Origin of the sequence: Streptomyces sp. cf386, from assembly GCF_900103585.1 — a bacterium.
Classification (GTDB): Bacteria; Actinomycetota; Actinomycetes; order Streptomycetales; family Streptomycetaceae; genus Streptomyces.
Genome location: NZ_FNHV01000010.1, coordinates 80607 through 195577 on the forward strand (window position 1 = coordinate 80607; position 114971 = coordinate 195577).

General features: G+C 70.3%; 98 protein-coding genes and 4 tRNA genes (1 of these 102 only partly in view). 46 read left to right on the forward strand and 56 right to left on the reverse strand.

Annotated features, from left to right (window positions below):
• Positions 1-59 precede the first annotated feature (59 nt).
• A tRNA-Lys gene (locus BLU79_RS25455) sits at positions 60-133 on the reverse strand.
• A gap of 184 nt (positions 134-317) precedes the next feature.
• Here BLU79_RS25455 and BLU79_RS25460 point away from each other — a divergent pair.
• From BLU79_RS25460 to BLU79_RS25480, 5 genes are all read left to right on the forward strand, one after another.
• A complete protein-coding gene (locus BLU79_RS25460) occupies positions 318-1757 on the forward strand; it encodes a peptidoglycan-binding protein (protein ID WP_093908217.1) in 1440 nt (479 codons plus the stop codon).
• Between the two features lie 59 nt (positions 1758-1816).
• Positions 1817-2944, forward strand: coding sequence for an SPFH domain-containing protein (locus tag BLU79_RS25465; protein ID WP_093908218.1), 1128 nt, complete (start codon positions 1817-1819; stop codon positions 2942-2944).
• A 131-nt stretch (positions 2945-3075) separates the two neighbouring features.
• Positions 3076-3681, forward strand: a complete 606-nt coding sequence (locus tag BLU79_RS25470) for a lytic polysaccharide monooxygenase auxiliary activity family 9 protein (protein ID WP_093908219.1) — start codon at positions 3076-3078, stop codon at positions 3679-3681.
• Positions 3682-3770: 89 nt separating this feature from the next.
• Positions 3771-4235, forward strand: a complete 465-nt coding sequence (locus BLU79_RS25475; RefSeq protein ID WP_093908220.1) for a DUF3592 domain-containing protein — start codon at positions 3771-3773, stop codon at positions 4233-4235.
• 39 nt (positions 4236-4274) lie between these two features.
• Complete coding sequence (locus BLU79_RS25480; protein WP_093908221.1) at positions 4275-5939, forward strand: AMP-binding protein; 1665 nt, start codon at positions 4275-4277, stop codon at positions 5937-5939.
• On the opposite strand, the gene BLU79_RS25485 is transcribed toward BLU79_RS25480, so the two are convergent.
• The 6 genes from BLU79_RS25485 to ehuB form a co-directional block, all read right to left on the reverse strand.
• A tRNA-Lys gene (locus tag BLU79_RS25485) sits at positions 5905-5978 on the reverse strand. The two genes, BLU79_RS25480 and BLU79_RS25485, sit on opposite strands and share 35 nt — an antisense overlap.
• A gap of 100 nt (positions 5979-6078) precedes the next feature.
• Complete coding sequence (locus BLU79_RS25490) at positions 6079-6843, reverse strand: IclR family transcriptional regulator (RefSeq protein WP_093908222.1); 765 nt, start codon at positions 6841-6843, stop codon at positions 6079-6081.
• 216 nt (positions 6844-7059) lie between these two features.
• Entirely contained in the window at positions 7060-7836 is a 777-nt protein-coding gene (gene ehuA / locus BLU79_RS25495) for an ectoine/hydroxyectoine ABC transporter ATP-binding protein EhuA (protein ID WP_093908223.1), read from the reverse strand.
• A 10-nt stretch (positions 7837-7846) separates the two neighbouring features.
• Positions 7847-8497 carry an ectoine/hydroxyectoine ABC transporter permease subunit EhuD gene (gene ehuD / locus BLU79_RS25500; protein WP_093908224.1) on the reverse strand — a complete coding sequence of 217 codons (651 nt, stop codon included), beginning with the start codon at positions 8495-8497 and terminating at the stop codon, positions 7847-7849.
• Positions 8497-9243, reverse strand: coding sequence for an ectoine/hydroxyectoine ABC transporter permease subunit EhuC (gene ehuC / locus BLU79_RS25505; RefSeq protein ID WP_093908225.1), 747 nt, complete (start codon positions 9241-9243; stop codon positions 8497-8499). The genes ehuD and ehuC overlap by 1 nt, the downstream gene beginning before the upstream one ends.
• Complete coding sequence (gene ehuB / locus BLU79_RS25510; RefSeq protein ID WP_371131938.1) at positions 9240-10181, reverse strand: ectoine/hydroxyectoine ABC transporter substrate-binding protein EhuB; 942 nt, start codon at positions 10179-10181, stop codon at positions 9240-9242. The genes ehuC and ehuB overlap by 4 nt, the downstream gene beginning before the upstream one ends.
• Before the next feature lie 23 nt (positions 10182-10204).
• Here ehuB and BLU79_RS25515 point away from each other — a divergent pair, with 23 nt between their 5' ends.
• Complete coding sequence (locus tag BLU79_RS25515; RefSeq protein ID WP_177001173.1) at positions 10205-10705, forward strand: DUF3830 family protein; 501 nt, start codon at positions 10205-10207, stop codon at positions 10703-10705.
• A 30-nt stretch (positions 10706-10735) separates the two neighbouring features.
• A complete protein-coding gene (locus BLU79_RS25520; protein WP_093908228.1) occupies positions 10736-11323 on the forward strand; it encodes a hypothetical protein in 588 nt (195 codons plus the stop codon).
• Here BLU79_RS25520 and BLU79_RS25525 read toward each other — a convergent pair.
• Together BLU79_RS25525 and BLU79_RS25530 are read right to left on the reverse strand one after the other, a co-directional pair.
• The gene (locus BLU79_RS25525) at positions 11304-12716 is read right to left on the reverse strand and encodes an amidase (protein WP_093908229.1); all 1413 of its coding nucleotides are present in this window, start codon (positions 12714-12716) and stop codon (positions 11304-11306) included. The genes BLU79_RS25520 and BLU79_RS25525 overlap by 20 nt on opposite strands.
• Positions 12717-12739: 23 nt before the next feature.
• Positions 12740-13735 carry a D-2-hydroxyacid dehydrogenase gene (locus BLU79_RS25530; RefSeq protein ID WP_093908230.1) on the reverse strand — a complete coding sequence of 332 codons (996 nt, stop codon included), beginning with the start codon at positions 13733-13735 and terminating at the stop codon, positions 12740-12742.
• 194 nt (positions 13736-13929) lie between these two features.
• Here BLU79_RS25530 and BLU79_RS25535 point away from each other — a divergent pair, with 194 nt between their 5' ends.
• The 3 genes from BLU79_RS25535 to BLU79_RS25545 all read left to right on the forward strand — a co-directional run bounded on the left by BLU79_RS25535 (position 13930) and on the right by BLU79_RS25545 (position 17223).
• Positions 13930-14739, forward strand: coding sequence for a maleate cis-trans isomerase family protein (locus tag BLU79_RS25535; RefSeq protein ID WP_093908470.1), 810 nt, complete (start codon positions 13930-13932; stop codon positions 14737-14739).
• 16 nt (positions 14740-14755) lie between these two features.
• Positions 14756-15487, forward strand: a complete 732-nt coding sequence (locus BLU79_RS25540) for a maleate cis-trans isomerase family protein (RefSeq protein WP_093908231.1) — start codon at positions 14756-14758, stop codon at positions 15485-15487.
• A gap of 632 nt (positions 15488-16119) precedes the next feature.
• Positions 16120-17223 carry an LLM class flavin-dependent oxidoreductase gene (locus BLU79_RS25545; RefSeq protein WP_093908232.1) on the forward strand — a complete coding sequence of 368 codons (1104 nt, stop codon included), beginning with the start codon at positions 16120-16122 and terminating at the stop codon, positions 17221-17223.
• A 57-nt stretch (positions 17224-17280) separates the two neighbouring features.
• Here BLU79_RS25545 and BLU79_RS25550 read toward each other — a convergent pair whose 3' ends face one another.
• Entirely contained in the window at positions 17281-19101 is a 1821-nt protein-coding gene (locus BLU79_RS25550) for a putative bifunctional diguanylate cyclase/phosphodiesterase (protein WP_093908233.1), read from the reverse strand.
• Positions 19102-19448: 347 nt separating this feature from the next.
• On the opposite strand from BLU79_RS25550, the gene BLU79_RS25555 reads away from it, so the two are divergent.
• A complete protein-coding gene (locus tag BLU79_RS25555) occupies positions 19449-20846 on the forward strand; it encodes a M6 family metalloprotease domain-containing protein (protein WP_093908234.1) in 1398 nt (465 codons plus the stop codon).
• A gap of 122 nt (positions 20847-20968) precedes the next feature.
• Here the strand turns inward: BLU79_RS25555 and BLU79_RS25560 are convergent.
• From BLU79_RS25560 to BLU79_RS25590, 7 genes are all read right to left on the reverse strand, one after another.
• A tRNA-Lys gene (locus BLU79_RS25560) sits at positions 20969-21042 on the reverse strand.
• Positions 21033-21692, reverse strand: coding sequence for a bifunctional DNA primase/polymerase (locus BLU79_RS25565; protein WP_093908235.1), 660 nt, complete (start codon positions 21690-21692; stop codon positions 21033-21035). Before BLU79_RS25565 ends, BLU79_RS25560 begins: the two co-directional genes overlap by 10 nt.
• A gap of 136 nt (positions 21693-21828) precedes the next feature.
• Positions 21829-22194: a hypothetical protein gene (locus tag BLU79_RS25570; protein WP_093908236.1), complete on the reverse strand. Its 366-nt coding sequence runs from the start codon at positions 22192-22194 to the stop codon at positions 21829-21831.
• A gap of 88 nt (positions 22195-22282) precedes the next feature.
• Positions 22283-23620, reverse strand: coding sequence for an AAA domain-containing protein (locus BLU79_RS25575; protein ID WP_093908237.1), 1338 nt, complete (start codon positions 23618-23620; stop codon positions 22283-22285).
• Entirely contained in the window at positions 23617-25257 is a 1641-nt protein-coding gene (locus BLU79_RS25580; RefSeq protein WP_093908238.1) for a hypothetical protein, read from the reverse strand. Before BLU79_RS25580 ends, BLU79_RS25575 begins: the two co-directional genes overlap by 4 nt.
• Positions 25248-26423, reverse strand: a complete 1176-nt coding sequence (locus tag BLU79_RS25585; RefSeq protein WP_093908239.1) for a hypothetical protein — start codon at positions 26421-26423, stop codon at positions 25248-25250. Before BLU79_RS25585 ends, BLU79_RS25580 begins: the two co-directional genes overlap by 10 nt.
• Positions 26374-27411: a phosphatase PAP2 family protein gene (locus BLU79_RS25590; RefSeq protein WP_093908240.1), complete on the reverse strand. Its 1038-nt coding sequence runs from the start codon at positions 27409-27411 to the stop codon at positions 26374-26376. The genes BLU79_RS25585 and BLU79_RS25590 overlap by 50 nt, the downstream gene beginning before the upstream one ends.
• 187 nt (positions 27412-27598) lie before the next feature.
• Between BLU79_RS25590 and BLU79_RS25595 the strand changes: the two genes are divergently transcribed.
• Complete coding sequence (locus tag BLU79_RS25595; protein ID WP_093908241.1) at positions 27599-28195, forward strand: histidine phosphatase family protein; 597 nt, start codon at positions 27599-27601, stop codon at positions 28193-28195.
• A 21-nt stretch (positions 28196-28216) separates the two neighbouring features.
• On the opposite strand, the gene BLU79_RS25600 is transcribed toward BLU79_RS25595, so the two are convergent.
• Positions 28217-29704: an NsdA family TPR-like regulatory protein gene (locus tag BLU79_RS25600; protein WP_093908242.1), complete on the reverse strand. Its 1488-nt coding sequence runs from the start codon at positions 29702-29704 to the stop codon at positions 28217-28219.
• 266 nt (positions 29705-29970) lie between these two features.
• Between BLU79_RS25600 and BLU79_RS25605 the strand changes: the two genes are divergently transcribed.
• Together BLU79_RS25605 and BLU79_RS25610 are read left to right on the forward strand one after the other, a co-directional pair.
• The gene (locus BLU79_RS25605) at positions 29971-30414 is read left to right on the forward strand and encodes a hypothetical protein (protein ID WP_177001174.1); all 444 of its coding nucleotides are present in this window, start codon (positions 29971-29973) and stop codon (positions 30412-30414) included.
• Between the two features lie 56 nt (positions 30415-30470).
• Entirely contained in the window at positions 30471-31340 is an 870-nt protein-coding gene (locus BLU79_RS25610; RefSeq protein ID WP_093908244.1) for a spermidine synthase, read from the forward strand.
• A gap of 20 nt (positions 31341-31360) precedes the next feature.
• Here BLU79_RS25610 and BLU79_RS25615 read toward each other — a convergent pair whose 3' ends face one another.
• Positions 31361-31891, reverse strand: coding sequence for a hypothetical protein (locus BLU79_RS25615; RefSeq protein WP_093908245.1), 531 nt, complete (start codon positions 31889-31891; stop codon positions 31361-31363).
• Positions 31892-32018: 127 nt separating this feature from the next.
• On the opposite strand from BLU79_RS25615, the gene BLU79_RS25620 reads away from it, so the two are divergent.
• The 3 genes from BLU79_RS25620 to BLU79_RS25630 all read left to right on the forward strand — a co-directional run bounded on the left by BLU79_RS25620 (position 32019) and on the right by BLU79_RS25630 (position 35702).
• Positions 32019-32708, forward strand: a complete 690-nt coding sequence (locus BLU79_RS25620) for a response regulator transcription factor (RefSeq protein WP_177001175.1) — start codon at positions 32019-32021, stop codon at positions 32706-32708.
• The gene (locus tag BLU79_RS25625) at positions 32705-34108 is read left to right on the forward strand and encodes a HAMP domain-containing sensor histidine kinase (RefSeq protein ID WP_093908247.1); all 1404 of its coding nucleotides are present in this window, start codon (positions 32705-32707) and stop codon (positions 34106-34108) included. The genes BLU79_RS25620 and BLU79_RS25625 overlap by 4 nt, the downstream gene beginning before the upstream one ends.
• Before the next feature lie 124 nt (positions 34109-34232).
• The gene (locus BLU79_RS25630; RefSeq protein WP_093908248.1) at positions 34233-35702 is read left to right on the forward strand and encodes a glycoside hydrolase family 18 protein; all 1470 of its coding nucleotides are present in this window, start codon (positions 34233-34235) and stop codon (positions 35700-35702) included.
• A gap of 124 nt (positions 35703-35826) precedes the next feature.
• On the opposite strand, the gene BLU79_RS25635 is transcribed toward BLU79_RS25630, so the two are convergent.
• A complete protein-coding gene (locus BLU79_RS25635; protein WP_093908249.1) occupies positions 35827-37392 on the reverse strand; it encodes an oxidoreductase in 1566 nt (521 codons plus the stop codon).
• 78 nt (positions 37393-37470) lie between these two features.
• On the opposite strand from BLU79_RS25635, the gene BLU79_RS25640 reads away from it, so the two are divergent.
• A complete protein-coding gene (locus BLU79_RS25640) occupies positions 37471-42723 on the forward strand; it encodes a caspase family protein (RefSeq protein WP_256333461.1) in 5253 nt (1750 codons plus the stop codon).
• Complete coding sequence (locus tag BLU79_RS25645; RefSeq protein WP_093908250.1) at positions 42720-43574, forward strand: alpha/beta hydrolase family protein; 855 nt, start codon at positions 42720-42722, stop codon at positions 43572-43574. The genes BLU79_RS25640 and BLU79_RS25645 overlap by 4 nt, the downstream gene beginning before the upstream one ends.
• 61 nt (positions 43575-43635) lie before the next feature.
• Here BLU79_RS25645 and BLU79_RS25650 read toward each other — a convergent pair whose 3' ends face one another.
• The 4 genes from BLU79_RS25650 to BLU79_RS25665 form a co-directional block, all read right to left on the reverse strand.
• Positions 43636-45054, reverse strand: coding sequence for a GH1 family beta-glucosidase (locus tag BLU79_RS25650; protein WP_093908251.1), 1419 nt, complete (start codon positions 45052-45054; stop codon positions 43636-43638).
• A gap of 177 nt (positions 45055-45231) precedes the next feature.
• Entirely contained in the window at positions 45232-46137 is a 906-nt protein-coding gene (locus BLU79_RS25655) for a carbohydrate ABC transporter permease (protein WP_177001176.1), read from the reverse strand.
• Entirely contained in the window at positions 46134-47162 is a 1029-nt protein-coding gene (locus BLU79_RS25660; protein WP_093908252.1) for a carbohydrate ABC transporter permease, read from the reverse strand. Before BLU79_RS25660 ends, BLU79_RS25655 begins: the two co-directional genes overlap by 4 nt.
• Positions 47159-48484, reverse strand: a complete 1326-nt coding sequence (locus tag BLU79_RS25665; RefSeq protein WP_093908253.1) for an ABC transporter substrate-binding protein — start codon at positions 48482-48484, stop codon at positions 47159-47161. Before BLU79_RS25665 ends, BLU79_RS25660 begins: the two co-directional genes overlap by 4 nt.
• Positions 48485-48900: 416 nt before the next feature.
• On the opposite strand from BLU79_RS25665, the gene BLU79_RS25670 reads away from it, so the two are divergent.
• Together BLU79_RS25670 and BLU79_RS25675 are read left to right on the forward strand one after the other, a co-directional pair.
• On the forward strand, positions 48901-49956 hold the full coding sequence (locus BLU79_RS25670; protein WP_093908254.1) for a LacI family DNA-binding transcriptional regulator: 1056 nt from the start codon (positions 48901-48903) through the stop codon (positions 49954-49956).
• An 80-nt stretch (positions 49957-50036) separates the two neighbouring features.
• Entirely contained in the window at positions 50037-50264 is a 228-nt protein-coding gene (locus BLU79_RS25675; RefSeq protein ID WP_093908473.1) for a type II toxin-antitoxin system VapB family antitoxin, read from the forward strand.
• On the opposite strand, the gene BLU79_RS50070 is transcribed toward BLU79_RS25675, so the two are convergent.
• Together BLU79_RS50070 and BLU79_RS50075 are read right to left on the reverse strand one after the other, a co-directional pair.
• A complete protein-coding gene (locus tag BLU79_RS50070) occupies positions 50222-50521 on the reverse strand; it encodes an alpha/beta fold hydrolase (protein ID WP_371131939.1) in 300 nt (99 codons plus the stop codon). The two genes, BLU79_RS25675 and BLU79_RS50070, sit on opposite strands and share 43 nt — an antisense overlap.
• Positions 50521-51141 carry an alpha/beta fold hydrolase gene (locus BLU79_RS50075; RefSeq protein WP_371131940.1) on the reverse strand — a complete coding sequence of 207 codons (621 nt, stop codon included), beginning with the start codon at positions 51139-51141 and terminating at the stop codon, positions 50521-50523. Before BLU79_RS50075 ends, BLU79_RS50070 begins: the two co-directional genes overlap by 1 nt.
• A 50-nt stretch (positions 51142-51191) precedes the next feature.
• On the opposite strand from BLU79_RS50075, the gene BLU79_RS25685 reads away from it, so the two are divergent.
• Positions 51192-52226, forward strand: coding sequence for a sulfotransferase family protein (locus tag BLU79_RS25685; RefSeq protein WP_093908255.1), 1035 nt, complete (start codon positions 51192-51194; stop codon positions 52224-52226).
• A gap of 190 nt (positions 52227-52416) precedes the next feature.
• Here BLU79_RS25685 and BLU79_RS25690 read toward each other — a convergent pair whose 3' ends face one another.
• Entirely contained in the window at positions 52417-52983 is a 567-nt protein-coding gene (locus BLU79_RS25690; RefSeq protein WP_093908256.1) for a GPR1/FUN34/YaaH family transporter, read from the reverse strand.
• 150 nt (positions 52984-53133) lie between these two features.
• Complete coding sequence (locus BLU79_RS25695) at positions 53134-53661, reverse strand: universal stress protein (protein WP_093908257.1); 528 nt, start codon at positions 53659-53661, stop codon at positions 53134-53136.
• Between the two features lie 339 nt (positions 53662-54000).
• On the opposite strand from BLU79_RS25695, the gene BLU79_RS25700 reads away from it, so the two are divergent.
• The 4 genes from BLU79_RS25700 to BLU79_RS25715 all read left to right on the forward strand — a co-directional run bounded on the left by BLU79_RS25700 (position 54001) and on the right by BLU79_RS25715 (position 56840).
• Complete coding sequence (locus BLU79_RS25700) at positions 54001-54336, forward strand: hypothetical protein (protein ID WP_093908258.1); 336 nt, start codon at positions 54001-54003, stop codon at positions 54334-54336.
• Between the two features lie 377 nt (positions 54337-54713).
• A complete protein-coding gene (locus tag BLU79_RS25705; protein ID WP_093908259.1) occupies positions 54714-55958 on the forward strand; it encodes a helix-turn-helix domain-containing protein in 1245 nt (414 codons plus the stop codon).
• A gap of 99 nt (positions 55959-56057) precedes the next feature.
• Positions 56058-56660 carry an oligoribonuclease gene (orn, locus tag BLU79_RS25710; RefSeq protein ID WP_093908260.1) on the forward strand — a complete coding sequence of 201 codons (603 nt, stop codon included), beginning with the start codon at positions 56058-56060 and terminating at the stop codon, positions 56658-56660.
• Positions 56661-56767: 107 nt separating this feature from the next.
• Positions 56768-56840, forward strand: a tRNA-His gene (locus BLU79_RS25715).
• A gap of 120 nt (positions 56841-56960) precedes the next feature.
• On the opposite strand, the gene glmS is transcribed toward BLU79_RS25715, so the two are convergent.
• Together glmS and BLU79_RS25725 are read right to left on the reverse strand one after the other, a co-directional pair.
• On the reverse strand, positions 56961-58778 hold the full coding sequence (gene glmS, locus BLU79_RS25720) for a glutamine--fructose-6-phosphate transaminase (isomerizing) (protein ID WP_093908261.1): 1818 nt from the start codon (positions 58776-58778) through the stop codon (positions 56961-56963).
• Between the two features lie 14 nt (positions 58779-58792).
• On the reverse strand, positions 58793-59050 hold the full coding sequence (locus BLU79_RS25725) for a hypothetical protein (RefSeq protein ID WP_093908262.1): 258 nt from the start codon (positions 59048-59050) through the stop codon (positions 58793-58795).
• 175 nt (positions 59051-59225) lie between these two features.
• Here BLU79_RS25725 and BLU79_RS25730 point away from each other — a divergent pair, with 175 nt between their 5' ends.
• On the forward strand, positions 59226-60788 hold the full coding sequence (locus BLU79_RS25730; RefSeq protein ID WP_093908263.1) for a purple acid phosphatase family protein: 1563 nt from the start codon (positions 59226-59228) through the stop codon (positions 60786-60788).
• 24 nt (positions 60789-60812) lie between these two features.
• Here the strand turns inward: BLU79_RS25730 and BLU79_RS25735 are convergent, their stop codons facing one another.
• Entirely contained in the window at positions 60813-61697 is an 885-nt protein-coding gene (locus BLU79_RS25735; protein WP_093908264.1) for a DUF4429 domain-containing protein, read from the reverse strand.
• A gap of 149 nt (positions 61698-61846) precedes the next feature.
• On the opposite strand from BLU79_RS25735, the gene BLU79_RS25740 reads away from it, so the two are divergent.
• Positions 61847-63376, forward strand: coding sequence for a beta-N-acetylhexosaminidase (locus tag BLU79_RS25740; RefSeq protein ID WP_093908474.1), 1530 nt, complete (start codon positions 61847-61849; stop codon positions 63374-63376).
• A gap of 170 nt (positions 63377-63546) precedes the next feature.
• Here the strand turns inward: BLU79_RS25740 and BLU79_RS25745 are convergent, their stop codons facing one another.
• From BLU79_RS25745 to BLU79_RS25770, 6 genes are all read right to left on the reverse strand, one after another.
• Positions 63547-65319: an IucA/IucC family protein gene (locus BLU79_RS25745; protein ID WP_093908265.1), complete on the reverse strand. Its 1773-nt coding sequence runs from the start codon at positions 65317-65319 to the stop codon at positions 63547-63549.
• On the reverse strand, positions 65316-65846 hold the full coding sequence (locus BLU79_RS25750) for a GNAT family N-acetyltransferase (protein ID WP_093908266.1): 531 nt from the start codon (positions 65844-65846) through the stop codon (positions 65316-65318). Before BLU79_RS25750 ends, BLU79_RS25745 begins: the two co-directional genes overlap by 4 nt.
• On the reverse strand, positions 65843-67126 hold the full coding sequence (locus BLU79_RS25755; protein ID WP_093908267.1) for a lysine N(6)-hydroxylase/L-ornithine N(5)-oxygenase family protein: 1284 nt from the start codon (positions 67124-67126) through the stop codon (positions 65843-65845). Before BLU79_RS25755 ends, BLU79_RS25750 begins: the two co-directional genes overlap by 4 nt.
• Positions 67110-68552: a lysine decarboxylase DesA gene (desA, locus tag BLU79_RS25760; RefSeq protein ID WP_093908268.1), complete on the reverse strand. Its 1443-nt coding sequence runs from the start codon at positions 68550-68552 to the stop codon at positions 67110-67112. The genes BLU79_RS25755 and desA overlap by 17 nt, the downstream gene beginning before the upstream one ends.
• Positions 68553-68754: 202 nt before the next feature.
• Positions 68755-69621 (reverse strand): siderophore-interacting protein, encoded by an 867-nt coding sequence (locus BLU79_RS25765; RefSeq protein ID WP_093908269.1) that lies wholly within the window; start codon positions 69619-69621, stop codon positions 68755-68757.
• 28 nt (positions 69622-69649) lie between these two features.
• A complete protein-coding gene (locus tag BLU79_RS25770) occupies positions 69650-70696 on the reverse strand; it encodes an ABC transporter substrate-binding protein (protein ID WP_093908270.1) in 1047 nt (348 codons plus the stop codon).
• Positions 70697-70893: 197 nt separating this feature from the next.
• On the opposite strand from BLU79_RS25770, the gene BLU79_RS25775 reads away from it, so the two are divergent.
• The gene (locus BLU79_RS25775; RefSeq protein WP_093908271.1) at positions 70894-71379 is read left to right on the forward strand and encodes a hypothetical protein; all 486 of its coding nucleotides are present in this window, start codon (positions 70894-70896) and stop codon (positions 71377-71379) included.
• A gap of 109 nt (positions 71380-71488) precedes the next feature.
• Here the strand turns inward: BLU79_RS25775 and BLU79_RS25780 are convergent, their stop codons facing one another.
• From BLU79_RS25780 to BLU79_RS25795, 4 genes are read right to left on the reverse strand one after another with little or no spacing between them, the layout of a single operon-like run.
• Positions 71489-72649, reverse strand: a complete 1161-nt coding sequence (locus BLU79_RS25780) for an acyl-CoA dehydrogenase family protein (RefSeq protein ID WP_093908272.1) — start codon at positions 72647-72649, stop codon at positions 71489-71491.
• Between the two features lie 6 nt (positions 72650-72655).
• Positions 72656-73591, reverse strand: a complete 936-nt coding sequence (locus tag BLU79_RS25785; protein ID WP_093908273.1) for a hydroxymethylglutaryl-CoA lyase — start codon at positions 73589-73591, stop codon at positions 72656-72658.
• Complete coding sequence (locus tag BLU79_RS25790; RefSeq protein WP_093908274.1) at positions 73591-75534, reverse strand: acetyl/propionyl/methylcrotonyl-CoA carboxylase subunit alpha; 1944 nt, start codon at positions 75532-75534, stop codon at positions 73591-73593. The genes BLU79_RS25785 and BLU79_RS25790 overlap by 1 nt, the downstream gene beginning before the upstream one ends.
• A 14-nt stretch (positions 75535-75548) precedes the next feature.
• The gene (locus tag BLU79_RS25795; RefSeq protein WP_093908275.1) at positions 75549-77165 is read right to left on the reverse strand and encodes a carboxyl transferase domain-containing protein; all 1617 of its coding nucleotides are present in this window, start codon (positions 77163-77165) and stop codon (positions 75549-75551) included.
• 96 nt (positions 77166-77261) lie between these two features.
• Here BLU79_RS25795 and BLU79_RS25800 point away from each other — a divergent pair, with 96 nt between their 5' ends.
• The 3 genes from BLU79_RS25800 to tesB all read left to right on the forward strand — a co-directional run bounded on the left by BLU79_RS25800 (position 77262) and on the right by tesB (position 80313).
• Positions 77262-77867, forward strand: a complete 606-nt coding sequence (locus BLU79_RS25800; protein ID WP_093908276.1) for an SACE_7040 family transcriptional regulator — start codon at positions 77262-77264, stop codon at positions 77865-77867.
• Positions 77868-78238: 371 nt separating this feature from the next.
• Complete coding sequence (locus BLU79_RS25805; protein ID WP_093908475.1) at positions 78239-79396, forward strand: acyl-CoA dehydrogenase family protein; 1158 nt, start codon at positions 78239-78241, stop codon at positions 79394-79396.
• 50 nt (positions 79397-79446) lie between these two features.
• Positions 79447-80313, forward strand: a complete 867-nt coding sequence (tesB, locus tag BLU79_RS25810; protein WP_093908277.1) for an acyl-CoA thioesterase II — start codon at positions 79447-79449, stop codon at positions 80311-80313.
• Positions 80314-80406: 93 nt separating this feature from the next.
• Here tesB and BLU79_RS25815 read toward each other — a convergent pair whose 3' ends face one another.
• The 3 genes from BLU79_RS25815 to BLU79_RS25825 form a co-directional block, all read right to left on the reverse strand.
• A complete protein-coding gene (locus BLU79_RS25815) occupies positions 80407-81009 on the reverse strand; it encodes a DedA family protein (protein ID WP_371131945.1) in 603 nt (200 codons plus the stop codon).
• 187 nt (positions 81010-81196) lie between these two features.
• Positions 81197-81988, reverse strand: a complete 792-nt coding sequence (locus tag BLU79_RS25820; protein WP_093908476.1) for a phosphatase — start codon at positions 81986-81988, stop codon at positions 81197-81199.
• A 154-nt stretch (positions 81989-82142) separates the two neighbouring features.
• Complete coding sequence (locus BLU79_RS25825) at positions 82143-84122, reverse strand: PucR family transcriptional regulator ligand-binding domain-containing protein (RefSeq protein ID WP_093908279.1); 1980 nt, start codon at positions 84120-84122, stop codon at positions 82143-82145.
• Positions 84123-84320: 198 nt separating this feature from the next.
• On the opposite strand from BLU79_RS25825, the gene BLU79_RS25830 reads away from it, so the two are divergent.
• The 3 genes from BLU79_RS25830 (at position 84321) to BLU79_RS25840 (ending at position 88580) form a co-directional block, all read left to right on the forward strand.
• Positions 84321-85850, forward strand: a complete 1530-nt coding sequence (locus BLU79_RS25830; RefSeq protein ID WP_093908280.1) for a sodium:solute symporter family protein — start codon at positions 84321-84323, stop codon at positions 85848-85850.
• Positions 85851-85914: 64 nt separating this feature from the next.
• Positions 85915-86895 (forward strand): agmatinase, encoded by a 981-nt coding sequence (gene speB, locus BLU79_RS25835; protein WP_093908281.1) that lies wholly within the window; start codon positions 85915-85917, stop codon positions 86893-86895.
• Complete coding sequence (locus BLU79_RS25840) at positions 86892-88580, forward strand: thiamine pyrophosphate-binding protein (RefSeq protein WP_093908282.1); 1689 nt, start codon at positions 86892-86894, stop codon at positions 88578-88580. The genes speB and BLU79_RS25840 overlap by 4 nt, the downstream gene beginning before the upstream one ends.
• 4 nt (positions 88581-88584) lie before the next feature.
• Here the strand turns inward: BLU79_RS25840 and BLU79_RS25845 are convergent, their stop codons facing one another.
• The 3 genes from BLU79_RS25845 to BLU79_RS25855 form a co-directional block, all read right to left on the reverse strand.
• Positions 88585-88818, reverse strand: a complete 234-nt coding sequence (locus BLU79_RS25845) for a hypothetical protein (protein ID WP_093908283.1) — start codon at positions 88816-88818, stop codon at positions 88585-88587.
• A 134-nt stretch (positions 88819-88952) separates the two neighbouring features.
• On the reverse strand, positions 88953-89762 hold the full coding sequence (locus tag BLU79_RS25850; RefSeq protein WP_093908284.1) for an endonuclease I family protein: 810 nt from the start codon (positions 89760-89762) through the stop codon (positions 88953-88955).
• A gap of 219 nt (positions 89763-89981) precedes the next feature.
• Positions 89982-92333 carry an ArnT family glycosyltransferase gene (locus BLU79_RS25855; protein ID WP_093908285.1) on the reverse strand — a complete coding sequence of 784 codons (2352 nt, stop codon included), beginning with the start codon at positions 92331-92333 and terminating at the stop codon, positions 89982-89984.
• A gap of 291 nt (positions 92334-92624) precedes the next feature.
• Here BLU79_RS25855 and BLU79_RS25860 point away from each other — a divergent pair, with 291 nt between their 5' ends.
• The 5 genes from BLU79_RS25860 to BLU79_RS25880 all read left to right on the forward strand — a co-directional run bounded on the left by BLU79_RS25860 (position 92625) and on the right by BLU79_RS25880 (position 98978).
• Positions 92625-93377 (forward strand): WXG100-like domain-containing protein, encoded by a 753-nt coding sequence (locus BLU79_RS25860; protein WP_093908286.1) that lies wholly within the window; start codon positions 92625-92627, stop codon positions 93375-93377.
• A gap of 86 nt (positions 93378-93463) precedes the next feature.
• Positions 93464-97291: a DUF6531 domain-containing protein gene (locus BLU79_RS25865; RefSeq protein WP_093908287.1), complete on the forward strand. Its 3828-nt coding sequence runs from the start codon at positions 93464-93466 to the stop codon at positions 97289-97291.
• Between the two features lie 97 nt (positions 97292-97388).
• The gene (locus BLU79_RS25870) at positions 97389-98123 is read left to right on the forward strand and encodes a hypothetical protein (RefSeq protein ID WP_143052525.1); all 735 of its coding nucleotides are present in this window, start codon (positions 97389-97391) and stop codon (positions 98121-98123) included.
• A gap of 82 nt (positions 98124-98205) precedes the next feature.
• Positions 98206-98478: a hypothetical protein gene (locus BLU79_RS25875; protein WP_093908289.1), complete on the forward strand. Its 273-nt coding sequence runs from the start codon at positions 98206-98208 to the stop codon at positions 98476-98478.
• Positions 98479-98582: 104 nt separating this feature from the next.
• The gene (locus BLU79_RS25880; RefSeq protein ID WP_093908477.1) at positions 98583-98978 is read left to right on the forward strand and encodes a GNAT family N-acetyltransferase; all 396 of its coding nucleotides are present in this window, start codon (positions 98583-98585) and stop codon (positions 98976-98978) included.
• Positions 98979-99044: 66 nt separating this feature from the next.
• Here the strand turns inward: BLU79_RS25880 and BLU79_RS25885 are convergent, their stop codons facing one another.
• Both BLU79_RS25885 and BLU79_RS25890 read right to left on the reverse strand, forming a co-directional pair.
• Positions 99045-99260 (reverse strand): DUF397 domain-containing protein, encoded by a 216-nt coding sequence (locus BLU79_RS25885; protein WP_093908290.1) that lies wholly within the window; start codon positions 99258-99260, stop codon positions 99045-99047.
• The gene (locus tag BLU79_RS25890; RefSeq protein WP_093908291.1) at positions 99253-100047 is read right to left on the reverse strand and encodes a helix-turn-helix domain-containing protein; all 795 of its coding nucleotides are present in this window, start codon (positions 100045-100047) and stop codon (positions 99253-99255) included. The genes BLU79_RS25885 and BLU79_RS25890 overlap by 8 nt, the downstream gene beginning before the upstream one ends.
• Before the next feature lie 345 nt (positions 100048-100392).
• Here BLU79_RS25890 and BLU79_RS25895 point away from each other — a divergent pair, with 345 nt between their 5' ends.
• A complete protein-coding gene (locus tag BLU79_RS25895; protein ID WP_093908292.1) occupies positions 100393-100698 on the forward strand; it encodes a hypothetical protein in 306 nt (101 codons plus the stop codon).
• Between the two features lie 43 nt (positions 100699-100741).
• On the opposite strand, the gene BLU79_RS25900 is transcribed toward BLU79_RS25895, so the two are convergent.
• The 5 genes from BLU79_RS25900 to BLU79_RS25920 all read right to left on the reverse strand — a co-directional run bounded on the left by BLU79_RS25900 (position 100742) and on the right by BLU79_RS25920 (position 104488).
• A complete protein-coding gene (locus BLU79_RS25900; RefSeq protein ID WP_143052526.1) occupies positions 100742-101341 on the reverse strand; it encodes a hypothetical protein in 600 nt (199 codons plus the stop codon).
• A complete protein-coding gene (locus BLU79_RS25905) occupies positions 101338-102654 on the reverse strand; it encodes a DUF7224 domain-containing protein (RefSeq protein ID WP_093908294.1) in 1317 nt (438 codons plus the stop codon). The genes BLU79_RS25900 and BLU79_RS25905 overlap by 4 nt, the downstream gene beginning before the upstream one ends.
• Positions 102648-103397 carry an ATP-binding cassette domain-containing protein gene (locus BLU79_RS25910; RefSeq protein WP_093908295.1) on the reverse strand — a complete coding sequence of 250 codons (750 nt, stop codon included), beginning with the start codon at positions 103395-103397 and terminating at the stop codon, positions 102648-102650. The genes BLU79_RS25905 and BLU79_RS25910 overlap by 7 nt, the downstream gene beginning before the upstream one ends.
• A gap of 46 nt (positions 103398-103443) precedes the next feature.
• Positions 103444-103869, reverse strand: a complete 426-nt coding sequence (locus BLU79_RS25915) for a hypothetical protein (RefSeq protein ID WP_143052527.1) — start codon at positions 103867-103869, stop codon at positions 103444-103446.
• A 127-nt stretch (positions 103870-103996) separates the two neighbouring features.
• Positions 103997-104488: a nucleotidyltransferase domain-containing protein gene (locus BLU79_RS25920; protein WP_093908297.1), complete on the reverse strand. Its 492-nt coding sequence runs from the start codon at positions 104486-104488 to the stop codon at positions 103997-103999.
• Between the two features lie 60 nt (positions 104489-104548).
• Between BLU79_RS25920 and BLU79_RS25925 the strand changes: the two genes are divergently transcribed.
• The 5 genes from BLU79_RS25925 (at position 104549) to BLU79_RS25945 (ending at position 112427) form a co-directional block, all read left to right on the forward strand.
• On the forward strand, positions 104549-105445 hold the full coding sequence (locus BLU79_RS25925; RefSeq protein ID WP_093908298.1) for a serine hydrolase: 897 nt from the start codon (positions 104549-104551) through the stop codon (positions 105443-105445).
• A 65-nt stretch (positions 105446-105510) separates the two neighbouring features.
• A complete protein-coding gene (locus BLU79_RS25930; RefSeq protein ID WP_093908299.1) occupies positions 105511-106554 on the forward strand; it encodes an esterase-like activity of phytase family protein in 1044 nt (347 codons plus the stop codon).
• Between the two features lie 116 nt (positions 106555-106670).
• Positions 106671-110414 carry an ABC transporter ATP-binding protein gene (locus BLU79_RS25935; protein WP_093908300.1) on the forward strand — a complete coding sequence of 1248 codons (3744 nt, stop codon included), beginning with the start codon at positions 106671-106673 and terminating at the stop codon, positions 110412-110414.
• 102 nt (positions 110415-110516) lie between these two features.
• Positions 110517-110906, forward strand: a complete 390-nt coding sequence (locus tag BLU79_RS25940) for a hypothetical protein (protein ID WP_093908301.1) — start codon at positions 110517-110519, stop codon at positions 110904-110906.
• 108 nt (positions 110907-111014) lie between these two features.
• On the forward strand, positions 111015-112427 hold the full coding sequence (locus tag BLU79_RS25945; protein WP_093908302.1) for a S28 family serine protease: 1413 nt from the start codon (positions 111015-111017) through the stop codon (positions 112425-112427).
• A gap of 11 nt (positions 112428-112438) precedes the next feature.
• Here BLU79_RS25945 and BLU79_RS25950 read toward each other — a convergent pair whose 3' ends face one another.
• A complete protein-coding gene (locus tag BLU79_RS25950; RefSeq protein ID WP_093908303.1) occupies positions 112439-113113 on the reverse strand; it encodes a hypothetical protein in 675 nt (224 codons plus the stop codon).
• A gap of 141 nt (positions 113114-113254) precedes the next feature.
• Positions 113255-114971, reverse strand: the 3' portion of a protein-coding gene (locus BLU79_RS25955) for a glycoside hydrolase family 3 protein (protein ID WP_093908304.1). It continues 161 nt past the right edge of the window; only the last 1717 of its 1878 coding nucleotides appear in the window; its start codon lies off the right edge, out of view — the gene reads right to left on this strand; it ends in the stop codon at positions 113255-113257.

Here is a 114971-nt window from a genome sequence, read left to right on the forward strand (position 1 = left end):
TGGAGAGTTCGTCTCAAAGGCGAAGGCCCCCCGCGCTGGCGAGAGGCCTTCACTGTCTGTGCGCCGCCAGGGACTCGAACCCCGGACCCGCTGATTAAGAGTCAGCTGCTCTAACCAACTGAGCTAGCGGCGCCTACTGACCTCGTGAACTCTACATGACCTCCGGGGGTGCTCTTGACCACCGATCGGGAGCGGGTGGGGGCGGCCGGGTCGCCGTAAACCATTCGGACCGTCAACATGCGAGTCCGGAAGACAGTTGTGAAACTGACGGTGTGTACAGCTGTGGAAATTTCCGACTGGAGTGTGAGGGGAATCGCATGGAGACTCGGACTCCGGTATTCGAGGAATTCGATCCGGAGAGTGACTGCGACTGCCCCGGGTGCGTTCACTGGCGGCGCGTCCTACCGCATTCCACGACCGCTCGCCACCCGGCGGCCGGCCGGGCGCTGATCGTCGCCGCAGCCGCCTCCACCACCCTCGCCGTCGGCCACACGGCCCCGGCCCTGGCCGCCCCCCACGTCTCCGATCGCCCCGGCGTTCCCACAGGTGGCGAGCCTGATTCCCCCCAGGGCGGCAAGGCGCCGCTGCACGGCCCGGGCGGGCAGCCGGCCAAGCCGGGCCCGGTGAAGACGCCCGAGGCCACCCGCGCGGAGATCATCAAACGGGCCAAGAAATGGGTCGCAGCGAAGGTGCCGTACAGCATGTCCCGGTACTGGTCCGATGGATACCGGCAGGACTGCTCGGGCTTTGTCTCGATGGCCTGGAAGCTGCCCGGAAACGAATGGACGGGCAGCCTCGGCCAGTACGGCGTACGCATCGCGAGGGCAGATCTGCAGCCCGGCGACATTCTGCTGTTCCACAATCCGGATGACCCCCAGCGGGGCTCGCACGTCGTCATTTTCGGCGGCTGGACGGACTACCGGCACACCCACTACGTCGCCTACGAGTCGACCCGCCCCCACGCCCGTCGGCTGATCACCCCGTACGCCTACTGGAGCCACTCCGACCGCTATGTCGCCTACCGCTACAAGGGGCTGGTGAGCACCGCGACGGGTACGAAACCGGACACCGCCGAGCCGGATCCCGCTAAGCCGGACACCACCAAGCCGGACCCCGTCAAACCGGAGGACGCCAAGCTGGACACCACCAAGCCGGACCCCGCCAAACCGCAGGGCGCCAAGCCGGAGGACGCCAAGCGCGCGGTGCCCTTCCCCGGGCGGGCGTATTTCGGCCCCGGGGCCAACAACAAGCACGTCACCCAGTTGGGCCGCATGCTCGCCGAGCGCGGCGCCGGCCGGTACTTCCCCGCCGGCCCCGGCCCGCGCTGGACCGACGCGGACCGCAAGGCCACCCGGGCCTTCCAGCTGGCGCAGGGCTGGCGGGGCCGGGACGCGGACGGGCTGCCGGGGCCGCGGACGTGGGTGCTGCTGGTGACGGGCAAGGGCAAGGACGTCCAGGCGGAGGGGACGGTCGGGCCGGACGGCCAGGCGGTGCCGGCGGCGCCCGCGTCGCACGGGGTGGCGGGGTATCCGGGGCGGGCGATGTTCCGGCCGGGCGCCAACAACAAGTACGTCACCCAGCTCGGAAAGCAACTGGTGAAGAAGGGATTCGGCAAGCATTTCAAGACCGGCCCGGGATCGCGCTGGGGCGAGACGGACCGGCGAGCCGTCGAGGCATTCCAGCGCGCCCAGGGCTGGCGGGGCGGCGCGGCGGACGGCTATCCGGGGCCGGAGACCTGGCGGCGGCTGTTCTCGTAGGCGGCGACCGTTCTCACCACCCACTTGTGACGCATCTGGCGCGGAGGCTGGAGGCACGCATGACCACGACCACTTCTCACACACCCGACTCGGAGGGCGGCCCGGACGGAGGGACGGCGCCTCGCCCCGGGCGGCTGATCCAGAACGAGGTGACCACCGAGATCCCGGTCCATCTGCTGTTCCGCGACGGCCCCGACCCGGTGTCCGTGCCGCTCAGCCCGACGGTCGTGGCGCGTCGGCAGGGCACGGGGGAGCAGCCGCGGGTGCGCCGTCCGACGCAGCCGAAGCCGCGTCCCGAGCCGCAGGTCGACCCCGAACTGGTGGAGCGGCCCGCGCGGGTGCTGCCCGGGGCGGCGGGGGTGCTCGCCGGGGCCTGCGGGGCGGCCGGGTGTCTGGCCACCTCATGGTGGGCCGGGGTGCTGCCGCCGCTCGTGGTGGACGCGCTGCGCCTGCCGGTGTCCGCGGGGGCGGGGCTGGGGCCGGCGCAGTGGGCGGCGTACACGGGGGCCGGGGCGCTGGGGCTCTTCGGGCTCGGCGGGCTGGCGCGCGGGCAGACCGGGCGGGCCTGGGTGCTCGGGCTGTTCGGCCGCTACCGGGGAACGGTCCGGCGCACCGGCCTGCTGTGGGTCAACCCGTTGCTGCTGCGCCGCCGCGTCGACGTACGGCTGCGGCACTGGCGCAGCGAGCAGCTGCCGGCGGCGGACGGCAACGGGGTCGCGCTGTGCACCGTCGTCCTGGTGGTGTGGCGGGTGAAGGACACGGCGCGGGCGACGCTCGGGGTGGAGGACCACGAGACGTATCTGCGCGAGTGCGTCGAGGCGGCGCTGGCCCGGGTGCCGGTGGAGATGCCGGGTGCGACGCGGGGGTCCGTCGAGACGACCGCGGACACCTTGACCCGGTTGGTGGTACGGGACGCGGGCGCGGTCGGCCTGGAGGTGTTCTCGGTGCGGCCGGTGCGGGTGGAGTACGCGCCCGAGGTCGCCGCCGCCATGCACCGCCGTCGTATCGCCGCGCTGGACGCGCAGCACCGGGCGACCATGCTCACCTCGGTCGTCGACTCGGTGGAGGACACGGTGACGCGGCTGACCGTGCGGGGTCTGGTCGAGCTGGACGACTACGAACGCAAGGCGCTGGTCAAGGACTTGACGGTGGCGTTCTGCGTGGGGCGGGGCGAGACGGGCGCCTAACGGCTCGGCGGACGGCCCGCCGAACATGTCCCTCGATTGGTATGGACATGTTCAACAGTCAGCAATAATCTGGGACTTGGTCTAGACCTGCAAGCTCGCCGAACTTCCCCCACGTTCCCAGGAGCAGCAGCATGCGCAGAAAGACCAAGTTGTACGCCGCCGCGCTCGGACTCACCACGGCCGGGGCCCTCGTGCTCTCCGCCGGAGGCGCGAGCAGCCACGGCTACACCGACCTCCCCATCAGCAGGCAGAAGCTCTGCCAGAACGGCACCGTGACCAACTGCGGCTCCATCCAGTGGGAGCCGCAGAGCGTCGAGGGCCCGAAGGGCTTCCCCGGCTCCGGACCGGCCGACGGACAGATATGCAACGCCGGCCTCGGTCAGTTCAGCCAGCTCAGCGCCCCGACGACACCGTCCGGCGCCGCGTGGCCCACCACCCGGGTGTCGGGCGGTCAGAGCTACACGTTCCGCTGGCAGTTCACCGCCATGCACGCCACGACCGACTTCAAGTACTACGTCACCAAGCCGGGCTGGAACCAGAACCACAACCTGGCCCGCTCCGACCTCAACCTCACCCCGTTCCTGACGGTCCCGTACAACGGGCAGCGGCCACCGGCCACGCTCTCCCACAGCGGCACCCTGCCGTCCGGGCTGAGCGGTCATCACGTCATCCTCGCGGTGTGGACGGTCCACGACACGAGCAACGCGTTCTACGCCTGCTCGGACGTCACGTTCTGAGGTTCTCTTGAGTCAGCGCCCGGGCCGGCGTGGGTACGTTCCTCCCACGCCGGCCGAACGAGGGCCGCGCACGGCCTTCGGGGGAGCTCATGGAAGTCTTCTTCTACATCGTGCCCACGCTCATGATCGCGGTGGCCTCCTTCGCCGCGATCGTGGTGATCCGCCGCTCTCTGCGGGTCAGTCGCGCCTGGAGCAGCGGCCTGACCGCCGAGGCGCGCTGTCTGCGGACGTACACCACGACGAGCGGCGGAGGCGACACGGCGGTGCGTACGACCCTGCACCACGTCTACGAGTTCGTCACGCGCGACGGTCGCCCGGTCCGGTTCGACGAGGGGGGTGGCCCGGGAACGGTTCTCGAGGGCGACATCGTCACCGTGCACTATGTGGCGGAGCGCCCGGAGCACGCGACGGCCAAGCCCCCGGCGCCCGGGAGGCTCGCGGCGGGCACGGGATGCCTGCTGGCCTTCCTCGGGGTGTTCATCCTGTTCGCCTTCGGCTTCATGGCGGTGGCGTACGCGATGTTCTCGACCGCGGGGGACGTCATGCAGCCCTAGGCTCCACATCTGACGGTCCATCAACTACCGTGCGCGTCCATGGAGTCCACTACAGGTCGGACGGTCGCGGAACTCGTGGCGGCGCGGTGGGGAGACCACCGGCCCGGGCTGTGGTGCGAAGGGCAGGCGCTCACCCATCACCAGGTGGCGACGGGTGCCGCCGCCCGGGCGGCCCTGCTGGCCGACCTCGTGCCGCCCCGTTCGCACATCGGCGTTCTGCTCGACAACACCCCTGAATACCCACTGTGGTTGAGCGCGGCGGCGCTCGCGGGAGCCGCCGTCGCCGGGATCAACCCCACCCGTCGGGGCCCCGAACTCGCCCGCGACATCCTGCACACCGAGTGCCGGATCCTGATCACCGAGCGGGGTCGTCTGCCGCTGCTCGACGGCCTCGAACTACCCGGCGTACGTCTGCTGTCGACCGACTCGGCGGAGTACGACGCCCTGCTCGCGCCCTACGTCGACGCCCGCCCCGACCCCTCCCGCGCCACCCCGCACGACCGCCTCCTGCTCTACTTCACCTCCGGCTCGACCGGTGCCCCCAAGGCCGCGATCTGCACCCAGGGCCGACTGGCGGCAGCCGGGCGCTCCCTGGCCGACCAGTTCGGTGTCCACCCCGACGACGTGCACTACATCTGCATGCCGATGTTCCACGGCAACGCGGTCATCGCCGACTGGGCACCCGCCCTCGCGGCCGGCGCGGGAGTGGCGCTGCGGCGACGGTTCTCGGCGTCGGGGTTCCTGGCGGACGTACGGCGGTATCGGGCCACGTACTTCACCTACGTCGGCCGAGCGATCCAGTACCTCCTCGCCACCGAGCCCGGCCCCGACGACCGGGACCACGCGCTACGGCTCGGCTTCGGCACCGAGGCGGGCGCCGTGGACGCGGCGGCGTTCGAGCGGCGGTTCGGGGTGCGGCTGGTGGAGGGGTACGGGTCGTCCGAGGGCGGGGCCGCCGTGCAGTGGTCGCCGGGGACGCCGGCGGGGGCCGTGGGGCGGGCGGCGCCCGGGCTCGTCGTACTCGATCCGCAGACCTGCGCGGAGTGTCCGCCGGCCGTCTTCGACGCGGGAGGGCGGCTGGTCAACGGCGACGAGGCCATCGGGGAGCTGGTCAACCGGGGGCCGAACCCCTTCGAGGGGTACTGGCGCAACCCCGAGGCGGAGGCGGAGCGGCGGCGGGCGGGCTGGTACTGGACGGGGGACCTGTTCTGCCGGGACGCGGAGGGCTATCTGTACTTCGCGGGGCGCGGTGACGACCGGCTCAGGGTGGACGGCGAGAACCTGTCCGCCGCGATGATCGAGAACATCCTCGCCCGGTACGAGGGCGCGGACGCCGTCGCCGTGTACGCGGTGCCGGATCCGGTGACCGGGGACCAGGTCATGGCGACGATCGCGGGGGAGTTCGACGCGGCGGGATTCGCCGGGTTCCTGGCCGCCCAGCCGGATCTGGGGACGAAGATGGCGCCCCGGTTCGTGCGGGTGGCGGAGCGGATGCCGGTGACCGCCACGAACAAGATCCATCGGGCGGGGCTGAGGAAGGAGGGTCTGCGGTGCGCCGACCCGGTGTGGTGGCGGCCGGCCGGGGAGCGGGCGTACCGGAGGCTGACCGAGGCGGATGTCCTGGCGTACGTCGAAGGGCCTCTCGCTCCCACGAGAGGCCCTTCGTCTGTGCGCCGCCAGGGACTCGAACCCCGGACCCGCTGATTAAGAGTCAGCTGCTCTAACCAACTGAGCTAGCGGCGCATGACTCCCGCCGACCGCGATTTTGTGTGCCTCGCGGCGGCGACGAAGAAAATACTACCTGGTGCGCAGGGGTGCTTCAGACCACCGTCGCGCGCGGCGCTCAGGACTGGATCGCGAGCGACAGCAGCACCGGCGTCGCGCTCCGGTTCAGTGTGTCCGCCGCCTGCTTCAGCCGGTGGGCGTGCTCGATCGGGAGGGACAGGGCCAGGCAGCCCACCGACGATCCGGCCGTGATCGGGACCGCCGCGCACACCGTGCCCACCGCGTACTCCTGGAGGTCGAGGTGGGGGACCGTCGGCGGCTGGGACTCCAGGCGGGAGAGCAGCACCCTGTCGCTGGTGATCGTGCGTGAGGTGAGGCGGGCCATCTTGTGGCGGGAGAGGTGGTCGCGCCGCCCGTTGTGGTCGAGCTGGCCGAGCAGGCTCTTGCCGATCGCGGTGGCGTGGGCGGAGGAGCGGAAGTCGACCCACTCGTTGACCACGGGCGTGGCCGGGCCGGCGGCGTACTGGTCGATCTTGACCTCGCCGTCGATGTACCGGCTGACGTAGACGGCGGCGCCGACCGAGTCGCGCAGCCGGTCCAGGGTGCGCTGGAGGTTCTCGCGCAGGGCCTGCTCGCGGCCCTGCGCGGAACCGAGTCGGGCGAGCGCGTCGCCCGTGACATACGCGCCGTCGGCGACCTGCTCGACGTAGCCCTCGCGGCGCAGCATTCGCAGCAGGCCGGTCAGGCGCTCCGGGCCTATGCCCGTCTGCCGGGCGAGCTCGGCGTCGGTGACTCCGGTGCTGTGCCGCGCCACGGTCTCCAGGACGCGCAGGGCGTCCTGGGCCGAGTGGTACGGGGCGGTCGGCTCGTGCGTCAGCGCCACGGTTCCCCCTGCGGTCGCACATCGCTTGTCGAATGGGCCGGGTTGCAGTCAGCCAATCCCCACCACGATAACCGGCAAGAGGCTTGTAGTGAGCGGTTGTTGACGAGATTGCGATGCCCTCAACTGCGGTCTAGCACTCTGGCATATGACAAAGGCATGCACCGCCGCGCAGCGTCGACAGCGGTCACCGTCGACAGCAGTCACCGCCGACCGAGGTCACAGCACCGCGCTGAGGAACTCCCGGGTCCTGTCGTTCTCGGGGTCGTTGAAGATCTTCTCCGGCGGGCCGGACTCGATGACCCGGCCGGAGTCGAACATCAGGACCTGGTCCGAGATGTCCCGGGCGAAGTTCATCTCGTGGGTCACACAGAGCATGGTGATGTCGGTGGTGCGGGCGATGTCACGGAGGACGTCGAGCACGCCCGCGACCAGCTCCGGGTCCAGCGCCGAGGTCACCTCGTCCAGCAGCAGCACCTGCGGCCGCATCGCCAGCGCCCGCGCGATCGCCACCCGCTGCTGCTGGCCGCCGGACAGCTGGGTCGGGCGGGCGTCGCACTTGTCGGCGAGACCCACCATCTCCAGCAGCTCGCGGGCGCGCGCCTCAGCCTCGTCCTTGGACAGGCCGAGGACGGTGACCGGGGCCTCGGTGATGTTGCGCAGCACGGTCATGTTCGGGAACAGGTTGAACTGCTGGAACACCATCCCGATCTTCTTGCGGACCTCGCGGACCTGCTTCTCCGGGGCCGGGAAGAGCTGGTCCCCGGCGACCCTGATCGTGCCCTCGTCCGGCTTGATCAGCGTCATCAGCATCCGCAGGATCGTCGTCTTGCCCGAGCCGGACGGGCCGATCAGGGTGACGTGCTTGCCGGACGCGACGGAGAAGTCGAGCCCGTCGAGCACCGTGTTGGACCCGAAGCGCTTGGTGACGTGGTCGAAGCGGATCAGCTCGCCGCCGTCCACCGGCGGATTGGCGCTCGCGTCGGGATCTTTCATCAGAGGGGTGTCAGCGGACAAGGCGTCGCTCCAGGGCTCGTACGAGAAGGGAGGCCGGATAGGCGATGAGGATGAAGGCCACTCCGATGACCGTCAGGGGCTCGGTGAACTGGAAGTTCTCCTGCGCGAACAGCCGCGCCGAGCCGAGCATCTCCATGACCGTGATCGTCATCAGGATCGGCGTGTCCTTGAGCATCGCGATGACGTAGTTGCCGAGGGCCGGCACGACCCGGCGGATCGCCTGCGGCAGGATCACCACCTGCCACGTCCTGGTCGTCGGCAGGTTCAGTGCCGTCGCGGCCTCCCACTGGCCGACGGGCACCGCCTCGATGCCGGCGCGGTAGACCTGCATCGTGTACGTCGAGTAGTGCAGCCCGATCGCGAAGACGCCGGTGGCCAGCGCCGAGAAGGTGATGCCCCACTCGGGCAGCACGTAGAAGAGGAAGAACAGCTGCACCAGCAGCGGGGTGTTGCGGATGAACTCCGTGACCGCCCCGACCGGCCAGCGCACCCAGCGGCTCGGCGTGCGCATCAGCAGCGCCCACACCAGGCCGAGCGCGAACGAGATCAGCGAGCCGATGGCCAGGATCTGCAGGGTGAGCAGCAGCCCGTCCCAGAATCGCGGCATGAAGTCGGCGACAGCGCCCCAGTCCCAGGTCATCAGGAAGCACCTCCCGCGCCCACGCCGCCGAGCGAACCTGCGGCGCCCACGCCGGTCGTCTCAGGACGGCGCAGCTCCTGGTCGGGTGTGCGCCCGACCGGCTTGCCCAGCCCTGCCTTGAGTTTGCGTTCCAGTCCGCGCATGCCCCGGGTGAGCAGGAAGGCGATGACGAAGTAGATCAGCAGGATGTAGGTGTAGATCTCGGCGCTCTCCTGCAGCGCGAGCCGCACCAGGTTGGCGCTGAAGGCCAGGTCGCCCATGCCCATCACGGACACCAGCGCGGTGCCCTTCAGCAGCTCCACCAGCAGGTTGGTGAAGGACGGGATCATCTCCGGCACCGCCTGCGGCAGCAGGATCAGCCGCATGCGCTGCCACGGCGTGAAGCTGAGCGCGATTCCGCCCTCGCGCTGCGCCGGGTCGACGGAGTTCAGCGCGCCGCGCACGATCTCGGCGCCGTACGCGCCGTACGTCAGCCCCAGTGCGAGCGTGCCGGCCCACAGGGGCACCAGCTGCCAGCCGAAGGCCACCGGCAGGACGAAGAACACCCAGAAGATCATGATCAGGGCGGAGGTCCCGCGGAACACCTCCGTGTAGAAGCCCGCGAGGAAGCGGACGATCCACAGCCGGTGGGTGCGGGCCATGCCGACCACGAAGGCGACCGCCACGGCCAGCAGCCCGCTCAGGACGAGCAGCTGGACGGTGGTCCAGATCCCTTTGAGTACGAGTTCCCAGAGTCCCGAGGTCATCCGCCCGTCCCCCCTCCGCACAGCTCCTTCGCGGTGAGGTCGGTCATCTCGGCCTCGGTGAAGCCGAAGGGCTTGAGGATGCGGAACAACTCCCCGCTCTTCTTGAGCCCCCGCAGCTCCGCATTGAAGGCGTCCCGCAGCTTCGTCTCGGTCGGCCGGAAGGCGAACGCGCCGCCGTCGACGTGCGGTTTGCCGCCGACGAGGGGCGTGAAGGCCTTGGTGGCCTCCGCCTTTCCGGACTTCTTGACGACCTCCCGGGTGGTGAGCGCCGTACCGGCGAAGACGTCGACACGCCCCGCCTCGACGGCGTTCAGCCCGGCTACCTGGTCCGGCACGATGAGGATGTCGCTCTCCTTGTATCCCGCCTCGACGGCGTACTGGATCTCGGCGTAGCCGGTCCCGGTGGCGAACCTGGCCTTCTTCTCGACGACGTCCTTGTAGTCGTGCAGCCCCTTCGGGTTGCCCTTGCGGACGATGAAGGAGTCGAGCATCTGGTAGTCGGGGTCGGAGAAGATGACCTGCTCACAGCGCTCGGGATTGACGTACATCCCGGCGGCGACGACGTCGAACTGCTGCGAGTTGAGCCCGGGAATCAGCGACCCGAACTCGGTCGGCACCGGCTGTACCCGGTCGACGCCCAGCCGTTTGAAGATGACCTTGGCCAACTCCGGCGCCTCGCCGGTCAGATCGCCGTTCTTGTCGATGTAGCCGAAGGGGATCTCCCCTGCGATACCGAGCCGTACGACGCCCGCCGCCCTCAGCCGGTCGAGCAGGTCACCGCCGTCCTCGGTCGATGCGGTGGCCACACGTGTGCAGCCGGCCGCCCCCAGCGCGCCGAGCGCCGCCACCCCCGCGAGCAGCGTTCGGCGCGTGGTCCCAGGTGTGTCTCTGTCGTTCCCATTAGGTGGAGCCATGGCGGCGCGGCTACCCGAGACCATGCGATGTATGCACTATGGAGTGCATGGCTGACCGCTACCTCGAAGTCTCGCTGGTCAAGCGTGGAATCACCTGCACGGCAAAACTGCTGGACGATCGCGCCCCCGTCACCTGCGCGGCCGTGTGGGACGCCCTTCCGCTGAGCAGCGAGGTCTATCACGCGAAATACGCCCGCAACGAGATCTACGCCCTGTTCCCACCGTTCGCGACATCGGAACCACCCCTGGAAAACCCGACCATCACCCCCATTCCAGGAGATCTCTGCTATTTCTCCTTCGCCGGCACCGAACTGAGCACCAAGTCCTACGGCTACGACCGTGAGGTCCGCCCCGGCACGACCCTCGTCGACCTGGCCCTGTTCTACGAGCGCAACAACCTGCTCCTCAACGGCGACGTGGGCTGGGTGCCCGGCATCGTCTGGGGCCAGGTCGTGGAGGGGCTGGAGGAGATGGCCCAGGGCTGCAACGACCTGTGGCGGTCGGGGGCGCTGGGGGAGTCGCTGAGGTTCCGGCGGCTGGAGGGGTAGAACTCGGCCTTCCTCGGCCAGACTTGTGCCATGTCGAACACGATCGCCGGGCTGCTCGGTGGTGTCATCGGGGCGTTGATCTCGGCTCTCGCCATGTTCCTCGGCCCGCTGGCACACCAGCGGCAGATCGCCCGGCAGGAGCGGGCGCGGGCCGACCGTGAAGCGACCCAGGTCCAGTTGCAGCGGGTGGCCCGGGCCCGTACGGCGATCCGGGCGTGGTACGGCTTCCTGAGTCGCGCCCTCAGCGACCTGGAAGCCGGCCGCGCCCTGGACGCGGAGCGGTTCCTCGCACAGTCCGACGCCATGAAGAACGAGGCGAGGGCAGCCTCCGACGAGCTGCTGGGCGGTGGACTGTGGATCGGATCGAACCAGTTCGGTGCCTTCGAGCAGGTGACGGAGCTGCTGCGCGCTCATCACACCGGGAACGTCGGCGCCGACGGCCGGGCGCTGCTCGTCGAGGAGGATCTGGGCGGTGGTGTGGCGCGGCGTTGGCAGCGCGAACTCCACGGCTCCAGAGCGAGTCTGAACGAGAGTCTCCTGTCCTACGTCGAACGGCTGCAGGACAGGCCCGTCGAAGTGATCGGCACCGGCGCGACGGTCAGGTCCCGGAGGGCCTGAGTCCGGCGATCCCGGCCTCGTACAGCGCATGCGCCGCCCGCAGCACCAGATCGTCCCGGTGCCGGGCGGCCACCAACTGCAGGCCGATCGGCAGACCGTCCCCGTCCCGGCCGACGGGGACGGTGGCCGCCGGCTGCTGGGTGAGGTTGAAGGGGTACGTGAACGGGGTCCAGCCCGTCCACCTGCGATGCCCCGATCCCTTGGGGACCTCCGTGCCCGCCTCGAAGGCGGTGATCGGGAGGGTCGGGGTGACGAGGAGGTCGTAGGTGTCGTGGAAGCGGCCCATGCGCCGGCCGAGTTCCATACGGACGTCGACCGCGGCCAGGTAGTCGAGCGCGGTCAGGCGGGCGCCGACGCCGCAGATCTCCCGTAGGCCCGGGTCGAGCAACTCCCGCTGGTGCGGGCCGAGATGCTGGGTCACCCGGGCCGCCCCGGTGAACCACAGGGTGTGGAAGGCGTCCACCGGGTCGGTGAAGTCGGGGTCGGTCTCCTCGACGTACGCCCCCAGCCCCGCCAGCCGCTCCACGGCCCGCCGTACGGCCGCCGCGACCGCCGGGCGCACCGCCACCTGCCCGCCGAGGGAGGGCGAGTAGGCGACGCGCAGCCCGTGCACGCCGCCGGTCAATCCCGCCACGAAGGAACCCGGCGCCGGCGGGAGCGCCGACCAGTCGCGGGAGTCGGGCGTGCCGATGACATCGAGAAGCAGCGCCGCGTCGGCCGCGTCGCGGGTCATCGGGCCGACGTGGGCCAGGGTGCCGAAGGCGCTCGCGGGGTAGAGCGGGACGCGGCCGTACGTCGGTTTCAGGGCGAAGATGCCGCAGAACGCCGCCGGGATACGGACACTGCCGCCGCCGTCGGTGCCGAGCGCGAGCGGCCCCGCGCCGAGGGCCACGGCAGCCGCCGCGCCGCCGCTGGAGCCGCCGGCGGTGCGGGTCGGGTCGTACGGATTGCGGGTGACGCCGGACAGGGGCGAGTCGGTGACGCCCTTCCAGCCGAACTCGGGGGTCGTGGTCTTGCCGAGGAAGACGGCGCCGTGCGCGCGCAGCCGGGCCACGGAGGGGGCGTCCTCGTCCCAACGGCCCTTCTCGGAGAGGGTCTCCGAGATGGTCTTCGAGCCCTTCAGCGTCGGTCCGCCGCGCATCAGCAGGATGTCCTTCACGGTGACCGGGACACCGTCGAGCAGCCCGGCCGGTTCACCGCGCCGCCAGCGTTCGGCCGACTCGGCGGCTCGGGCGAGGGCCTCGTCGGCGGTGAGGCGTACGAAGGCGTTGACCTCCGGCTGGATCCGCTCGGCCCGCTCCAGGGCGGCACGGGTGGCGTCGACGGGGCTGAACCGCCCTTCTCGGTAGCCGTCGAGGAGTTGTACGGCGGTCAGTTCGGTGAGATCCGTCATGCGTCGCCCTCCAGCCGTAGACGTCAGCGTCCGGGTACGTACCCACGCTGCTTGTCGACCACGTTCAGCAGCGGCCTGCCCGCCTCCCACCTCTCGTACAACTCCACGAACTGCGTACCGAGTTCATCCCGCCAGCCGATCGTGTCCCCGCTCATGTGCGGCGAGACGATCAGCCCCGGCAGCCCCCACAACGGGCTGTCGGGACCGAGGGGCTCGTGCTCGAAGACGTCGAGCGCGGCCCCCGCGATCCAGCGCCTGGTGAGGGCCTCGGCCAGGGCGTCCTCCACGACAAGCTGCCCGCGCCCGACGTTGATGAACCGGGCGGAGGGCTGCATGACGCCGAAGCGGCGGGTGTCGAACATGCCGTGCGTCTGCTCGGTGAGCGGGGCGGCGGCGATCACCCAGTCGGCGCGGGCGATCAGCCGGTCGAGGTCGTCCGGGCCGTGGATACCGGTGCGCGGGACCCGGCCGACCAGCGCGGTGGTGACGTCGAGGGCCTTGAGCGTGCGGGCGATCGTACGACCGATGGGACCGGATCCGACGATGCACGCGCGCGTGCCCGCGACCCGCTGCCCCTCGCGGTGCCGCCACTCCCGGCCGCGCTGGAACTCCAGGGTCCGCGGCAGGTCCTTCGCCATCGCCAGCACCAGCGCGGCGACGTACTCGCCGATCGGCTGGTCGAAGATCCCGCGAGCGTTGGTGACCACGGTGTCGGACGCGGTCAGCTCCGGGCACATCAGATGGTCCACACCCGCACTCGCCGTGTGCACCCAGCGCGGTCTCGGGCCCTCGCCGGGCCAGGCGTCGCGTACGGCGTACGAGGTGAAGTCCCAGACCAGCAGGACGTCGGCGTGGGGCAGCCGCGCGGCGAGGGTCGACTCGTCCGCGTGCTCGACACGGGCGCGGCCGGTGAGGCGGCCGAGGCGGGGGAGGGGATCGGCGTCGAGGACGAGGAGGGTGGGCGGGGAGGCGGGGCCGGGGCGGGAGGCGGGGGTCGGACCGGGGGTGGATGCGGTCATTCGGGGTCGCTTCTCCAGGGGTGTGCGGGGGGTGTGCGGGCGCCCTTTCTCGGAGTTTTACTGGAAGTGCCAGCCGTCTGACATGCGAGGTTTGACCACGCTCGCACCCGAACCTACCTTCGTCAACACGGGCGTACCTACGGTCCGTTGCTCACCTGTTTCTCGTAGTGAGGACGGTGCCTGCCATGAGCTCCATGGACATCTCCTTCCTCGGCGGACCCTGCCCCCAGCGCGGTGTAGGAGTCGTCGCTCCCTTCGACTTCGCGCTGGACCGGGAACTGTGGCGCTGGGTGCCGGACGAGGTCTCCCTGCATCTGACCCGAACACCGTTCGTCCCGGTCGAGGTCAGCCTGGATCTGGCCCGTCTGGTCAGCGAACACGAGACGCTCGGCGACGGCGTCCGCACCCTGACAGCGATCGCACCCGAGGTGGTCGCCTACGCCTGCACCTCCGGCAGTTTCGTCGGCGGTATCGCGGGCGAGCGGGCCATGTGCGAGGCGATGACACAGGCGGGCGCGGTGCCCGCGGTCACCACCTCCGGGGCGCTGCTGGAGGCCCTGACCGAGCTGAACGTACGGCGGGTGGCGCTGGTGACGCCGTACACCGTGTCGGTGACGCGCGCACTGGAGGAGTACGTGGCCGAGGCGGGGGTCTCGGTCACCGGGTGCGAGTTCATGGGGCTGACCCGGCACATCTGGAAGGTGCCGTACCGCGATGTGGCGGACATGGCGCACCGGGCGGTGCGCGGGCCCACGGACGCGCTGTTCATCAGCTGCACCAACCTGCCCACCTACGACGTGATCCCCCAGCTGGAGGCGGAACTGCGCATCCCGGTTCTCTCGGCCAACCAGGTCACGATGTGGGCGGCGCTGCGTCGGCTGGGTACCCGAGCGGTGGGGCCGTACCAGGCGCTGATCGATCCGGCGGCGCGTGGCGGTTCCGTACTCCCCGAAGCACTGCCGAACGTGCCGGGCGAAGAACAGCAGCAGGAAGGGCCGACATGACCGCAGGAAGGCTGACATGACCGCACTCGGATTCCTCTACCCGGGCCACTCCGCCGAGGACGACTACCCACGCATCGAGCAGCTGCTCGCCAGCGACATCCGGGTCGACCTGGTGCACACCGACATCGGCGAGGACGCGCACCGGGTGGACGCACTGCGCCGGATGGGCTCGGCCGAGCGGCTCGCGGCGGGCGTGGAGGCGCTGCGGCTGACGGGCGCCGAGGCGGTGGTGTGGGCGTGCACGTCCGGCAGCTTCGTGTACGGCTGGGAGGGCGCCCATGAGCAGGTGCGCACCCTCGCCGTCGCGGCGGGCATGCCGGCGTCGTCGACGTCCTTCGCCTTCGTGCACGCGGTACGGGAGCTAGGGGTGCGGCGGGTGGCGATCGGTGCGACGTACCCCGACGACGTGGCGCAACTCTTCGCGGACTTCCTGCGCGCAGCGGGCGTGGAGGTCGTGTCGGTCCGAGGCTCCGGAATCATCACGGCGGCGGAAGTCGGAACCTGGAGCGACAAGGAGCTGTTCGCCCTGGCCAAGGAGGCGGACCACCCCGACGCCGAGGCGATCCTCCTCCCCGACACGGCCCTGCACACCGCATCCCACCTCCCCGCCCTGGAACACCACCTGGCCAAGCCGGTCCTCACCGCCAACCAGGTCACGGTCTGGGAGGCCCTGAGGCTGACGGCCCGCAGGGTAAACGCACCGGAACTGGGGGCACTGTTCACGAAGGAGCCGATCGTGCAGGTGTAGGAGCGCGCAGGGCTCCACCTCTCCGCCCGGCCAAGGGTTCCGCCCCTTCACCCCGGCCATGGGCTCCGCCCCTTCGCCCCCCCGCCAGGGGGCTCCGCCCCCTGGACCCCCGGGCCTTTGCCCACCCACCACCCGACTCGGTGGGTCAGGAAGCTGGACTCGAAAGGCCTTCGGGCGCCGCTTCTCGACGCCGGCCCGCGGATTTCAGCCCGACCGGCGTCCGAGGCCGAGGTCCCACCGTCCCTGGCCCCCACCCGTCCGGAGGGGGCGTGTTCGTGGAGTGAGGGAGCTCTTTCGGCGCCGGTCTGGGCATTTCGGCCCGTCCGGCGTTTGAGGACGAGTCCGCACCATCCCGAACCCCCACCCGCCCGGAGGGGGCGTGCTCGTGGAATGAGGGCACCCTTTCGGCACTGGCCCAGGCAATGTCAGCCCGTCCGGCGTTTGAGGACAAGGCCCCTTCAGGGCCGAAACGGGGGTCTGGGGGCGGAGCCCCCAGGAAGGCGCCCGGGGTCGAAGGGGCAGAGCCCCTGGAGGATGGGACGGGTAGGGGCGGCGGGGGCGAGGGAATAAAGCGGAGCCCCCCTCCTGTTAACGCGGAACGCACACCGCACGGCAAACCGCAGGAGGCACACGTGGCGGCAGAAACCCCCCACCCCGACGAGATCCGAGGCACGGCACAGGGCACCGCCCCCGTCCCCCTCTCCGTCCTGGACCTCGTCACGGTCAGCGCAGGCCGCACCGCCACCGACGCCCTCCGCACCAGCGTCGAACTCTCCCGCCGAGCCGAAGCCCGCGGCTTCCACCGCTACTGGGTCGCCGAGCACCACTCCATGCCCGGCGTCGCCTCGTCGTCCCCCGCCGTGATCCTCGCCCACCTCGCCGCCCACACCACCCGCATCCGCCTAGGCTCCGGCGGCGTCATGCTCCCCAACCACGCCCCACTGGTCATCGCGGAACAGTTCGGCACCCTGGAGGCCATGGCCCCCGGCCGCATCGACCTCGGCCTCGGCCGCGCCCCCGGCACGGACGGCGCCACAGCAGCGGCCCTCCGCCGCACCGACCACCTCAACGAGGGCGCCGACGACTTCCCCGAGCAACTCGCGGAGCTCACCCGCTTCCTCGACGACGACTTCCCGGACGGCCACCCCTACCGCCGTATCCACGCCATCCCCGGCCCCGTCCAGGCGACGTCACCCGGCGGCGTCCAGTCCCCGCACCGCCCCCCGATCTGGCTGCTCGGCTCCTCCGGCTTCAGCGCCCGCCTCGCCGCGGTCCTCGGCCTGCCCTTCGCCTTCGCGCACCACTTCTCGGCGCGCAACACCGTCCCGGCCCTGGACCTGTACCGCGAGTCCTTCCGGCCCTCCGCCGTCCTCGCCGAGCCGTACGCCCTCATCGGCGTCTCCGCCCTCGCCACCGACGACGAGAAGGAGGCCCGCCGCCAGGTCAGGGCCGCAGCCCTCAGCATGATCCGCCTGCGCACCGGCCGCCCCGGCCTCATCCCCACCCCGGAGGAGGCCGAGGCCTACGAATTCACGCCGATGGAGCGCGAGTTCGCCGACTCCTGGAACGCGGACGTCGTCCACGGCACCCCGGACGAGGTCCGCGCCGGCCTGGACGACCTCCAGAAGCGCACCGGCGCCGACGAGTTGATGATCACGAGCAACGCACCCGGCATGGACGTACGCCTGCGTTCGTACGAACTCATCGCGGACGCCTACGGGTTGCCGACGGGATGATCTCGCCCTGATCTCGTCCTGATCACCCCCTGATCGCGCCCCCTCGTCCCGCCCTCTTCACACCCGCACGCCCAGCAACTCGGAGATACGATCCGGCGGCACCGGCCGCGAGTACAGCCACCCCTGCCCGGTGTCGCAGCCGATCCGGCGCAGCCGCGAGGCCTGCGCCAGCGTCTCCACGCACTCCGCGGTGACCGTCAGCCCCAGCCGGTGGGCCAGCTGGATCATCGCCTCGACGACGACCTCGTCGGCCGGGTTCGGCGGCACGGCCGCGCTGTTGTCGCTCTCGTACTGGAAGCCTCGTACGAAGGAACCGTCCAGCTTCAGGACCGAGACCGGCAGCCGGCTGAGGTACGCCAGGTTCGAGTAGCCGGTGCCGAAGTCGTCGATCGCGATGCGTACGCCCATGTCGCTGAGCGCCTGGAGGTCCTGGAGCGGCCGACCCGCCGAGCCCATCACGGCCGACTCGGTCAGCTCCAACTGGAGCAGATGCGGGGCGAGTTCCGTCTCGTCGAGGATGCGGGCCACGTCCGCCACCAGGTCCGAGTCCCAGACCTGCCGTACCGCCACGTTCACGCTCACGAAGATCGGCGGCTCGTCGGGATGCGCCACCTGCCAGGCGCGCGCCTGACGGCAGGCGGTCGCCAGGATCCAGCGGCCGAGCGGCACGATGGAGCCGTCCTCCTCCGCCAGTCCGATGAACCGATTCGGCGCCAGTACGCCGAACTGAGGATGTTTCCAACGGACAAGCGCCTCGACACCGCGCAGCCGGCCGTCCTCCATGCTCACCAACGGCTGGTATTCCAGGGCGAATTCACCCCGCTCGATGGCCGGCCGGAGGGTGGAGGAGAGGGCCTGGCGGGTCATGAGGTGGGCGTTGCGCTCGGGGTCGAAGAGCGTCCAGCGGTCCTTGCCGTCGGCCTTCGCCCAGTGCAGCGTCGTGTCGGCGGCCTGCATCAGCGCGGTGGGGGTGGTGCCGGTCGCCTGGCGTTCCACGACGCCGATCGACGCCGACACCGACAGCCGCCGGCCGGAGAGGTCGAAGGGTGCTCGTAGGGCTTCGAGCACCGACTCGGCGAGGTCGGCCAGTTGCTCGGTGCCCGTGGAGTCCTCCACGAGCAGGGCGAACTCGTCACCGCCGAGCCGGGCCACCAGCAGGGGGCTCGATCGGGCGTACCCCGCCTCCTCGGCGCAGCGCGTGAGCCGTTCGGCCACGCCGGCCAGCAGGCTGTCGCCGACGCGGTGGCCGAGGGTGTCGTTGATCGCCTTGAAGCCGTCAAGGTCCAGGTAGCACAGGCCGATTCGGCCGGTGGTGCCGCTCTCCTCGTACGACTCCGCCTCCAGCGCCGTCGTCAGACGCTCGAAGAACAGGGTGCGGTTGGGCAGCCGGGTCACCGGATCGTGCATCTGCAAGTGCCGCAGCCGGGCCTGGAGTTCGCGGTGGCCGCTGATGTCGGCGACGGAGAGCAGGACGCCGCCGTGCTCCGCACCGGGCAGCGGCGCGACCGTGACCTGGGCCCAAAGGGAGTGCCCGTCCGGGTGCTTGAGACGGCGTGTGCAGCGCAGTCTGGCCTGACGGCCGCGCAGCACCTCCAGGTACGCGTGCCAGGTGCGGGCGTCGGAGGCGAGGTCCACCAGGTCGGCGGCGACGGAACCGGCCAGTTCCCGGGGTGCCGTGCCGAGCAGGTCGGCGAGGGCGGGGTTGGCGCCGGTGACCAGGCCCTCGCGGTCGACCACGGCCATCGCCAGGGGCGCGGCGGCGAAGGCGGCGGAGTAGGGCGGGGCCCCGGTACCGGGTGATGGTTGCGCGTGACTCTCTGTGACGGCCGACTCGATGAGGTCTGCCGCGGGTGTCGGCCCTTCGGACGTTCCGCTCACCGCTCGCTCCCGCAGTGCACTCGATCTTCGGATGGGTCTCATCGGAATGGTCGGCCGGGAGGCGGTGGTCCGCCGGGCCTTGTCCGTGCAGGGAAAGTGTCAGGAAAGTGTGCCGATCATAGAGGCTGGTCCCCGGCCCTTCCACCCACTGTTCAGTGTTCCCCCGTGAGCCGACCTTCCGACAGATCGTTTCTGCTCGCACCTGGACGGCTTCTTCGGCCCCTCGACCGATTGTGACGTTCCGTGAGCGATTCCGGGGTGTCGGTGGGGGTGGTCTCTCGGGCCTCTCACCCGACCGGCGCAGGCAAACAGGACGTAGTACGACAATCTGACCGAGGCTGGGTGCGGTGTCCCGCGAACCGCTCCCGGAGGTCCACGTGCCGCGTCAGTTCCCCCTGCTCCCCGGCAAGGGTCGGCTGCGGGAGTGGCCTCGACTGCGCGGTGTCGCCGCTGTGTTCACCACGATGTCCGCGCTCGCCGCGACCTCCCTGATCGCGGACCCCTCGGTCGCCGAACCGTTCGACACGTCGGCCTGCGCCCTCGAACGCACCGGGGCGCACCACTCCGAAGGCCTGAACACCTGGAACGCCGCCTATCCGCGCCCGACCCGCGAGCTCGACGCCGTCATGATCTTCCTGTCCTTCCCGGACGCGGTCCCCCGCACGACACCCGCCGAACTGACGGCCGACCACTTCCCGGCCACCACCCACTTCTTCGAACGCGCCTCCTACGGCAGATTCACCCTGCGCCCGCATCCGCTCCGGCACTGGCTCCGGATGCCGCGGCCGTCGACCGCGTACGCCATACAGCGTGACTGGAGCGTGGACGACCGGGCCGCCTATCTGCGCGACGCGCTCGCCGCGGCGGACCGGGAGGTGGACTTCTCCCGCTACGACGTCGTCTACTTCGTCGCCGATCCCGACGCGCCCGGCGTCGACTCGGACGCCACGAAGGTCGTCAACCTGGACACCCCGTTGCACGCCGACGGCGCCGACATCCGGCGAGTCGTCACGGTGTTCGAGAACCATCCGCCGGACCGCCTGGTCCTCGCACACGAGACCGGCCACGTCTTCGACCTGCCCGACCTCTACCACCGCCCGGTGGACGGCAAGGGCGACTGGGACACCTACGTCGGCGACTGGGACCTGATGGGCAGCCAGTTCGGGATGGCTCCGGACCTGTTCGGCTGGCACAAGTGGAAGCTGGGGTGGCTGGAGCCGCGCCAGGTGATGTGCGTGCAGGCGGCGAGGGCCTCGGGCGCGCGGCTGACGCTGGAGCCGCTGGCCGTGGGGCGCGGCGTTCCGGTGCAGCCGGGAGCGGCCGGGGCGCCCGGCGCCGTCGGCTCGTTCGGGGCGCCCGGCACGGCCGGCGCCGTACCGGGCTTCGGGCTGGGCAACGGCATCAAGCTCGCCGTCGTCCGCACCGGCCCCGAGAGCGCCCTCGCCTTCGAGGTGCGCGGCCCGGCGGGCAACGACACGCAGGCCTGCCGACAGGGCGTGCTGGTGTACCGGGTGCGCAGCCAGACCGAGTCCGGCGGCGGTCCGGTCGAGGTGATCGACGCCCACCCGCGCACCGAGGCCTGCTGGGAGCAGTCGGTGTATCCGCCACTCGCGGACGCGCCGGTCGGGGTGGGCGAGAGCTTCACGGTGCCGGGGGAGGGCGTGCGGGTGGAGGTGGAGGGGCGTACGGCTTCGGGGGCGTGGACGGTGAAGATCGCACCGGCGCGCGGCGCTCGCGGCGGGTAGGGGGCGTGCGGGTGGCGGGGCGCCGGGGCGGGCGGGCGTACGCCGCTCGCGGCCGGTGGTGGTGGGCGTGCACCGGGCGCATGCGAAAAGCCCCTCGCTTCCGCGAGGGGCTTTCACTGTCGTGCGCCGCCAGGGACTCGAACCCCGGACCCGCTGATTAAGAGTCAGCTGCTCTAACCAACTGAGCTAGCGGCGCCTGCTGACGTCGTAGACCTTAGCATCCTGGTCGGCGTGGGGAAAAATCGAAATCCGCACGGCCGCGCGGGCCGCCCGTACGGCCGCCCAGAGCAGTACCTCCGGACCCGGTAACCAGGGATTACGGGTGTCCGGGGCGACCAGCCAGCGGGTCCCGGAGGGGGCCGGGGATGCCGCATAGGTGTCCGCCGGCGCCGGGACCGTCACCGCGTCGCCGGTGCCGTGGCAGAGCAGCGGCGGAATGCCGTCCGTGCGGCTGAACTCCTCCCAGCGCAGCAGCGAGGGCAGCCGCTGGGCGGTGCCCGGAGCGGCGAACATCAGGATCCGCCCCCGGAAGGCGGCCACAGGGCCCGTCCCCGGGCCCTCGTCCCACAGCCGGTCGAGCATGCGGCGCCCGAAGATCGCGGGGGTGTTGACGACGTCGAAGGCCGAGCCGCAGGGCAGCACCACCGGCGCGTGCGGACGTTCCGCCCAGAGGGCGAGCATGCTGCGCGGATACGATCCTGCGGACGCGAGCCAGGCGGCTCCGTCGGGGGTGACTCCGGTGACTCCGGTAACCCCGGTGGTTTCGGTGACTCCGGAGGCGTCGACGCAGGCGTCGGATCGGTTGGCGAAGAGTTCGGTGAAGAGGTCGTCCCGTGTGCGGCTCATGACGGATACATCTACCGACGGTGAGGGTCTGGTTTCCGAGGGTTGCCGAAAAGTCGGACAGGGGGCGTGAGGAGCGGGTATCTTGCCCGCCTGGCATATGCCGTGGGGGTGATCACAGGGATGGTCACAGGGTTGGTCACACAGGGTCGACGTGCCCTGGCCCCTCGACCCCGCGCATCAGATCCCGGCCGAACTCCACCATCTTCTTCGCGTAGTCCTCGGTCCACTCGGCCTGTGCCGCGATGTCGGCGGGCGTCAGCCGGTCGAACCGCCGGGGGTCCGCCAGCTGGGCCGCCGCGATGGCCTGGAACTCAACCGCGCGATCCGTGGCCGCCCGGAAGGCCTGCGTCAGCTCGGTCGCCCGCGCCAGCAGCGCGCGGGGGTCGTCGATCGACTCCAGATCGAAGAAGTGCTCCGGGTCGGAGGCCACCTCCGCGGGCTCGAAGAGCAGGGGCGCGGGGCGTAGCCGCGATTCGTTCCGACGCGGCGTGGGCTCCGCCATGCTGTCTCCTCCTCGTACGTAACCGGTCCACCGTCCATTGTCCCGCGCCCGCGCAAGTAGGCGTGTGACGCAGGTCAATGGGGCTCTCTCAACGGGGCCGCCACCCCACCCGATGCTCGGCGAGCCGCGCCAGCACCGCGTGATTCGCCTCCCACCCGTCAGGAAACTTCACCACCGTCCCCAGCTGCACCGGCTCCGTCGACGGATAGTCGTCCAGCAACTCGCTCACCCCGGCCCGGCACACCACGATGCAGGCGTGGCGGTGGCGGGAGGCGAGGACGCACAGGCGGCCCGTCTCCAGGTGGAAGGCGGTGGCGTCGGGGCGGCCGGAGAGGGGGTGCAGGACCACGGTCACGTCGTACTCGCGGCCCTGGAGGCGGTTCGCGGTGTCCACGGTGACGTCCGTCACGCCCAGCTCGGCCAGTGCCGCCCGGACCGCCGCCGCCTGGTCCCGGTGCGCCGTGCCGACCGCGATCCGGTCGGCGGTCAGGGGCGCGGGATCCGGTGAGCGCTCCGACGTCGCCGCGCCGCCCCGGTCCAGGAGGCGCCGTACGACCGCCGCGACCGCCCGTACCGCCTCGGGGTCCGTGCGCGGGGTGTGCCGGGCGGGCAGCTCCAGCAAACCCCAGCCCGACTCCGCCGCCTCGTCGATCACCCGGTCGGGGCCCGAGCCGTCCGACGGGACCGCGAAGGACAGGTGACGGTCGCCGTGGTCCGTGCCGCTGCGGAACGGCGTGTACGGGTAGAAGGCGTCGGAGACGAGGGGCGCAGCGGACGCGGGCAGGCGCCAGGAGACCGGCAGGCGGTGCTGCGGGAGGGTCGGATTGTGGGCCAGAAGGGTGGTGACGGCGGACGCCGACGGGTCGTACGACAGGCCCGCCCACTGCTCGCTGCCGACGATCGCGAAGGGGTCCAGCTGGCCCGGGTCGCCGACGAACAGCGCCCGTTCGAAGAGGCCGGCCACCGCGAGCAGGGAGTCCGAGCGCATCTGGTACGCCTCGTCGACGATCGCGTGCCGCCAGGGCTCGTCGACCTTGACGTGCCCCCACTTGGCCGCCGTGGAGATGACGACCGCGAGCCCGCCCAGCTCAGCCGCCTTCGCCGACTTGCGTACGTTCGGCAGGTCGTCCAGCGCCTTGTCGTACGGGTCGGCGTCGCTGCTGTGCAGACGGCCCACCGGCAGCTCGGGGTTCCTCTCGGCGAGCCTCAGCACCAGGTCGTCGACCTGGGCGTTGGTCTGCGCGACGACCATCAGCGGGCGCCCGGCATCGGCGAGTTCCAGGGCCGCGCGGACGACGAGCGTGGACTTGCCGGCGCCGGGCGGGGAGTCGACGACGACACCGCGCGCGGTGCCGTGCAGGGTGTCGTGCAGGATCGCGTCGGTGGCCTCGGTCGCCGCGGTACCGGGGTCGAACACGGCGGTCACAGCACATCCTCCTCGGTCAGAGCGTCGGCGGCCTCGGACACCTGCTCGCCGGGCGGCCCGCCGTGCGTCCACGGCGTCTCCTCCGGGTCGGGCAGCTTGGCGCCGCCCCGCTGCTCGTGCTCGAACAGCGTGAAACAGACCAGGTCGCCCTTCTCCGGCACGGATCCTTCCTCCGGCTCCTTGCCGCGGCCCATCTTGTCCAGAACCCGCAGCACCAGCAGCGCTCCGCCGTCCTCACCGCCACCGCCACCGTCACCGGCACCGTCTTCGTCGGGGGACTCCTCGTACCCGACGAACTCCGCCGACTGCGGCTTCCCGCCCAGCGACCGGAACACCTTGGCCCGCTCGCCCAGATGTGGCCGGTCGTCGGTGCGGACGGTGACCAGCGGGCGCGGGCTCGGCCGCTTGCCCTCGCTGTACGCCATCACCACCTCGGTGACCTCGCCCGCGAAGGCCTCCCCGGCCAGCCGCCGCCCCGCCATCACCAGCGGATCGTCGAGTGCTTCCTGCGCCTCCAGCCGCGCCTGTTCCCGCTCGCGCGCGGCGAGCTTGTTGGCGGCGGTGACCGCGTCGTCGCGGCGCGGCTGCGGGGGTTCACCGGCGAGGACGCGGTCGCGGTGGGCGGTGAACGACCAGCGGTCCCGGGTCCACCGCTCCTCGACCCGGCCGGCCTCGGGCAGCTCCCGCAGCAGGTCGAGGCCCCGCCATACCGCGTCCCAGGTGGGCCGGGTCCGGCTCTCGACGAGGGCACGGATCTCCCGCTCGGCGGCGGTGAGGCCACCGAGCCGGTCGTCGGCCTCCAGCCCGTCCTCGGCGGCAGCGAGGGCGGTACGCGCGCGGTCGTAGCGCTCGATGGCGGGGGCGAGCAGCTTGTTGTCGAACGCCGGGTCGGTGGCGGGACCGGCGGGCGGACACAGCAACTGGCCCTTACCGTCCCGCGCGAGCTCCGCCCGTAGCGCCGCCTCGGCACCCGTCTCGCCCTCCGGCGGGGCGATCCAGGACAGCAGCGCGCCCAGGTGCTGGTCCTCCAGAGTGGACTGGCCGGTCGTCCAGTGCCGGGCCAATACGTCCGTCATGGCCGGCAGCAGCGAGGAGCCGGGCACCCGGGCCCGCTCACCGAAATGGGTCAGCCAGCGGCCGAGCAACGGCACGCGCGGGGGTGCGGGGTAGGGGGTCTCCGGGTCCTGCTCCGCCGTGCGCCTGAAGCGCATGGAGCGGCCGAGAAGCCGTACGAAATCGATGCCCGCGCGGCTCGGCACGATCAACTGCGGCGCGTCCGCGCACAGTTCGACCTCGACCTTGACCCGCTTGCCGGTCTCGGGGTCGGTCTCGTTGCGCTCGGCGGCCTCCACCTTCTCGGCGTATGTGTCGATGTACGGCAGCACGATGTCCGCCAGCTCGGACAGGAACGCGAACCTGAGGTCCCGGTCGCGCGGCTGCGGTACGACCAGCAGGTGCGGGGCATCCCGGTCGGTGCCGATCAGCGCGCCGAGCGGGGCGCCGGCCTCGCCGGCGGTGGTGAGGGGCACGAAGACCAGGGGGCGGTCGGACAGTCGTCGGTGGCGGACGGTGGCGGCGGGCTGGGCGCGGCCGGTGCTGACGGCTTCGAGGCGGGCGAGGGTGGCGATCAGTGACACGCGGCCACCGCCTCCTGGCAGAGGGGCAGGGTGTCCCGACCGGGATCCCGGGTTCCCCGGCCGAGGGCCTCGGCGCGCAGCCGCGCCGCCCTGCGCAGGGCGGCCACCGCCGGATCGTCCGGGTCGCCGGTCTCGCCGCGGGCCGCCGACAGCACGTCCTCGACGGTCGTCAGACCGCCCAGCTCGGCCCGTACCGAACGGCCCAGCGACGTCACCGCGCCGGACGCGCGCGAGCTGGCCCGGCAGTGGAAGGCCAGCTCGCAGGCGGACAGGCACTCGGGCGCGTACGTCGCCGGGACCGACTCGACGGCGGCCGTGAGGTCGGCCGCGGGCAGCTCTGGGGAGAAGCAGGTCCCGGTGGGGAGCGTGTCGGCGATGTCCTCGATGCGGGTGAGGCGGGCCAGCTGGCGGGCGGTCACCGCGCGCTGCTTGCGGACGTCGACGGCCGAGGCGGTGGGGAGGTTGGAGAAGTCCTTGGGGCAGACGAGGAGGACGCGGTGGCGCACGCGCGGGGCGGGGTCGAGCCGGGCGGCGATCTGCTCCAGCGCCAGCACGTACACCGCCGCCTGCCTGGCGGCCGCGCCCACCTTCGCCGGGTCCGCCGAGCCGTCCAGCATCGGGAAGGACTTGATCTCGACGACCGTCCAGCTGCCGTCCGGGTGCACGACGACCGCGTCCGGCTCCAGGAAGGCGGGCGAGCCGGCCACGTCCAGCGCGAGCATCGGATGGTCGAGCAGGGTCCACTCGCCGCTCGCCTCGGCGGCCTCGCGCAGCGCCAGTGCCGTACGGGCCGTCCGCCCCTCGGGGCCGGTCGCCGCCAGCTCGGGCACGCGCGCGTGGGCGGGCGGTTCGGCGCTGCGGTCCAGCCTCTCGTGCACCAGGCGCAGCAGCTCCGCGCCGCCGTCCGCCTTGACCTTGGCCTCGAAGGCGTTCCCGCGTGTGAGGGCGAACTGCGACTGCCCGAACGCCGACGGCGAGCCCAGCGCGCTCGCCAGCGCCGCCTTGTTCACCCCGGCGCCGTCCAGGATCGCGCGCCGCTTGCAGCCGGGGTTGGCGGCGAGGGCGGCCAGGGCGCGCGCGTCCAGTGCCTTGGCCGGTACGTCGGGGCCGCGCAGCTCAGCGAGCCGGTGCCGGAGCGCCGTCCCCCGCGTCCTGGGGAGAGGCACTCGGCTCGGCTCCGGATCCGAACCGGGACTCGCGCTGCCGTGGAATTCGCTCACCCGCGGAAGTCTGGCATCCGCCACTGACATTTGAGGAAGACGTGGTGCCGGAGCCCACCGGGACGGGGTCGCCGGAGCCGACCGTGACCGTGTCACGCGGGCCCTGCGCGACGCTGGTGACCGTCGCGGCCGTCGTGACGGTCGCGGCGCTCGCGACCCGCGCTCCGAACCGCGCCCGCGCCTGGTCCATGGTCCGCGTGACATACGGCGCCAGCAGCAGCCCGACGCCCATCACGGCCGCGCCCGCGAGTGCGTCGAGGAAGTAGTGGTTGGCGGTGCCCATCACCACGATCGTGGTGATCAGCGGGTAGGCGACCGCGGCCACCTTCGTGAGGCGCGTCCCGCCGAACCGCCACAGGATCACGCCGCACCACAGTGCCCAGCCGACGTGCAGGCTCGGCATGGCCGCGTACTGGTTCGTCATGCCGCCGAGGCCCTTGGGCGCGCTCGCCGCGCCGCCCCACCAGCCGTAGGAGCTGTACTGGGCCATCGTGTCCACGAAGCCGTGGCTCGCGTCGAGCAGCCGGGGCGGGCAGGTGGGCAGCAGGGTGAAGCCGATCAGGCCTATGAAGGTCGACGTCATCAGCCAGGTGCGGGCCGCGCGGTAGTGCACGGTGCGCGATCTGAAGAGCCAGACCAGGAGCACGGGCGTGATGAGGTAGTGCAGCGACGCGTACCAGAAGTCGGCCGGGACGCCGAGCCAGGGCTCGCGGGTGAAGAGGCGGTTGAGAGGGTGCTCCGCGTTGAGGTAGAGGGCCTTCTCGATGTCCAGGATCGCCAGCCCGTGGTCCACGGCGTGGCTGACGTCGCCGCGAGCGAGAAGCCGCCCCGCCGAATAGCAGGCGTAGACCAGCAATATCAGCGGCAGCTCGGTCCACCAGCGCAGGCGGGTCCGCGGCGTCGCCTCCACGCCAGCTGTCTCGGCGTGTGGCATCCGATCGCCTCCCCCATCTCTTCGCGGCGCCCGGTCGACCGGTCGTACCACTTTACGGTGTATGCGCGCGCCCCCTTCGGGCGGCCCTGGCCCTCAAGACGCGTAGATCGCCCGCTGGGTTGCCCCCGGACAGCGTGCGCGATGATGGAGGGGTTCCGCCTCTCATTTCTCCCGGAAGGCCCCTTCCATGGCACCGCGCATCCTGCTGGCCCGGCACGGACAGACCGCATGGTCGCTGTCCGGCAAGCACACGGGCAGGACGGATGTGCCGCTCCTGGAGGAGGGCCGCAGGGGCGCGAAGCTCCTCGGCGAACGGCTGCACAGGGCGCCGTACGACGGGCTGGCGGGGGTCGAGGTGCGCACCAGCCCTCTCTCCCGCGCGCGTGAGACGTGCGAACTCGCCGGTTTCGGCGAACGCGCGCGTGCCTGGGACACGCTCATGGAATGGGACTACGGCGCCTACGAGGGCATGACCCCGGCGGACATCCAGGCCGTCCGGCCCGGCTGGCTCATCTGGCGTGACGGCGTGCCCGAGGGCGAGACCCTGTCCGAGATGACGGCGCGGGCCGACGAGGTGGTGGCGTGGGCGCGCGAGACGGACCGGGATGTGCTGGTCTTCGCGCACGGGCACATACTGCGGTCCATAGGCGCGCGCTGGCTGGGCCTCCCACTCGACTTCGCGGCCCGCATCCGCCTGAACCCGACGTCACTGTCGGTGCTGGGGTGGGCGTACGGGGAACCGGCGATCGAGAGCTGGAACGACCTGGGGCACCTGGCGGCCTAGCTGTCGGCCGGGCCGTACCGGTCACGCCATTCGCGGCGCCGCGGCATGCCGCTCCAAGAACGCCGACACCCCGCTCGCCCGCCGGTGCGGCAACAGCACCCGCGCCGTCCCCGCCAGCATCGTCTGCACCCGCGAGGACTGCACCTGGTCCAGCAGATCGAGCACCCGCATCCCGGCCGCCGCCGCCTCGTCAGGGCGTCCGCCGCGCGCCAGGTCGTCCGCCAGTTCCGCCGTGTACAGCGCGATGTTGCGGGTGAAGTGCGGATCCTGCAGCTGTGCCGCCCGCTCGGCGTGCCGTGCCGCCCGCCGCCAGTTGCCCAGCGTCGACCAGCACTGCGCTTCCAGGACCTCCAGCTCGGCCTCGCCGTAGAAGGTCATCCACTCGGGGTCGGAGTCCGAGCGGCCCCGCGCGAAGAGGGCATGCGCGCGGGCGAGGGCCTGTGCGCAGCCGGTGGGGTCGGCGAGCCCCGCCCAGCCGCCCGCCTCGCGCAGGGCGAGCAGGGACATCAGGCGGGAGGAGCCCAGGGGCCGCGCGACGCGTTGCGCGGCCTGCGCCGCCCGCACGGCCTCACGGGGCCGGCCCGCGTCCCGCGCGAGGAAGGACGTATTGCAGAAGGCGTGCGCCTCCAGGGCCGGGTCCCCGGCCATCCGGGCCGTCGCCAGCGCCTCCGCGTAGTGCGAGCGTGCGTCGTCGAACCGTCCCGAGTCGTGCGCCAGCCATCCCACCGAGATGGCCAGTTCACCCGCGCCCGAGTGGAGCCGGTCGCCGGTCGCCTGCCGGGTCGTACCGGCGTCGAGCAGGGCGTAGGCGGCGCGCAGCGGGGTGGCCGCCCGCCGGTAGAGGCCGTCGGCGCCGTGCCGGTCGTCGAGCAGCCGGATACGGCGTACGGCTTCCTCGAGCGCGTCCGCCTCGCGTCCCCCGACACGTCGGACGGGACGCTCCTCGGCCGCGGCGTCGAAGGCGAGCCCCAGGGGGCTCAGCGAGGCGGCGGCCACTGTGGCGCCCCCGCAGTTCATGAATGCGCGACGCAGCACGTCGCTCTCCTCGTGGATCTCGTGGTTCTGGTGGTTCTGCTGTGCGCCGTACGGGTCGTGGGGGTCGTACGGGTCCTGAGGGTTCAGCGGGTCATACGGCTCGTGGCCCCCGCACGTCTCACTCAAGGCGCGCGCCGGGATCGTGGTGTGAGGGAGGAGCGCGTCCTCGTCGGTGTGCGCCCGGCGTCCGCGTACGAACGAGCGGGGCGCGAAGCCGAGGTCGGTGAGCGTGCGGCCGGGGAACATGTGCAGGAACACCCGTTCGTACGCGTAGTTGGGGCAGCGGATCTCGCCGGCCTCGACCCGCCCGACATACCGCGCGTCACAGCTGACCCGCTCGCCGATCTCGCGGGCGGCCCGTCGCACCGCGGCGGCGAACTCGGCCGGCGAGCGCTGTCCGCGCAACTGCCGGAACGCGAGATTCGGCCGCGGTGGCATGGGGTGCTGGGACGAAGTCAGCTCTGACGACGCCATGGCCGGGTCCTCTCGTGCGAACCGTCGAACCATGCCGGAGCGAGGACGAGTTGACCGAAAAATCCGTCTGGTGCCCTTGTCTCCGGCGGGCAAGAACGTACCTGCTGTATCGGACCCGCCACGCAGGGTTTGGCTACAAACCGGATATCTCATACGTGATCTGCCATGAACTGCCATCCTTTGCGGCGGACTTCCGCCGTAGCCGTTGACGCCGCCCCGCGTTGAACTCTTCGAACTGCAAAAGGGGTTCCGTGGTGGAGGTCGGGATGGAGACCAGCCAGAGCATCGTTCCTTGTACGCCGATGACCACGGCGGGGCATGCGCCGACCGCGGAGTGCAGCGAGCCGCCGGGCGCGGGCTGCGACGTGGTCACCGTTCCGGCGCGACAGGGGCTGGAGGCGGTCGACATCCTGCGCCGCGGGGCCGGGGAGGGCGACGGGGTGGGTCCCGTCCTGCACGACGACGGTGGCGACACACTCGGCTTCGTGGTCCCGCCGGGCACGGCTGCCGCCTGGGACATGCCGGGCAGCACCTGCACGGAGACCGAGGGTCGGGGGCTGCGTCTCAACCTGGACCCCGAGCCGCCGGTCGAGGGCTCGGACTGGCTGCTGCCGCCCGGCGAGGCGGACCTGGCGACGGATCCCGCCGCGCTGCGGGCGGCGCTGGGGGAAGCGGCGCGGTTGATCGAGGCGGCGGACAACTGTCGGTGACCCGTGGTCGCCGATGCGGACGGGTGGGAGTGCCCGTATCCCCTGATAATGGCCTCGTGGGAAAGTCCAGGAACCCCCGGCGCTCCGGCGCGGATCTCGCCTCCGTCGTCGAGACTGTCGACGGCGGGCTCGCCGAACTCATACCCGACCGGGACCGTGCGCGGGCCTGGACGCTGCTCATCGACGGGGCGCCGCAGTCGCACGTCGACCTGGACGACCCGTCCTATCTGTCCTTCGAGTACCAGCGCCGTATCGGTCACGTCATCGACCTCGTGGCCTCGCCCGGCAAACCCGTACAGGCCGTGCATCTCGGCGGTGGCGCCCTCACCCTCGCACGCTACGTCGCCGCCAGCCGTCCCCGCTCCACCCAGCAGGTCGTCGAGCGCGACGCTGCTCTCGTCCAACTGGTCCGCCGTGAGTTGCCGTTGGACCGGAACGCTCGCGTCCGGGTGCGGTCCCTCGACGCGCGTGAAGGGCTGGCCAAGGTGCCCGACGGCTGGGCCGACCTCGTCATCGCCGACGTCTTCAGCGGAGCCCGCACCCCGGCCCACCTCACCTCGACCGAGTTCCTCGACGAAGTCCGCCGGGCGCTGAGACCCGGTGGCTGGTACGCCGCCAATCTCGCCGACGGGCCGCCGCTCGCGCATCTACGCGGCCAGATCGCCACCGCCGCCGCCCGGTTCGCTGAGCTGGCCCTGGTCGCCGACCCGACCGTGCTGCGCGGCAAGCGCTTCGGCAACGCCGTCCTCGTCGCCGCCGACCACGCGCTCCCGGTCGCCGAGCTGACTCGCCGCGCCGCCTCGGATCCACACCCGGGCCGGGTCGAACACGGCCGGTCCCTCACCGACTTCACCGGCGGTGTCGTACCGGTCACGGACGCTGCGGCGGTCGCCTCACCCGCACCGCCGCCTTCGGTCTTCCGGTAGTTCGGCGTCCGTCGAGTGCGTCAGTAGTTCCCGATCTCCACCCGCGGCGGCCCGTCGTGCCAGGTGCAGAACACCGACACCCGGTCCGCGCCCGCGCTGAACTCCACCCGGATCCATGTCTCGGTCTTCCACACCTGCATCGACCAGCCCGAGCCCGGGGTGGCCGAGACGAGGGTCGCGGAGGTCTCGCCGATGTCGAAGACCGCCCGGCCGCCGTCGGTGTCGTAGCTCTTGACCTGGCCGGAGGTGGTGGACGTGGGGCCGGGGCTCTGTGCCGGCGGCTTCGAGGGGGTGGGCGTGCGGGGTGTCCCGGTCGGCTTCGGAGTGGGGTCCGAGGAGTTCGAGGGGCTCTTCGACGGCGTCGGCCGGTTCGTCGACGACGCCAGCGGCTTCGATTCCTGGGTGGTCGCGTCGGCCGCCGTGATGGGCAGGGCGCGCGGGCGGTCGTACACCGTGCCCGCCATCACCGTGTGGACACCCCACCACGACAGCGTGACCGCCGCGCCCGTGGCGAGCGACCAAGCCAGTACGTGTACGAGTCCTCTGCGCATCGCGGGCCATACTGCCTCACGCGTCGCAGCGGTGTCGCGCCGTTGCCCACAGGCCCTAGTTGTCCACAGGCGCGGAGTTGTCCACAGGCCCGGACCGGGCTCGCTCGCATGGCGTACGGTGCGGCGCATGGCAAGTGTGCTCGTGGTCGAGGACGACCAGTTCGTACGCTCGGCGCTGATCCGGCACCTGACCGACGCCACCCACACGGTGCGCAGCGTCGGGACGGCGCTGGAGGCGCTGCGCGAGGTCGCCCATTTCCGTTTCGACGTGGTGATCCTGGACCTCGGTCTGCCCGACCTGGACGGCTCCGAGGCCCTGAAGATGCTGCGCGGCATCACCGACGTGCCGGTGATCATCGCCACCGCGCGGGACGACGAGACGGAGATCGTCCGGCTGCTGAACGCCGGGGCGGACGACTACCTGACCAAGCCGTTTTCGGTCGAGCACCTGTCGGCCCGGATGGCCGCCGTCCTGCGCCGCGCCCGGTCGGGCAGTGCGGAGGCCGCCCCGTCGAGCGTGCTGAGCGTCGGCGGCCTGACCGTCGACCCGCTGCGCCGCCAGGCCGAGCTGGACGGGGTACCTCTGGACCTCACCCGCCGCGAGTTCGACCTGCTCGCCTTCCTGGCCGGGCGGCCCGGGGTCGTCGTTCCGCGCAAAGAACTGCTCGCCGAGGTGTGGCAGCAGTCGTACGGCGATGACCAGACCATCGACGTCCATCTGTCCTGGCTGCGCCGGAAACTGGGCGAAACGGCCGCCAACCCCCGCTATCTGCACACCCTGCGGGGCGTCGGCGTGAAGCTGGAGCCGCCGCGATGAGGTGGGCACTGGTCAAGGTCTGTCTCGCGGTCACCGCCATGGTCGTGGTCGCCTTCGCCGTTCCGCTCGGGCTCGTCATCAGGGAGATGGCCCGCGACCGCGCCTTCTCCAACGCCGAGCGGGAGGCCGCGGCCGTCGCCCCCGCGCTGTCCATCACCACCGACCGGGACCAGCTGGAGCGGGTCGTCGCCTCGGCCGGGTCGGACGCGGGCATGGCCGTGCACATACCGGCGTCCGGTGACACGGCCGCCGTCGACCTCGGCCGGCAGCGCGCCGCCGCCGCGGACATCGCGACCGTACGGCGGCTGGGCCGCGCCTCGACCACCGAGGTGCCCGGCGGGTCCACGCTGCTCCAGCCGGTCGCGCTGAGCTCGGGTGAGATCGCCGTCGTCGAGGTGTACGTCCCCGAGGCGGAGGTCACCAACGGCCTCACCACCGCCTGGGCGGTGCTCGCCGGGGTCGGCCTCGCGCTGATCGTCGGGTCGGTGGCGGTCGCCGACCGGCTGGGCGTGCGGATGGTGCGGCCCGCGCAGCGCCTCGTGGAGGGCGCGCACGAGCTGGGCGAGGGCAAGCTGGGCGCCCGGGTGCCCGAGGAGGGGCCGACCGAACTGCGGCTGGCGGCGGTCGCGTTCAACTCGATGGCCGACCAGGTCGTCCAACTCCTCGCGAACGAACGCGAGTTGGCGGCCGACCTGTCCCATCGCCTGCGTACCCCGCTGACCGTGCTGCGGCTCAACGCGGCCTCGCTCGGGGACGGTCCGGCCGCCGAGCAGACCAGGGCAGCCGTGGCCCAGCTGGAGCGCGAGGTCGACACGATCATACGTACGGCCCGGGACGCCAAGCCGCAGACGGTGGCGGCGGGGCCGGGCGCCGGGTGCGACGCGGCCGAGGTGGTCCGCGAGCGCATGGCGTTCTGGTCGGCGCTGGCGGAGGACGAGGGCCGCAAGGTGCGGGTGGCCGGCGTGGAGCGCCCGGTGCGGATACCCGTGGCCCGGGCGGATCTGGCGGCCGCGCTGGACGCCCTGCTCGGCAATGTCTTCCGGCACACGCCCGAGCGCACGGCGTTCGCGGTCGACGTGCACAACGGCGAGGACGCGGTGATCGTGCTCGTCTCGGACGCGGGGCCCGGCATATCCGACCCCGAGGCGGCGATGGCGCGCGGGCGCGGTTCGGGCAGCGCCGGGTCGACCGGGCTCGGGCTGGACATCGTGCGGCGCCTCGCCGAGTCGACCGGCGGTGACGTGCGGATCGGGTCGTCGGTGCTGGGCGGAACCGAGGTGCGGATCTGGATCCAGCTGGACGGGAGAGAGCCGGTGCGCCGGGGGCATCGGGGGGCGGTGCGACGCCGACGGCCCGGCAAATTGGTCTCGACCTTTAACCGGCCCCGATCCCTTCCTTAAGAGCGCCCTAAGGTCCTCAACCCCCGTCCGGATCAGGAATTTTGCCCGTTTCTGAATCGCTAGCGTGCTGCCGCACCCACCCCCGCGAACCCCGCGAACCCGTGAACAGTGAGGCAGGCACGTGATGAGTACCCACCGGCGCAAGGTCAGTGGCAGGAACAAGGCGATAGGCGGCGTGGTCGCCGCGGCCGTGGTCGGCGGCGGCGCGATCCTGTTCACCGGCACTGCCCAGGCTGCCGGAGTCGGGGCGGCGTACACGAAGACCAGTGACTGGTCGACGGGGTACACCGCGCAGTACGTCGTCACGAACACCAGCGGTCAGACGGACCAGGACTGGACGCTGGAGTTCGACCTGCCGTCGGGCACGAAGCTCAGCTCGCTGTGGAACGCCGAGTCGAGCGTGCGCGGGCAGCACGTCACCGTGACGCCGCCGAAGTGGGACACAGACGGACTGGCGGCCGGCGAGTCGGTGACGGTCGGCTTCGTGGCCAACGGCACGGGCGCGCCCACGGGTTGCCTCATCGACGACGCGAAGTGCTCCACGGACGACAGCGCGACGCCGGAGCCGAGCGGTCGCCCGACGCAGTCACCGACGCCTACGGCGACTCCCACGGCTGCTCCGAAACCGTCCTCCACCCCGACCCAGAGCCCGACCCCCACCGCCAAGCCCTCGGAGACCCCCGGCACCGGAACGGGTGCCACCGCCGGCTTCGCCCCGTACATCGACACGTCCCTCTACCCGGCCTTCGACCTGCTGGCGAGCGCGCAGGCGACGGGCGTCAAGGACTACAACCTCGCCTTCGTCACCGACGGCGGGGGCTGCACCCCGAAGTGGGGCGGCGTCACGGACCTCGGCAGCGACGCGGTGGCCGCGCAGATCGGTGACCTGCGGGCGAAGGGCGGCGACGTCCGCGTCTCCTTCGGCGGCGCGGCCGGCAGCGAGCTGGCGACGACCTGCTCCTCGGCGGACGCGCTGGCGGCGGCGTACACCAAGGTCGTGGACGCGTACAAGCTGACCAAGGTCGACTTCGACGTCGAGGGCGGCGCACTGCCGGACAAGGCGGCCAACACCCGCCGCGCCCAGGCGATCGCCAAGCTCCAGAAGGCCCACCCCGACCTGGACGTCTCCTTCACCCTCCCCGTCATGCCGGAAGGCCTGACCCAGCCGGGCGTCGACCTCCTCGCCGACGCCAAGCAGAACGGCGTGAAGATCGACACCGTCAACATCATGGCGATGGACTACGGCCCCGCGTACAGCGGCGACATGGGCACCTATGCCGAACAGGCGGCCACCGCCACCCAGGCCCAGGTCAAGAGCGTGCTCGGCCTCTCCGACAGCGCCGCCTGGAAGACGGTCGCCGTCACCCCGATGATCGGCGTCAACGACGTCACCACCGAGATCTTCAAGGTCGACGACGCCACCCAGCTGGTGAACTTCGCCAAGTCCAAGGGCCTCGGCTGGCTGTCGATGTGGTCGGCGACCCGCGACAAGCAGTGCCCCGGAGGCGAGAAGCCGGCCGCGGACGCGACGTGCAGCTCGATCCTCCAGGAGAAGTTCGCGTTCTCGAAGGCGTTCGCGGCCTACGGCAAGTAAGGCCGAACCGCCAAGAGGCAACCAGGACACGGGGGTTGTGCGCCCCGGCCGGTCTTCCCCCATCCGGCCGGGGCGCGCAAGGCCGTCGCCCCTGGGCCAGTTCTTCTGGGTCAGTTCTTCCGGGTCAGTTCTTCTGCAAGGTCCGCGTCAGACCCGCGATAACGGCCGTGGTCAGTACCCAGCCGAAGCCGACCAGGGCATAGGCGAGCCCCTGCACGCCGCCGTCCGTCCAGTACCAGGCCGTGCGCTGACCCAGGCCTCCGATGGGGATCAGCAGATCGAGTGTGTAGACGAGCGGAGCGAACGGCGCACCCTCGCCCGGCTTCACCGCGGTCGGGGTGTGGGCGTCGAAGACCAGGGCGCCCAGCAGGGTCAGCGTCAGCAGCCAGACACCGGCCAGCCAGGGGCGGTAGCCGTAGCCGACGGTCGCGTCGAGCAGATGGCCCCAGGCCCGCGCGGCCGGATGCAGAGTGCTGCGGCGGTGGCGCTGCTTGGCGAGGAGGACCCGGCGGGCGTCGTCGTCGTGGCCGACCGTGCGGTACCAGGTCGCCAACTGCTCGTACGGCTGCGGACTGTAGCCAGGGCCGCGCCGTATCCACGCGATGCGGCGGGCGACGGAACCCCGCGGTCCCACCGCCTCCCTGCGCTCGCCGGCCGCGTCCGCGTCGGCCACCTTGATGCTGCCGTAGACGAAGCCGTCCAGCTCCACCACGTCCGGCCAGCTGTGCTCGCCCTCGTGGAGGTACGACACCTGCGCGCCCCGCAGATCCACGGTGCCGGACGGCGGTCGGGCGAGGGTGAAGTCGAAGTCGACAGCCTGCATCAGCATCCCGACCAGGGCGGGGCCGTCGCCCTCGGGCGGCCCGTTCAGCACGGCGCCCTCGAAGGTCAGGTTGTCCGCGACCCGGGCGCCGCGCAGCCGTACGGTTCCGTTCGCGGTGAACCCCCGGGAGAAGTCGAGCGTCGACGCCACCGCGTTGTCCATCGCCAACGCCACCCCGCGCGGCCCGGGGCTCTCCAGGCGCGCGCCCTTCATGAACAGCCCACCCGGCAACTGCGCCCCTAGAAAGCGCACTTCACCTCGCACGACCAGGCCGCCCCGGCAGAAGAACCCCCCCTCCATGACTAGCCCACCGGCCCCCACGGCCCAGCCATCGGGCGCGTCGATCCGGGCCCCGTTGAGGAGCACGGCGCCGGTCACCCGGGCGTTGATGAGTGACAGGGCGATGACGTTGCCGTAGTAGGGCGAGACCGTGGTGCCCTCCACGAGCGACCTCCGCAGGTCGAGGGTCCCCTCGATACGGCTCGAACCGGTTTCGAGGCCGGGCACGCGGCTGCCCACTATCGAGATGGACTGCGTCGACGCCCCGAAGAGGTCGATCCGTTCGTCGAACCAGCAGAGCTCAAGCCAGAGCGCGTGACCGATCTGTGCTCCGGCGAGATCGAGATGCCCGGTGATGCGCGCGCCGACCAGCTTCAGACAGGCGACGGCCCCCGGTTCCCCGGTGTTCGCGCCCAGCAGCAGCGCCGCGATCACGGCTGCTCGCACGGTGCGTTCGGGCCCCCACTGCCCGGGGTCGACAGGACGGGCGTCCAGGGGCTCGTCCGGGCGCAGGTCCACCCGGCGTCCCTCGGGAAACGCATCCCACAACTCCCGCTCGGGCGGCGTCAATTCGGCGTATGAGAGCACCCGTGCAGGGTAGACATCTGTCCCGCGCGCAGCGACCACAGGCGCGTACGGTCATCCGTAAGCCGATGGGGCAGGGCGGTGGGGCTGCGAGTGGAGCGGCGATACTTCATAGCGTTGGGCAGCGGCCGGTACCGCCACCTGCCGGACGAGGAACAACTCGGCCACGTCCCCGCGGACGTCTCCCTGACGACCGAACTCTTCGAAGGCTTCGGGTACCAGGCGGTGCTGCCGGGACTCGGGGAGTACGACGGGGCCGACCAGATACGCCAGAAGCTGCGGCACTGGTCGGCCGACACGTCGCTGACCCACGACGACGTGGTGGTCGTGTACTTCGCGGGACACGGACTCGTGCAGGAGCGCGACCGGCACTACCTCCTGTGCTGGGACTCCCAGGAGGACGACCCGGCCACCACGGCCCTCGCCACCGAGGACCTGGTGCGGATCCTGTGCCGGGGAGACCTCCGGCACCTGCTTCTCATCCTCGACACCTGCGCGGCCGGTGCGGGAAGCGCCGAGGCGGCCGGGGTCGCCCTGCAGTCGATCGCCTACCGGTACGGGGGTGCGGGAACGGCCAGCGGACTGTGGTTCCTGGCATCCGCCCGCCGCAAGGACATCGCCGAGGACGGCGCCTTCGCGACCGCCCTGCGCACCTCCGTGGAGATCATGACGGGCCGTACGGGGCAGCGGCAGCAGTACGTGGACCTCACGGAACTCGTCAAGGTGGTCAACGAGTGCTTCGACGGCGAAGGGCGGGGCCAACGCGCCGAACTCGCCAGCGGTCTGGTGACCGGCCTGGCGCCCTTCCTGCCCAACCCCGGCTTCCGCGAGGAACTGCCGCCCGTCGGCACCGACCTCGAAGTGCAGCGCCGGGTGGCCGCCCGGGATCTGATCGAGCACTTCGGCCCCCGTTCCCGAGGCGTGGAGTTCGAGTCCGAGCAAGGGCTCTACTTCAGCGGGCGGGTGCGGGTACTGACCGAACTCGTGCAGTGGCTCACCGCCGCGGACGGCGACAGCAGGGGACGGGTCGTCACCGGAAGCCCCGGGTGCGGCAAGTCGGCGGTGCTGGGCCGGATCGTCGCCCTGTCGGACGCCCAGTACCGTGCGCGGTTCGAGCTGACGGACGTCGATCCCGCCACCGTCATCCCCGAAGACTGCGTCACGGCCGCCGTGCACGCACGTCACAAGCGGCTGGAGGAGGTCGTCGAACGGATCGCGGCCTTCCTCGACGTAGAAGTGGACGGCACGGCGGCGCTGCTCCAGGAACTGACACGCCGGGGCCGCCAGGGAGCACCGATCGTCATCGTCGTCGACGCCGTCGACGAGGCGGGATCGGACACCGCCGCCGACGCCGGCGGGCACGGGGAGCCGCGCCGCATCACCCGCGAACTGCTGCGCCCGATGTCGGAGATCCATGGGGTACGCCTGCTGGTCGGCACCCGACGCGAACTGGTGACACCCCTCGGCCCCACGTTCACCTGCCTCGATCTCGACCTCCCCGCCTACTGCGCCGACGAGGCGGACGTCACCGGATACGTCACCAAAGTGCTGCTGGCGTCCGAGGAGCCGGAGGTCCGCACCCCGTACCGGGGCTTCCCGCACCTTGCCGAAACCGTGGCCAGGGGCGTGGCCGCGCGAGCCGACGGTGTCTACCTCTACGCCAGGACGACGGCCCGCACCCTGAGATCCGACTGCTCCGTCGTGGACGTCTCCCGCGCCGGGTGGGAGAGGGCGCTGCCCAGCGAGGTGGGCGAGGCGTTCGACGACTACCTGGCCAGGTTCGGTCCGGACGAGCCACGGGTGCGCCGCATGCTGCTCCCGCTCGCCTTCTCCGAGGGCAAGGGGCTGCCCCGGGGGCATGTGTGGACCACGCTGAGTTCCGTGTTCTCCGGCACACAGTGCACGGAGCAGGACGTCTCCTGGCTGCTGGATGTCGCCGGGGCCTATGTCGCCGAGGTCATCGATGACGATCGGCGGTCGGTGTACCGGCTGTATCACAAGGCGTTGGCGGAGCATCTGCGGGCGACCTTCGGCCGGGCGGCCGCAGAGATCCAAAGAGCCGTCGTCGATGCCCTGGTGAGCATCGTGCCCCGGGTACCCGGCGGCGACCGGCCCGACTGGTTCGCGGCGCCACCGTATGTCCGTCGGCACCTGGCAACGCACGCCGACGCGGCGGGCACTCTCGTCGATCTCGTCGATGACCCGGGGTTCCTGCTGGCCAGCGAACCGCTCAGCCTGTTGCGGGCGCTCGCCTCCATCGAGGGCGAACGCGCCAGGCGGGTGCGGACCGCGTACGAGCAGGTGGCACATCGGTTGACGGCCGACCGTTCACTCGGCGGCCGAGCGGCCGATCTGCAGCTTTCGGCACGGCGCTGCGAGGCCGACGAACTCGCGGACCGCATCGGCCGACTCGGCGTGGAACTGCCCTGGACCGCACGCTGGGCCTGGTGGTCGGCGAGCGGCGCGCACCGACTGCTGAGCGGGCACACGAAGGGCGTCACCTGCGTGGCCGTCGGCGATCTCGACGGGCGACCCATCGCGGTGACGGGCGGTCTCGACAAAACGGCGCGGATCTGGGACCTCACCACGCAACGGCAGATCGGCGATCCGCTGCCGGTCGGCATAGCCGTGAGTGCGATCGCCATCGGGGACATGGAGGACTACACGGTCGCGCTCACCGGCGGCGTCGACGGCACGGTGCGGGTCTGGGACCTCTCGGCCGGTCAGGAGTACGGGCAGCCGCTGCGCGGGCACACCAACCGCATCGAAGCCATGCGGATCGGTGCCCTGGACGGCCGCCCGGTCGTCCTGACGGCCAGCCAGGACGGCACCGCGCGCATCTGGGACCTGGTCGAGCGGAGGCAACTCGGCTGCGACCTGGCCGTGCACAAGCGCACTGTTCTCGACGCCGCTCTGGGCGAGCTCGACGGGCGTCCGATCGCGGTCACCGGCGGCGAGGACAAGGCGGTCTATGTCTGGGATCTGAGCGACGTGTCGACTGGGGGCGACCCGCGTATCGACGGCAGCCCGCTGCTCGGCCCGGCCGAGGCGGTCACTGCCGTTTGTCTGGGCCGGTTGGACGACCGAACGGTCGCGCTGGTCGGTGACAAGGCCGGCATGCTCAGTCTCTGGAACGTGGCCGAACGTCGCCAGATCGGCGAACAGGTGACAGCCCATCGCTACCTGATGCGCAGTGGAGTCGCCTCCGCCGTGATCGGTGATTTCCACGGCCGACCGGTGGCCCTGACCGCCGGGGCCCACGACGCCCGGCTGTGGGACTTACGAACGCTTCGTCAACTCGGCCCTCCGTTGCGGGGGCACGTCCACGACATCACCGCGGCCGCGCTCACCGACCGGGAGGACGCCTCGCTGGCGGTCACGGTCGGCGACGACCGCACCGCGCGCATCTGGGACCTGTCGAGCGACCAGCCGGTGGACGGTCACACGGGCCAGGTGCTCTCGGTGGCCTTCAGTGACGTACGGGGACGTCCCCTGGCGGTCACCGGCGGGAACGACGGGTCTGCCCGGCTGTGGGACCTGCGCACCCGTCAGCAGGCCGGCCCGCCCATGGAAGGCCATCGCGGCCAGGTGCGTGCCGTGGCCATGGGCGACGTCGGTGGGCGTCTGCTTGCCGTCACCGGGGGCGCGGACAGTACCGTACGGCTCTGGGATCCGCTGCGGGGCGAGGCCCTGGGCCCGCCGCTGAGGGGGCATACCAACGTCGTCCGGTGCGTGGCGATCGGCACGCTGGCGGACGAGCCGGCCGTGGTCAGCGGGGGAGAGGATGGCACGGTCCGGATCTGGTCCGCCCGTGGCGGCGCCGCGATAACGCAACCGCTCGCGGGCCACATCGGCGCCGTACGCCACTTGGCGATCCGCTCCACCCCCCAGCACCTGGAGATCGCCATCGCCACCTCGCTCGATCACGCCTATGTGTGGCGGGTGAACGGCAGAGAGACGGGTCGGCCGAGCGGACCGTCCGCGCATTTCGACATCGAGGACCTGTCACCCACCGCAATGGCCGTGGGGGTGGCCTTTCACGACGGCCGTCCGGTCGTCCTCTCCACCCGTGAGGGCAATGGCCTGTACGTCCACGACATCGCAACGCGAGCCGCCGTCAGCGACCCTCTCACCGGCCACACGAACTACATCAGGACGGGGACACTGGCGCGGGTCGGCACGACCACCCTGGTGGCATCCGCCGCCCTCGACAACACGGTGCGTGTCTGGGATCTGGATACCGGTACCACTCTGGGGCCACCCCTGGACGGCATGGTCCGGCTGGGCGGCACGGAGGACCCCCCGGCTCCGGCGCTGGGGCGGGTGGACGGCATTCCCACGGCCATCACCGCCTCCTCGCGCGAGGTGCGGGTCTGGGACCTGACCGACATGCAGCCTGTCGGGGAGGCGCTGTGCGGTACGGGGCACACCTTGGTCTCAGTGGAGGTCGTCCCTGCTGCCGACGGTGGCCAGACCGTTGTCACAGCAGGCAACGACGGGACGGTACGGTTCCACGGACTCGGCGACGGGCTCCAGACAGCCGCCCACATCGCGTCCGACGTCGGCACGATGTATGACGCGGCCAGTGGCCACGTGGACGGCGAGACGGTCGTCGTTCGCAGCGGCTGGATGCAGGCAGAGGCGTGGGCTGTGGAGCCTCGCCGACGGCTGGGCCGACGGTCCGGCTCAACTGTGCGAGTGTGCGTGTACGCCCTGGATGGCAGGCCCATCGTGGTGACCTCCGATGCCGACCACGTGCTGCACGCTTGGGATCTGCACAGCCAGTCGCCCATATGTCCACCGATGACCGGTCACACGGCCCAGGTATGGGGCTTACGAGCAGGCAGGGTCGGAGATGCCGATCTCATTGCCAGTGCTTCGGGTGACGGAACCGTCCGGCTGTGGAACCTGCGCACGGGCGAGCAGCTCTCGGATCCACTCGGTGGCCACGGCACGGGCGCCTACAGCGTCGACTTCGCCCACCTCGACCGCGACATCATCGTCTCCGGCGCCGGCGACGGCCGACTCCACTTCTGGGACCCGTCCAACGGAACCGACATCGGCGTCGACCTGGAGCCGTTCCCCTCAGCCGTCCGTGCCCTCCGAGTCGCGGAAATCCACGGAACGCAGGCCCTGATCGCCGCCGACGGCTACGGCGTTGTGCGGGTGTGGGACATGGAGTCCCCCACCTGGTCGGCGGAGCTCGACATCGGCAGCAGCGTCGCGGATGTGGCCGTGGGCGGGGACCGGGTCTGCGTGGCGACGTACATGGGCGCAGTCGTGCTCGGCATCCACCTGACCAAGTCCGGCAGAGAGCGGGGGAATACGTCGTGACCCGTGTCGTCCTCGTCCACGGCATCGCCCAGCAGTTCAGAGGCGGCCAGACGTTGCTCGCCGACTGGTACCCCGCCCTGTGTGACGGCGTGGCCCTGGCCGACGGGCCCCGCCTCGCCCCCGACGACGTGGCCATGGCGTTCTACGGAGACTTGTTCCGCCCGCCCGGCCACCGCGGACTCGGCATTCCCGAACTCGACGCCGGTGACGTCGAGGAGGGCCTGGAACGCGACCTGATCCTCCAGTGGTGGGAGACGGCGGCTCGCGCGGAGAGCCGGGTCCCGGGACCGGAGGCAGCCGCGCGCATGCGCACCCCGGACGTCGTGCAGCGGGCACTCAACGCGCTGAGCCACTCCGCCTTCTTCGCCGGAGTGAGCGAACGGCTGATGATCCACAGTGTGCGACAGGTCCGCCGCTACTTCACCGAGCCGGAGCTGCGCGCACGGATCCAGGACCGCTTCGCCTCCGCGGTGACCGCGAGCACGGAGGTGATCGTGGCCCACTCGCTCGGCACGGTGGTGGCCTACGAGGCCCTGTGCGCCCGCCCGGACTGGCCCGACCTCACCCTCGTCACCCTCGGCTCCCCGCTCGCGGTACCGCGCCTCGTCTTCGACCGCCTGCTGCCGAAGCCCATGCAGGGACGTGCGCGGTGGCCCGCCCCGGTGAGCCGTTGGAGCAACATCGCGGACCGGGGCGATGTCGTGGCGCTCGCCAAGGAACTGGCTCCGCACTTCGGTGCCCGGGTGACCGACACCCTGGTGCACAACGGCGCCAAGGCACACGACGTCCGGCCGTACCTCACCGCCGCGGCGACGGGGAGGGCGATCACGGACGGGCTGCGAGGCACGTAACGGCTCGGCCGCCGGGGCGTGGCACATCCCCTCCACATGCCACGCCCCCGTCGCCCGGCCCCTAGATCTCCTCCTCCACCCCCGGCAACGCCCCTGTCCGAGCCGCCTTCCCGTACCAGTACGCACTCGACTTCGGCGTCCGTACGAGCGTCGAGTAGTCGACGTACACCGCCCCGAACCGCTTCTCGTAGCCGTACGCCCACTCGAAGTTGTCCATCAGGGACCACAGGTAGTAGCCCCGGACATCGGCGCCGTCGGCGATCGCGCGGCGGACCGCCGTGAGGTGGCCGTGCAGGTAGGCGATGCGCTCCGGGTCGTGGACGCGGCCGTCGGGGTCCGGCTTGTCGTCGTACGCCGCGCCGTTCTCGGTGATGTAGAGGGGGAGACCCGGTGCCTCCCGGGAGTAGCGCATGATCAGGTCGTGCAGGCCCGTCGGGTCGATCGTCCAGCCCATCTCGGTTCGTTCGCCGGGCGTCTGGTGGAAGGCGACGTCGTCCGCACCCGGCCAGGGGGTGTGCTCGCTCGCCCCGTGGCCGTCGGCGCGCGGGCCGGTCAGCTCGGTCTCCGCGGCCGAGACCAGTGCCGGGGTGTAGTAGTTCAGGCCCAGCGCGTCCAACGGCTGGTTGATCGCGGTCAGGTCGCCGTCCTGGACGTACGACCAGTCAGTCACCAGCTCCGTCGCCGCGAACAGCGACTCCGGGTACGCCCCGTGCAGGATCGGCCCGTGGAAGACGCCGTTGGCCAGGTCGTCGATCTTCCGGGCCGCCGCCAGGTCCGCGGGGTCCTGCGACACCGGCCGTACCGTCGCGGAGTTGAGGCTGAGCGCCACCGAGTTGCGGGCCGGCATCACCGAGCGCAGGGCCGAAGTGCCCAGCCCGTGCGCCAGGTTGAGATGGTGTGCCGCCCGCAGCGAGGCCGCCGGCTCGGTGCGGCCCGGTGCGTGCACGCCCGAGCCGTAGCCGAGGAACGCGCTGCACCACGGCTCGTTGAGCGTGATCCACTGCTCCACGCGGTCGCCGAGCGCCTCGCCGACGATCTGCGCGTACTCGGCGAACCGGTACGCAGTGTCGCGCTCCGGCCAGCCGCCCGCGTCCTCCAGCTCCTGCGGCAGGTCCCAGTGGTAGAGGGTGACGGCGGGCTTGATCCCCGCGGCGAGCAGCTCGTCGACCAGGCGGCGGTAGAAGTCCAGCCCCACCTGCACCGCCGGACCCCGGCCCGTGGGCTGGACGCGCGACCAGGAGATCGAGAAGCGGTACGCGCCCAGACCGAGGTCGGCCATCAGCGCCACGTCGTCCCGGTAGCGGTGGTAGTGGTCGACAGCGATGTCACCGTGCTCGCCGCCGGCCGTCCGGCCCGGCGTATGGCTGAAGGTGTCCCAGATGGACGGCGTACGGCCGCCCTCCCGCACCGCTCCCTCGATCTGGTACGCGGACGTCGCGGCACCCCAGAGGAAGGCGGGGGGAAAGGACACGGAGGACATGGGCTCAGGCATGGAAGCGCTCCCATTGGAGGTCGTGGAGACCGACGGGTACGGGGGGTAGGAGGGGAGAGGGGGGAGGGCCTCCAGGGGCCGAGGCGGCGGTGGCGCGGCCCCTGGAGGTCAAACGGAGGAGTCAAACGGAGGACTCGAAAACGGAGGAGAGGAAGGCCAGTTGCGTCAGCCCTTGATCGCGCCCTGCATGATGCCGCCCACGATCTGCTTCCCGAACAGCAGAAACGCGATCAGCAGCGGCAACGTGCCGAGCAGGGCGCCCGCCATGATCACCGCTTGGTCGGGGACGTAACCGGTGCCCAGCGAGTTCAGGGCGACCTGCACGGTCGGGTTCTCCTGGTTCAGGGCGATGATCGGCCACAGGAAGTCGTTCCAGGCGAACACGAAGGTCAGCAGGCCGAGTACGGCCATCGCGGGCCGGGCGGCCGGGAAGACCACGTGCCACACCACCCGCAGACTGCTCGCGCCGTCCACCCGCGCCGCCTCTATGAGCTCGCTCGGCAGCGCCTGCACCAGGTACTGCCGCATGAAGAACGTACCGAAGGCCGTGCACAGCGTCGGCAGGATGACCGTCTGGAGCTGGTTCGACCAGCCGAGGTCCGCCATCCACAGATACAGCGGTACGACCGCCAGCTGCGGCGGGATCATCATCGTGCCGATCGTCAGCAGCAGCAGGACGCCGGAGAACCGGAAGCGGAGCTTGGCGAAGGCGAAACCGGCCAGCGTGGCGAACAGCACCGTGCTGACGGTGATCGTGCCCGCGACGAACATGGTGTTGAACATCGCCTTTCCGAGCCCGGCCTCCTCCCACGCCCGGTCCATGTTCTTGAACAGGTTCCCGCCGAACCACAGCGGCGGCGGCGTCTCCGCCAGCCGCCGGTCCGTGCGCGAGGCGGCGATCGCCGTCCACACCAGCGGGGCCAGCGAGACCAGCGCGAAGACGGACAGCACGACATAGGTGAGCGGGCCGGCGTGCAGCTGCTTGCCCGCGCCCATCACCCGGGGGCGCTCGCGCTTGGGCTTCCCGGGTTCGGTCTTCGCCTGAGGAGCCGTCAGTTCACTTGTGCTCATTGGGACTTCCTCAGCCGTCGGGACACCAGCAGTTGGATCACGGCGACGATCAGCAGGATCAGGAACATCGACCAGGCGATCGCGGACGCCTTGCCGAGGTTGCCGATGATCCAGCCCTGGTCGTACATGTACAGACCGAGCGTCTGGTACTGGTGCTCGGAACCGCCCTTCGAACCGCTCACCCCGCCGAACAGCAGGGGCTCACCGAAGAGCTGCGTCGCGCCGATCGTCGAGACGACGACCGTGAACAGGATCGTCGGCCGCAGCTGCGGGATCGTCACATGGAGGAACTGCTGCCAGCGGTTGGCGCCGTCGATGGCCGCCGACTCGTACAGGTCGGTGGGGATGGCCTGCATGGCGGCGAGGTAGATCAGCGCGTTGTAGCCGGTCCACCGCCAGATCACGATCGACGAGACCGCGAACTGCGAACCCCAGTCGGACTCACGCCAGTTGACCGGGTCGATACCGACGAACTCCAGCAGCCAGTTGATCATGCCGCCGTCCCAGGAGTACAGCAGCACGAACACCAGCGTCGCCGCCGCCACCGAGGTGGCGTACGGGGTGAGCATCACGACCCGCCACACGGTCGAGCCGCGCAGCTTGTAGTTGAGCAGATGCGCCAGGCCGATCGCCATCACCAGCTGCGGGACCGTGGAGATCACGCCGATGGTGAAGGTGTTCCACAGCGCGTTCCAGAAGAAGTCCGAGGACAGCAGGTTCTGGTAGTTGTCCAGGCCGGTCCAGGTCTGGCCGTCCAGGTTGGCCAGCTGCACGTTGTGCAGCGAGTACCAGGCCGTATAGAGCAGCGGGACGAGCGAGAACGCCCCGAACACGATGAAGAAGGGGGCGATGAACGCGTACGGCGACGCCTTCATGTCCCAGCGGTACAGCCGGCTGCGCCAGGAGCTGTTCCCCGGCGGCGGCGTACCGCGACCGTGCGCGCGGCCGGCCGCGCCCGGCTGGTCACCGGGCGCGGCGTCGGCGCTCGACGCGGGGTGCGCGAGGGCCTCTTTGGAGCTGCTCACTGGCCGAGCACGTCCTTGATCTCCTCGGACGCGGCGTCCCAGCCCTCTTCAGGGGACTTGCCCTTCTGCTCGACCTGGAGGATGCCGACGTCGGTCAGCGCGGTGTTGATCGCCTGGTCCTTGATGCCGAAGTACTGGGACGGGATGGTCTCGGCGGAGGCCGAGAAGATCTCCGTGATCGGTGCGTTGGAGAAGTACTCCGTGGTGGCGGCCGCCGGCTTCAGCGTCGAGTACGCCGACGGGGTCGAGGGGAAGCTGGCCTGCTTGGCGAAGACCTTCGCCTGCTGCTCGGGCGCGGTCAGCCACTTCGCCAGCTTGATGGCCTCCTTCTGGTTCTTGCCCGCCGTCGGCACGCCGATGAACGAACCGCCCCAGTTGGCCGCGGTCGGCGCCGCCGCCACGTCCCACTTGCCCTTGCCCGAGTCACCGGACTTCTCCAGGATGTAGCCGATCATCCAGGCCGGGCAGGCCACCGTGGCGAAGGTGCCGTTGGCGTAGCCCTGGTCCCACGGCTTGTCGAACTGCTTCAGCTTCGCCGACATGTCGCTGGTCGCCACGTCCATGGCGACGTCCCAGGCGTTCTTCACGCCCTCCGACTTGTCCCAGTCGACGGTGCCGTCGTCCTTGTAGTAGCGCTCGGTCCCGCCGCCGAGGGCCGCGTTGTAGACCGAGGAGGCCGAGTCCACGAACTTGGTGCCGTCGGGCGCCTTCTCCATGTACTGCTTGCCGAGGTCGACGTACTTGCCCCAGTCGCCCTTCCACTGCGCGGCGAGCTTGGTGCGGTCGGTCTCCAGGCCGGCCTTCTCGAACAGGTCCTTGCGGTAGCAGATCGCCATCGGGCCGACATCGGTGCCGAGGCCGATCAGCTTGCCGTCCTTGGTGGTGGCCTGGGCGTTCTTCCAGTCCAGCCACTGGGACTTGTCGACCTCCTTGCCGAGGTCGACGAACTTGTCGGCCTGCGTCTGGACGGCCTCGGTGATGTTCATGACCTCGATCGCCTGGATGTCGTCGGCACCGGAGCCGGCCTGGAGGCGGGTGAGGACCTTGGGCCAGTAGACGTCGGTCCGGGTGGTGACGTTCTCCTTGATGGTGATGTCGGGGTTGAGCTTCATGTACTCGTCGTAGAGGCCGGCCTGCTTGTAGCCGAAAGTGCCGAAGGTGCCGACGGTGAGCGTGGTCTTGCCACCCCCGCCGTTGCCGCCGCCCTCGTTCCCGGAGCCGTCGTCCGAGTCCTCGGCGCAGCCGGCGAGCAGCCCTGTCGTCAGCGCGGCCGCAGCCGCGAGGGCCATCAGCCTGCGGAACCCGCGGGTACTCGTGCGCATTGCGTCCTCCTGTTGCCTGACGTGCCGACCCCCCGGCCAACGGCATTGTTGGGCCCGTTGAAACGTCATCTTGCATCGCTGCGGCTCGGGCGGGGAACGTGCGGGATGTGTATGTGTCAGGTACTGTGGGAGCGCTCCCACAGGTGATGTGTTGAAGGTTCGTCGGTCCGAGCGGGGGTGTCAAGGGAGTCGACGCGGAGTTCTGCGTTCAGTTATCGGGCCGTTAACTGGACCCACTCAGCCCGTGTGGGGGTCCCCCCGCTCGAGCGAAGTCGAGAGTGGGGGAGTTTGAGGAAGGGCCCTTTCGGGGCCGAAGCGGGGGCCTGGGGGCGGCAGTCCCCAGCGACGGTCACTCTCCCTGGCGGGACTGTTAAATTCCAGGCCAGCACAGAGACAACGGCGGGAAGGCGGAGCCCATGGCAACCCACGGAGCGCGGGGCCGGAGCGGCGGCCGACCCACCCTCGAAGAGGTGGCGGCACGCGCGGGCGTCGGCCGCGGCACCGTCTCCCGGGTGATCAACGGTTCGCCCCGGGTCAGCGACGCGACCCGCGCGGCGGTGGAAGCGGCGGTGGCGGAGCTCGGCTACGTCCCCAACACGGCCGCCCGGGCCCTGGCGGCGAACCGCACGGACGCGATCGCGCTGGTCGTCCCGGAGCCGGAGACGCGTTTCTTCGCGGAGCCGTATTTCTCGGACATGCTCAAGGGCGTGGGCGCCGAGCTCGCCGAAACCGAGATGCAGCTGCTGCTGATCTTCGCGGGCAGCGACCGGGAGCGGCGCAGGCTCGCCCAGTACCTGGCGGCGCACCGCGTGGACGGCGTGCTCCTGGTCTCGGTCCACGCCGACGACCCCCTGCCGGACCTGCTGGCCCAGCTGGAGATCCCGGCGGTGATCAGCGGCCCCCGCTCGGCGGCGGAGACCCTCACCTCCGTCGACTCGGACAACTACGGCGGCGGCCGCTCGGCCACCGAGCACCTGCTGGCCCGCGGCCGCACCCGGATCGCCCACATCACCGGCCGCCTCGACGTCTACGGCGCCCAACGCCGCGTCGACGGCTACCGCGACGCCCTGCGCGACGCGGGGCACGAGGCGGACGAGCGGCTGATCGAGCCCGGCGACTTCACGGAGGAGGGCGGCGCCGCGGCCATGAAGGCCCTTCTCTCACGCTGCCCCGACCTGGACGCGGTCTTCGCGGCATCGGACGTGACGGCGGCGGGCGCCCGCCAGGTGCTGCGCGAGGCGGGCCGCCGTATCCCCGACGACGTGGCCCTCGTCGGGTACGACGACTCGGCCATCGCCCGCCACATGGAACCGCCCCTCACCAGCGTCCGCCAGCCCATCGAGGAGATGGGCCGCCGGATGCTGGACCTCCTCCTCACCGAGATCGCGGACCGCAGGCCGGCGGTGTCGCGGGGGCTGGAGAGGCCGCAGATGGTGCTGCCGACGGAGTTGGTGATCAGGACTTCGTCCTGAGGGCAGGGCTGGTTGTTGGCGATGGATGCCCTTCATCAACGTCACCGACATGGAGGGTCACCGACGTGGAGGTGGGCGGCATGACTGTCACCAAGATCGATCTGGATGACGAGGCGCTCGCCGAGGCGATGCGTCTCAAGGGATCTACCGCGAAGAAGGAAGCGGTGAACGCGGCCCTGAGGGACTACGTCGCGTGCATCAAGCGACCAGCCGAGGACCTGGCTGCGCGTGGCGCGCTTGGGGAGTTCGACGCGGCTGCGGTGGCTCATGAAGCAGCCAGGCGTGCGCGCCGGGCGGCTTTCGAGTGATCACGTTCCTCCTCAGGCGAGTTCTGCAGGAACTCCGCGAGCGCGGCGTGCAGGATTCCAGGCTGCTCCAGGTGCAGGTCGTGCCCGGTGCCGGGGATGCTCAGGGCCAGGGTGTCGGGTCGCTGCCGGAGCATCTCGTCGGCTTCCCGCGCGGGAATGAAGCTGGACTGTGCCGGCACGACCAGGGTGGGGCACACGACCTGCCCCCACTCATCGCGGAACGAACGCCGGGCGTTCTCCGCCAGCGAGCGGACCATCACGTCCCGGTCGAAGCGCGGCCACCATCCGTCCGCGCGTTCCTCCAGCCCGGCCGCCCAGCCCGCGCCGACCGGCCCGCCGCCGAGGAACGCGGCTGCCGCCTCGCGTGAGGGGAACGGCACCGGCCACGAGTCGAGCCATGCGCCGATGTCCGCGGGGACGTCGGGGTTCGGGCCGCCCGGTCCGGCCTCGACGAGCACGAGGGCGCGGACGAGGTCGGGATGTGCGGCGCGGTGAGCATGGCCGTGTGCCCGCCCAGCGACTGGCCGACGAGGACCGGGCGCCGAAGCCCCAGCCGTTCGACGACGGCGACGACATCGGCGACGTAGGCGGCGCGCGAGACGTCCCGCGGGTGGCGCTCACTGGCGCCGTGCCCGCGCTGGTCGACCGCGACGACCCGGTACCGGGGGCTCAAGTGCCGTGCCGCCGCGTCCCATTCACCCGCGTGACCGGCCAGGCCGTGCAGCAGCACGACGGGCTGCCCCGGCCCGCCCCAGTCCCGGCAGACGAGCCGGACACCGTCTCGCACGACCTCGTGCTCGGACCACCCTTCGCTCGCTTGCCCGCACGGGCGCGACGGTACGCGGCCCACGGGGCGGGGCAGGGTAAGACAGCACACGGGGCGAATGGCCCCACAGACGCGACCGGCGCGGACTGCGGAGGGTGACCATGCGTTCCTTGACCTTCGTCATCGGTACGGGACGTAGCGGCTCGACCGCGCTGTCCCGCATCCTCAACGCCCACCCGGACGTACTGAGCCTCAACGAGTTCATGGCCTCCGTGGGCGACGCCGCCTTCCCCGAAGGGACGCTGACCGGCGAGGAGTTCTGGCAGCTGCTCCACCGGCCCGCCCCGCACTTCGAGCGGATGATCCGCAGCGATCTGCCGCTCCCGGAATTCCTGTACACACGCCGCCCCGGCAGGTACGCGACGGAGACCACCGGAATCCCCGCGCTCTCCCTGATGGTGCTGCCCCACCTCACCGACGACCCGGACGGGCTTCTCGACGAGCTCGGCGCGGCAGTGGTCCGGTGGCCCGAGCGCACCGCCGCCGAGCACCACCGAGCGCTGTTCGGCCTGCTCTGTACGCGGTTCGCACGGACCGCCGTCGTGGAGCGGTCCGGCTACTCGACCGGCTGGGCACCAGGGCTACGGGACACCTTCCCGGACGCGAGGTTCGTGCACATGTTCAGGGACGGACCGGACTGTGCCCTGTCCATGAGCCGTCATCCCGGATACCGCACGATCCTGCTGCTGCGCGAGATCAAGGAACGAGCCGGCATCGACAGCTTCGCCGACCTGACCCCCGAGCACGTGCGCGCGCTCCCCGCCGATCTCTCCCCGCTGCTCGACGACCGCTTCGACCCGGCCCTCGTCCGCGACCGGGACATCCCGCTGCGCCGCTTCGGCGCCCTGTGGTCCGAACTCGTCACCGATGGCGCGGAGTTCCTCACCCGGCTGCCCGCCGACCGGCGCACCACACTCTCCTACGAGGACCTCCTCGACAAGCCGACCGACGAACTCACCCGCTTGGCCGAGTACATCGGCGTCGCTCCCCGGCCCGATTGGCTGCGCACCGCCTCCGCCCTGCTCGACCACAGCCGACGCGGCTCCGCCCGGCGGCTGCCGGCGGCCGAACTCACGGAACTGACGGAGAGCTGCGCCCCGGGCACCCGCGCTCTGCTCGCCTCGCAAAGTCACTGACGGTGGAGCAGGAATCCCCCCCGACCGCCGAAGCGACAATTGAGCAACCCCCACGGCGAGCAACCACATCCGCGAGAGCGGCGCCGGTTTAGGCGCAATAAACAGAGCCGGACCCCCACGTGATGCCACCGGTCACGGGGGGTCCGTTCTGATCGCCGGGGTCGCCCAATACCCCGGCGTCGGCTGCCAGTTAGCCGGTGGCCGTCACCCCCCGGCCGGCAGCGCGTCGCGGAAGGGCGGTCGGCCAGTGGGCCAGCGCCGCGGTCGCGGCGTACCAGGCGACCGCACCCGCGGCAACGGCGAACCAGCCGCCCACCTTGGTGAGCCCGTCGTTGTCGGCGAAGGAGGCGATCGCCATGAGGAGCAGGGACACGAAGAACAGCCCGTACGCGCCCTGGCCGAGCTGGTCGCCACCGGCGAGGGTGAGGGACAGCGCCACCAGGGCGAACAGCAGCAGGAACAACCCGGCCGCATTGGCGGAGACGGCCGCGTCGGCCGAAACGGCCCACGTGAACCAGAGTGCACCGAGCACCACGAACGCGGTTCCGTTCGCGCTGTCACGGTCTCGCAGGGCCATCAGGCCGGCGACGAAGAGGGCTATGCCGCCCACATACTGGGCGACTGATACGGCGTCAGCAGCCGACACGCCGTTGATCACATCGGTGTACCCCAGCCCGAAGGCCAACAGGGTGATGCCCAGGGCGAGTCGGCCGACCACGGTAGTAGTTCCGCTTCCCGCAGAGACGTCGTTGTCCACGGCGGGCTCCCTTCATGCATGTGCAGTTGTGCGGTGACCGGTATATGCCCTTCACAAAGGCACAAACACCTCTACGCGCGAGTAAATTCACACATCGCAAAAAGGAGGCCGACGTCTCGAACGGCTCATCTCACCTGGGACAACGGTGAGTTACGGAATGACAACGACGGGGCGCTTCGCGCGCTTGGCGAGCCGCCCGGCGACGGAGCCGAAGATCCGGCCGACGATGCCGTGCGTGGAGCCGACGACGATCGCGTCCGCCTCGTACTCCCGCCCGACCTCTTCGAGTTCGTGGCAGATGTCGCCGCCGCGCTCGACGAGGATCCAGGGCACCTCGGCGAGATAGTCGGCGCAGGCGAGTTCGAGGCCGAGCACCTCGGTGCGGTGGTCCGGCACGTCGACGAAGACCGGTGGCTCGCAGCCGGCCCACACCGTCGTGGGCAGCCGGTTGGCGACGTGGACGATGATCAGGCCCGACCCGGAGCGATGGGCCATGCCGATGGAGTACGCGAGGGCGCGCTCGCTGGAGGTGGAGCCGTCGAAGCCGACTACGACGCCGTGCTTGAAGGCGGGGTCGCAGGAGTGGCGTGGCTCTTCCGCCGCCAGGGGCTCGGCCGCCGTGGGGTCGGCGACGGGCCGCTTGCGGTCCGCTGGTTCGAAGAATTCGTGACCGGCCATGGCTGTCTCGGCGAAGTGATCCTTTTATGGGTGGGCCCGCGAGCGGAGCTCGTTGACGGATGCAGCAGTGTGCGGCGGAGCTGTGTCCGGGAATGGTCTTCCCAACCCCATACCCCAAGGGTACGGCGGCACGCCTCCTTAGCCCAGATCCCCGCTCACGGTCGGTGCGGGTTCCAGGGAGCATGCACGAGGGGACGCCCGTAACGCAATGGTTGCTGCGGTGTACAGGCGGTTTGCACAGGATTCACTTGCCCGGCATGGCCCGGACCAGTGACCGACGGCTCGAACAGGCGTTGATCACCGTGATCCACCCCCAGGGAGCCCAGGGAGCACACGCGCATGACCGGACCCCGCACCACCTTCGAGGACAGCGCCACCGTGGTCCGGTGGGCGGTCTTCTGCTGTGTCCTGGTCCCCGTGGTCCTCCTCTGGTACGGCACCTCCCTGGCCGGCGCCACCGGCACGGCCCTCGGTCTCGCGGCCGTGACGGCGGTCTGCCGCGTGCTGCTGCGCGAATCGGAACGCGGCGCGGCACGCATGAGGGACGATGCGGCGCGTATGAAGGACGAGGAACGCGCCGGCCCGGTGCCCTCGCGTCGCGGACGCCACCACAGGACCGGAACCGGGGCCCATAGAGGCGGACGTCACAGTGGGGGAAATACACCGGTCGGTTGACCGGTTTCCGCGCTAGCGGACGTTGCTTTTCAGCCAACTTCTGGCGTGCATGCATCCCCTGCCCAGAACACCCCCCAACCCCCGTTCCACCTGCACGGAAAGGGCCTCAGGGGGTCTGCGCACCCTACGTGGATTGGCCACTGCGACAAGGCGCACTTCCCTGCACGGCCCGTGAGTGCAACGCTTCGTGATCGAATGCTTCACGCCAAGTTGCCAAGTCGACAATGTGCCGAGTGCCGAACCGGCCACTGAGGCGCGACGCGACACAGTAGATTCGATCTTGACTGTCTACGGCGGGGGACTCGTGCAGGACCGAGGGGAAACGTGCAGGAGCGACACAACCGAGGAGCCGCGACCACCGAGGGGGGCTTAGCAGTATGAGCCACGACTCCACTGCCGCGCCGGAAGCTGCGGCCCGGAAACTGTCCGGGCGACGCCGCAAGGAGATCGTCGCGGTGCTGCTGTTCAGCGGCGGCCCCATCTTCGAGAGTTCCATACCGCTGTCGGTGTTCGGGATCGACCGCCAGGACGCCGGCGTGCCGCGCTACCGCCTTCTGGTGTGCGGCGGCGAGGAAGGCCCGCTGCGGACCACAGGGGGCCTGGAACTCTCCGCGCCACATGGCCTGGAGGCGATCTCGCGGGCGGGCACGGTCGTCGTGCCGGCCTGGCGCTCGATCACCTCGCCGCCACCCGAGGACGCGCTCGACGCACTGCGCCGGGCGCATGAGGAAGGTGCCCGCATAGTCGGGCTGTGCACCGGCGCCTTCGTCCTCGCTGCGGCGGGCCTATTGGACGGCCGCCCCGCGACGACGCACTGGATGTACGCACCGACGCTGGCCAAGCGCTATCCGTCGGTGCACGTGGATCCGCGAGAACTCTTCGTGGACGACGGTGACGTCCTGACGTCGGCGGGCACAGCGGCCGGAATCGATCTCTGTCTCCACATCGTGCGGACGGACCACGGCAACGAGGCGGCCGGAGCTCTGGCCCGCCGCCTGGTGGTCCCCCCGCGCCGAGCCGGCGGTCAGGAGCGCTACCTCGATCGATCTTTACCGGAGGAGATCGGCGCCGACCCGCTGGCCGAGGTCGTCGCCTGGGCGCTGGAGCACCTCCACGAGGCGTTCGACGTCGAGACGCTGGCGGCACGCGCGTACATGAGCCGTCGCACCTTCGACCGCCGATTCCGCTCGCTGACCGGCAGCGCACCGCTGCAGTGGCTGATCACCCAGCGGGTGCTCCAGGCTCAGCGCCTGCTGGAGACGTCGGACTACTCGGTGGACGAGGTCGCGAGCCGCTGCGGCTTCCGCTCGCCGGTGGCACTGCGCGGGCACTTCCGGCGCCAGCTCGGCTCGTCGCCGGCCGCGTACCGGGCGGCGTACCGCGCGCGGCGTCCGCAGGCCGAGAGGTCGACGGACCCGGAGCCCGCCGTCGGCCCACCCACGCCGCCGGGCCCACCGCCGTCGCCCTACCCGGAGGGCGGCCCGGTCCCGCTCCAGGCCCGCCGCACACCGGCGCCGAGCGCCCTCGGCGCGGCCGCGTCGCTGTCGGTGTCGTCGGAGAACGGCCGCGAGGCCTACGCGACGAGCCGGGCGAGTCTGCCGGGGCAGCGCAGCGGCTCGTGACGTGACCTTGTGACGCCGGACGGGCATCCCAGCCCGTCCGGCGTTGTGAGAACGAGGTCCGGGCATCCCAAATGGCGACGCCAGCTTTAGGGTGGTCGCATGAACGATCGCATGGTGTGGATCGACTGCGAGATGACCGGCCTCTCGCTGTCCGACGACGCGCTCATCGAGGTTGCCGCCCTCGTCACCGACTCCGAGCTGAACGTCCTCGGCGAGGGCGTGGACATCGTCGTCCGCCCGCCGGACTCGGCGCTGGAGACGATGCCGGAGGTGGTGCGTCAGATGCACACCGCATCCGGCCTGCTCGACGAACTCGCCGGTGGCACGACGCTGGCGGACGCCGAGGAACAGGTCCTGGCGTACGTACGCGAACATGTCAAGGAACCCGGCAAGGCCCCGCTGTGCGGCAACTCCGTCGGCACCGACCGCGGCTTCCTGCTGCGCGACATGCCGACGCTGGAGGACTACCTCCACTACCGCATCGTCGACGTCTCCTCGATCAAGGAGCTGGCCCGCCGCTGGTACCCGCGCGCGTATTTCAACAGCCCCGAGAAGAACGGCAACCACCGGGCCCTCGCCGACATCCGCGAGTCCATCGCCGAACTCCGTTACTACCGCGAGGCCGTCTTCGTGCCCCAGCCCGGCCCGGACTCGGACACCGCGAAGTCGATCGCGGCGAAGCACGTTCTGCCTGCTCAGTAGGGGTGTGAGGAGGGTGCCAGGGGGCGCCGCGGAATCTGTGCGCGAGCACCCCTTCGGACCCTGTACACTTTTTCTCGGCCGGTCGGGGAAACCCAGAGCCGGTCATGGTGGGTGTAGCTCAGCTGGTAGAGCACCTGGTTGTGGTCCAGGATGCCGCGGGTTCGAGTCCCGTCACTCACCCTCACCCTTCAGCCGGTGACTTCATCGAAGTCACCGGCTGAGGTGTTTTCCGGAGAACAGAGCGGACCCCCACGTGATCAGGGGCATCACGTGGGGGTCCGCTCATTCCGTTCGCCCGGACTACTCCACCGTCACCGACTTCGCCAGGTTGCGCGGCTTGTCGATGTCCCGGCCGAGCGCCAGCGCCGTGTGGTAGGCGAGGAGTTGCAGCGGGATGCCCATCAGGATCGGGTCCAGCTCGTCCTCGTTCTTCGGGACCACGATCGTCTGGTCGGCCTTCTCCTGGGGCTGGTGGGCCACCGCGAGGATCTTGCCGCTGCGGGCCTTGATCTCCTCCATGGCGGCGCGGTTCTTCTCCAGGAGGTCGTCGTCGGGGACGATCGCGACCGTGGGGAGGGCCGGCTCGATGAGGGCCAGCGGGCCGTGCTTGAGCTCGGAGGCGGGGTAGGCCTCGGCGTGGATGTAGGAGACCTCCTTGAGCTTGAGGGAGGCCTCGCGGGCGACCGGGTAGCCCCGGACGCGGCCGATGAAGAGCATCGAGCGGGCCTCGGCGTACTGCTGGGCCAGCTTCTCGATCTCCGCCTCCTGCTCCATGATCTCGGCGATCTGGGCGGGCAGCTTGCGCAGGCCCTCGATGATCCGCTTGCCGTCGCGGACCGAGAGGTCGCGGGTGCGGCCCAGGTGGAGGGCCAGGAGGGCGAAGGCGACCGTCGTGTTCGTGAAGCACTTCGTGGAGACCACGCAGACCTCGGGGCCGGCGTGGACGTAGACGCCGCCGTCCGCCTCGCGGGCGATCGCCGAGCCGACGACGTTCACCACGCCCAGCACCCGCGCGCCCTTGCGCTTCAGCTCCTGGACGGCCGCGAGGACGTCGTACGTCTCGCCCGACTGGGAGACCGCGATGTACAGGGTGTCGGGGTCCACCACCGCGTTGCGGTAGCGGAACTCCGAGGCGGGCTCGGCGTCCGCGGGGATGCGGGCCAGCTCCTCGATCATCTGGGCGCCGATCATGCCCGCGTGGTACGAGGTGCCGCAGCCGAGGATCTTCACCCGGCGGATCTGGCGGGCCTCGCGGGCGTCCAGGTTGAGGCCGCCGAGGTGCACGGTGGAGAAGCGGTCGTCGATGCGGCCGCGCAGGACGCGGTCCACGGCGTCGGCCTGCTCGTGGATCTCCTTGTGCATGTAGGTGTCGTGGCCGCCCATGTCGTACGACGCGGCCTCCCACTCCACGGTGGTCGGCTCGGCGGTCGTACGGGTGCCTTCCGTCGTGTACGTGCGGAAGTCGTCGGCCTTCAGGGTGGCCATCTCGCCGTCGTCCAGCGTCACTATCTGCCGGGTGTGGGCGACCAGGGCCGCGATGTCCGAGGCGACGAACATCTCCTTCTCGCCGATGCCGAGGACGACCGGGGAGCCGTTGCGGGCGACGACGATGCGGTCCGGGTAGTCGGCGTGCAGTACGGCGATGCCGTACGTGCCCTCGATGAGGCGCAGGGTCTCGCGGACCTTGTCCTCCAGCTTCTCCGCCTGCGAGCGGGCGATGAGGTGGACGAGGACCTCGGTGTCGGTCTCGGAGAGGAACTCGACGCCGTCCGCCTCCAGCTTGCGGCGCAGGTCGGAGGCGTTGTCGATGATGCCGTTGTGGACGACGGCGACCTTGCCCTCGGCGTCCAGGTGCGGGTGGGCGTTCAGGTCGGAGGGGGCGCCGTGGGTGGCCCAGCGGGTGTGGGCGATGCCGATGGTGCCCTTGAAGCGCGCCGGGACCTTGGCCTCCAGGTCACGGACCCGGCCCTTGGCCTTGACCGTCTTCAGGCCCGCCGCCTTCGGGGAGGTGACGGCGATGCCCGCCGAGTCGTAGCCGCGGTACTCCAGGCGCTGGAGGCCCTCCAGCAGCAGGGGTGCTACGTCACGCTTCCCGATGTATCCGACGATTCCGCACATATATATAGGTATCCCTAGCCGTAGACGATCCGGCGCAGCTGGCGGAGCGTGAGCTCCGGTGGGGCCACTGCCCGGTATTTCAGGTCCGCCTCGATCCGTTCGAAGATCGTCGCGTTCACCAGGCCCTGGGCCTGGAGCTCGCGGTGGCGGCGACGGACGAACTCCTCGGTCGTCTCGTCGAAGTAGGCGAGCACGTCCTGGATCACCCGCAGCGCCTCGCCCCGCTGGAGGGGCGTGCTGCGGGTCAGGTGATCAACAAGGTCGTCGTGCACTCGGTAGATCCTGGGGTATGGGGGACCGGTTCGCAAGAATCCTGCCCGATTTCGGGCAAGAGGGTGTCAGAGGCCTTTGGGACAGTTATGGAACAGCCATGGGTGTTCGTTGGGCGGTTGTTCCGCGGGGGGATGTCTGCGGCGACCAACTTGTGGCGCCATGGACATTCCTCGTATGGGAGTACCCGAGCAGCTCGCCGAGCGCATGAGCATGGCCGAGCAGCACGAGTACCTGCGCGCCAAGTTCTCCCGGCGCAACATGATCAGAGGCGGCGCCGTCACGCTCGGCGCCGTCACGGGTGGCGCCTTCGTGCCGGGCGCCACCGCACAGGCCGCCGTACCCACACAGACGGCGCCGCGTACCGAGACCGTCGACGGCGCCCTCGTCGCCCCCTTCGGCCGCCACCTCGCCTACGGCAACGACGCGCGCACCGAGATGACCGTCTCGTGGCAGGTCCCCGTCGCCGTGAAGAAGCCGTTCATCCGGATCGGCGCCCACCCCTGGGACCTCTCCCGCAAGATCGAGGCCGAGGTCCGCACCCTCTACACGCCGGCCGGCGTCGGGGCGAGTGCCGACCACACGCAGTACTACGTCCATGCCAAGCTGGCCCACCTCAAGCCCGGCCGGACGTACTACTACGGCGTCGGCCACCAGGGCTTCGACCCCGCCGAGCCGCACCTCCTGGGCACCCTCGGCACCTTCACCACCGCCCCCGCGCACAAGGCGCCGTTCACCTTCACGGCCTTCGGCGACCAGGGCGTCAGCTACCACGGCCTGGCCAACGACAGCCTGATCCTGGGCCAGAACCCGGCCTTCCACCTGCACGCGGGCGACATCGCCTACGCGGACCCGTCCGGCGCGGGCAAGACCGCCGACACCGGCTTCGACTCGCGCACCTGGGACCAGTTCCTGGCCCAGACCGAGTCGGTCGCCAAGTCCGTGCCGTGGATGGTGTCGTACGGCAACCACGACATGGAGGCCTGGTACTCGCCGGGCGGCTACGGCGGCGAGGAGGCCCGCTTCACGCTCCCCGACAACGGGCCGGACCGGAAGAACCTGCCGGGCGTGTACTCCTTCGTCCACGGCAACACCGCGATCATCTCGCTCGACCCGAACGACGTGTCGTACGAGATCCCCGCCAACCTCGGCATCTCCGGCGGCACGCAGACCAAGTGGTTCGAGGCGCAGCTGAAGAAGTTCCGGGCCGCCCGCGACATCGACTTCGTCGTCGTGTTCTTCCACCACTGCGCGTACTGCACCTCCACCGCGCACGCCTCGGAGGGGGGTGTGCGCCAGGAGTGGGTGCCGCTGTTCGAGAAGTACCAGGTGGACCTCGTCATCAACGGCCACAACCACCAGTACGAGCGCACGGACGTGATCAAGGGCAACGAGGTCACCAAGAAGCTGCCGATCGGCGGCACGGCCTACCCCGAGACCGAGGGGGTCGTCTACGTCACCGCGGGCGCGGCCGGCCGTAGCCTCTACGCGTTCACCGCACCGGACTCCTACGAGGGGCACGAGAACGAGCAGGACTCCGTGGCCTCCTTCGTCAACCTCAAGGACGGCAAGCAGAACGAGACAGTCACCTGGTCGCGCGTGCGCTACCTGAACTACTCGTTCCTGCGGGTGGACGTCGAGCCCGCGGCGCGCGGGCGCTACGCCAAGCTGGTCGTGTCGGGCATCGCCGAGACCGGTGACCGTATCGACCACTTCAGGGTGGCGCGCCGGGCGAAGTAGGGGTGAGCGGGCCTTTCATCGGCGCTACATCCGTTTGAGAACCGCCTGCTTGGCCAGCGTGAACTCCTCGTCCGTCAGCACGCCCGTGCGACGGAGTTCGCCGAGTTCGCGCAGGCGGCGCAGGAGGGCGTCGTGGTCGTCCTCGGCGGACGCGACCGGAGGGGAAGGCAGCTCCGGTCGCGCGTCCGGTACGTCCGCGGCGCCCGGCCCGGCCGGGTGCGGCAGGCGGGCCTGGACCGCCGCCGCGACCAGGGCCATCAGGGGGTCCTTCTTGAAGCCCCACAGCTCGACCGAGTTCGGGTCGTACTTGGGCGGGGCCTTGGTGGGCGCGTTCCTGACGGTGAAGCGGAGGTGGCCGTTCTCCAGGCCCGCCGCCGGATGCCACTCCACCGCCACGATGTCGGTGAGCGGGAGGGAGCGGCTGCCGGCGGCTGCCTTGGCGTCCTCCGTCTTCCAGTTCCACTCCAGGCGGATGTGCTCGCCGTCGAAGCTCGCGGTGCCGTCCCCGGCGGAGACCGACAGGGGGACGGAGGGGCCCGGCACCAGGTACGCGTCGACCGGGTCGCCCGGTACCTGGTCCAGCAGCAGTGCGCCTCGCACCTCGTCCACGAAGTACGCGGCGACGCCGTAGCGGTCGGACTCGACGATCAGCTGGTACGGGTCGTTGGGCTCGGTGAGCCGGCCGCCCGTGGCGTGCAGCAGCGGGTCGGCGCCGTCGCGCAGGCGCAGCCGCAGCCGCCCGGCCTTCCTGCCCTGCTCGAAGGAGACCCCCGCCAACGCCTCCAGGGGGACGACCAGTTCACCCAGCGTCTTGCGGAACAGGCTGACGTTCTTGTCGCGCCCGGGAGTCAGCCGCAGGGCGTCGCCGTCGAAGACCCACGTGCCGTCCTTCTGGAGGATTTCCGCCATGGGGTGGATTGTTCCACCAGTCTCACGAGAGAGTGGTCCAGACCTCTTGGGGCTCAACGGCTCATGGAAGGGACACGCTTGTGAGAGATGGCCGTGTCAGACCGCACCACAGAACGCTTCGCCTGCTCGGTTCCCTGCTGCTGGTCGCGATGGGCGTCTCCGTGACCGGGGCCGCTCCCGCCCAGGCGGCATCGCCCACCCCGCTCGACCGCGTGGTCCCCGCGCCCGCGTCGGTCGCCCCGAGCGGATCCCCCTACCGGATCACCCGCGACACCCGCATCCGCGTCGACGACTCCCGTGAGACCCGCCGCGTCGGCGAGTACCTCGCGACCGTCCTGCGCCCCTCCACCGGCTACCGCCTCCCCGTCACCGCCCACGGCGCCGGCGGCATCCAACTGCGCCTGGCCAAGGGCCCGTACGGCGTCGAGGGCTACCGCCTCGACAGCGGCCGCAAGGGCGTCACCATCACCGCGGCCAAGCCCGCCGGCCTCTTCCACGGCGTCCAGACCCTGCGCCAGCTGCTCCCGGCGGCCGTCGAGAAGGACTCCGTCCAGCCCGGCCCCTGGCTGGTCGCGGGCGGCACCGTCAAGGACACCCCGCGCTACGGCTGGCGCGGCGCGATGCTCGACGTGTCCCGGCACTTCTTCACCGTCGACCAGGTCAAGCGCTATATCGACCAGCTCGCCCTGTACAAGATCAACAAGCTGCATCTGCACCTCAGCGACGACCAGGGCTGGCGCATCGCCATCGACTCCTGGCCGCGCCTCGCGACCTACGGCGGCTCGACCCAGGTCGGCGGCGGCCCCGGCGGCTACTACACCAAGGCCGACTATAAGGAGATCGTCCGGTACGCGTCCTCCCGCTACCTGGAGGTCGTCCCCGAGATCGACATGCCCGGCCACACCAACGCCGCCCTCGCCTCGTACGCCGAGCTGAACTGCGACGGCGTCGCGCCCCCGCTCTACACCGGCACCGAGGTCGGCTTCAGCTCGCTGTGCGTCGGCAAGGACATCACGTACGACTTCGTGGACGACGTGATCCGGGAGCTGGCCGCGCTGACGCCGGGCAAGTACCTGCACATCGGCGGCGACGAGGCGCACTCCACCAGCCACGAGGACTACGTCACGTTCATGGACCGGGTGCAGCCCCTCGTCGCCAAGTACGGCAAGACGGTGGTCGGTTGGCATCAGCTGACCGGGGCGACCCCCTCGCGGGGGGCGTTGGCGCAGTACTGGGGACTGGACGACACGAGTGCCGAGGAGAAGGCGCAGGTCGCCAAGGCCGCGCAGAACGGGACGGGGATCGTGCTGTCTCCGGCCGACCGGATCTACCTCGACATGAAGTACACGGCGGACACTCCGCTGGGGCTGGACTGGGCCGGTCTGGTGGAGGTGAAGCGGTCGTACGACTGGGATCCCGGTAACTACCTTCCGGGAGTGCCTTCTTCGGCGGTCCGGGGTGTCGAGGCGCCGCTGTGGTCCGAGACGATCACCAAGTCCGCCGACATCGAGTACATGGCGTTCCCGAGGCTGGCGGGCGTGGCCGAGCTGGGGTGGTCGCCGGCGTCCACGCATGACTGGGAGGGCTACAAGGTGCGGCTTGCTGCGCAGGCTGAGCGGTGGGAGGCGTTGGGGATCAGCTTCTACCGGTCGCCTCAGGTGCCATGGCCTACGGCGTGAGCGCGGTGATTTGTCTGCGGGACGGTGGGGGCTGGTCGCGCCCCGCGGCGGAGCCGCAAATTGACACAGCCCCGCGCCCCTAAACAGGGCGCGCACGCCTCGGACGTATAGACGTGCACCCCCGGGGGACCGTACCCCGGGGGTGCGCGCCGGTCTCATGGGGCCGTGGACTACAGCCCCGCGATGGGGTTCCTCAGGTTGCCGACGATCTGCAGTGCGCCCGCCGGGTCCGCGAGGTCCACCATCTGCTTGTTGTTGCGCAGCTGGAGGCGGTTGAGGCAGGACAGGGCGAACTCGGGGGCGAACATGTCGTACTGCTTGAACTTGTCGGCGAGTTCGGGCACCGAGTGCTGGTAGTCCCGGGTGACCTCGGCGACCGTGCGCCAGAAGTCGTCCTCCTCCAGGATTCCCTCGGCCGCGAGGTTCGCGGCGAGGAAGCGGAAGAAGCAGTCGAAGACGTCCGTGAAGATGGACAGGAGCTTCTTCTCCTCCGGCACGTCCACACGCAGCCGCTCGACCGTGGGCGGCAGCACCGCGTCCACGTCCATGACGGCGATCTCCTCGGCGATGTCCTTGTAGATCGCGCGCTGGACCACGCCGTCCTTCAGGGCCAGGATCACGTTCTCGCCGTGCGGCATGTACACCAGGTCGTAGGCGTAGAAGCTGTGCAGCAGCGGGGTGAAGTACGCCTTCAGGTAGCGGCGCAGCCACTGCGTCGGCGCCAGGCCCGACTGGGCGATCAGCGCGCCCGCGAAGGAGGCGCCCTCGTGGTCGACGTGGACCAGGGAGGCCATCGTGGCCAGCGACTCGCCCTCCTGGAGGGAGGCGACCGGGCTCTCGCGCCACAGCGCGGCCAGCATCTTGCGGTACGGCGAGTAGCGGTCGGTCGCCTTCTCGTACTCCAGGTGCCGGTAGCCGACGGCGGCGCGCTCGCGGATGATCGACAGGCCGGTCGACCTCAGCACCGGGTCGTTGTCGATGAGCTGGGCCAGCCAGTCGTTGATCGCCGGGGTCGCCTCCATGTACGCCGCCGAAAGGCCGCGCATGAAGCCCATGTTGAGGACGGACAGGGCCGTCTTCACGTAGTGCTTCTCGGGGCTGGACCGGTTGAAGAAGGTCCGGATGGACTGCTGGGCCAGGTACTCGTCGTCGCCCTCGCCGAGGCACACCAGGTGCTTCTGGGCGACCTCGGCGGCGAAGGTGATGGTGAGCTTGTTCCACCACTGCCAGGGGTGGACGGGGATGAAGAGGTAGTCGGCGGGGTCCAGGTCCTGCTCGCGCAGGACGCCGTGGAACCGCTCGACGGTCTCCTCGCCCAGCTCGTCCCGTACGAAGGCCTCGTACTCGATGCCGACGCCGGCCGTGAACGCGGCGCGCGAGCGGTGGGCCGCGAGCCAGACGAGCCGGACCGGGCTCCCGGTCTCGGGGGCGTACGACAGGTACTCGTGGATGCCGAAGCCGAGCCGCCCGTTGTTCGCGACGAAGCAGGGGTGGCCCTCGGTCATGCCGGTCTCGATGGCCTGGAAACCGGCCTGCGCCAGCTCGGCGACCGGGACCTGCGGCTTGGTGAGCTTGTAACAGGTGCCGGAGAGGGTGGAGGAGATCTCCTCCAGGTAGACCGGCAGGACCTCGTCGCTCAGGCCCAGGGACTTCTGCAGCTCGATGAAGAAGTCCAGGGCGGCGAGCGGGAGTTCGGCGCCGTCCCGGTGGCGGGTGATCGAGTCGGCGTCGACCTGCCAGTGGTCGAGGGCGCGGAGCACGGCCGTGAAGGTGTACCGGGTCAGGCCGTCGTCGCTGCGGACGACGTACGCGCCGGCGCCGGTGGCCTCCGGCGTGATGAGGCGCTCGTGCGCGAACTCGGCGAGTGCCTTGCGGATCAGGAGGCGGTTGGCCCGCGCCCAGCGGTGGGGGGACAGATGCGCTACGGCGTCGGACAGGGTCATACGGCTACTCCTCGGGCGGACAAGAACTGATCGCGCGTGCAGAAGCTGAGCAGCGCCTTTTTCTCCGGCTTCTGGATCTCACGCTCGGGCACGAAGCCGACGGCCTCGTTCAGCGCATGGACGGCCGTGTTGGAGACGTCCGGCTCCACCACGACGCGCTGCACCGTCGGGTCCTCGAAGAGGTACGCCATGACGGCGGTGATGACCGCCCTCGTGAACCCGCGCACGGGCGTGTCGGTCGCCGGGGTGAGGAAGTGCATACCGACGTCACCGGGCTGTGGCTCGTACAGGCCGACCAGTTCCCGGTGAGCGGGGTCGTACTTCTCCATCAGAAAGGCGGGGACGCCGTCCTGGAGGCCGAGCAGGGCGTGGTGGTGGTCGTCGGCCGCGATCTCCATGTAGGCGCGCTCGACGTCCTCCAGTCGCGCGTCCTGCATCATCCAGAAGGCGGCCTTGGGGTGGGTGACCCAGGCGTGCAGGAGCTCGGCGTCCTTCAGAGGATCGAGGGGACGGAACGTGAACGTCATACGGCGAACTCCTGGAACGCGATCGTCTTCTCGACCGGGTAGTACTCGGTGCCGAGCAGCTCGCGGATGATGTACGCGTTCCGGTACGGGCCCATCCCCAGGTCGGGGCTGGTGATGCTGTGCGTGTGGACGCCGGCGTTCTGCAGGAAGACACCGCGGCCGGTGACGTCGACGGCGTAGTTGCGGGCGACGTCGAAGTTGCCCTGGGAGTCGTAGACCAGGCGGTCCTTGACGGGCGCGAGGAACTCCGGCTCGGCGTACTTGTAGCCGGTGGCCAGGACCAGGCCCTGGGAGTCGAGCTCGTAGTCCTTCTGCTGCTCCTCCTGGCGCAGGGACAGGGTGTACGTGCCGTTCTCGTACCGCGCGCCGTTCAGCGAGGAGTTGGTGAGCAGTCGGGTGGGGACCGGGCCGCCGAGGTTCTTCTGGTAGAGCAGGTCGAAGATCTCGTTGATCAGGTCGCCGTCGATGCCCTTGAACAGGCCCTTCTGCTCGGCGGTGAGGCGGTAGCGGGTCGCCTCCGGCAGCTCGCGGAAGTAGTCGATGTACTCCGGCGACGTCATCTCCAGCGTGAGCTTGGTGTACTCCAGCGGGAAGAAGCGCGGGGAGCGGGTGACCCAGTTCAGCCGGTAGCCGTGGACGTCGATCTCGCTGAGCAGGTCGTAGTAGATCTCGGCCGCGGACTGTCCGGAGCCGACCAGGGTGATCGACTCCTTCTTCTGGAGCTCTGCCTTGTGCTGCAGATAGCGGGAGTTGTGCAGGAAGTCGCCGCCCAGGCCCTGGCAGGCCTCGGGTATGTAGGGCGGGGTGCCGGTGCCGAGGACGAGGTGGCGGGCGCGGTAGGTGTCACCGGCGGCCGTCCGCACGACGTACAGCTCGGCGCCTTCGTCGTACGTCACCTCCGTCACGGTGGTGCTGAAGCGGACGCTGCTCAGCCGGTTCGCGGCCCAGCGGCAGTAGTCGTCGTACTCGACCCGCAGCGGGTAGAAGTTCTCGCGGATGTAGAACGAGTACAGCCGGCCCTTCTCCTTCAGGTAGTTCAGGAAGGAGTACGGCGAGGTCGGGTCGGCCAGGGTGACCAGGTCCGACATGAACGGGGTCTGGAGGTGGGCGCCGTCCAGGAACATGCCCGCGTGCCACTCGAAGTCCGGCTTGGACTCCAGGAAGACACCGTCGAGTTCGGCGATCGGCTCGGTCAGGCAGGCGAGGCCGAGGTTGAACGGGCCGAGCCCGATCCCCACGAAGTCATGGGTTTTGGTCGGGTTTTCAGGACGCGCGGTCAAGGGACTCTCCCAGGTACTGCTCGGCGTGGCCGGCGATCAGGTCGAGGACGGCGGCGATGTCTTCGGTCGTCGTCTCGGGGTTGAGCAGGGTGAACTTCAGGTAGTGGCGGGCGCCCACCTTGGTGCCCGCGACCACCGCGTCGCCGGAGGCGAACAGGGCCTTGCGGGCGTACAGGTTGGCGCGGTCGATCTCGGCGGGGTCCGTGACGGCCGCCGGGATGTAGCGGAAGACCAGGGTGGAGAGCGAGGGCTCCACGACCACGTCGAAGCGCGGGTCGGCGGCCAGCAGCTTCCAGCCCTCCACCGCCAGGTCGCAGACCTCGTCGAAGAGCTGCCCGATGCCGTCGGCGCCCATCACGCGCAGGGTCACCCACAGCTTGAGGGCGTCGAAGCGGCGGGTGGTCTGGAGGGACTTGTCGACCTGGTTCGGGATGCGCTCGGTGACCATACGGCGCGGGTTGAGGTACTCCGCGTGGTAGGTGGCGTGGCGCAGCGTCGAGGCGTCGCGGACCAGTACGGCGGACGAACTCACGGGCTGGAAGAAGGACTTGTGGTAGTCGACGGTGACCGAGTCGGCGCGCTCGATGCCGTCGATGCGGTCGCGGTACTTCACGGAGGCGAGCAGGCCGCAGCCGTAGGCGGCGTCGACGTGCATCCAGGTGTCGAACTGCTCGCACAGCTCGGCGATCTCGGGCAGCGGGTCGATGGAGCCGAAGTCGGTGGTGCCGCCGGTGGCGACGACGGCCATCGGGACCAGGCCGTCCTTCTTGCAGCGCTCCAGCTCATGGGCGAGCGCGACGGTCTGCATGCGCTTGTCGTGGTCGACGGGGATGGAGACCACGGCGTCCTGGCCCAGGCCCAGCAGTTTCGCGGACTTCTTCACGCTGAAGTGGCTGACCTCGGAGGCGAAGATGCGCAGTTTCGCCAGGGAGTCGGTCTTGGCCTCCTCGCGGGCGAGGAGCAGGGCCTGGAGGTTGGACTGGGTGCCACCCGAGGTGAACACACCGTCGGCGTTCTCGCCGAGGCCTATTCGGTCGGTCGTCCAGTCGATGAGCTTGCGCTCGATGAGCGTGCCGCCGGCCGACTGGTCCCAGGTGTCCAGGGAGGAGTTGACCGCGGAGAGGATCGCCTCGCCGACCACGGCCGGGATGACGACCGGGCAGTTGAGGTGGGCGAGGTAGCGGGGGTGGTGGAAGTAGATCGCGTCCCGGAGGTAGACGTCCTCCAACTCGTCGAGGACCGCGGCGGTGTCGTGCAGCGGCTTGTCGAGGTCGATCGCGTCGATGGTCGGGGCCAGGGCGTCGACCGTGACGCCGGTGAACGGACGATCGGTGGCGGCGAGTTTGGCGGCCACCCGCTCGATTCCTTCGGTCACGGAGTGGCGGTACTGCTCCGCGGTCGTGTCATTGAGCAGGTGCGAGCGCATGGGGAGGTCCTCCGGTGGGGACGGGCCGTGAAGTGCGGGGTGGCATGAAGGGGTGCCGTGAAACTTAGGTTAGCCTAACCTAAGTCCCTTTGAATTAGGGCAGCATCAAGGGTGACTGCGATCACTTACGTCGCAGCAGTCGCCCGATCGCCTTGCTTTCAGGGGCAGTTACTCCTGGCGGGCTACCGCTCCTGAGGGGCCGTCACTCCTGCTCACGCAGCTGCTCCTCGCTCAGCCCCTGCCGCCAGTACCCGACGAAGGTGACCCTGCGGCGGTCCACCCCGCGCTCACCGACGAAGTGCCGGCGCAGCGTCTTCACGCACCCGGACTCGCCCGCGATCCAGACGTACGGGCGCTCGGCGGCGGGGAGTCGATCGGCGCGGATGGCGTCGAGGGCCATGGGGGACCCCTCGGCGCGCGACTCGTCCTGGACCAGCCAGGTGATCTCGGCGTCGGCCTCGGTCGCGAGGTCCTGGATGTCCCCGGCGTCATGCACCTCCAGCCAGACCCGCGCGCGGGTGCCGGCCGGCAGGGACTCGAGGATGGCGGAGACGGCGGGCACGGCGGTCTCGTCGCCCCAGATCACCACGAGGTCGGTGTCGTCGGACGGCCGGAACCGGATCGCCCGGTTGTCGGCGATCGCGGGGCCGAGCAGCAGCACGCGGTCACCGGCGGCGGCCCGCGAGGCCCAGCGGGAGGCGGGGCCGGCGGGGACGGCCGCGCCGGGCTCGATGCCGTGCAGCACGAAGTCGATGTCGATCTCGGTGGTGTGCCCGTAGGCATCCCGCCGCAGCGCCCGGAGCGTGTACGACCGCATCACGGCCCGTACGTCGTCCGGGAGTTCGCGCCAGCCCTGCCACCAGCCGTCACCGAGCTCCAGGGGGACCTGCGGCTCGCGCTGGCCGGGGTGCGGCAGGAACAGCGAGAGGGACTGGTCGCACCCGTCGGAGAAGAAGTGCCTCAGGTCCTCCCCGGCGAAGGAGACCCGCACCAGAGACGGACCGAGCCGCCTCGTCCGTACGACCTGGAGGGAGAAGAAACGGAACGGGGCGGCTACGGCGGTCGTCACTGTGACTCCTCAGCTGACCTTCTTGGCCTTAACTAACCTTCTTGGCCTTCTCGATGGCCTCGGCGAGGCTCGTGAGAAGCGGCGTGCACTTGTCGTACGACAGAATCGGCTCGGGCGAACGCGCGATGACCTGACCCGCCTTCACCGCGGGCAGCTTCTTCCAGGTCGCCTCGGTGATGTCGGCCGGCTGGATCGTCGAGGAGCGGTCGTCCATCATGATGATGTCGGCCGGGTACTTGTCGACGTTCTCCCAGCTCAGGCTCTCGAACCAGCCGCCGCCCTCCTTCTTGGCGCTCTCCGGCGGCTCGACGAAGTTCACGCCGAGGGCCTTGAAGTACTCCAGGTCGATGGAGAGGTTCGTGCCGGAGACGTAGAAGATGTCCTGGCTGGCGGAACCGGCCATCACCTTGATCTCGGGGCGGGCCTTGGCGGCCTTGCGCAGGCGCTCGGCGGCGGCCTCGAAGTCCTTCTTGGACTGGGCGATCCTGTCGGCCTTCAGGTCCGCGCCGAGGGACTCGGCCAGCGCCCACACCCGCTCCAGCGGCTGGGTCAGCTGACGGTCGTAGACGGAGATCGCGGCGCTCGGGGCGAGCTTGGCGATCTTGTCCTTGGAGGCCTCGGGGACGTACCAGAGGGTGCCGGCGCTGTCGAAGGTCGTGGAGATGAGGACCTCGGGGGCGAACGCGGCGTACTTCTCGACGTTGAACTGGTCCCAGACGTTGCCGAAGACCGTCAGCTTGCTGACGTCCATGTCGCCGGCCTGGACGTCGGCCTTGCCGTCCTGGGTCTTGGTCGGGCCGAAGACGCCCTTGACCTCGATGCCGTAGTCGAACAGCGCGGCGGCGACACCGACGAAGGCGACGATCTTCGTCGGGACCTTGTCGAGCTTCACGGTGGTGCCGCGGTCGTCCTTGAACGTCCAGGGGCCGGACTTGGCAGCGGTCGTCGCCTCGTCCGAACCACCGCTTTTCGCGTCGTCGTCCCCGCAGGCTGCGAGCACGGCCCCGAGACCGAGGGCGCCGCCCGCGGCGAGGATGCCGCGACGGGTGAGGTGGGTGGCTCTGGCGTTGGGCATGGTTACGCTGCTTTCGAACAGGGCGGATCACCGGCCGGACAATTCGAAGGTAGGTTAGCCTAACCTGAGCTGATGTCCAGGGGTGGGGGCCCTGTGATCGAAAGCTGTGGGGTGTCCATGGGTTTCGTTGGTGGGGGTTGGTGGTGTCAACTCCCTCTCATTCGGCGCCAGTTGGGATCCAGGCTGGAGGTGACGGCATGACCGGCCCTCAGCAAGGCCAGGAGCCCGCCGAGCACCGGCGCTTCGCCGACCACCTTGCCGCTCTGGAGGCCGTCTCGGAGGCGGACGAGATCGATCTGGTGACCGCCGTTCTGCGCGATGAGGACGCGGTGATGGCGCGCGGCGCGGTGGGCCGCCATCTGGATCGCCGCGCCGACCGACTGCTGACCGACTCCCGTTTCCCTGCCTGGGCCCAGACCTTGGCCGTGGTCATCGCAGAGCACGAGTTCCTGGCCCGGCGGCTACGCGAGTGGACCCTGCTCCGACGGATCGCGTTGGGCGAGCCATGGACCGCCGAAGAGCTCGCCGGCGCATCCGACTGGTGTCAGCGCACCATCGTGAGCGCACAGGCGATGACCTCACCGGAAGCCCTCGGACTGCCGGCCGCACGGGGACGAACCCGCCGAGTGCGCAACGCGGCGGCCGGTCGACTGCGACGACCGGACAGCCCGGACCCAGCCTGACTCGACCCACAGGTCTCGGTGATCGCGGTCAACAGCGGCGCTGTCGCTCGGCCATGGCAACGGGACGGCCCCCGGCTCCGGTGCGGGACGGAGCAGGGGGCCGACACGCTCAGCCCACCAGCCCCAACTCCCGCGCGATCAGCATCCGCTGCACCTCACTCGTGCCCTCGCCGATCTCCAGGATCTTGGAGTCCCGCCACATACGGGCGACCGGGTACTCGTTCATGAAGCCGTAGCCGCCGTGGATCTGCGTCGCGTCGCGGGCGTTGTCCACCGCGACCGTCGACGAGTACAGCTTCGCCAGCGCCGCCTCCTTCTTGAAGGGCTCCCCGGACACCAGCCGGGACGCCGCGTCGCGCCAGGCGAGGCGGGCCGTGTGGGCCTTCATCTCCATGTCGGCGATCTTGAACTGGATGGCCTGGTTGGCGCCGATGGGGCGGCCGAAGGCGTGGCGTTCCTTCGCGTACTTCACCGACTCGTCGACGCAGCCCTGCGCCAGGCCCGTCCCGAGCGCCGCGATGGCGATGCGGCCCTCGTCCAGGATGCGCAGGAACTGGGCGTAGCCACGGCCCTCTTCGCCCAGGAGGTTGGCCGCCGGGACCCGGACGTCCGCGAAGGACAGTTCACGGGTGTCGGAGGCGTTCCAGCCGACCTTGGAGTACGGGGCGGCGACCGTGAAGCCCGGGGTGCCGGACGGGACGATGATCGACGAGATGAGCGGCTTGCCGTCCGGCTTGCGGCCGGTCACCGCGGTGACCGTGACCAACCCCGTGATGTCCGTGCCGGAGTTGGTGATGAAGCACTTGGTGCCGTTGATCACCCACTCGTTCGTCGACTCGTCGAGGCGGGCCGTCGTGCGCGTCGCGCCCGCGTCGCTGCCGCCGTCCGGCTCGGTGAGGCCGAAGGCGCCGAGGATCTCGCCGGAGCACAGCCGCGGCAGCCACTCCTGCTTCTGGGCGTCGGTGCCGAAGAGATGGATCGGCATCGCGCCGAGCGAGACGCCCGCTTCGAGGGTGATGGCGACCGAGGAGTCCACCCGGGCCAGCTCCTCCAGGGCCACGCCGAGCGCCAGATAGTCGCCGCCCATGCCGCCGTACTCCTCCGGGAACGGCAGCCCGAACAGGCCCATGCGGCCCATCTCGCGGACGATCTCGTAGGGGAACTCGTGGTGCTCGTAGTACTCGCCGATCTTGGGCGCTACGACGTCGTGCGCGAACTGCTCCACCGTACGGCGGAGTTCTTCGAGTTCGGGGGAGAGTCGGTGGTCCATCGCGGGTCACTGCTCCTTGTGGGACAGGGCTCGTACGGTGCGGGACGGGCTGGGTCGGCCCAGTTGTTCGGCCATCCACGCGCTCGTGGCGACGAGGCGGTCGAGGTCTACTCCGGTGTCGATGCCGAGGCCCCGCAGCATCCACACGAGGTCTTCGGTGGCGAGGTTGCCGGTGGCGGACTTGGCGTACGGGCAGCCGCCGAGGCCGCCCGCGGAGGCGTCGATCGTGGTGACGCCGTGTTCGAGGGCGGCGTAGGTGTTGGCCAGTGCCTGGCCGTAGGTGTCGTGGAAGTGGACGCCGATGACGTTCGTCGGCACCCCCTCTTCGTTGAGCATGGAGAGCAGCTCCAGCACATGGCCCGGCGTCGCGACGCCGATCGTGTCGCCGAGGCTGAGCTCGTCGCAGCCCATGTCCCTGAGTGCCCTGCACACACGCACCACCTGGTGGATCGGGACCGCGCCCTCCCACGGGTCGCCGAAGCACATCGAGACATAGCCGCGGACGTGGAGGTTCTCGTCCTTCGCATGCTTCACGACCGGTTCGAACACCGCCAGCGACTCGTCCAGCGTCCGGTTGAGGTTGGCCTTGGCGAAGGACTCCGTGGCGCTGGCGAAGACGGCGACCCGCCGGGCGCCGAGGGCCAGGGCGCGGTCCAGGCCGCGGTTGTTGGGAACCAGGACCGGCAGGTGCACGCCCTTCAGGTCGGCGACGAGCGGGAACAGCTGCTCGGCGTCGGCGAGTTGGGGCACCCACTTGGGGTGGACGAAGCTGGTGGCCTCGATCGTCGTCAGCCCCGCGTCGGCGAGCCGGCGGACGAACTCCGCCTTGATCTCGGTCGGCACGGTCGACTTCTCGTTCTGCAGGCCGTCGCGCGCGCCGACCTCGTGGATGCGGACGCGGGCGGGCAGGTCCGCGGCGGGCACCGTCATCGGCAGCGTCATCAGTCCTCCTCCGCCGGGGCGATGACGGCGAGGACCTGGTCCATGGCGACCGTCGTGCCCGGTGTGACGTCCAGTTCGGCGACCGTGCCGGCGTGCGGGGCGGAGATGACGTGCTCCATCTTCATCGCCTCGACGACCAGCAGGCTCTGGCCCGCGGTCACCTCGTCCCCGACGGCGACCTTCACCACCGTCACCGTCCCCGGCATGGGCGCGGTGAGCGAGTCGGCGCCGGCGTGTGCGGCGCCGGTGAGGGACGCGGCGACCGGGTCGTGGTCGCGCACGTGCCAGGCGTCGCCGTCGCGCCCCAGCCAGGTGCCGTCCGGCAGGGCGGCCCGGTGGAAGGTGTGCCGGACGCCGTCGAGGGTGACGGCGACGGTGTCGTCGGTGACCGTGTGGGTGCCGTTCGCCTCATGAGTGACGGGTTCGAGTCCCGTCGCCCGGAGGGGGAACGCCACGGCCCTGGGCGTGCCGCCCAGACGCCAGCCGTTCGGCACGGAGTACGGATCCGTCCAGCCCTCGCCGCGTGGCTTCAGCGCGTCGAGACGTACGGCCGCGGCGGCCTCGTACACCTCCTCGGGCACCTCGGCCGACACGAGGGAGTCCACCTCCCGCTCCACCAGCCCGGTGTCCAACTCGCCCGCGACGACCGCCGGATGCGCGAGCAGCCGCCGCAGGAACCCGGCGTTCGTCTGCACGCCCAGCGTGACCGTCCCGGCGAGGGCGGCGCGGAGCTTCCTGATGGCCGTCTCCCGATCCGGCCCGTACGCGATCACCTTGGACAGCATCGGGTCGTACAGGCTCCCGACCTCCGTGCCCTCGCTGAGCCCGGAGTCGGTGCGGATGCCGTCGCCCTGGGGCTCGTGGAGCTTCAGGACCGTGCCGCCGGACGGCAGGAACCCGCGCGCGGGGTCCTCGGCGCAGATACGGGCCTCGATCGCATGGCCCGTGAGCCGTACGTCCTCCTGCCCGAAGGCCAGCCGCTCGCCCGCGGCCACCCGCAGCTGCCACTCCACCAGGTCGAGCCCGGTGATGAGTTCGGTGACCGGGTGCTCCACCTGGAGGCGGGTGTTCATCTCCATGAAGTAGTACGACGAGGGGTCGCCGCCCGGCACGATGAACTCCACCGTGCCCGCGCCCCGGTACCCGCAGGAGCGGGCCGCCTGCACGGCCGCCTCGCCCATCGCGGCCCGGGTCTCCTCGTCGAGCAGCACACTCGGTGCCTCCTCGATGATCTTCTGGTGGCGGCGCTGCAGGGAGCACTCGCGCTCGCCCAGGTGCACCACATTGCCGTGGCCGTCGGCCAGGACCTGGATCTCGATGTGCCGGGGGCGGTCGATCCACCGCTCGACGAGGAGGGTGTCGTCGCCGAAGGAGGCGCGGGCCTCACGGCGGGCGGCGGCGATCTCGTCGTCCAGCTGCTCCGCGTCCCGCACCAGCCGCATGCCCTTGCCGCCACCGCCGGCGGAGGGCTTGAGCAGCACCGGCATGCCGATCTCGCGGGCGGCGTCGGCTAGTTGGCCGTCCGTGAGGCCGCTGCCGCTGGAGCCCGGCACGACCGGCACCCCGGCCGCCTTCACCGTCTCCTTGGCCCGGATCTTGTCGCCCATGAGCGAGATGGCCTCGGCGGGCGGCCCGATGAAGACCAGCCCGGCGTCGGCGCACGCGCGCGCGAACGCGGCGTTCTCCGCGAGGAAGCCGTAGCCGGGGTGCACCGCCTGGGCGCCGGAGCGGGCGGCGGCGTCGAGCAGCCGCTCCACGGACAGATAGCTCTCGGCGGCCGGTGCCGGACCGATCCGTACCGCCGTGTCGGCCTCCCGGACGTGCCGCGCCTCGCCGTCCGCGTCCGAGAAGGCGGCCACCGAGCGCACGCCCATCGCGCGCAGGGTCCGGATGACGCGGACGGCGATCTCGCCCCGGTTGGCCACAAGTACCGTGTCGAACATCGTTGTTGTGTCCCTCACATCCGGAAGACGCCGAACTGGGGGTCACCCAGCGGGGCGTTCGCACAGGCGGTCAGAGCCAGCCCCAGCACCTGCCGGGTCTCCAGGGGATCGATGACCCCGTCGTCCCACAGGCGGGCCGTCGCGTAGTAGGCGTTCCCCTGGCGCTCGTACTGCGCACGGATCGGGTCCTTGAAGGCCTCTTCCTCCGCCGCGGGCCAGCTCTCCCCGCGTCCCTCCAACTGGTCCCGCTTGACCGTCGCGAGGACCGACGCGGCCTGCTCGCCGCCCATGACGGAGATCTTGGCGCCGGGCCACATCCACAGGAAGCGGGGGGAGTAGGCTCGGCCGCACATCGAGTAGTTGCCCGCGCCGTACGACCCACCGACGACGACCGTCAGCTTCGGCACGCGCGTGCACGCCACCGCCGTCACCATCTTGGCGCCGTGCTTGGCGATGCCGCCCGCCTCGTAGTCCTTGCCGACCATGAACCCGGAGATGTTCTGCAGGAAGACCAGCGGGATGCCGCGCTGGTCGCACAGCTCGATGAAGTGGGCGCCCTTCTGCGCGGACTCGGAGAAGAGGATGCCGTTGTTGGCGACGATCCCCACCGGGTGGCCGTGGATCCGGGCGAAGCCGGTGACCAGGGTCTGCCCGAACTCCGCCTTGAACTCGGCGAAACGGGAGCCGTCGACCACGCGCGCGATGATCTCGCGTACGTCATAAGGGGTGCGGGAGTCGACCGGTACGGCGCCGTAGAGCCCGTACGGGTCCACCTTCGGGTCGACCGAGGGCTCCACGGACCACGGCAGGGTCCCGCGCGCGGGGAGCGTGGCGACGATGTTGCGCACGATCCGCAGGGCGTGGGCGTCGTCCTCGGCGAGGTGGTCGGTGACGCCGGAGACCCGGGAGTGCACCTCGCCGCCGCCCAGCTCCTCGGCGGTGACGACCTCGCCGGTGGCGGCCTTCACGAGGGGCGGTCCGCCCAGGAAGATGGTCCCCTGATTGCGGACGATCACGGCCTCGTCGCTCATGGCGGGGACGTAGGCGCCGCCGGCGGTGCAGGAGCCGAGGACGGCCGCGATCTGCGGGATCCCGGCGCCGGACATCCGGGCCTGGTTGTAGAAGATCCGCCCGAAGTGCTCGCGGTCCGGGAACACCTCGTCCTGCATGGGCAGGAAGGCCCCGCCCGAGTCGACGAGATACAGACACGGCAGCCGGTTCTCCAGGGCCACCTCCTGCGCGCGCAGGTGCTTCTTCACGGTCATCGGGTAGTACGTCCCGCCCTTGACCGTGGCGTCGTTCGCGACGATCACGCACTCGCGCCCGCTGACCCGCCCGATCCCGGCGATGACACCGGCGGCCGGGGCCTGGCCGTCGTACATGGCGTCGGCCGCGAGGGGGGCGAGCTCCAGGAAGGGGGAGCCGGGGTCGAGGAGGGTGTCGACCCGCTCTCTGGGCAGCAGCTTGCCGCGCGCGGTGTGCCGGGCGCGTGCCTTCTCGCCGCCGCCGAGCCGCACCGCCGCCAGCTTGGCGCGCAGCTCCTCCCCGAGCGCCCGATGGGCCTCCTCGTTGGCTCGCCAGGCCTCCGACGCGGGATCTGCCGCGCTGTGGAGCTCCGGTGCCTCGTGCATCCTGCGGTCCCCTCACCAGTGGTCCACCAGTTAATGAGCGTTAACGCATTTCCTTCAGGTTAACGACCGCTAACCTCCCTGTCTAGAATTGCTTCCATGGCCACCAGAACCGACGCCCCGACCCGCCGCGAGCAGATCCTCAAGGAGGCCGCGCGGCTCTTCGCCGAGCGTGGATTCCACGGTGTCGGTGTCGACGAGATAGGCGCCGCCGTCGGCATCAGCGGCCCCGGTCTCTACCGGCACTTCGCCGGCAAGGACGCGATGCTCGCCGAGCTGCTGGTCGGCATCAGCGGCCAGCTGCTGACGGGCGCCAAGCGGCGCCTCGCGGAGGCCGACGGGGTGCCGGCCGAGGCGGTCCTCGACTCCCTCATCGAGGGCCACATCGACTTCGCCCTCGACGACCGCCCCCTCATCACCCTGCACGACCGCGAGCTGGACCGCCTCCGCGACAGCGACCGCAAACTCGTCCGCCAGCTCCAACGGCAGTACGTCGAGCTGTGGGTGGAGGTGGTGCGCACGGTGTACCCCGACCTCACGGAGCCGACGGCCCGCTCTGCGGTGCACTCGGTCTTCGGGCTGCTGAACTCGACACCGCATCTGGGGCGGCCGGGGTCGCTGCCGGGGCGGGGGGTGACGGCGGAGTTGCTGCATCGGATGGCTCGGGGGGCGTTCGGGGCGGCGGAATCGCCTGCGGCGGGCTGAGCAGGGTTTTCCTCGCCCCCGCCGCCCCTACCCTTCCCATCCCCAGGGGCTGCTGTCCCCTCGACCCCGCTCCTGGGGGCTGCCGCCCCCGGACCCCCGCTATCGGCCCTGAAGGGGCCTCGTCCTCAAACGCCGGACGGGCTGAACTGCTCAGCCCCTTGGGGGTGCCCCCCTCTGGGGGAGTTTGAGGAGCGGGGTCTGGGGCGGAGCCCCAGAAGGACGGGAAGGGTAGGGGCGGCGGGGGCGAAATCCGTCAGGGGTGCGGTGAGAGTGACGAGCGTTACGGGGGGAGGCCTCTGGACGGCCCTTCGTACTCGCCGGTACGGTTGAGTGAGCAAGCGCTTAGACATGTACCGGTGGAGGTGGGCGGCGTGCGCCGTACGGTGTTCAACGAGGATCACGAGGCGTTCCGGGAGACCATCCGCGCCTTCATCGAGGCCGAGGTCGTCCCGGTCTACGAAGAGTGGTTCGCGGCGGGCCAGGCGCCCCGCGACTTCTACTACAAGCTCGCCGAGCTGGGCGTCTTCGGCATCCGCGTCGACGAGGAGTACGGCGGCGCCGGCATCGACTCGTACAAGTTCGAGGCGGTGATGTACGAGGAGACCGCGCGCGCGGGCGTGCAGTTCGGCGGCTCCGGTGTGCACGTGCTGCTCGGCCTGCCGTACATCAAGATGCTCGCCAGCGATGAGCAGAAGAAGCGGTTCCTGCCGAAGTTCGTCTCCGGTGAGGAGATGTGGGCGCTCGCCATGACCGAGCCGGGCACCGGCTCCGACCTCGCGGGCATGAAGACCACCGCCAAGCTCTCCGAGGACGGCACGCACTACGTCCTCAACGGTTCCAAGACCTTCATCACCGGTGGCGTGCACGCCGACCGCGTGATCGTCTGCGCCCGCACCGACGCGCCCAGCGCCGAGGACCGCCGCCACGGCATCTCCCTGTTCGCCGTGGACACCAAGTCCGAGGGCTACTCCATCGGCCGCAAGCTCGACAAGCTCGGCCTGCGCACCTCCGACACCGCCGAGCTGGCCTTCGTCGACGTCAAGGTCCCGGTCGAGGACCTCCTCGGCGAGGAGAACAAGGGCTTCTACTACCTCGGCCACAACCTGGCCTCCGAGCGCTGGGGCATCGCCTTCGGCGCCTACGCCCAGGCCAAGGCCGCCGTGCGGTTCGCCAAGCAGTACGTCCAGGAGCGCACGGTCTTCGGCAAGTCCGTCGCCTCCTTCCAGAACACCAAGTTCGAGCTGGCCGCCTGCCAGGCCGAGGTCGACGCCGCCGAGGCCGTCGCCGACCGCACGCTGGAGGCCCTGGACGCGGGCGAGCTGACCCCCGCCGAGGCCGCCTCCGCGAAGCTCTTCTGCACCGAGGTCGCGCACCGCGTGATCGACCGCTGCCTCCAGCTGCACGGCGGCTACGGCTTCATGAACGAGTACCCGATCGCCCGCCTGTACGCGGACAACCGCGTCAACCGCATCTACGGCGGCACCAGCGAGATCATGAAGTCGATCATCGCCAAGGACATGGGTCTGTAGGAAACGGGTCGGCAAGACTCCCGAAATTACCAGTCAGTAGAAAAGGTGCCATGAACCAGGCACTACAGGGTCTCCTCGATCTGCTCGACCTTGAGCAGATCGAGGAGAACATCTTCCGCGGCCAGTCCCGCTCCGCCGTCGTCCCGCGCGTCTTCGGCGGTCAGGTCGCGGCCCAGGCGCTCGTCGCGGCCGGGCGTACGGTCCCCGGGGACCGGCACGCCCACTCGCTCCACGCGTACTTCCTGCGCACCGGTGACCCGGGCGCGCCGATCGTCTACAACGTCGACCGCATGCGCGACGGCCGCTCCTTCACCACCCGCCGGGTGGTCGCCGTCCAGCACGGCAAGCCGATCTTCGCCCTGTCCGCCTCCTTCCAGCTCTTCGAGGAGGGGATGGACCACCAGGCCCCCATGCCCTCCTCGCCCGACCCGGAGACGCTTCCTACCTCCGAGGAACGGCTGCGCGACTACGGCCACCTCGACCCGGCGGTGGTGGAGAAGTTCCTGGAGGCGCGCGAGGCGGTCGACCTGCGCTACGTCGACGAGCCGCCGTACGGCAGGTTCGGCGAGCCCCGCGAACCGCACTCCCAGGTCTGGTTCCGCACCAACGGCAAGCTGGCCGACGACCCGCTCCTGCACGTCGTACTCGCTACGTACGTCTCTGACATGACCCTGCTGGACTCGGTCCTGCTCGCCCACGGGCGGGGCGGCTGGGCCGTAGGGGATGTGGTCGGGGCCTCGCTGGACCACGCGATGTGGTTCCACCGGCCGTTCCGCGCGGACGAGTGGCTGCTGTACGACCAGGAGTCGCCGTCGGCGCACGGCGGACGAGGACTCGGGCAGGCTCGGATCTACACGCAGGACGGGCAGCTCGCGGTGTCGGTGATCCAGGAGGGTGTGGTCCGGGTGCCGCGCTGACGGCTCGCCTCGCCGCACCTGATCTCTTCGCTCACCCCACCTCACCACGCCCGACGCCCTCCGCGGCTGACATCCCGCTCACCCCACCTCACCTCACGCATCCACGCGCGAGCGCCTCCGTGTGCCCCGACCCGACCGCAGCAGCCGTATGCCCACGAATGCCAGGGCCACCACGCCCACGGCCACCAGGATGACCTTGGAGTAGACGCCGACCAGGTCGCTGACCTCGTGCCAGCGGGCGCCCAGGGCGTACCCGGCGGCGATGAAGGCGGTGTTCCAGATGAGGCTGCCCGCCGCGGTGAGGGTGAGGAAGGCGGGGACCCGCATGCGTTCGACCCCGGCCGGTATCGAGATCAGGCTGCGGAAGATCGGTATGAAGCGGCCGAAGAACACCGCCTTGGTGCCGTGCCGCAGGAACCACGCCTCGGTGCGCTCCACGTCCGCGACCTTCACCAGCGGCAGCCTCGTCGCCGCCGCGATCATCCGGTCGCGGCCGAGGAGCGCGCCGAGCAGGTACAGGGCCAGTGCGCCCACCACCGAACCCGCGGTCGTCCAGGCGACGGCGGCGACGACGTCCATACGGCCCTGGCTCGCCGTGAACCCCGCCAGCGGCAGGATCACCTCGCTCGGCAGCGGCGGGAACAGGTTCTCCAGGGCGATGGCCAGTCCGGCGCCCGGGCCGCCCAGCTTCTCCATCAGGTCGGCGGCCCAGCCGGCGACTCCGCCGACCGGTGCGTCGGACGTGGCAGCAATGATCATGGGTGCCACTTTACGAAGTCTTGACCTAAAGGGCGTATGAGGAAGGCCGCACGACCGGCTGTGACGGTCCACACGTCAGGAGCCGAGAGCGGCGCCGCCTCGCGTGCGGGTCAGCCTCGGCTCGCTACTCGACGAGACCCGCCTCGGCCAGCAGGAACGCCGTCATCGGGTCGTAGTAGCGCGGGCTGACCACATGGTCGTCCAGCGGCACCACCACCTGCACCGTTCCCTCCGACTCCGCGAGGAACAGCGCCGGGTCGTTGCAGTCCGCGTATCCGACGGAGTCCACCCCGTGCCGGCCGGCGTACCCCGCCCACCCGTGGTCGGCCACGACCAGGTCCGGCAGCGGACGACCCTCGCGCTCAAGTCCCGTGAGGATGGCCTTCATCGGTTCGCCGGAGTGGGTGTGCCAGAGGGTGGCGCCGTGTTCCAGGACCGCGACGTCCGCGAACTGCATGACGTAGCCCTCGTCGGTCTGCAGGCCGTCCGGGATGACGACGATCTCGCAGCCGGCCATGCGCAGCGCGGCCGCCGTCGCGCGGTGGACGTCCAGCAGTCCGCCCGGGTGACCGGTCGCGAACAGCACCCGCTGCCCGCCGTCCGCCGCCTTGCGCAGCCGGGCCGCCATCCGCTCCAGCGCGGCCACCGTCAGCTCGGGGTCGATGGTGTCCTGCCCGTGGCGGTACTCCGGGTCGTCATTCACGCCGACGCGCTCGGCCATCACCGCGAGCACGTCCTGCTCGTCGGTCCAGCGGTCGCCGAGCTCAAGGCCGAGCCAGTAGTGGCGGTCGCCGTTCGCCAGCTTGCGGTAGTGGGAGAGATTGTTTTCGCGGGGAGTGGCGACATCACCCGCGATACGGGTTCTGACGAGGTGGTCGACAAGGTCGGCGCGGCTGGGTGTCCCGGGTATTGGCATGGGTCCCATTGTGAGGCAGACAACTACGGGAACGCCTGAGTCCGGGGCGCGTGCGACGTGCGTCACTGTGCGGGTCATCGCTCGCCGGTTCGCGTAACCGTTCGATTCGCCGCTCCCTTCACTGCTCCCTTCACTGCTCCCTTCACTGCTCCCTTCACCCTTCGATGTGCCGCAGCGCGAACCACAGCTCCATCCGTACGTCCGGGTCGTCCAGGTCCGTACCGAGCAGTGCCCCGCACCGGGCGATCCGCTGGCGGACGGTGTTGCGGTGGACGGACAGGGCCACCGCCGTGCGGTCCCAACTGCCGTGCAGGGAGAGCCAGGTGCGCAGGGTCTCGGTGAGCGGGGAGGAAAGGGGCGCGAGGAGAGTGCGGGCGTGGGTCTGCGCCTCGTCGGGGGAGAGCAGGTCGGTGAGGGCGGGGCGGCGGGTGCCGTACTGGAACAGAGGCGTGCGGGTGGCCCTCGCCCGGGACAGGGCCCGGGACGCCTGGGTGTCCGCCGCCGGCCAGTCCGGCGCCGTCGCGGGGGCGCTCACGCCCAGGGTCCAGCCGGGCTGCGGGGACGGTTCGCGGTCCGCCGGGACGAGGACGCGTACGACGTCCCGCGCCAGGTCGACGAACGGCGAGCCGAGGGCCGCGCCCAGCGCGGAGGCCGCCACCGGGTCGCCGGGGCGGCTGTCGGGCCGGGCGTGCACCACGAGCCAGCTGCCCTCGCCCAGGAGCGGGGCCACCGCCTGCGGCTCGGCGCCCAGCAGCAGCCGTACCAGCGCCGAGGAGCGGGCCGCGCCCGAGCCGCTCTGGTGCTCGCCGGTGAGGAGGGAGAGGAGTACGGCGGCGACGGAGGCGATGGTGTGGTCGCCGGGGTCGCGCTGAGGTGCGGCGACCCCGAGAACGAAGCCCTGACCGGCGCCGAGGGCGTAGGCGGCGAGGTGGATGCCGGAGACGCTGTCGGTGGCGGAGGTGGGCGTCCCCGGCCCCGAGGGCCGCACGACCTCCACGAGCTCGGCCAGGGCCCTGCTCACTGTCTCGCTGGGCGTCCGTCCCGTCGGCGCGGCTCCAGTCGCTTCGGGCGTCCGTCCCGCAGGCGCGGCGCTCGCCTCCGCCGATGTGGTTTCCGCCTTCAGCGACGGGGCCCCCGCTCCTTCCGGCGCTCGCCCCGCTGACGGGGCTCCTGCCTCTTCCGGCGTGCGTCCCGCCGACGTGGCTTCTGTCGCTTCCGGCGTCGGCCCCGCCGATACGGTGCTCGCCCCCGCCGATGCGGCCCCCGCCCCCGCCCCCGCCGATGCGGCCCCCGCCTTCAGCGATGCGGCCCCTGCCGCTTCCGGGGCTCGCCCTGCTGACGGGGCTCCCGCCTCTTCCGGCGCCCGTCCCGCCGACGCGGCCCCCACCCCCTCAGGCGCGCGCCCCGCCGTAGCGGCTCCAGTCGCTTCCGGGGTCCGTCCCGCCGACAGCGCCCCCGCCCCTCCCGGCGCCCGTCCAACCGACCCGGCCCCGGCCCCCACTGACCCGGCCCCGGCCCCCACCGACGCGGCCCCCACCCCCACCGGCGCCCGCCCCGCCGAAGCGACCCTCGCCCCCTCCGGCCCGTACAGCACCGCCCACCCCCCGACCCGCTGCGCCAGCTGCCGCAGCACCGCCCGGACCGGATCCGGGCGGGAGGCGGCTGCCGCCAGGCTCTGTTGGGCCTCCGTCACGCGGCGTAGTTCGGCGAGTCGGGCCTGGGCCATCAGTTGCCAGACCGCGCGGGCCACGCCGGAGAAGGTGGTCTGGGGCGGGACCTCCAGCAGCGGAAGCTCGTACAGCTCGCATGCCGCCACCAGGGCGCGCGGCACCGTGTCGTGCACCGGCGCGACACCGAAACCGAGCGCCGCCCCGCCCGCCTCGACGATCCTCGCCACGTAGTCGTCGAAGTACGTCCCCGACCCCGCGGCCTCCGGGATGTGCACCCCGGCCGTCAGCAGCAGCTCGCCGCCCAGCAGGTAGGGATACGGGTCGGCCATCTCCGAGGTGTGCGCCCAGTGGATCACCGTGTCGGGGTCCGTCGGGCCGGCGATCTGGCGCAGGGCCAGGTCCTCGCGGGCCAGGAGGGCCGAGAGGGGGACCGGTGGGGTCGGGGGAACGGCGGGTTCCGGCATGGGACGTTTCCTACACTCGGGCAACCTCGGATGGATGAAACGTACACTTCGCAGTTGCTTTCCGGCCACCTACTGTCGTTCCAGGCCGGCAGCCGCGGGTACGGGCGGATGTCCCCGCGAACCGCTGCCGAATTCCGAACGTCCCCACCCCCCCATCTGCACGACACGCCACCGGAATGTGCGCAAAGGAGGCCCCACATGGCCGTCGACTACACAGTCATCGTCGTCTATCTGGCCGGCATGCTGGCCATGGGCTGGTGGGGCATGCGCCGCGCCAAGTCCAAGAGCGAGTTCCTGGTCGCCGGGCGCCGGCTCGGTCCGACCATGTACTCCGGCACCATGGCGGCGATCGTCCTCGGCGGCGCGTCCACCATCGGCGGTGTCGGGCTCGGCTACCAGTACGGGCTCTCCGGCGCCTGGATGGTGTTCACCATCGGCCTCGGGCTGCTCGCCCTCTCGGTCTTCTTCTCCGCCCGCATCGCCCGCCTCAAGGTCTACACCGTCTCCGAGATGCTCGACCTGCGCTACGGCGGCCGGGCCGGCGTCATCTCCGGTGTCGTCATGTGGGCGTACACCCTCATGCTCGCGGTCACGTCGACCATCGCGTACGCCACGATCTTCGACGTCCTCTTCGACATGAACCGCACCGTCGCGATCATCCTTGGCGGCTCGATCGTCGTCGCCTACTCGACGCTCGGCGGCATGTGGTCGATCACCCTGACGGACATGGTCCAGTTCGTGGTGAAGACGATCGGCGTGCTGCTGCTCCTGCTCCCCATCGCCGTCGTGAAGGCGGGCGGGTTCAGCGAGATGAAGGCGCAGCTGCCGACCGAGTACTTCGACCCGCTGGGCATAGGCGGCGAGACGATCTTCACCTACGTCCTGATCTACACCTTCGGCATGCTCATCGGACAGGACATCTGGCAGCGCGTCTTCACCGCGCGCAGCGACAAGACCGCCAAGTGGGGCGGCACCGTCGCCGGCACCTACTGTCTCGTCTACGCCCTCGCCGGTGCCGTCATCGGCACGGCCGCCAAGGTGCTCTACCCCAAGCTCGGCAGCGCGGACGACGCCTTCGCGACTATCGTGCGGGACGAACTGCCGGTCGGCGTACGGGGGTTGGTGCTGGCCGCCGCTCTCGCCGCCGTGATGTCCACGTCCTCCGGCGCGCTCATCGCCTGCGCGACCGTCGCCAACAACGACATCTGGTCGCGGCTGCGGGGCGCGGTGCGCAGCCCCGAGGTCGCGGCGGTCAGCGGCACGGGGGTCGCCAAGGACGCGCACGGCTCGAACGACCTGCACGGCTCGCCCGACGCGCACGACGAGGTGAAGGGCAACCGCGTCTTCATCCTCCTCATGGGCGTCGCCGTCATCGTCACGGCCATCGAGCTGAACAACGTCGTCGAGGCGCTGACCGTCGCCTACAACCTGCTGGTCGGCGGGCTGCTCGTGCCGATCCTGGGCGGCCTGCTGTGGCGGCGCGGGACGGTGCAGGGCGCGCTCTCCTCGGTCGTCGTCGGCGGCGTCGCGGTGATCGTCCTGATGGCGACCCACGGCATCCTCGCCAACGAGCCCGTCTACTACGGCCTGCTGCTCTCCCTCGCCGCGTACGTCGTCGTCTCCCTGATGACGAAGCCGACCGACGCGGCCGTACTCGCCGCCTGGCGTGAGCGGCTCGCCGGACGGTCCCCCGAACTCGTGTCCGAACCGGTGCCGGCTCCCCAGTAGAGTCGGGTGGCAGATGTACATACACGGCATACGCGATGAAGCGTAGGAAAGAAGGCATTCCACGATGACTGGCAACGAGACGCCCCGCGGCCCCGTCGACTCCTCCCGCATCCCGCGGTACGCCGGACCCGCGACCTTCGCCCGGCTCCCGCGCCTCGACGAGGTCGGCCGCGCCGACGTCGCCGTGGTCGGCGTGCCGTTCGACTCGGGCGTCTCGTACCGGCCGGGCGCCCGCTTCGGCGGCAACGCCATCCGCGAGGCGTCCCGGCTGCTGCGCCCGTACAACCCGGCGCAGGACGCCTCCCCCTTCGCCCTCGCGCAGGTCGCGGACGGCGGGGACATCGCGGTGAACCCCTTCAACATCAACGAGGCCGTGGAGACGGTCGAGGCGGCGGCCGACGAGCTCCTCGGTACCGGTGCCCGCCTGATGACCCTGGGCGGCGACCACACCATCGCGCTCCCGCTGCTGCGCTCGGTGGCGAAGAAGCACGGCCCGGTCGCCCTGCTCCACTTCGACGCCCACCTCGACACCTGGGACACGTACTTCGGCGCGGAGTACACCCACGGCACGCCCTTCCGCCGGGCGGTGGAGGAGGGCATCCTCGACACGGAGGCCCTCTCCCACGTCGGTACGCGCGGCCCGCTGTACGGCAAGCAGGACCTCACCGACGACGAGAAGATGGGCTTCGGCATCGTCACGTCCGCCGACATCTACCGGCGCGGCGCCGACGAGGTCGCCGACCAGCTGCGCCAGCGCATCGGCGACCGCCCGCTGTACATCTCCATCGACATCGACTGCCTCGACCCGGCGCATGCCCCCGGCACGGGTACGCCCGAGGCCGGCGGCATGACCTCGCGCGAGCTGCTGGAGATCCTGCGGGGCCTGGCGTCCTGCAACCTGGTTTCGGCGGATGTCGTCGAGGTGGCGCCCGCGTACGATCACGCCGAGATCACGTCGGTGGCCGCGTCCCACACGGCGTACGAACTGACCACGATCATGTCCCGCCAGATCGCGGCGGCCCGGAAGGACTCGGAAGCGAAGTGACTCACGACCACGACCTGGTACTCCGCCCGACCGAAGCACAGACCGCCGCGGCACTGAACCCTCCGGCCGGCCGCAACGGCGGGGACCTGGTCGTGGAGACGCTGGCGGCGCTCGGTACGACGACGGTCTTCGGCCTCCCCGGCCAGCACGCCCTCGGCATGTTCGACGCCCTGCGCCGCAGCGATCTGCGCTACATCGGCCTGCGCGTGGAGAACAACGCCGGCTTCGCGGCGGACGCCTACGGCCGGATGACCGGCGAGGCCGCCCCGCTGCTGCTGTCGACGGGCCCGGGCGCGCTGACCTCGCTGGCCGCGCTCCAGGAGGCGGCAGCGGCTTCGGCCCCCGTCCTGGCGATCAGCAGCCAGATCCCGACGGCGGGCCTGGGCGGCGGTCGCCACGGCTACCTCCACGAACTCCCCGACCAGGCGGCGTCGTTCAGGGGCGTGGTGAAGTCGGTTCACACGGTCCGCACCCAGTCCCAGATCCCCTCCGCCATCGAGGCGGCCTGGAAGTCGGCGCTGACCGCCCCGCACGGCCCCGTGTGGGTGGAGATCCCGCAGGACGTGCTGCTCGCCGAGACATCGATCCCGGTGGTGACGGGCGGCGACGCGTTCCCCGAGGAACTGCCGCCGCGGCCCGAACTGACGGCGGTGGCGGCCCATTTGCTGTCGCACGCCGCCCGTCCGGCGATCATCGCGGGCGGGGGAGTGGTACGGGCGGACGCGTCCGGCAAGCTTCGCCGGCTCGCCGAGACGCTGAAGGCCCCGGTGGTCACGACCCCCGGCGGCAAGGGCGCGTTCCCGTGGAAGCACCCCCTCTCACTCCAGTCCTGGATCGAGGACCGGCACACCACGGACTTCCTGGAGGACGCGGACGTACTCCTGGTGGTCGGCTCGGGCCTGGGCGAACTGTCCTCCAACTACCACACGTTCAAGCCGCGCGGCCGGGTCATCCAGATCGAGGCCGACCTCGGCAAGCTGGAGTCCAACCATCCGGCGCTCGGCATCCACGCGGATGCGCGGCTCGCGTTGCAGGCGCTGCTGGAGACGGTGTCGGAGCGGGAGGACGTGGCGGCGCCGGAGCGGGTACGTGAGGTGCTCGGGAAGGTGTCGGAGCGGATCGGCGCCCAGGAACTCACCCTGGAACAGGACGTGCTGGCTTCGGTCCGGCGTGCCCTGCCCGCCGACTCCCCGTCCTTCTGGGACATGACCATCCTGGCCTACTGGGCCTGGTCGGCCTTCGACGCCAAGGGCCCCAACCACCTGCACTCCGCCCAGGGCGCCGGCGGCCTCGGCTACGGCTTCCCGGCGGCGCTGGGCGCGGCGGTCGCGGACCCGACGCGTCCGGTGCTGGCGGTGTCCGGCGACGGCGGGGCGCTGTACTCGATCGCCGAGCTGGCGACGGCCCGCCAGTACGACCTGAACGTCACCTGGCTCATCGTCGACGACGGCGGCTACGGCATCCTGCGCGAGTACATGACGGACGCCTTCGGCCAGGCCACGGCCACGGAGCTGACGCGGCCTGACTATGTGGCGCTGGCGGAGTCGTTCGGTGTCCCCGGGGTCCGTACGACCCCGGAGACGCTGGAGGCAGATCTGGCGAAGGCGCTGTCCGAGCCCGGGCCCTCGGTGGTGGTACTCCCGGCTGTGCTGCGGATGTTCGCGCCCACGCACCTGGCGACGTGATGCCTCAGCGGCCGTCGCGCGAGTCGTAGACGTGCTCGCGGTTGTTGCAGGCGTCGTCCACCGAGGGGCCGGTCATCGGTACGGCCCAGGGGACGAGCGCGAGTGCTGCCCTGCAGAGGTTGGGGGCGGAGTGGCCGGCGATGTTGATACGGCCCCGGTCGCCGTCGTCGGCGTGGGCCGGGGCGGCGACTGCGAGGACTGCCATGGTGAGCGCGGCGAGCGCGCTGATCTTCTTCATAGCCGGATCAACGGCGTCGGATCGGTGCAGGTCATTCGGCTGTACAGGTGGTGATCGAACGCGCCGGGGGCCGACGGGCCCCCGGCGCGTCTACGGCTACTCGGGTCTGAGGCGACCGAACAGAGCCCGGTGGCCTACCAGATCGACTCGACCCACTCCGGGTGGTCGATGAACGGGTTGCGGTTGCCCTGGTAGGAGTCGTAGATGACCTCGTTGCGGCGCTCCTCGAAGGAGTCCGGCGGGTCCTCGTCGCTCCAGGCCTTCAGCACCGAGAGGCGGCCGTGGTACGGGACGCTGCCGTTGGTGACGGCGTCGTTGGGCTCCAGGTCGGGCCAGCTGTCGTCACCCTCGTAGCGGACGGCCATGTAGAGGATCATGCGGGCCACGTCGCCCTTGACGGCGTCGCGGGGCTCGAAGGAGTTCGAGTCGGTCAGGCTGCCGCCGGAGTTGGTGAAGCTGCTGCCGCCGTTGTCGAAGTCCTTGTTGCCGCGGATGCTGTTGACCTGGACGTCCTCGGGGCGCAGGTGGTGCAGATCGGTGCCCGGGCCGGCCGAGGTGCCGAAGTCGCCGTGGGACTGCGCCCACACGTGCTCGCGGTTCCAGTTGCCGGTGCTGCCGCCGTTGAGGGACTTGCTGCGGGAGATGCCGCTGTAGAGCAGCTTCACGTTGCTGCTGTTGTTCGGATCCTGGTCGGTGACCTTCAGAGCGTTCCAGACGGCCGAGTACGAGATCGTCGTCTGGTCGCTGATGATCGTGTGCAGCGAGTCCTTCAGCGCCGTGCCGGTCTTGCCGATCGCGTCGGCGTAGTACGTGTCGTCGTACTCCGTCGTCGTCGCGGCGGCCGGGGAAGCGGTGAGCGCCGGGGTGGTGAGGCCGACCAGGACGGCGGCCGTCGTCAGCGCGACTGACTTCCAGCGGCTGCGGCGTATGTGTGTCGCCAGCATGTGGGGTTCCCATCTACGCGGGGGGTCTACGCGGGTTGAATGGAGGCGGCAATCGGGAGCGTGGCATGGACATGCGGTGATGTCGAGGGCTCGCACGTGTCCATTGGGTGACGGCAAGCGGCAAATCGGGTCATGGGTGCGATAGTTGACGCCGAAACGGCCCCCGGCTGGTGAGCCGGGGGCCGTTGAGTGGGAGTGGGAGTGGGAGTCCGGTCGGGGTCAGCCGACGTCGGAGGAGTCCAGGCGGTAGATGGTGGACGACTGGTTGTTCTGCGAGGAGTTGTCCGAGCTGGAGCCCGAGTTCGTGGTCGAGCTGGAGTCCGAGTTCGTGGTCGAGCCGGAAGTCGAGCTGTAGTCGCTCTCCTTCACCGCCGTCCCGTTCTTCTGCACCCACTCCGTGACCTCGGAGCTGACGCTGCTGCCGCCGCCTGGGCCGCCGCCCATGCCGCCGCCACCGATCTGGATGTAGTGCAGCTCGCCCTCCTTCACCAGCTCCTTGAGCTTGGCCAGCGTCATCGCCTTGTCGCTGCCGGACCAGCCCCACATGGAGATGACGGGCTCACCGCTGCTGACGATCAGCTGCGCGGCGCTCTGTGAACTCGACACCGCCAGCAGCCACTTGGCGCCGTCCTGGTGCTTCTTGAGGTAGGAGATCAGCTCGCTGTTCGCGCCGCCGCCCATACCGCCGCCGGGGCCGCCGCCCATGTTGCCGGGCTGGCCGCTGTTGCCGGTGCCCGTGCCGCCGGGGGCCGTACCGCTGCCGCCGGTGCCGTTGGGTGGCGTACCGCCCATGTCGCCGGTGCCGCCGGGAGCCTGGCCGTTCTGACCACTCTGGCCGCCGGGCAGTTCGCCGTTCCCGCCGCCCGGCATCATCTGGCCGCCGCCGTTCTGGCCGCCCTGCTGCTGACCGCCGGGGCCGCCGCCCTGCTGGCCGTTCTGGCTGCCCTGGCCGCCGGCCTGGTTGCCCTGGCCGCCGCCGAAGCCACCCCGGCCGCCGCCACCGCCCCCGCCGGGGCCACCGCCGAAGCCGCTCCCCGTGGAGGGCCCGGCCGTCGGGTTCGTACCGCCCATGCCGGCGCCCGAACCGGACGGCACCGACCAGGCGTACGCCGCCGGACCCGCCACGGCAGCGACGACCGCCGCCGCCACGGATGCCGCCAGCAGCCGTACCCGCATCCCCGACGCGGACCGGAAGACGAGCAGTCCCACGATCGCCAGCGCCATGACGACGGCGATGGCCGGCCACAGCCAGATGTTCCAGCCGGAGGCCCGACGCAGCAGTACGACGGCCCAGATCGCCGTGACCGCGAGTGCGGCCGGGAGCACCCACGCCCACCGCTTGTCGGCACGGAAGGCGCGCAGCAGCATCACGCCGCCACCTCCGCACAGGGCCGCGATACCCGGGGCGAGCGCGGTCGTGTAGTACGGGTGCATCGTGCCCTCGGCCATGGCGAAGGTCAGGTAGTGCAGCGCGGTCCAGCCGCCCCAGAGCAGCAGCGCGGCGCGGGTGAGGTCGGTGCGGGGGGCGCGCCCGCACAGGACGACGCCGCCGACGCAGGCGATGGCCGCGAAGGGGATCAGCCAGGAGATCTGGCCGCCGAGGATGTCGTTGAACAGCCGGCCGATCCCGGCGGTCCCGGAGAAGCCGCCGCCTCCGCCACCGCCGCCTCCGCCGTTGCCCTCGCCGCCGAGGATCCGGCCGAGGCCGTTGTAGCCCATGATCAGGTCCCAGGCCGTGCCGTCCGTCGAGCCGCCGATGTACGGGCGTTCGTCGGCGGGCACGAGGGAGACGGCCGCAGCCCACCAGAAGCTGGAGACGGCGAGGGCGACGCCCGCGATGAGCAGGTTGACGATCCGCTTCACGAGCTTCGGCTTCGCCGCGTAGAGATAGACGGCGAAGACGGCGGGCAGCGCGATGTAGCCCTGCAGCATCTTCGTGTTGAAGGCGAGCCCGAAGCACACCGCGGAGCCGACCAGCGGCAGCAACTTGCCGTTGTGCACGGCCCGCAGGGCGAGCGCCGCGCCGCCGGCCATGAGGAACACCAGCAGGGTGTCCGGGTTGTTGTCACGGTTGATGGCGACCGTGATCGGCGTCAGGGCCAGCACCAGCGCGGCGACCGTCGCCGCGCCGTGGCCCCACACCCGCTTCACCGAGGCGTGCACGATCCAGATCGTCGCCAGCGCGACCAGGATCATCGGCAGCATCATCTGCCAGGTGCCGTAGCCGAAGACCCGGCACGACAGGCCCATCACCATCAGGGCGAACGGCGGCTTGTCGACGGTCAGGAAGTTCCCCGCGTCCAACGAGCCGAAGAACCACGCCTTCCAGCTCTGCGTACCGCTCAGCACGGCCGCGCTGTAGAAGCTGTTGAGACTGGAGCCAGAGAGGTTCCAGGCGTACAGCACCGCCGCGAGGACCAGGATCGCGATCAGCGCGGGGAGTGACCAGCGGGGGGCCTTGTCCGGGGGTGCGGCGGGCGCGGCGGGTGCGGCGGGTGATGCCGGGGCCGGCGGGGGCGCGTCGGGGGCGGTCACGGGTGTGTGGGGGTGGGGATCGGTGGCTGATGTCACCCGGGCATCGTGTGAGGTGGGGGTGGGTGGGGGCTGTGGCGTACCTGGCGGTTTGCTGTGGATTCTCAAAGGAGTACGCAAAGGGGTCCGTGAGGCGGTCCGCACAGGAGGTGCGCAGGTGAGGACTCCCGGAGAAGTCGGCGGACACGGAGGCGAATTCACGTCACATCCCAAAGCCTCGGCGGGAGCTCCTGGGCCCGTGTCAGTGCGATCAGTTACGGTCGGATTCGCACACGTGATGATCAATGGTGTTGGTATCGCGAGCACGGTCTACGGGGAGGTTGACGGGGGATGGGTTACGTTCTGCCCGGTTGGCTGGACGAGATCCTGGACTTCATCGGGATCAACTGGCCGAACGTCGACGAGGACGACTACCGCGAGATGGCGGACGCGATGCGCGAGCTTGCGAACGCCTTCGACGATCACGCGGGCGAGGCGCATGCGTCGGTGAGCCGTCTGCTGTCCTCCAGTGAGGGCTGGGCGGTGGATGCCCTGCAGGAGCACTGGGGCATGGTGAAGTCCTCGCACCTGGAGCAACTGCCGGAAGCGGCCCGTCTGTTCGCGGACGCCATGGACGTGGTCGCGGACGTGATCTACGGGATGAAGGTCAAGGCCGAGATCGAACTCGGGGCGATGGCCGCGTCGGCCGGCGTTTCCATCGGCCTGGCTTTCGTCACCGGTGGTCTGTCGGCGCTGATCGGTGCGGCGCAGATCACGGCGATGCGGGAGGTGGTGCGTCGCCTCATCAAGGAGGCCGCCGAAGAGATCGTCGACCGGGTGATCGCGATGGTGACCGAGCCGGTCGCCGCCAAGCTGGAGACGATGGTCACGGACGCGGTGCTGGACCTGGCGTCCGGGGCCATTTCCCCGGCCGACGGTGCGGGCGGCGGGGGCGGGGACGGGCACGGCAAGGGTGTCCCGGGGATGCGGCTGAACTCGGCCGACGGCCCCGATGGCGGTGGTGGCGGTGGCAAGATGCGCATCGACCACGCCGAGTACGACAAGGCCGCGGGCGATCTGGGCCGCATCAGCAGTCCTCGCTGACCCGCCTGACGGGCTCGCTGGACCGCGCGCACGGCGCCAACGACCGCACCCGTGGCCGGGACCCCTTCACTCAGGGCATCGACAGCGTGGTCGACGGCGCGACCAAGGGCATGAAGAAGGCCGTCGAGAAGATCGTCAAGCACACCGGCGAGACCATCCCGAAGACCCTGCGCAGCACCTCGGACAACCATAGGCGCAACGAATCGGCCACCGAGGACGCCCTGAACAGGATCACGGGCGGCCAGGACGGCAAGGGCGGCCCCGGCTCCCCGCTGAAGGGCCCCGGCGGCAACGGCGGCCCGGCCGGCGGCAAGACGGATCCGCTGAACAAGGCCCTCAACGATCCCCGTTACCACAGCGTCGAGCCTAAGAATCGGTATTGCAAGGAAGACCCGATCGACGTCGCCAGCGGCCAGATGCTGCTGGAACAGACCGACCTCACGCTGCCTGGCGTGCTGCCTCTCGTGCTCAAGCGGACGCATCTGTCGGATTACACCTTCGGCACGTGGTTCGGCCGCTCCTGGGCCTCGACCTTGGATGAGCGCATCGAGGTCGACATCCGCAACAAGGCAGTCTGGGCGCGGGACGACGGCACCCTGCTGGTCTACGATCAGCTGCCCACCCCGCAGCAGCCGGAAGTGCTGCCGCTGGAAGGGCCGCGAATACCCCTGCGCCGCACGAGCGAGTTCGGCGCTCAGGATATGGAGTTCACCACCACCGACCCGCGCACCGGCTGGACCCGGTACTTCGCCCGCCCGCGTGGGGAGGGTTGGCAGCTGTGGCTGATCGCGATAGAGGATCGGAACGGCAACCAGATCGACTTCCACCGCGATGCGAGCGGTATCCCGACTTCAGTCACCCACAGTGGCGGTTATGACGTCCGACTCACCGCTGACCGAGACCGCGGACGCATCACGGACCTCTCACTGCAAACGGGCGAAGGGCCCGGAGACACCGTGCGGGTGATGGCGTACAGCTACGACTCCGGCAACGGCGATCTGGCTGAGGTCCTCAACTCCTCCGGGCAGCCGTTGCGGTTCAGCTACGACGCCGAAGGGCGGATCACCTCTTGGACCAACCGCAACGGCTCCAGCTATCAGTACGTACACGATCGTTCCGGACGTGTTGTACAGACAATCGGTCCTGAAGGGTATCTCTCGGGCACGTTCGCCTACGACTCCGCGAATCACACGACCCGCTGGACGGATGCGCTGGGTCACGTCACGCTCTACCAGCTCAACGACCGCGGGCAGATCATCGCGGAGACCGACCCGCTCGGTCACACTACTCGGCAGGATCTCAACGCCCGCGGCCAAGCGCTGACCCGCACGGACCCGTTGGGCCGTACCACGGAGTACGCCTGGGACGACCAGGGCAATCTGATTGCCGTGCAGCGCCCCGACGGCTCACGGACGGCTATGCGCTACAACGAACTCGGGCTCCTGGTGTCGGTCCAGCGCGATGACGGCTCCCACATGGTCCAGGAGTTCGACGACATCGGCAATCGGCTGTGTGTCACCAACGCGGTTGGTGGGGCAACCCGCTTTACCTACGACGATCGAGGGCGCCTGACCTCGGTCGTCGACGCCCTTGGTGCAACGACGCGCGTGCGCTGCGACGAGGCGGGGTTGCCCATGGAGACCAGCGATCCGCAGGGTGCGGTCACCCGCTGCGAACGGGACGCTTTTGGCCGTCAGACAGCCGTCACCGACCCGCTTGGCACGACGACGCGACTCGAGTGGACCATGGAGGGCAAGCTTGCTCGTCGCACGGGTCCGGACGGCACCGCTGAGTCCTGGACATACGACGGCGACGGCAATTGTCTGACGCACACGGACGCCATGGGCGCCGTCTCCCGGTTCGAGTACACACATTTCAACCTGCAGTCCGCGAGCGTTTCCCCGGACGGCGAGCGCTACGAGTTCCAACACGACGCGGAGCTGAGGCTTCGAAAGGTCATCAACCCGCAGGGCCTGACTTGGCGTTATCGGTACGACCCTGCAGGACGCTTGATCGAGGAGACGGACTTCGACGATCGGGTCGTCAGCTACACGCACGACGCTGCGGGGCAACTCGTCACCCGCACTACGCCTTCTGGCGCCGTCATCCGTTTCGAGCGCGACCTGCTGGGCCGGACCTTGGCACGAGAGGCTGCCGGCATCGTCACAACCTATGCCTACGACGTGACGGGAGGCTTGGCCGAGGCGAGAACCCCCCACGCAGTCTTGACATTGGAGCGGGACGCCGCGGGGCGTCTCGTCGAGGAGACGGTCAACGGCCGCACCCAGCGATACGCCTACGACGTGCTGGGGCGACGCATCCGCCGTATCACGCCGACTGGTGCGACCAGCATCTGGCAGTACGACGCCGCGGGACGCCGTACTGAACTGAGCGGCTCTGGCCGCACCATCAAGTTCGAACGCGATGCGGCAGGTCAGGAGCTGACCCGACGCATTGGTGAGAGTCTCACCCTGACCCATGACTACAACGCTCAAGGCCTCCTGCTGAGTCAGGAGCTGACCGGCCCGGACTCCCGGCGCGTGCAGCATCGTGCCTACACCTACCGCACAGACGGTCACGTAGTCGCCATCGACGACCACCTCAATGGCGCCCGCCGGTACGACCTTGACCATTCAGGTCGGGTCACCAGCGTGCACTCGGCAAACTGGGTGGAGACCTACGCCTACGATCAGGCAGGCAACCAGACACAAGCCTCCTGGCCTTCGTCGATGCCTGACCAGGAAGCGGTGGGGCCTCGCACCTACACCGGCACCCGTATCAACTCTGCCGGCGGCGTTCGCTACGAGTACGACACTGCCGGGCGCGTCAGCCTGCGACAGAAGGTCCGCCTGTCGTCCAAGCCCGACACATGGCGCTATGAGTGGGACGACGAGGACCGTCTCACGTCCGTCACCACGCCTGATGGGACTCGCTGGCGCTACCTCTATGACCCGCTTGGTCGACGCAGCGTCAAACAGCGGTTGGCGGCCGACGGCAGCACGGTTGTCGAACAGGTGGACTTCACCTGGGACGGCACCACACTGTGTGAGCAGACAACCCGTATCAGCGGTGACGACCACGCGGTGAGCCTCACGTGGGACCATGACGGGCTTGCCCCGCTAGCCCAGCGCGAACGCATTCACCACATTGATATGCCGCAGGACGAGATCGATGCTCGCTTTTTCGCTGTCGTCACCGACATCGTGGGCACTCCGACTGAACTCGTCGACGAGTACGGGAACATCGCTTGGCGTTCTCGGTCCACCTTGTGGGGTGGCACTGCCTGGAACCGCGACGCGACGGCGTACACCCCGCTCCGATTCCCCGGTCAGTACTTCGACCCTGAAACGGGCCTGCATCACAACTACTTTCGTCACTACGACCCTGTCAGCGCTCGCTACCTGTCCCCGGACCCCTTGGGTCTCACTCCTGCCCCGAACCCTGTCGCGTATGTTGCGAATCCCCTCCATGGAATCGACCCTCTCGGTCTGGCCGAGCTGCCGCTGGGGGAAAAGGGAAACCCGTTCCCGGACCGCGCGAGTGCGGAGCGAGCAGCGTTCGACATGGCAGGGGTCGACTATGGTAGAGATCCCGACTTTGAGTGGGAAATCGGGAATGATGTCAAGCGGAAGGGGCAGGAAATGTACCTCTACGACCCCGAACCCACCCACTGGGGAAATATGCGTCAGTTCGAGACACCGCAGGGATCGCGGGTTGTTGTCGAGCACACTCATGATCCAGCTGGCTCCCACTTTCACACAGGGGAGCCAAAACATGGAGCGGATCGGACAGGGGTGAACTTCGGGTGGGCCAGTAAGTACCCGTCTGATGAGAACTTCGAGCGGTACGGAAAAGTCAATAAGCCGGGTGGCGACCACCACCTGTTCTACAAGGGCGGAGAGGTGTGTCCCTAGCATGAGCGAGCCAGCATCGACAGAACTCCTTGGCCGTTGTGGCCTGGAAGTCCTTGACGGGCTCCCGTCCGATTCCCTGCCTACGCCTCGGCGTGCAGTGGGTATCACCATCGGTGGAACGGAACCGGCCGCGAAGGTCCCCCTTGCGGGGCCGACACTGAGTGCACGTGTTGACTCGGCATGGTTCCAGCTCGCTCGTGAGCATCAGGTTGTGGACGCGGAAGGCCGTTTCCTGATCACCACCACGATGGAAGGGCCGTGGGTGCCAGTGCGCATTCACGGTGCATTGCATATGGCGGAGCACCTGGTGGGACGTAACGCACCGCCAGGGCATGCGGAGTTCGTCACGATGGCACTTGACGGCAGCGTCATGTGCGGTGTGACCACGGAGGAGTATGACGTTTGGCTGGTAGTCGACCGGGAGCGGATCAAAACGCCGCCTCCGCCCCCTCCTGATGTCGAGGCATTCCGCGCCGCCACGCGCAGGAAGCAAGAGCTCGAGAAGCGGTACGCGCCGGAGCGCCTGGAGGAACCACTCGACGACGGGTGGGTTCTCCTCGCGTTCCATCGCCACACCAAGAATCTCCGGCGTCTCCACGAGATCCCTGACGAATTTAGTCGGAGTCTGTTCCACGGGCTTCTCGGTGACACTCGGCCTAGTGCTGATGAGCCTCCGCAGCGCCTAACGGAGAGCCAGGCGCAGGAACTCGGCGAACGGCTAGGAATTCCTGTTGACACCAGCAGTTTTGGTTACTTCCTCGAGTTTCAGAACGCAGAGGCGAAGAATCGGCAGTCACAGGCGCGTGCGATTGCACCCCACCTTCTGTCCTGAGGGAAGTAGCAGCGGGCGACGCAAAGGTTGGCGCTGTCCCGTCGACCTCCCGGGCAAGCTCGAGGGGGCCTACGAGCTGTACGTGGCCGAGCACGTGGTGGACGGCCTCGACCCCGAGCAGTCGTCCGAACCGCGCATGCCCCGTCGCGAGATCGAACGAGCCGTCTTCCGCCCCGATGCCCTACGTCCCCACCTGCCTGCCTTCCGTGTCTCCGAAAGCTTCTGGGCCGTGTATTGGAACGGTTGGGCCGCAGACCTGCTGTGCGACCTCATCGGCGAGGACAACCTCGAATTGCGCTTCGTCTGGTCCACCGACCCGGAAGCCAAGCCGCACCGGGCACCGATGGGCTTCTGACCAGATCAACTCCGCCACGGCAGCCGTCGCGGTGGCGGGGCGGCGTTCTGATCCGGGCGATCCGAGACCCCTGGCGGTTGGGCCGGGCGGCCTACGTTCACGGCATGACGATCACGTACGAGTGGCGGGGCGAGTTCGAGAACGCAGCTGTGAACGCGCTGCACGCTAAGGGCTTCGGTCATCGCGTCCTGGACGTCGACTGGCTGGAGCGGGTCCACCGCCACAGCCTCGGCTGGGTCTGCGCCCGGAGTGACAGCGAACTTGTCGGGTTCGTCAACATCGCGTGGGATGGTGGGGTCCACGCCTTCATCCTGGACACCGTGGTGAGGGCAGACCTTCGCCGTTCCGGGATCGGGGTCGGACTGGTCGACGCCGCTGTTCGGGGTGCCCGGGCGGCGAACTGCGAGTGGCTGCACGTCGACTTCGAGGACGACCTGCGGGCGTTCTACTTCGACGGCTGCGGATTCAAACCGACGACGGCCGGCCTCATCGCGCTCTGACCCTCATCGAGCAAACTGCGTAGCTTTCTCGGAAGTGACGGTGAGGACTGGTACCGCAGTTGGTGCTCAGGGCCGTGATTCCTTGACGGCCGCGACGAAAGCCGACCAGTTGGCGGCAGAGAACAGCAGCGCAGGACCGTGCGGGGCCTTGGAGTCGCGGACGGGGACGCCGGAGGGGTGGTTGTCGAGGACTTCGAGGCAGCTGCCGGCGTCGCTGTCGCTGTGGGAAGACTTCCGCCAGCCGCTCAGTATGGCTGCGTCCGGGATGGTTCGGTCAGTCATGATGCCCGTACTCCTTCGCAGTGGCCCTGAGCAGGGCCAGTGACTCCTTCTGTGGCAGCGCGTCACACATCGCGAGTTCGTAGCGGCTCTGCAACACGCGGACCACAGACGGGGAATCGTGCAACTTCCCCGCGCGGTAGCCCTCACCGTATGCCAGAGGGGGCTGGTCCTCGAACCACATGAGCGTGAGCATGCCCGACATGAGCGGGTGAAGGCCCACCCCGAACGGCATCACATGGACGCGGATGCGTCCCTTCTCGGCGAGACCCACGATGTGCGTGATCTGCTCCGCCATGATGTCCTCGCCGCCCACAGGGCGCCGCAGTACCGCCTCATCGAGCAGCACCCACACCACTGGCGTGACCGGATCTTCGAGGATCTTCGCGCGCTCAAGGCGTGTGACAAGGCGCTTGTCACATTCCTCTTCGCTCACCGGAGGGAACGCCGCACCCAGGACCGCACGGGCGTACCTCTTCGTCTGGAGGATGCCCGGGAAGAACGCCGAGGCGAACTCACGGATCATCACCGCCTGTTGTTCGAGTACGAGCACAGCCTCGAAGTACTCGGCAACCTCTACGTCGTCCTGCGGCAGGAAACTGCTCAGCACATCTCCCGTACCCAGCGCTTTGTCCAGTTGTCGAGCGTCCGACTTCGACGGCATCCGCCGCCCCGCCTCGATATGCGCGATGTGCGAACGCGTCATGAACGCCCGGTCGGCCAGCTCCTCCTGCGTCAGCCCCGCCGCCTCGCGCTGCTGCCGGAGCCAGTCGCCGTACGTGTTGCTCATCGCCAACTCCCTTGTGACGAATGCTTTGTCACACCCAACCCTCTGGCGAGGCTAGCCCGATCCGTCTCAGTCTGTGAGTTGATCGCTACAGAACGGAGTCGACGTCATGCGGCACCCCATCGCCCGCCGGTTCTTCGAACCACTGCTTCGCCGCCTACGCACCCGCACCCGCCCCAAGCGGTATGCGTGCCGCTGCCTCAACGGGCCGACCGTTCACCACACCGGCTCCCGACCCCGGCCCCCGCAGACGCCAAGTCCGCTCGCAGTACCCGGCATCGGCATCGGATCGTGCGGCATGCCCTCAGTGGTCGTCGGGGGCGCCAGGTGACCGGCGACACGAACGGCGTGACCGACGCACGCCTGCTGCCCTGGACGGGGGCCGGGGGTAAGCCCTGTTACCTCTTCAGCGACGGCACCGGCCATGTCTCCCACGTAGCCGACACCGTCGAGAGCGTGCAGCTCGGCATGGCGGCCGACCTCCTCGATCACGTGGCCGACATGCTCGACGACGACCGTCGGCTGACATACGCACAGCTCCGCTTCCTGCTCGCCAGGATGAGCGAGGCGCTCACCGATGTGCGTCGCATCGCGGAGAGCCGGGGCGCGCGTCTGCACGTCCCCGCGGGGCGAGCGCCGGATTGCCGACCGTGAGGATGGGGACATCGCCTGTGCCAAGTGGCGTGCCGTCACACCGTCATCGGCGACCGGGAAAGTCCCCCCGAGCCGTGCCGTACAGGCCGATCAGCAGGAGTGCGGCGGATCCCGCCCAGGAGAGGGCGTCGGACGGCTGCGCGGCGGGCCACGCCCACCAGTGGGCCGTCTGCTCCGGTCCGTAGCCGAAGACCGAGACGATCAACGCGATCAGCGTCGGAATCACCGTGGAGGCGTGGTTGCCGAGAGTCGCTCTGCCGATGAGGGCCAGCCCGGTGTAGAGGGCCAGGTTGCGGACGGTCGATTCGACAGCGAACTCGCTCGCACCGCTGATCCATCCGGCCATCACCGGGACCGCCACAGCGGCCGTCGCCGCCACCACCGCGACGGCCAGCAGGGAATCGAGGGCGGCGACCCGTCGTAGCGCTGTCCTTTCGATGGGGGTGGGCGTGCCGTAGCAGGTGTTCAGGGCGATGGCCGGTGCCAGTGGGGCGAAGAGGATGAACGGGACATCTGCCGATGTGGCTCCGCCCAACTGGGGCAGCGGCAGGTGGCTGTTTCCCAGGGTGAGGGTCGCGGCCCAGAATCCGACGGTGACCATCGTGAGCAGGGTGGGCCGACGTGTGTGGATCCACCAGGTCATCGCGGCATGCACCGTGCCTGGGTGAGGGTCGTGCGGAACCAGTCCTTCTGGCTGCTCAGGCTGGTGTCGAGGACGCGTCCGACGGGGGCCCAGGTCCGCGGGTCCGAGCTGTTGCGGGCTTCCTGCGGGCTCCGGCCTGCCCGCACGGACAGCCAGATGCCGAGTTCGTCCTGGGAGCCGTACGCCTGCTGCGCGGCCGTGGCCGGGTCCGCCGGGCAATGCGTGCGGCTCTCGTTGTGGGAGCCGGCGACGAGGGTCACGGCGAGATCGGAGGCGAGGCTGGTCACCATGTCCTGGCTGGTGAAGCCGGGATCCTGCCTGACCGTCACCGTCCACTCCTTCCGCCCGGGACGCAGGCCGCTTTCGGTGACGACATCGGGCGGGCTCACGCCGACGAGTCGGAGGCGTTCGACCGCTGTGCTCACGGTGCGGGCCGTCTCGGGCAGCCGGGACGCGTGCTCGGGCCAGACGCACACCCGTGTGCCCTGGACGTCGTCGCAGACCAGTTCGGACTCCGGACGTGCCTGAACGGCGTCCGGGCCGAGTTCGTCCACAAGTCCGACGCCGGTGGAAGTGGTGACCAGCGTGGCTACCACCGCCAGCGCGGCACCCCAGTGCGGTACGGACCGGGGCAGGCTCCCCAAGCGGGGCGTGCGGCGGGAGAGGGACGCGGCGGCGACGGCGAGCGCGGCCAGACCGGCGGACATGAGCGCGGGGGCCGCGATGGCTCCCGGATAGGCCTCGGAGGTGTTCATGCAGCAGCCGAAGGCCGGCCGGGTGAGATGGCGCAGCCACAGGGGCTCCAGCGCGGGCGGGTACACGTTCCACAGGTAGTCGCCGACCAGTACCACCGGGACGGCGGCCACGGCGGGCAGCCACATGCCGATGGCGTAGCCGGCGACGATGTGGGCGCACAGGATGACGCAGGCCGAGGCGATGATCCGGGCGTCGGGCCAACCCGGAGCCGACTCCATGTGCAGGCGAGCCACGGCGAGTGCCACCGCCAGGGCGAGGAAACCCAGCAGCGCGACCGGCGCGAGGGACGCGGCGGCGATCTGCCAGCCGTTACGGGTCGGGGTCCCGTCGCCGATTCCGGCGCGGCGGAGCCTTCCGGCCTCCCAGGCGGCACACGCCGCGGTCACCGGGGCGATGAAGATCAGAGCGGAGGCCGCCTTGGCGGTGGCGGCCGTCCAGTAGCCATCCAGGTCCCCGGCGACGTAGTCCGAGGAGACGTAGAGGGCGACGATCAGGAGCAGCGCCGGAGCGGCGGGCACGGCCGCGTTGGCGCGCGGGTGGAGACGGAACATCACCATGCTTCGTCGCCTCCGAGAATCGCGGTGTAGGCGCCGTCCGCTACCCGGCCGGCTGCCGTGTCACCGGGGGCATGGGCGTAGAACTCCTCGACCGTGCCGCTGAATCGGACCACCCCGTCCGACAGGACGACGACGTGTTCGTAGACCTCGGAGAGGTCCTCGGTCTGGTGGGTGGAGACGACGACGTCGGAGGTCTCGGCGAGTTGCTCGACGACCTTCCGGAACGTGGTCCGCTGCGCGGGGTCGAGACCCGCCGTCGGTTCGTCCATCAGCACGAGCCGGGAAGAGTGCACCAGCGTCTGGGCCACACCGACCCGGCGCAGCTGTCCGCCGGACAGCGATGACGCCTGCTGATCCGCCTTCTTGGCGAGCCCGACGCGCCCGAGTGCCGCCACGGCACCGTCCCATGCGTCACGTCGTGACATGCCCTTGAGCCACCCGGCATAGGCGACCTGTTCCTGGCACGTCATCCCGGGAACGGCGGTGATGTTCTGGGGCATCCACCCGACCTGGCGCCGATAGTCACGCAGTTGGGAACGTACGGCGGGGTCGAGGCCGGCGAAGGAGACGGTGCCGGAGCGCGGCTTCAGGGCGGAGGCGGCGAGAGCCAGGAGTGTGGTCTTGCCCGCGCCGTTGGGCCCGAGCAGCACCGTGCGGCCCGAGGGGAAGGCGAAGCTGAGTCTGTCAAGGACGACCGGGCCCCGCCGGTACTGGTAGGTGCAGGTGGCGAACTCAACAGACACAGCCCACGGCCTTCTTGAGAGAAGTGACGACGCTTCAGTGCGGTGCTCAGTAGCGGACCGAGACCGAGTCGACCTTCAGGTAGTAGCCCGACGAGCTGTCCTGGATCTTCGTCACGGTGAAGTGGTAGTCGCCGCTCGGCTGGTCTCCGAAGGCGTGGGAGTCGGAGCTGGTGCAGTGGAACGTGTAGCGGCCGCGGTTCTCGTCGGGCTCGACGATCGAGGTCTCGCGGGTCAGCTGCAACTGCGTGTTGGTGACCGAGGGGCCCAGTCCTCCGTTGCTGCAGCCGCTGAGCGAGATGGAGGTGCTCACACTGTCGTTGTTCTTGTCCACCCAGGTGCGGGAGTTGAAGCCGGTGCGGACCCCGCTCATGCTGGAGCTCCAGCTCCCCTCGGCGTGGGCCGGTATCGCGCTTGCGAGTACGGCGGCCGAGGCACATCCGGTGATGGCCGCGATCATCCTTTGTCTGCGCATGGTGCGTCCCCTCCGTTCGCATCTGGCGTGCTCACGCCAGGTTGGTCGGAGCTGACGCTATGGCGCATGATCTTGCGCCGGGTGAACGGGCGGGGAAATGATCATGGTGTTTTTGAACAGTCAAGTATCAGAAGTGCGTGGCGATCCCGAACACCCGCCGCAGCTGAGCCATATCGTGCCGATCGCGGTCGGTCGGCTCGTACCCCTGGTGGAAGTGGACCTGCTGCTCCGCGGACAGGCACGGGACCGTCGTACCGCCGATGGTGCCCGTCACGAAGCAGGTGGAGGGATAGATGAAGGGGCGTGACGGGTCGAGTGACGCCTGCTGCGCGGAGCCGTCCTCGGCGAAGACCAGGGGGTGGAGGTCGATCTCCCGTCCGTCCGGGGCCGTGAGCACGAAGCGCACGGGGCGCCAGTTCAGGGTCTCGACGAAACCCGCTGCGTTCAGGGCCGCCAGCACCGCATCCTCCTGCTCCCGGCGGTGCATCAGGTCCAGGTCGCGGTGGGTGCGGGTCTGCTCGCCGATGAGGGCGTCGATGCCCCAGCCGCCGCCGATCCAGACGTCGGACTCCGCCTCGTGCAGCAGGGCCAGGACGGTCAGTACATCGTCGGCGGTCATCGGGTGTACCGGTTTTGACACGCGTACAACCTTTCTTTCGGCCTCGTGAGTCAACAGGGCATGACTCACGGGACATCGCATGAGAAGTCGAAGGACGAGAAGGCGAGAGGCGTTTCCAGACGTGCCAGAGCGCTCGTCGCCGTCGGCGTGGGTGCGGGCGTCTTCATACCGTCCCTCGCCGCCGCCACCCCCGCCATCGCGGCGACCACCCCCACCGTCAGCTGCACGTCCGCCAAGGCCGGTCTCGCCGACAAGCTGAAGAAGGACATCACCGCCGCCCTCGCCAACCGCAAGGGCACGATCGCGGTCGGTCTGTACGACCGGTCCACCAACACCACCTGCACGCTGCGCCCCTCCACGGCCTACGACTCCGCCAGCGTCGTCAAGGTGACCGTGCTGGCCACGCTGCTGTGGGACGCGAAGAAGACGAACCGGTACCTCACCGACCGCGAGGTCTCCCTCGCCAAGGCCATGATCACCAAGTCGGACAACGACGCGACCAGCAAGCTCTGGAAGCAGCTCGGGCTGACGAAGATCAAGGGCTTCCTCGCCGCCGCCGGCATGACGCAGACCAAGCCCGGCGCGAACGGTTACTGGGGCCTGACCCAGATCACCGTCACCGACGAGCAGAAGCTGCTCAAGCTCATCACGGCCAAGAACGCGGTGCTCAGCGACAACTCCCGCGCCTACATCCTGAAGCTGATGGGGCAGGTCGTCTCCTCGCAGCGCTGGGGCACGCCCTACGGAGTGCCGTCCGGTGTCTCCGTGGCCGTGAAGAACGGCTGGCTGCAGCGCTCGACCAACGGCTGGCGCGTGCACAGCATCGGCGCGTTCAAGGGGGGCGGCCACGACTACATGGTCACGGTGCTCACTCATGGCAACAGCACCATGAACTACGGCATTACGACCATTCAGGGCGTCGCCAAGGTCATCCACAGGGGCCTCGCCGCGAGCTGATCACCAAGCCGACCTTTAACGCGGCGGCCTACCCTGCGTCACCCACCCGTCCTACGGTGACGCCCATGCGCCTCAGAACCGTACTCGCCACCGCCACCGCGGGCCTGGCGGCGGCCACCTCCCTCACCGCCGCCGGCCCGGCGAACGCCCACGTCGCCTCCACCGCCAACTCGCCGGGCGCCCACGCCTGTTCGTCCTCCGTCTCCATCGACCGCTTCTCCGACGCGCTCGACAAGACGACGTACGACGGCACCTTCGTCGGCAACTTCTCCGCGCTGGCCGTCGACCGGGACGGCTCCCTCGCAGCCGTCTCCGACCGTTCCTCGCTGTTCGGCCTGGACGGCAGGACGCTCGCGCCCGAGGCCGTCGTCCCCCTCGCCGACGAGACCGGCGCCACCCTCGACTCCGAGGGCCTCGTCATCGACCGGGACGGCACCCGGCTGATCTCCTCCGAGACCGAGCCCTCCGTACGCCGCTACTCCCGCGACGGCCGGATCCTCGACCGCCTCCCCGTGCCGGACGCCCTGAAGGTCGCCCCGGCCGGTCGTGCCGTCTCCAACGGCACCTTCGAGGGGCTGACCCTGCTCCCCGGCGGCCGCACCCTGCTCGCGTCGATGGAGTACGCCCTCTCCGGCGACAGCGCGGGCATCGTCCGCTTCCAGACCTGGCAGCGGGCCAAGGGCGTCGACTTCGAACTCGGCCGCCAGTACGCCTACCGCACCGACACCGGCCTCGGCGTCCCCGAGGTCCAGGCCACCCCCGACGGCCGCCTCCTCGTCCTGGAGCGCGGTTTCACCGCGGGCGTCGGCAACACGATCCGCCTCTACCTGGCCGACCCGCGCCGCGCCACGGACACCGGCGGTGTCGAGAACCTGACCGGTCAGGACGGCGTACGTCTGATCAAGAAGACCTTCCTCGCGGACATCGCCGCCTGCCCGTCCCTCGGCGCCACCGCCAAGCAACCCCAGCCGAACCCGCTCCTCGACAACATCGAGGGCATGGCGATCACGGGGTACTCGAAGGGGCGCCTGAAGGTGCTGCTGGTGAGCGACGACAACCAGAACGCCGTACAGACGACCCGGTTCTATTACCTGCGAGTACGCATTTGAGCGCACCGCTCCTCGCGCCACCCCTCGCACCCTCCCCGTTTGTTGCGGCGGGATGAAATCAGACCCCATCCGCGTTGGTGCCTTCCGGTAGATCAGGACGAACGGAGGGCACCCGCGTGGCAGCGCAGCAGGGGGAGACGAGGGGCTGGGCAGGGCGACTGTGGGGCTATGCCTGGCGCTACCGCAAGGACGTGATCCTCGCCCTGGGCTCCTCGCTCGCCGGTATGGCCGTCATGGCGATCGTTCCGCTGATCACCAAGGTGATCATCGACGACGTGATCGGCGATCACAGCCGGGGTATGGCCCTGTGGGCGGGCCTCCTCATAGCCGCCGCCCTCGCCGTCTACGTCCTCACCTACATACGTCGCTACTACGGCGGCCGGCTCGCCCTCGACGTCCAGCACGACCTGCGGACCGAGATGTTCGGGACGATCACCCGGCTCGACGGGCGACGGCAGGACGAGCTGTCCACCGGGCAGGTCGTCGGACGCGCCACCAGCGATCTCCAGCTGATCCAGGGCCTGCTCTTCATGCTCCCGATGACCATCGGGAACTTCGCGCTCTTCCTGATCTCCCTGGTCGTCATGGCGTGGCTGTCGGTGCCGCTGACGCTGGTGGCCCTCGCGGTCGCCCCCGGCCTGTGGTGGATCGCCAAGCGCAGCCGCACCAAGCTGCACCCCTCCACCTGGTACGCCCAGGCCCAGGCCGCGGCCGTCGCGGGCGTGGTCGACGGCGCCGTCAGCGGCGTACGCGTGGTGAAGGGGTTCGGGCAGGAGGAGCAGGAGACCGGGAAGCTGCGGGACGTCAGCCGGCGGCTCTTCGCCGGGCGGCTGCGGACCATCCGGTTCAATTCCAGGTACACCCCGGCGCTGCAGGCCGTACCCGCCCTCGGTCAGGTCGCCATGCTCGCGCTCGGCGGCTGGCTGGCGGTGCGCGGGCACATCACCCTCGGGACGTTCGTCGCGTTCTCCACCTATCTCGCCCAGCTGGTCGGGCCGGTCCGGATGCTCGCCCTGGTGTTGACGGTCGGGCAGCAGGCGCGGGCCGGTACCGAACGCGTCCTGGAGCTGATCGACACCGAGTCGTCGATCAAGGACGGCACCAAGACGCTGCCCGCCGACGCCCCCGCGACCGTCGAGTTCGACGACGTGTCCTTCGGCTACGACGACTCCACCGGGCCCGTCCTCGACGGGCTCAGCTTCGAGATCCGCCCCGGCGAGACCCTCGCCGTCGTCGGCTCCTCCGGCTCCGGCAAGTCCACCGTCTCCCTCCTCCTCCCGCGCTTCTACGACGTCACCCGCGGCGCGGTGCTCATCGGCGGCCACGACGTCCGCGAGCTGACCTCCGACTCGCTGCGGGCCGCGATCGGGCTGGTGCCCGAGGATTCGTTCCTCTTCTCGGACACCGTCCGCAGCAACATCGCCTACGGCCGCCCCGACGCGACCGACGAGCAGATCGAGGCCGCCGCGCGCGCCGCCCAGGCGGACCGTTTCATCGAAGAGCTGCCCGACGGCTACGACACCAAGGTCGGCGAGCACGGCCTCACCCTCTCCGGCGGCCAGCGCCAGCGCGTCGCGCTCGCCCGGGCGATCCTCACCGACCCCCGGCTCCTCGTGCTCGACGACGCGACCTCGGCGGTGGACGCCCGTGTCGAGCACGAGATCCACGAAGCGCTCCAGCACGTCATGCAGGGCCGGACCACCCTGTTGATCGCCCACCGGCGCTCCACTCTGGGCCTCGCCGACCGCATCGCCGTCCTCGACGCAGGCCGCCTCGCCGACATCGGTACCCACGAGGAACTCCAGCAGCGCTCCGCCCTCTACCGCCGCCTCCTCACCGACCCCGACGAACTCGGCGGCGTCTCGCCCGGCCACACCCAGCCGGCCTGCCCCCGGGAGGACACCTCCGTACGGGACGAACTGGACGCCGAGTTCGACGCCGAGCGTGGCGTGACGCCCCGTCTGTGGACCGGCGACCGTGAGCGCAAGGACCTCGCCCTCGCGGAGTCACCGGCCACCCCGGAGCTCCTCGCCCAGGTCGAGGCGCTGCCCCCGGCGGCCGACACGCCCGGCATCGACGAGGCGCGTGCGGTCCGGCCGGAGGAGTCGTACGGCCTGAAACGGCTGCTCCGCGGCTTCGGGCGTCCCCTGCTGATCAGCCTCGGCCTGGTCGCCGTGGACGCGGGGATGGGGCTGCTGCTGCCCGTCCTGATCCGGCACGGCATCGACTCGGGTGTCACCCAGGCCGCCCTCGGCGCGGTCTGGGCGGCTTCGCTTCTCGCCCTGCTCGCGGTGACGGTCCAGTGGGTGGCGCAGATCGGGGAGACGCGGATGACCGGGCGCACCGGCGAACGCGTCCTGTACTCCCTGCGTCTGAAGATCTTCGCCCAGCTCCAGCGGCTCGGGCTCGACTACTACGAGCGGGAGCTGACCGGCCGGATCATGACGCGGATGACGACGGACGTCGACGCGCTGTCGACCTTCCTCCAGACGGGTCTGGTCACCGCGTTCGTCTCGGTCGTCACCTTCTTCGGCATCATGGTCGCCCTGCTGGTGCTCGACCTCGAGCTTGCGCTCCTCGTCTTCGCGACCCTGCCGCCGCTGATCGTCGCCACGTACTTCTTCCGCCGGGCGAGCGTGAAGGCGTACGAACTCGCCCGTGAGCGGGTGTCGTTGGTGAACGCCGACCTCCAGGAGTCGGTGTCCGGGCTGCGGATCGTGCAGGCCTTCCGGCGCGAGCGGGACAGCGGCGCGCGGTTCGCCGAGCGCAGCGACAGCTATCGGCAGGCCCGCATCCGGGGCCAGTGGCTGATCTCCGTCTACTTCCCCTTCGTGCAGTTCCTGTCCTCGGCGGCCGTGGTGGCGGTGCTGATCGTCGGCGGGGGACGGATCGACGACGCGACGCTGACGGCCGGTGCGCTGGTGGCGTATCTGCTCTACATCGACCTGTTCTTCGCCCCGGTCCAGCAGCTCTCCCAGGTCTTCGACGGCTACCAGCAGGCCACGGTCTCCCTCGGCCGCATCCAGGAGCTGCTCCGGGAGCCGACCTCGACGAAGGCGGCCGAGGAGCCGCTGGAGGTGCTGTCGCTGCGGGGCGAGGTCGCCTTCGAGGACGTGCACTTCGGGTACGGCTCCACCGACGGAACCGAGGAGGCACTCGGCGGGATCGACATCCGGATCCCCGCCGGGCAGACGGTCGCGTTCGTCGGCGAGACCGGTGCGGGCAAGTCGACGCTCGTCAAGCTGGTGGCGCGGTTCTACGACCCGACGGGCGGCCGGGTCACCGTCGACGGCACGGACCTGCGCTCCCTGGACATCACGTCGTACCGCCACCGGCTCGGCGTCGTCCCGCAGGAGGCCTACCTCTTCCAGGGCACCGTCCGCGACGCCATCGCCTACGGCCGGCCGGAGGCGACGGACGCCGAGGTCGAGGCGGCGGCCCGTGCGGTGGGCGCCCACGAGATGATCGCCACCCTCGACGGCGGCTACCTCCACGAGGTCGCCGAGCGCGGCCGCAACCTCTCCGCCGGGCAACGCCAGCTGATCGCGCTGGCCCGCGCCGAGCTGGTCGACCCCGACATCCTGCTCCTCGACGAGGCGACGGCCGCCCTGGACCTGGCCACGGAGGCCCAGGTCAACCAGGCGACGGACCGTGTCGCGGGGCGCCGTACGACACTGGTCGTCGCCCACCGCCTGACCACCGCCGCCCGCGCGGACCGGGTCGTGCTGATGGCCCACGGGCGGGTCGCGGAGGACGGCACGCACGAGGAGTTGGTGGCGCGGGGCGGGCGGTACGCGGAGTTGTGGCGGACCTTCCTCGGGCAGAGTGAGCCGGAGGAGCCGGTGGGGGCGGCCCGGTAGGTCCCGCGACGGCGCGTCCGGGAAGGTGGTGCAACCACCCGGCATACGCCGTGCGTCCGTACATCAGTACGCTCATTGCCGGTGTACGGGGAGGACAACACAGTGGACAGTGGTGCGATACGCCGACGAGTGGCGGTCGGCCTGGCGTTGCTGACCGCGTCCGGAGTGCTCGCGGTCGCGGCCCCGGCCGAGGCGCAGGCCGCGCCCACGCGGTGCGAGGGACGCAAGGTCAGGACGTACCCGTTCACCACCGGCACCCTCTACGTCTACAAGAAGCGCGGCTACATCTGCGCCGTCACCGTCCCCAAGGACCCCGGGCGCCGGCAGAAGATGATGGTCAGCGTGCAGGCGTATCGAGCCAACCCCGTCAAGGACGAGGGCGTGTACAGCTACCGGGCCGGTCCGGTCACCGTCCATGCCGGGCACCGCTGTGTGTGGGTGAAGGGCAAGGTGGGGCGGGGGTCGGTGAGCAAGGGCTGGATACTCTGCTGAGCTGCTCTCTCTCCTGTTCCTGAGCTGCTGTTTCTCCATCTCCCCTGGTGTGTAAGGGAGTTACTCCGATACCTTCCGCACGCACATCTGTCTCACAGGGGAGGGTGCATGCGCAAGGCGCTCAGATGGCTGCTCGCGTTTACCGTGCTCATAGGCACGGTCAGCACGGCAGGCGCGGCCACCGCCGCCGAGCCGGAGGCCACCGGCACGACCGACATCAAGGAACAACTGCTCTCCGTACCGGGGATGAGCCTGATCGAGGAGAAGCCGTACCCCGGTTACCGCTTCTTCGTCCTCAACTTCACCCAGCCGGTCGACCACCGGTACCCGTCCAAGGGCACGTTCCAGCAGCGGATCACCGTGCTGCACAAGGACGTCAGCCGGCCGACGGTCTTCTACACCGGCGGCTACAGCGTCTCCACGACGCCGAGCCGCCGTGAGCCGACGCAGATCGTCGACGGCAACCAGATCTCCATGGAGTATCGCTTCTTCACACCGTCCCGGCCCCAACCGGCCGACTGGACCAAGCTGGACATCTGGCAGGCGGCGACCGACCAGCACCGCATCTACCAGGCTCTGCAGCAGGTCTACGACAAGAAGTGGATCTCCACGGGCGGCTCGAAGGGCGGCATGACCGCCACGTACTACGAGCGTTTCTACCCCCGTGACATGGCCGGCGTCGTCGCCTACGTCGCCCCCAACGACGTCGTGAACGACGAGGACGCGGCATACGACCGCTTCTTCGCCGAGGTCGGCACCAAGGAGTGCCGGGACCGGCTGAACGCGGTGCAGCGGGAGGCGTTGGTGCGCCGGGAGCCGCTGAAGAAGCGGTACGCGGACTACGCGGCGGAGCACGGCTACACCTTCGGCACGGTCGGCAGCCTGGACAAGGCCTACGAGGCGGTCGTCCTGGACTACGTCTGGGGCTTCTGGCAGTACAGCCTGGTGTCCGACTGCGACTCGATCCCGGCGGACGCGCCGCACGCCACCGACGAGGAGATCTGGAACTCCGTCGACTCGATCACGGGGTTCGCCTCCTACACGGACCAGGGCCTGGAGCCGTACACGCCGTACTACTACCAGGCGGCCACCCAGCTCGGTGCGGCGACGATCCGCTTCCCGCACATCGAGAAGAAGTACATCCGCTACGGCTACCAGCCGCCGCAGAACTTCATCCCGAGCGACATCCCGACCAGGTTCCAGCCGTGGGCCATGCGTGACGTGGACACCTGGGTGCGGCACAACGCCCGGCACATGCTCTTCGTCTACGGCGAGAACGACCCGTGGGGCGCGGAGCGGTTCCGGGTCGGCGCGGGCGCGAGGGACTCCTACGTCCTCACGGCGCCGGGGGCCAACCACGGTGCGCGGGTCGCGGGCCTGGTGGACACGGAGCGGACCCTGGCCACGGCTCGCATCCTGGAGTGGGCGGGCGTGGCGTCGGCAGCGGACGGGGCGAAGCCGCTGGCCAAGTTCGACGCGAAGCTGGACCGGGCCGAGGTGGAGCAGCAACTGCGCCCGTGAGGCAGGGCGGCTCACACCGGCCGCGCACACCCCACCGGCTTCTCGCCGCCCAGTTGGACGTACAGGGCCGTCGACAGCGGGCACTTCGCTCGCTTGTCGACGGCCTTCGTCACCTTGTACTGCGGCTTGCGTTCGGCCTTGCCGTCGCAGGAAGTCTCGCGGACCTGGCCGTCGCCGGAGCTGTAGACGCAGTCGCCGACGATCGTGCGGGGGCCGCCTCCGCCGCCGGGGTCGCCGGGGTGGGGGGAGGCGAGGTTGCGCATGCAGGCGTAGCCCTGGGGGATCGCGCCGTCGCCGTCCTCGTCGGAGGTGCGGCTCTGTTCGCTGATGTGCAGGACGAAGTCGGTGGTTCCGGGGCAGAGCGGTCCGTCAGCCACCCTGCCGTCGTGCCGGGCCACGACCCGGGCCGCCGCCCGCTCGCTGGTGCAGGAGACTTCGGTGAAGCTCGTCGTGCCGAAGGAACTGCACTCGTCGACGCCGAGGAACACCGCGCCGTATCCGGCGGGCCGGGTCGGCGTCACCTGCCGCCCGTTCCCGGTTCCGGTCCCGGTCGGGGTCGCGGTTGCGCTCTCCCCGAGTCGGCCGTCCTCCTCCGCCGCCCCCGACGGGCTCTGGCACCCCGTCAGCAACGCGGCGAGCAGCGCCAGCACCGCGCAGGCCACCCCCGCCACACTTCTCTCGCGCATCGCACTCCCCCCGACTACCCCCGTCCAGCGTGGCCCGTCGCGGAGGGCGCACGCCAGACGTGTGGGGTCCTTTGCGTCGGTTGGGGGTGAGTGCGCCCGTTGTGCGGCGTACGGGCTCTACGTCCAAAGTGCTACGGCGTGCTACCTGCTCCCGTACGACAGCCCGTGCCCGACCGGATACAGCACCCGCGTCGGATCGTCCGCCCGCTGCACCGGCACCGGGAGCCTCCCGCGCGGGGCCGCCCGCCCGGCGAGCACCCGGGCGGCCGCCCGCAGTTCGACGTCGGTCCAGGAGTAGGAGGCCAAGTAGGCGGGGACGGCGGGCAGGTGGGCCACGTCGTACGGGTTGCGGATCGCCACCGCCGCCACCGGCTTCCCCGTCGCGAGGAGCTGCTCGACCAGCGCCTTCTGCGTGCTGCTCGCTGTGACGTTGTACGTCCCGACCACCACCGCGTCCGCCTCCCGCGCCGCCTCGACGGCCCGGGCGATGGTGCCGGCGGAGGGTGCCGTACCGGTCGACAGGGCGGTCGCCGTGAAGCCCAGCTCGGTGAGGGCGGCGGCGAGCACGCCGGTCGGGGGTCCCGTCGTGCCGGACGGGGAGGCCGGGTCGGCGCCGACGACCAGGAGCTTGGGGTGGGTGCGGCGGGACAGGGGGAGGAGGGAACCGTTGTTGACCAGCAGGGTCGTCGTCCGTTCCGCGATGCGGTCGGCCGTCCTGAGGTGGGACGGGGTGCCGACGTTGCGGTCGACACCGCCCTGGCTGACGTACGGCTCCTCGAAGAGCCGCAGCCTCGCCTTCAGCCGCAGGATCCGCAGGATCGACTCGTCGAGCCGCGCCTCGGTCAGCTCGCCGTCCTGGACGGCCTTGAGGACCGCGTTCCACGCGATGTCGATCGACGGCGGGTTGAGCAGCTGGTCCACGCCCGCCTTGAGCGCGAGGACGGGGACGCGGTCGTCGCCGTACTTCGTCCGTACGCCCTCCATGCCCAGCGAGTCGGTCACCACCAGGCCGTCGTAGCCCAGTTCCTCGCGCAGGATGCCGGTGAGGATCGGGCGGGAGAGGGTGGCCGGGTCGCCGGAGTCGTCGAGGGCCGGGACCATGATGTGCGCGGTCATGATCGAGTCGATGCCGGCGCGGACGGCGGCCCGGAAGGGCGGGGCGTCCAGGGTCTCCCACTGCTCGCGGGTGTGGGTGATGACCGGGAAGCCGTAGTGGCTGTCGACGGCGGTGTCGCCGTGGCCCGGGAAGTGCTTGGCGGTGGCCGCGACTTGCCGGTCGGTTCGCGATCGCTGGTATCCGGCCACCTCGGCGGCGACGATGTCGGCCACGGCGTCGGGCTCGGAGCCGAAGGAGCGCACGCCGATGACCGGGTTGGCCGGGTTGACGTTCACGTCGGCCACGGGGGAGTAGTTCTGCCGGATGCCGAGCGCTTTGAGTTCCTGTCCGGCGATACGGCCGAGGGTGCGGGCGTCGGCGCGCGAGCCGCCGGCTCCGATGGCCATGGCACCCGGGAACAGGGTGGCGGGCTCGCCCACGCGGCAGACGATGCCGTGCTCCTGGTCGGTGGAGACGAGCACGGGCAGGCCGCGGGGCTGGGTGAGGGACGCCCGCTGGATGCCGTTCGACAGGTCGGCGATCTGATGGGGGTTACGGGTGTTGTGCGCCCAGGTGAAGTAGATGATGCCGCCCACGCGGTACCTGGCGATCAGCTCGGCTGCCGTGCGGACGCCGATCTCCTTGAGGTTGGCGTCGATGTCGGCCTGGTCGGGGGCGGTGGCGGAGTGGCCGTAGACCCGCATGACGAAGAGCTGGCCGACCTTCTCCGGCAGGGTCATCCGGGCGATGAGGGCGCGGAGT

Bases quoted from the DNA above. Each gene is read 5' to 3' on its own strand.
- BLU79_RS25460 (WP_093908217.1), top strand. From the start codon at position 318: ATGGAGACTCGGACTCCGGTATTCGAGGAATTCGATCCGGAGAGTGAC.
- BLU79_RS25465 (WP_093908218.1), top strand. From the start codon at position 1,817: ATGACCACGACCACTTCTCACACACCCGACTCGGAGGGCGGCCCGGAC.
- BLU79_RS25470 (WP_093908219.1), top strand. From the start codon at position 3,076: ATGCGCAGAAAGACCAAGTTGTACGCCGCCGCGCTCGGACTCACCACG.
- BLU79_RS25475 (WP_093908220.1), top strand. From the start codon at position 3,771: ATGGAAGTCTTCTTCTACATCGTGCCCACGCTCATGATCGCGGTGGCC.
- BLU79_RS25480 (WP_093908221.1), top strand. From the start codon at position 4,275: ATGGAGTCCACTACAGGTCGGACGGTCGCGGAACTCGTGGCGGCGCGG.
- ehuA (WP_093908223.1), bottom strand. From the start codon at position 7,836: ATGAAAGATCCCGACGCGAGCGCCAATCCGCCGGTGGACGGCGGCGAG.
- ehuD (WP_093908224.1), bottom strand. From the start codon at position 8,497: ATGACCTGGGACTGGGGCGCTGTCGCCGACTTCATGCCGCGATTCTGG.
- ehuC (WP_093908225.1), bottom strand. From the start codon at position 9,243: ATGACCTCGGGACTCTGGGAACTCGTACTCAAAGGGATCTGGACCACC.
- ehuB (WP_371131938.1), bottom strand. From the start codon at position 10,181: ATGGTCTCGGGTAGCCGCGCCGCCATGGCTCCACCTAATGGGAACGAC.
- BLU79_RS25515 (WP_177001173.1), top strand. From the start codon at position 10,205: ATGGCTGACCGCTACCTCGAAGTCTCGCTGGTCAAGCGTGGAATCACC.
- BLU79_RS25520 (WP_093908228.1), top strand. From the start codon at position 10,736: ATGTCGAACACGATCGCCGGGCTGCTCGGTGGTGTCATCGGGGCGTTG.
- BLU79_RS25525 (WP_093908229.1), bottom strand. From the start codon at position 12,716: ATGACGGATCTCACCGAACTGACCGCCGTACAACTCCTCGACGGCTAC.
- BLU79_RS25530 (WP_093908230.1), bottom strand. From the start codon at position 13,735: ATGACCGCATCCACCCCCGGTCCGACCCCCGCCTCCCGCCCCGGCCCC.
- BLU79_RS25535 (WP_093908470.1), top strand. From the start codon at position 13,930: ATGGACATCTCCTTCCTCGGCGGACCCTGCCCCCAGCGCGGTGTAGGA.
- BLU79_RS25540 (WP_093908231.1), top strand. From the start codon at position 14,756: ATGACCGCACTCGGATTCCTCTACCCGGGCCACTCCGCCGAGGACGAC.
- BLU79_RS25565 (WP_093908235.1), bottom strand. From the start codon at position 21,692: ATGAGCCGCACACGGGACGACCTCTTCACCGAACTCTTCGCCAACCGA.
- BLU79_RS25570 (WP_093908236.1), bottom strand. From the start codon at position 22,194: ATGGCGGAGCCCACGCCGCGTCGGAACGAATCGCGGCTACGCCCCGCG.
- BLU79_RS25590 (WP_093908240.1), bottom strand. From the start codon at position 27,411: ATGCCACACGCCGAGACAGCTGGCGTGGAGGCGACGCCGCGGACCCGC.
- BLU79_RS25595 (WP_093908241.1), top strand. From the start codon at position 27,599: ATGGCACCGCGCATCCTGCTGGCCCGGCACGGACAGACCGCATGGTCG.
- BLU79_RS25600 (WP_093908242.1), bottom strand. From the start codon at position 29,704: ATGGCGTCGTCAGAGCTGACTTCGTCCCAGCACCCCATGCCACCGCGG.
- BLU79_RS25605 (WP_177001174.1), top strand. From the start codon at position 29,971: ATGGAGACCAGCCAGAGCATCGTTCCTTGTACGCCGATGACCACGGCG.
- BLU79_RS25615 (WP_093908245.1), bottom strand. From the start codon at position 31,891: ATGCGCAGAGGACTCGTACACGTACTGGCTTGGTCGCTCGCCACGGGC.
- BLU79_RS25620 (WP_177001175.1), top strand. From the start codon at position 32,019: ATGGCAAGTGTGCTCGTGGTCGAGGACGACCAGTTCGTACGCTCGGCG.
- BLU79_RS25625 (WP_093908247.1), top strand. From the start codon at position 32,705: ATGAGGTGGGCACTGGTCAAGGTCTGTCTCGCGGTCACCGCCATGGTC.
- BLU79_RS25630 (WP_093908248.1), top strand. From the start codon at position 34,233: ATGAGTACCCACCGGCGCAAGGTCAGTGGCAGGAACAAGGCGATAGGC.
- BLU79_RS25650 (WP_093908251.1), bottom strand. From the start codon at position 45,054: ATGTCCTCCGTGTCCTTTCCCCCCGCCTTCCTCTGGGGTGCCGCGACG.
- BLU79_RS25655 (WP_177001176.1), bottom strand. From the start codon at position 46,137: ATGAGCACAAGTGAACTGACGGCTCCTCAGGCGAAGACCGAACCCGGG.
- BLU79_RS25665 (WP_093908253.1), bottom strand. From the start codon at position 48,484: ATGCGCACGAGTACCCGCGGGTTCCGCAGGCTGATGGCCCTCGCGGCT.
- BLU79_RS25670 (WP_093908254.1), top strand. From the start codon at position 48,901: ATGGCAACCCACGGAGCGCGGGGCCGGAGCGGCGGCCGACCCACCCTC.
- BLU79_RS25675 (WP_093908473.1), top strand. From the start codon at position 50,037: ATGACTGTCACCAAGATCGATCTGGATGACGAGGCGCTCGCCGAGGCG.
- BLU79_RS50070 (WP_371131939.1), bottom strand. From the start codon at position 50,521: ATGGTCCGCTCGCTGGCGGAGAACGCCCGGCGTTCGTTCCGCGATGAG.
- BLU79_RS25685 (WP_093908255.1), top strand. From the start codon at position 51,192: ATGCGTTCCTTGACCTTCGTCATCGGTACGGGACGTAGCGGCTCGACC.
- BLU79_RS25695 (WP_093908257.1), bottom strand. From the start codon at position 53,661: ATGGCCGGTCACGAATTCTTCGAACCAGCGGACCGCAAGCGGCCCGTC.
- BLU79_RS25700 (WP_093908258.1), top strand. From the start codon at position 54,001: ATGACCGGACCCCGCACCACCTTCGAGGACAGCGCCACCGTGGTCCGG.
- BLU79_RS25705 (WP_093908259.1), top strand. From the start codon at position 54,714: ATGAGCCACGACTCCACTGCCGCGCCGGAAGCTGCGGCCCGGAAACTG.
- orn (WP_093908260.1), top strand. From the start codon at position 56,058: ATGAACGATCGCATGGTGTGGATCGACTGCGAGATGACCGGCCTCTCG.
- glmS (WP_093908261.1), bottom strand. From the start codon at position 58,778: ATGTGCGGAATCGTCGGATACATCGGGAAGCGTGACGTAGCACCCCTG.
- BLU79_RS25730 (WP_093908263.1), top strand. From the start codon at position 59,226: ATGGGAGTACCCGAGCAGCTCGCCGAGCGCATGAGCATGGCCGAGCAG.
- BLU79_RS25735 (WP_093908264.1), bottom strand. From the start codon at position 61,697: ATGGCGGAAATCCTCCAGAAGGACGGCACGTGGGTCTTCGACGGCGAC.
- BLU79_RS25740 (WP_093908474.1), top strand. From the start codon at position 61,847: ATGGGCGTCTCCGTGACCGGGGCCGCTCCCGCCCAGGCGGCATCGCCC.
- BLU79_RS25745 (WP_093908265.1), bottom strand. From the start codon at position 65,319: ATGACCCTGTCCGACGCCGTAGCGCATCTGTCCCCCCACCGCTGGGCG.
- BLU79_RS25750 (WP_093908266.1), bottom strand. From the start codon at position 65,846: ATGACGTTCACGTTCCGTCCCCTCGATCCTCTGAAGGACGCCGAGCTC.
- desA (WP_093908268.1), bottom strand. From the start codon at position 68,552: ATGCGCTCGCACCTGCTCAATGACACGACCGCGGAGCAGTACCGCCAC.
- BLU79_RS25770 (WP_093908270.1), bottom strand. From the start codon at position 70,696: ATGCCCAACGCCAGAGCCACCCACCTCACCCGTCGCGGCATCCTCGCC.
- BLU79_RS25775 (WP_093908271.1), top strand. From the start codon at position 70,894: ATGACCGGCCCTCAGCAAGGCCAGGAGCCCGCCGAGCACCGGCGCTTC.
- BLU79_RS25780 (WP_093908272.1), bottom strand. From the start codon at position 72,649: ATGGACCACCGACTCTCCCCCGAACTCGAAGAACTCCGCCGTACGGTG.
- BLU79_RS25785 (WP_093908273.1), bottom strand. From the start codon at position 73,591: ATGACGCTGCCGATGACGGTGCCCGCCGCGGACCTGCCCGCCCGCGTC.
- BLU79_RS25790 (WP_093908274.1), bottom strand. From the start codon at position 75,534: ATGTTCGACACGGTACTTGTGGCCAACCGGGGCGAGATCGCCGTCCGC.
- BLU79_RS25795 (WP_093908275.1), bottom strand. From the start codon at position 77,165: ATGCACGAGGCACCGGAGCTCCACAGCGCGGCAGATCCCGCGTCGGAG.
- BLU79_RS25800 (WP_093908276.1), top strand. From the start codon at position 77,262: ATGGCCACCAGAACCGACGCCCCGACCCGCCGCGAGCAGATCCTCAAG.
- tesB (WP_093908277.1), top strand. From the start codon at position 79,447: ATGAACCAGGCACTACAGGGTCTCCTCGATCTGCTCGACCTTGAGCAG.
- BLU79_RS25815 (WP_371131945.1), bottom strand. From the start codon at position 81,009: ATGGAGAAGCTGGGCGGCCCGGGCGCCGGACTGGCCATCGCCCTGGAG.
- BLU79_RS25820 (WP_093908476.1), bottom strand. From the start codon at position 81,988: ATGCCAATACCCGGGACACCCAGCCGCGCCGACCTTGTCGACCACCTC.
- BLU79_RS25825 (WP_093908279.1), bottom strand. From the start codon at position 84,122: ATGCCGGAACCCGCCGTTCCCCCGACCCCACCGGTCCCCCTCTCGGCC.
- BLU79_RS25830 (WP_093908280.1), top strand. From the start codon at position 84,321: ATGGCCGTCGACTACACAGTCATCGTCGTCTATCTGGCCGGCATGCTG.
- speB (WP_093908281.1), top strand. From the start codon at position 85,915: ATGACTGGCAACGAGACGCCCCGCGGCCCCGTCGACTCCTCCCGCATC.
- BLU79_RS25845 (WP_093908283.1), bottom strand. From the start codon at position 88,818: ATGAAGAAGATCAGCGCGCTCGCCGCGCTCACCATGGCAGTCCTCGCA.
- BLU79_RS25850 (WP_093908284.1), bottom strand. From the start codon at position 89,762: ATGCTGGCGACACACATACGCCGCAGCCGCTGGAAGTCAGTCGCGCTG.
- BLU79_RS25860 (WP_093908286.1), top strand. From the start codon at position 92,625: ATGGGTTACGTTCTGCCCGGTTGGCTGGACGAGATCCTGGACTTCATC.
- BLU79_RS25880 (WP_093908477.1), top strand. From the start codon at position 98,583: ATGACGATCACGTACGAGTGGCGGGGCGAGTTCGAGAACGCAGCTGTG.
- BLU79_RS25885 (WP_093908290.1), bottom strand. From the start codon at position 99,260: ATGACTGACCGAACCATCCCGGACGCAGCCATACTGAGCGGCTGGCGG.
- BLU79_RS25890 (WP_093908291.1), bottom strand. From the start codon at position 100,047: ATGAGCAACACGTACGGCGACTGGCTCCGGCAGCAGCGCGAGGCGGCG.
- BLU79_RS25900 (WP_143052526.1), bottom strand. From the start codon at position 101,341: ATGACCTGGTGGATCCACACACGTCGGCCCACCCTGCTCACGATGGTC.
- BLU79_RS25905 (WP_093908294.1), bottom strand. From the start codon at position 102,654: ATGGTGATGTTCCGTCTCCACCCGCGCGCCAACGCGGCCGTGCCCGCC.
- BLU79_RS25915 (WP_143052527.1), bottom strand. From the start codon at position 103,869: ATGCGCAGACAAAGGATGATCGCGGCCATCACCGGATGTGCCTCGGCC.
- BLU79_RS25920 (WP_093908297.1), bottom strand. From the start codon at position 104,488: ATGACCGCCGACGATGTACTGACCGTCCTGGCCCTGCTGCACGAGGCG.
- BLU79_RS25925 (WP_093908298.1), top strand. From the start codon at position 104,549: ATGACTCACGGGACATCGCATGAGAAGTCGAAGGACGAGAAGGCGAGA.
- BLU79_RS25930 (WP_093908299.1), top strand. From the start codon at position 105,511: ATGCGCCTCAGAACCGTACTCGCCACCGCCACCGCGGGCCTGGCGGCG.
- BLU79_RS25945 (WP_093908302.1), top strand. From the start codon at position 111,015: ATGCGCAAGGCGCTCAGATGGCTGCTCGCGTTTACCGTGCTCATAGGC.
- BLU79_RS25950 (WP_093908303.1), bottom strand. From the start codon at position 113,113: ATGCGCGAGAGAAGTGTGGCGGGGGTGGCCTGCGCGGTGCTGGCGCTG.